A 115343-nucleotide genomic window follows, 5' to 3' on the forward strand; every position below is an offset into this window, starting at 1 on the left:
GAGTTGTTGGTAATGCTTGTGGGTGTTAGTCTGAGAGTGGGTCATGAAGATTCCTGCTTTCTTGTTTAGCTAGTACTAACAAGAATAGGTCTTCATGGCCTTTTTGGTCTAGTCGTCAGGGTGTTGCACTTGAATTGTAAACTGGGGAGCCGTTCTTCTCATCAAATGAACTGATGAAAGAACGGCTCTTTTGCTACCAAAAAAGGATCGACCCGAGGGCCAATCCTTCATGTTAAGCTTCACTGCTAATCGCGGTGTCCTGCCGGCCTAAATATTGCCGTTCCGCAGCGCGGCGCAGGGCAACGGCTTCGTCGAAGCTGTCGCAAGCTTTAAGCAACACATACTTACCATTGTGCCGAAGCCGAGCGAACCAGCGCTGATTGGCGGCATTGTAAGACACACCGATCACGCCTGATTTATTTCGTTTGCTCCGGATCAATGAATTCAGTGGCACCCCATCATCACTCACCAAATCAGTGCCGTGAGCCTTTTGATGGGCGGTAAACGCTGGGTTATTCGCCGCATAACGCCGGGAAACCTCTCGCCGCAAGCAACCACAGCTCTTCACTTGGTGATGGCGCAGGCGATACCCATCAACCACAACGATATTGCCGCAATCACAGCGGCACTGCCAAGAAGCATTCCCGTTCGCTGCGGTCCCTGCGCGATGTAAAACAAGTAAACGGCCGAACTTCTGGCCAGTTAAATCCATGACACGCATTGGTGTCTCCCCCTCTCCAGCTTACAAGTAAATTGTAGGCTAGAAAGCAGGGGGCCTTTCTCCGCAGTTTTCGCTATCTTGGCAAATTTTGCGAAAACTTTTACCAGCTGCCGCCAAAACCACCGCCACCACTGGCCCCGCCGCCTCCGCCGCTGCCAAAGCCGCCAGCGCTGGTGGTGTTAGCCGGGGCAAAAGACGTCACTGCCCAAGGTGCCACGCCAGCCATCGCGGTTTGCGCGGTGTCGGGATGGCGCTGATGGTTCAGAATGATTTGCCAAGTCGCAGCCAGCTGCTCATCAGTCAACTGAGCATCTGCCGGCTGCACATGCATGAAGAACTCCCACCACACACTACTAGCTTCGTCAGGCTTGACAGGCTGAGTTTGCAGCCACCGGGCGAATCGCTGTGTATAGGCGCCGGCGATTTGCACTTCCGACCGCACCACACCAGCCATGGATTCATTATCTGCCAGCAGGGTTTCATCGGTTACCACTGCGGTCAGGCTTGGCATTTGGGCCAGCTTCGCATCAGGCATTTTTGCTAATTGCGGGCTGTCCTTGCGATAGTAGAAATATGGCTGTGGGGCCTGATGCGGCAGTTTCACCAGCCAGGTCACATAATCGCGGCGAATGATTTTGGCGAAACTGTGCTCGAGTGCCCTTTGCTGATTGAACAGCTGCCAGCCGCCGCCAGGAACCCGATCAGGATTCAACGTGATGCCAGCGGTTGCCAACAGACGCAAGATTGGAAACTGGTCCGGTTGCGTGCTCAAAATCAGCGCCAGGCGATTACGCAAACTGAAGAAGCGTACCGTCAGCCCGAGCGCAACCGCCAGCATGGCCAGGACCAGCCCCACAATCACGCGATCACGCCGTCTTTCGGCTGCGCGCCGGGCGGTAATTTGGGCTGGGGTCGAAATCGCACTGGCATGCGCCTGCACGCGCTTGGCGGTATTATTGACAATCGCGGCAATCGCCTGATCAAACTGCTTGGCTCGGAGCATGGTTTTGACTTTGCCGGTCACGATGTCAGCACCAGCGCCATCTGGGACCACCGGCTCTAGCCCATAGCCGACCTCTAACCAGTAGTGTTTTTCCTTCGGTTCAATCGTCAGGAGCAAGCCGTTATCCCAGCCTTTTTGACCAAAGCCATAGTGTTTAAATTGCTCATTGGCATAGTCTTGCAGTTCATCTTCATCTTTGCCACTGGTGACCATGACCGCGATTTGCGGATGCCCTGGCAGTTTGGCGAAGGTCTTGGCATTAGCCCGATAAAGCGCCTGCTGCGTCTTGGCTTTAATCACCCCTTGCGGATCTTGGTACCAGCGCTGGGCTTCGGTCACCTGCGCCGGCGTCAACGTGGCAGCCTGCACGTGCTGGCCCCCGCGCCACAAACCAATCATCAGGCCCACCAGCAGCAACACCCAGCCACTGAATTGCTTTTTCGTCATACCCATCCTCCATTGCGTGAAGCGTTTTCGGTACTTTCAGTGTACGCGCAAAGAACGCTGGCGACCACCAACTAAGGGCCGATATTTGCGCTTGTTGGCAGCAAAAAGGCCCACCGCGAAAACGCGATGAGCCTTTAAGACTGAAAGCTTAGTGATTAAGCCTGGTAACGGGAAACCCCATCCAAGTAGGTTTCAGCCAAGCTCATGTCCTTGTTCAGAACCAAGTAGTCGGCGTCACGGCCAGGCAGGATGCTGCCGCACTTGTCGTCGATTTTGCATGAGCGAGCAGGTACCAAGGCGCCCATCTTGATGGCGTCTTCTGGGACAACATCGTTCCAGTCAACCACGTTCTTGATGGCATCCTTCAGCTGCAAAATGGAGCCGGCGAGACTGTGCGCACCGTCCTTCAGCTTAGCCATGCCGTCTGCGACGATAACTGGGAATTCACCCAGCATGTATTCGCCGTCTGGCATCATGCCGGCCTGCATGCAGTCGGTGATGAGGGCGATGTGTTCTGGCGTCTTGTCTTTGATCAAGGCCCCAACGACTTCTGGGCGGACATGGTGGCCGTCGCAGATCAGTTCGTCGTCAACGATTTGCATGTACATCGCCGCGCCAACCATCCCTGGTGCGCGGTGGTTCAAACCGGACATGCCGTTAAAGGTGTGGCAAAAGACGGTTGCACCGGCTTCAACACAGGCCTTAGCTTGTTCAAAGGTTGCGCTGGAGTGACCCAAAGCAACCACTTTGCCGTCTTGGCTCATGTGCTTGGTGAATTCAACGGCACCTTCACGCTCTGGGGCCAAAGCCATCTTTTGGAGCAGACCCTTAGCGCTGGCTTGCCATTCGTCGTATTCCTTGATCGAAGGATCACGGAAGTACTTAGGATTTTGTGCGCCTTTGTGTTCTTCGGTGAAGAATGGGCCTTCGAAGTAAATGCCTTGGATCTTGGCACCTTTTTCTTCGCCAGCATGGTCACCGATGGTCTTGCAGACGTCGTTCAACTGTTCGAACGGACCAGTCAGCGTGGTTGGTAACCAGGAAGTAACCCCAGCCTTCAGCAGGCCCTCAGACATCTCGTTGATACCTTCCCAGTCGTTGTCCATGACGTCATGGCCCAACATGCCGTGAATATGCGTATCAACCAAGCCAGGGGCAATCCATTGATCCCCGTAGTCCTTGATTTCGCCGGCTGGCTTTTCGCCATAGGCAGGAATGAAATCGCCGAACTTACCATCGTCGGTGACTTCAAGCCACCCACCATTTTCGGTCGTGTTCTTTAAGAAAAACTTCGCAGCGTGAATGTAGTAGCTCATTGCACAATCTCCTTAAGTTTATTTGTAATGCGTTTCCATACAACAGTGTAGCACGGATTTGGGTTAGTGGTCTAGTCCAAACACCCAATTCCCAGAATTCATCGGGCCGGGTGCTACCTGGTGAGAGGTCAGGCTTGACGAGGTGCTGAATTGGCCATCGTGCTAAGACCGCTGCGCTTCGCAGCCTGTTAGTTGCGCTCAGCTCACCAACGCCGGAGCGAGTAGCTACGTTTGGCGGTCCGAAGCCAAAGTACGGCTTCAAACCGCCAAGCTAGGCTATTCGTCCGGCTAAGTGCGGTGAGCTTCGCAGCCTGTAAAAAAAGGGCCAGGGATCGCTCCTTGGCCCTCAGTGGTTATTAGCTCAGCATTTCGTTGACATGGACAACGCCGGCTTTGGCGTCGTCGACGATGTTTGGTTCGCCACCAACCATCTCAGCGTTGATAAAGCTGATGATCATTGGCAGGTTCATCCCGGTGAAGAGGTCGAAATGACCTTCGCCTTCCATGAGGATACGCGCTACCACATTGGCCGGCGTGCCGCCCATTAAATCAGCGAATACGGTGAAATCTCCGAGACCTTCGACCGTCTTGTCAAATTTTGCCTTGAAGTCTTCAGGGCCTTCACTTGGCAAAAGTTCGACCGTGTGAATGTTTTCCTGAGGACCCATAATCATTTCAGCACTCTTCTTCAGTTCCGTGCAGAACTGACCGTGACTTACCAATACCAATTCACTCATAATAACCGTCCTTTTCTATTCTGAAATTATGCCTTCGCGATGATACCAAGGGCACCCAGAGCAATGGCCAAAATCAAAACGATGAAGATCGCCTTGGTGGAGGTCATGCCCTTCTTACCCAGCATCCAGTAAACGAAGCCGCAGATCAAGGCTGGCAAAATGCGAGGCAAGATCATGTCCAGGTTGTTCTGGATGTTCAAAGGCACGGTCCCAACAACTGGGGCCCAAGCAAACTTGACGTTGATCATGGTTGCGACCAAGGCGCCGACCATGAACACACCCATCAAGGAAGCGGCATCGGTCAACGCATTCAGCGTGTGCTGCATGGTTGTAACCAGGTTAACCCCTTCTTTGTAGGCAATCTTCAGTTGAACCCAACGGAAGACGTCAACGACGATTTGAGCCGCAATCCAGATGAAAATCCCGATTGGGTTGCCCTGCTTCGCCATGGAAGCAGCAATCGCACCAAAGATAGCAGGAATCAAGGCAGCGAAGATGGAGTCACCAATCGCAGCGAAGGAACCCATCAAGCCGGCTTTCATCCCGGCAACAGTTTCCTTACCCTTGATGCCTTGTTCTTCTTCGACCGCCAGATCAATACCAGTGATAATGGTGTTGAAGAAGTTTGACGTGTTGAAGAACTGGGTGTGCGTCTCCATCATTTCTTTCAATTCAGGAGTGCCATCCCCGTAAATCTTACGCAGTTGTGGCAGGATGTGATACAGATAACCAGAAGCCTGCATACGTTCGTAGTTCCAGCCAAGTTGGAAACCGAACAGTGAGCGTTCGTTGATCTGCTTGAAGTCTTTATCGTTCAACTTATAGTTCGTCATCAGTGATTTCCCCCTCGTCTGAAGAATCAGCCTGCTTCGTGGATGCAGCGGCAGCTGGTGCCGGCTGAGAAGTACTGTTGTTGTAAGCAATGATCGCCAGCGCCAAACCAATCAGCGCGATAGCCAACATGGACAAGCCGTTGAAGCTGCCAAGGCCGGCAGCAACTTTAGGCGCAGCAGCCAGCGCAGTCCCGATGTTCTGAATGGAGCCGAACAGCGTGGTCAGCAAACTGGTAATGGTGAAGCCAAGCAGCAGGTATGCGATGTGCTTGCGAACCGGCAGATACCGGAGCAAGATAGCGAACCCAACGGCTGGCAATACGGCACCAGCAACTGTCAGGCCATCGCCCAACCACTTGAATGGGCCGTTAATCCAAGCCACAATCTGGTTAACCACACCGCCGCCAAGGGCCAAGCCCAAGCCAACAGGAATCATCCGAGACAAAGCCCATGGCAGTGCCCCAGCAATGAAGTAGCGTTCGATACCTTTGTAGTTGAATTTCTCAACTTGCGCATCGATCCGGTGTGCGAAGAACGTGTTGGAGAAACGTGCCAGGATATCGGTGTAAATCATCAGCGCAGCAACTGGAACACCCAGCGCGGTGATGGCTTGTTCAGGATCCATCCCGGTACCAACAGAGAACGCAACGGCCAGCAGGGTACCGGAGTTAGCATCAATCTTAGATGCACCACCAAAGGTCCCAACACCCAGAACGGTCAGCTGCATCGCAGCCCCGATCGTCAGGCCTGTCTTCATATCGCCCATGACCAAACCAGCAAAGAAGCCGGCGAACACAGGTGCACTCATTGAGGAATAAATCTGGAGTTCATCCAGGATTTGATACCCAGCATAGAGTGTCAAGAGAATAATTTGCCACCATGCAATCATTTTTCTTCCTCCTTACCCTTCAACCTTAGCAAGCATCGGCAAAAAGTCGTGTGAGTCATCAGCTGGGACCATTTGGGCCGTCAGCTTAACTCCGGCTTTGTCCAGTTCGTGGAAGGCATCGATGTCTTCTTGAACCACGTTGATGGACTTGGAAACAGACTTGGTTTCGTTCGTCTGTGACATGTTCCCAACGTTGAGTTCCTTGATCGGGACCCCTTTTTGAACCAGCTTCAGGAATGTTGCTGGACGCTTTGCGACCACGAAGACGCGCTGTGAATCGTACTTACCAGCGTTGATGTGATCAGCCGCAGTGTCAGCATCCAAAACTGAAAGCCGAACGCTCATTGGAGCAGCCATCCGCAGGCCACTCTTTTGGATCTTGTCCTTGGAAGCTTCATCATCGACCACGATGATGCGGCTTGCTTGGAGCTTGGTTGTCCACAGGTTCGCAACTTGACCGTGTACCAAACGGCCGTCAATGCGAGATGCAATAATTGCCATACTTCATACCCCCTAAAATAAAGTGATAAAACTAACCAGTAAATAATGGCTTTGGTACAACCAATGATGCAACCGGGCATCACTCCAGGCTACTGACTAGCCTAGCCTCACGCGCTGAAGTTTCAGGGCGTCAGGCTAAGCCAGACAGCAACTTGGCTGCTCGGCTTAGTGCTAGGTTTAACCTTTGTAGTCGTGCAGGATAACCCCTTTGACCACGCGGTTAACGGTGCCAGATGGTGATGGTGTATCAGGTGTGTTGTTGACTTTGATGGAAGCCAGCAGCGCCAATGTCTGCGCAAACATCACGTCAGGCAGGGCCTGGTAGGCTTCTGGTAAATCTTTAACGCCAGTTTCAAAGGCAAAGTTTTCGCCGGAGAAGTTGGTTTGGTCTTGCGTGGTGCCAATGGCCACGATGCGCTTAGCAATCTTGTCGCCGTTGATTTCTTCCATGACATCCACGTCGTACTGACGAGTGTAAGCATTGTTGCTCAGGAAGTCGAAGACCAGGGTCTTGCTGTTAACAAAGGACTTAGGACCGTGACGGAAGCCCATGGAAGTGTCGAAAATCGTCGCCAACTTGCCGGCGGTCAATTCCAGCACTTTGAGCTGAGCTTCACGGGTCAAGCCACCCAGGCTACCGGAGCCCAGGTAAGTGATACGATCGAAGTCTTCATCCACCAGGTTTTGGATTTCGGCTTCGCGCTTGATCACTTCATGACCCATGTTCACTGCGGCTTGCACGTAGCTCGCTTTGTCAGCTTCAGCGGCCTGGTCGAAAACGAGCAGCGCGGTCAAAGCCATGCAGGAGAAACTCCCAGTCATGGCAAAGCCCTTGTCGTTGGCGCCGGCTGGCTGCATCAGCAGCAGGTTGTTGGCGTCACCTTCAACCTTAGCGGCCAAGTGACCTTCTGGGGCACAGGTGATGGTGATCTGGTGCAAGTTGTGAACCAGCTGTTCAGCCAGCTCAACGGTTTTAACGGATTCTGGTGAGTTCCCACTCCGGGAGAAGGAAACCAAAATCGTTGGGGTGTCTGCTTCAAGGAAATCATAAGGTGCTGACACGATATCCGTGGTCGCGATGGATTCGAAGCGGAAGTGGCTCCGATCACCGTGACGGTTCAGATATGGGGTCACCGTGTCGCCAGTGTAAGCGCTGGTGCCGGCGCCAGTGAAAATGACCCGGACCACTTGACCGTTGGCTTCAGCAACGACCTTAGCTAAAAAGTCCGTGATTTCAGCCTTTTTACCTTGGTAATTGCTCAAAGCTTCTTGCCATAATTCTGGCTGCTGCTTAATTTCGTGCGTTGTGATTTGCGCACCCATCTTGGTCAGTTCATCTACTGATTTCTCGTACAAAACTATTCCTCCTCAAGCTTGTTCACTATGTTGCGACCGACTGGCGAACCAATCAGGTCGTGGTCCCTTTTTGGGTGTGGTGATAACGATAAACGAATTGGTCGGCGCGGGTGATGCTGAGTGTGAATTCCACGATTTCACCTTTAACATTGGTGGTCGTGCGCTGCATCGATAAACTCGGTGAGCCTTTCGGGACATTCAGCATCGCCGCATCTTTGGCTGACATGAGACTGGCGAAAAAGGCTTCTGCCGCATCGGAGACCGGACTGTCGTAATGATCCTTCATCAGGTTATACAAGCCTTCGCGTTCAACGTCGCTCGCCTTCAGCTTTGGGAACCGATCGGCGGGCAGGAAGGTTCGCTCAACCATCAGTGGCACCCCATCCGCCATCCTGATACGCTTTAGTTTATACGTTGGTGTCCCCAAAGGTACTTGGAGATGCTCAACAATATAGTCGTTAGCCGGAAATTGCTGCAGATAAAGCACGCGCGAGTTCGCGCGCCGGCCTTGATCAGCCATTTGCTCCGAAAAGCTGTAGGTCTCGGCTAAATCTGTCGGCTCGGCTGCCGGATTAGCGACGAACGTGCCGCGCCCCCGACTGCGGTAAATCACACCGGTCATTTCTAGCTTAGCCAGCGCCGCGCGGACAGTGTTACGACTCACGCCGTAGGATTCGGCCAACGCGCGCTCGGAAGGCAGCTTACTGTGCGGTGCCATATCCGTGCGAATTTGATTTCGTAATAAATCCACCAACCGATCATGCAGTGGTTGAACTTCGCTGGCCATCGTCTCGCCTCCCAATTGGTACCAACCATGGAGAAGTGTAACCGCATTCTTTCATGGTGTCAAGGAATTGTACCCTGTTTAAATGCCTATACAACAGCCTTTTGCCGTTGGTATACCCGCTTTGGTACCTTCATTTTCATAACGGTACACCCCGTGAAACATGCGCCAGCTTTTGTTTTTCGCCGGGCTTGCGAAAGCAGTCACAAAATTGGTACCAACCTTATAAACCAATCGGGCCAAATAAAAATAAAATCGAGCCTACGTAGATAAGGGTTAGAATGCTTAAATTCCCTTAAATATCGGCCCGATTGACGGTGGTTTTATTCTGAAAACTGGATGAGATTTCTATTTGAAAACGGCGTCATACAACGCGGTGATGGGATCATCGTTGTTCGTCACTGGCAGCACTAACCCGGCGGCGCGTTTGACGGCAGGAATGGCATTCGCCACCGCTACCCCGAGGCCAACTTGCTGCAGCATGCTCAAATCATTGGAATTGTCGCCAAGCGCGATAATCTCGTCTTTGGCCACGCCAATCTGCTCGCCCAAGGTCAACGCCGCAATCCCCTTGTCGATGCCAGCTGGATTGAACTCAACATAGCGATTGGAAGAATAGGTAATGGTCATGGGAGTGGCAATTGCCGCCTTGGCTTTTTCGTAGAAGCGTTCGCGCACGCCATAATCGAGGTGCTGGAAAATCACCTTGGCAATTGGGCGATTTTTGAACGCTGACAAATCCTGCGCCTCCAGCATTTCGTAAGCCACGCCGCGATTCATCAAATATTCTTTTTCTGGTTCGTTGATGTTCGCCACATAGACATGGTGGAAGGTATAAACATGCGCACACAAGTCGCCTTCCGCCATGGCCAGTCGGAACAGTTCATCCGCCACAGCAAAAGGCAAGGCATGTTCAACCATGATGCGATTGCCGGCGTTTTCGACAATCGCGCCCCCATTATAGGAAATCACATACTGGCCTGCTAAATCCTTGGTGCCGATTTCTGCTAACAAGGCTTGCACCGAAGCAAAGCCGCGCCCAGTGTTGGGCACAAACTTCACCCCTTCATCGCGCAGCTTATGGATGGTTTCAATATCGCGCTTCGAAACCCGTCCATCATCTTGCAATAAACTCTCGTCCAAATCGCTCACGATCATCTTATACATTCGCAAGGCCTCATTTCGCATCGTTTTCTTTACTGTAACACACTAGGCAGCGGAGAGCGGCGGGTTTAGGCGGATGGGCTGTCTAGGCGAGCACCTTGAAGCTGACCTTCGGCTTCGAGGCGCTCGCCGTAGCAGGACACGTCGCCGTCGCCGCTCGGAGCGCACCTCCAGGCAGCGGAGGACGGCCGCTTTTAGCCAGATGATTAGGTTAGCTTAAGGCATGATCTGGAGCGTGCACTTTCAGCAAGAAAAAGTGGCCACAATGATGATTTCTCAATTTTCCCTGTAAATTGGTCGCCAAATCACACGGGAAAGTTCACAACCTGGTCACAACTCTCCTCTAGTATTATCCATAACGAAATAAGCCTCCAACTTATTTCCGCCTCTAACGAAGCTGACCGTGGACGCACGGGCAGCCCTAGGTCCTCCAACCTAGAACATCACGTCGGTTTCCTCTAAAAACCGATTCGCCGTCGCCTCGCGACGGTATTTTTTTGCCGTTTCACTCGCAAAAACGCAACTGAAACGCTACGCTTCCATCACAGTTTCTTCACAACCGGCCGTTAGTATAGGAAACATAGAAATGAGTTACCCCCTTATTTCTACCCCAAACAACTTTTTCATTATTACTCCTCCTAATTGATGTTTTTCCCCCCAAGAGAACATTGATTACCCCAAACCTCATGCAGCTGCTGGTCCCCGCCGGCAGCTGCTTTTTTGCGTTTAATTGACTTGTTGCTTGAACTCATCAATCAACTGACGCTGTAAGGCATCAAGTTGCTGTGTGACGTAAACAGGATAACGGGCCGAGTTGACCAACCGCTTCGTCTCCGCCGGCAGCTCGGCCAACTTGGTTTGCGCAAACTTTTGAATGCCAAACACGTCTTCCTGCGGGGCTTGCGTTAAGTTGATGGCTTGCTGCAGCGGCACCGCGGTATAGGCGGTCAAGGCCAAATGCTTGTGGGTCTGAAGCGGATTGCTATCCACCACCGCCAGCGGCGCTTGCAGGGTTTCATCCGCCAGCGCAATCACATCGGCAAAGGCTTCATGGGTCCCTGACCGATACAGCCGGTAGATTTGTTTGATGCCTGGCAAGGTGGTCTTCTCAACGCTGGCGGAAACCTTGATTTTGGGCTTTAGCTGGCCATTCGTCCGCGTCGCCGCGAGTTTATACACCCCGCTGAGCACCGGCGCGCTGGCACTGGTGATCATCTTCTCACCGATACCAAAGTTATCCAGCGGCGCGCCTTCGGCCAACAGTGCCGGAATGACCGTTTCATCTAGCGCATTGGACGCGGTAATTTTCACTTCCGGCAAACCGGCGGCATCTAACTGCTTGCGGGCTTGTTTGCTCAAATAAGCAATGTCCCCGGAGTCAATGCGAATGCCAACCGGCTGATGCCCAGCTGCTTTCAAGGCCTTGAACACCGTAATGGCATTCGGCACGCCGGACTGCAAAACGTCATAAGTGTCGACTAGCAGTGCGCTGTTATCAGGATACTGCTGGGCCCACGCCTGAAACGCGGCCAGCTCACTGGGAAAGGCCTCAATCCAGCTATGCGCCATGGTGCCGGCGGCTGGAATGCCAAACTGCTGGGCGGCCAAGACATTTGAGGTGCTGACGGCGCCGCCAATCACCGCCGCTCGCGTGCCGTATAGGGCACTATCTGGTCCCTGCGCCCGCCGCGCGCCGAATTCCATAATCGGCCGTCCTTCAGCAGCAAAGGTAATGCGCCGGGCCTTGGTGGCAATCAGCGACTGGTGGTTGAGAATGTTCAGCAGCACCGTTTCCAGCAACTGGGCTTGAGCCAGCGGTCCCTCAATGGTCACCAAAGGTTCGCGCGGAAAAACCGGTAGCCCTTCTGGTACCGCATTGATGGTGCAATCGAGCTCAAAATCAGCCAACATGGCCAAAAAGGCGTCATCGTATAAGTTGAGGCTGCGTAAGTAGGCGACATCTGCCGCGTCAAAATGAAAGTCCCGTAGCACTTGCACCACCTGGGCTAACCCAGCCGCGATGACAAAGCTGCCATGATCGGGCACATCGCGGTAAAAAATATCAAAAATCCCCCGCGTTTGCGGCAGATTTCGCTGAAAGCCATTCGCCATGGAAAACTCATACAGATCCGTTAGCATCGATAGATTGCGCATTTTTCTTCTCCCTGTCTTGACACCTAATTGATTTTCATTCTAGCACACTCGCAGGGCCGTCATGAAAAATCTGCTAAATCGGATTTGGCGCGCCACATTACTTTATTCATCATCAGCGCAACCGGCAGTGTTTTTTCCTTGCCAAATCTACTACACTAACAGACGTAGCAACCAAGGAGGAAAACCATGCAAGCAACCATTCCCGCCATTCTCGCCGCCCTCGATGCGGCAGAAACCATTATTATTCACCGTCATGTGAACCCCGACCCCGACGCCATCGGCTCCCAAACCGGCCTAGCCGCAGCACTCAAAGCCGCCTACCCCGCCAAGCACATCTATGCCGTGGGTGAACCTGCCCCGCGCCTGGCCTGGATTGCCCCGCAGGACACTATTGAACCCGCTGAGTATCAAAATGCGGTAGTCGTCGTCATCGACACCGCTAATGCCCCGCGGGTAGCCGGGGCCAACTGGCAAACCGGTCAGCAAGTGATCAAAATCGATCATCACCCTGACCGCGAGCCCTTCGGTGACCTCAGCTTCGTGAACACAGAGGCTTCCAGCAGCTCCGAAATCGTGGCCGATATGATTAAAGCTTCAGCCAAGTTACAGCTGGATCAAACCGTCGCTGCCCGTCTTTACGCTGGGATTATCGGCGATACGGGCCGTTTTTTGTACGACCTGACCAAAGCCCACACCCATGAAGTCGTCGCCGACCTGATGCGTACCGGCATCGACGCGCCGGCAATTGGCCGCGCCGAAGAAGAAATCTCGCCACAAATCGCCAAATTGCAAGCCTACGCGCTGGGCAACCTCCAAGTCTCTGCCAATGGCGCCGGTAGTCTCATCATCACCCAAAAAGTGATCGGTGAATTTGGCCTCGCCCAAGACGAAGCCCAAGCCGCCGTCAGCACCGTTGGCCAACTCACGACTGTCCGCAGCTGGGTCGTTTTCACCGAACGCCCAGACGGCCAGTTCCGCGTCGAATTACGCGGCAAACAATGGCCCATCAACCCCATCGCCGTGGCTCACGGTGGCGGCGGCCATCCCCTCGCCAGCGGCGCCATTGCTAAAAACTTGGACGAATGTCATCAAATCATCGAAGAACTCGACCAACTTAATGGGGCGCATTAGTCATGAGTGTTGCTTGACCATAAAACGACCAGTGTTAGCCTGAATGATTGATTGCAGGCTAACGTTTTTGAGTTTCGACCAAACGTACGACACCGTCTCTGCTATCCAGCGGGGTGGGTGGTGTGGCAGAGGGCCGTGGCAGACCGGCAGCGAAACATTTAACCCACGAGGAGACTGCGCAGCAGGCTGCTCCTGGGTTAAATGGGGGCAACGGAGAGACAGCGTTGAGCGCGCAGCGCGATGCTGGCTCATCGTTGAGGCTGGAGACCGCCCTTTGGCTCCAGCCGACCCCGCGGCCGGACTGCCGCGTCTCGGCGCCACACCACCCACCCCGCGGTCCCCAGCGCAACTTTCGCATTTCGCCGCCGAAACGCCTACAATAGAGAAGAAATTCCTTGAAAGAGATGATTCTTTTGACAAAACGCATTAAAGGTTCCTGTACCACTATTCTGGTCGGCAAAAAGGCCAGCATTGACGGCTCCACGATCATCGCCCGCAACGAAGACGGCGCCGAAGCCCTTAACCCGGAAAAATTCATCTATGTGAAGCCGGCAGATCAGCCACGTCACTACCAGGCCGTTTTGAGCAGTTTCCACCTCGACTTGCCTGACGACCCCATGGGCTATACCTCCACGCCAGACGCCGTGGATGGCCACGGTATCTGGGCTGCGGCTGGCATCAACAGCGATAACGTCGCCATGACCGCCACCGAAACCATCACGACCAACTCCCGCATTTTAGGCGTTGACCCGATGGCCGAAGATGGCCTCGGCGAAGAAGACATCACCGCTATTACCCTGCCTTACATCCACTCTGCCCGCGAAGGCGTGGCGCGCTTGGGTAAGCTGCTGGAAACATACGGCACCTATGAAACCAACGGCATTTGCTTCTCCGATCAGGACGAATGCTGGTACTTTGAAAGCATCGCCGGCCACCACTGGGCCGCGATTCGCATTCCTGATGACGCTTATGTGATTGCACCAAACCGCTTCAACATTGATCATTTTGACTTTGATTCCGATGACACCATGTCTGCCCCAGATTTGCAGACCATCATCGAAAAGTACCATCTCAATCCTGACCAACAAGGCTACAACCTGCGTCACATTTTTGGCTCCAGCACCGTCAAGGACACCCGTTACAACAACCCGCGGGCGTGGTACGGTCAGAAGTACTTCAACCCTGAAATCGAGCAGGATCCGATTGACCAAGACCTGCCGTTCATTTGCCACACCGACAAGAAGATTTCGATTGAAGACGTCAAGTTCGTGCTTAGTTCCCACTACGAAAACACGCCTTACGACGTTTACGGCACCACCAATACCGAAGGCGAAAAGAAACTCTTCCGGCCAATCGGCATTAACCGCAATCAGGAACTGCACATTCTGCAGATTCGCAATGACGTGCCTAAAGCCATCGCTGGCATTCACTGGTTAGCCTTTGGCCCGAACACCTTCAATGCTGTCGTGCCATTTTACGCCAACGTCACCGACACCCCAGAGCAGTACAAGAATACCGGTGCGCATTACGATCCGCGCAGCCAGTACTGGCTGTCCTACCTGCTGGCAACCTTCGGCGATTACGACTTCCACTTGTTTGAAGACTTCGAAAACATCTTCGAGCAAAACACCGTTGGCGCATGCCGCCATCTCCAATTGGAAACCGATGCGGCTTACCAAAATGAAGCCGACATCCCTGCTTACCTGACCAAGGTCAATGCCCAGTTGGCAGACATCAGCTTCAACAATTCCAACAAGCTGCTCGGCCAAATGGTTGAACTTGCCGCCCCGCGGATGAAGTTGCAATTCACATTGCACGACTAAGTAGTTCTCACGTCACCAGCCTCACGCTGATGGCGTTTTTTGATGCCTTCAGGCCGGCGCAAACTCATAGCAACTTAAGCGAACACGTGTTATTCTACGAGTACAATCAGGAAAAGGGTGGTTCCATGACAATCAACATTGGTGCTGGTAGCAACCAGCGCAGTTTGACCGATCAAGATGCAATTGCGCTCACCTCTGGCCAGGATTTTTGGACCACCGAAAGTCGCGCCAGCATACCCAGCATCCGGCTGAGCGATGGCCCCCATGGCTTGCGCTTTCAGGCCAAGGCCGGCGACCATCTCGGCCTGAATGAGGCGGCGGTGGCGACGGCCTTCCCCACTGCTAGTGCCAGTGCCAGTAGCTGGGATCCCAATTTGCTCAAAGCCATGGGTCGCGCCATTGCCCAAGAGGCGCGCCACTACCAAGTCGATGTGGTGTTGGGGCCAGGCGTCAATATCAAACGTAATCCGCTGGGCGGGCGCAATTTTGAATATTTTGCCGAAGATCCGCTGCTGGCTGGTCACCTCGCCGCCGCCTGGATCAATGGCCTCCAAAGCGCTGGCGTTTCCGCTTCACTCAAACATTTTGCCGGTAACAGTCAGGAAACTGACCGCCTGCGGTCGAATTCGCTGATTGACCCAGTAGCGTTGCACGAACTCTACCTCGAGGCCTTTCGCTTAGCGGTGACGCTAGCCCAACCGGCCACGGTGATGACCGCCTATAACCAAGTTAACGGCACCTATATGAGCGACCACCAGTATCTGCTCAATGACGTGCTCCGCGGCCAATGGGGCTTCAAGGGCCTCGTGGTCACCGACTGGGGCGGCTTGAATGATAAAGTGGCGGCGCTGAACGCTGGCACTGACTTGGAAATGCCGAGTTCTGGCCATTTATTCGACCGGCAAGCAGAAGCCGCCCTCACCAGTGGCCAACTGGAGCGTACCGCTTTGACTCGCGCTGTCAGCAACATTGCGCATCTCGCCGACCAGCAGCGCCCAACCGGCGGCAATCAGCAGGCTTTGCTCACTGAACATGTCGCCCTCGCCCAGGCCATTGCCGAGCAATCCGCGGTGCTGATGAAAAATGATGGCTTGTTACCTTTCGCCGCTGACCAACCGCTCACGGTGATTGGCGCCTTGGCAGCGGACACGCGCATTCAAGGCGCCGGCTCGTCGCATATTACGACCCCAGAAACCACCTCTATTCTCGCTGGGCTCCAGGCGGCGGGACGCGAGGTCACTTATGAAGCTGGGTATCAGCTGGATGCCCAACCTGATGACCAGCTGCTGCAAGCCGCCATTGCCGCCGCCAAACAACCGCAACCGGTGGTTTTGGTCGTGGGGTTACCGGATACCGCCGAAGCAGAAGGGCGTGATCGCAAAACCCTTGACCTGCCGACGAACCAAACCGCCGTCATTGCCGCCGTCACTGCCGCCAACCCACAAGTGGCTATCGTGCTCGTGGCCGGTTCGGTAGTGACCATGCCTTGGGCCACCCAAGCCGCGGCCATTCTCAATGTTTTTCTCGGCGGCGAACGCGTCGGCGCGGCCACCGAACGCTTGCTGTTCGGCGCCATCAGTCCTTCAGGCAAACTGGCTGAAAGCTATCCCCTGCGTTACAGCGATGTGCCTGCTCAGCAGTTCGGCCAGCCGCTTGATGTGCCTTATCGAGAAAGCCTGTATGTGGGTTACCGTTATTACGACAAAGCGGCGCTGCCAGTGGCCTTTCCCTTTGGCTTTGGCTTGAGCTACACGCAATTTCGCCTTGATAACGTCACCGTCCCGGAATGCACCGTCACACCTGCCACCAAGCACATTGCGGTGCAAGTGACGCTCACCAATACCGGCAGCCGCCGCGGCGCCGAGGTCTTGCAAGTTTACACTGGCCAGCTGGATCAAGCCCAGCTCACGCCACTGCGGGCCTTAGCCGCGTTTCAAAAAGTGTGGCTCGCGCCAGGCGAACAAGCCACCGTGACCCTAGAGGTGCCGCGCCACGCCTTTGAACGCTGGCAGGAAGCCGCGCAAGCCTTTCAGCTCGCAGGCGGCGCCTGGAGCCTCAGTGTGGGTACTTCCAGCCGCGACTTGCAGCCACCACTCGCGATGACAGTTGCGGCCCCAACAATCAAAACCAGCGTGCCCGCCTGGTATCAGCACCCGCAAGGGAACCCGAGCGCCGCTGATTTTACCGCGTTAAGCGGCTTGACTCCGCAGGCCCCGGTGGCGCGGCCTGGCACCTTCACCCGACTGAGCACGCCGCGCATGCTGGCCCAATATTCGCGCACCATTAACGCGCTTGCCAAAGTGATCATCGGCAATATGCAACGCAAAGAAGCCGCGGACCCGCACTCACCCGCCGGCGAATTTCTGGCCACCATTGTCTGGGACACCCCACTCATCAGACTCGCTCAGCAAAGCGGCGGCAGCTTGAAACTGTGGGAGGTTGACTGGCTAGTGCGGCGCGCCAATCATAGTAGGAGGCGACCAACATGACCGACAAGCAAACCACTTTTCCTGAAAAAGCGAGCTACTGGAGCTACTTCACTGGCCAAGGCATGGCGATGAGCTTCTTAACCGGCATGCTGACGACTTATCTGCTGCTCAGCGGCATTGCCGCCACGCAAATCGCTTTTGCGATGGTGGCGGTGAAGCTGTGGGATGCGTTCAGCGACACCTTATTCGGCATTATTTTTGACCGGGTGCATTTCAAAGGCGGGCAGAGCCTGCCTTGGCTGCGGCTGGCGATGGTGCTGGTGCCGCTACTCACCGTGGTGGTCTTTCACATTCCACAGAGTTTGAACCCTGCTGGCAAGCTGGTGTGGTTCGCGCTGAGCTATATTCTGTGGGACACAGCCTACACCATTAGCGATGTGCCGATATATAACCTAGTCACCCTCATGACCACCGCCACCACGGAACGCAATGGGATTTTGGCGGTAGCGCGGATGGCGGCGATGGTGGGAACCTTTTTGACCAGCATGGGCGCCACTTTCATGGTGTCCGAGCAAGTAGGCTTTTCTTTTGGCACCACGGCAACTTTGCTGGCAGTGGTGATGCTGCTGTTGATGCTGCCGGTGAGTTTCGTGGCCAAAGAGCGCGTTCCCAATCAGGACGCCACCACCAGTTACTCGCTGCGCCAAATGTGGCAGTACGTCAAAGCCAATAAATATCTGCAACGCTATTATCTCTACTACATCATTGCCGGCATCACCGCGACCAATGCGGCGGTGGATCTATTCGTGTCGTATTACTTCTTTGGCAGCGCCCTGGTGTCCACCCTTACGCTACTAGCGACCTCAATTCCGATTGCGATTTTATCGCCGCTGATGGGCGTGATTTTGAAACGGGTGGACAAGTTCCGCTTGTTTTTCTGGAGTGCCGTGGCCTTTGCCGCCACCGCCCTGCTGGTATACCTTGGTGGTACCAGCAGCCTGCCGCGCTATCTCACGTTAGTCGCCATTCGCGCCATTCCCCAAGGCATCGTGCTAACGCTGAACTTGACCTTCACCCCTGACATTGTGGAATACGGCCGCTTCACCACTGGCATTGATGCTCGCGGTATTGCCTTTGCCATTCAATCCTTTGCCGGCAAATTGATCTCCCTTGCTCAGCCATTGGGCCTGTTTATTCTCGGCCTATTCGCTTGGGAGCCGCTGCAAGCCAACAGCTTTGCCGCGCTGCAACAAATGGCCGTTCACCAAAGTGGCCAGGCGTTAAGCGGCCTGTGGATCGTCGCCCAACTGGTGCCGGCCATTGGTGCCGGCATCGCGCTAATCCCGCTGTTGGGGTATCATCTTCACGACCGCGATGTGCAGCTGATGGCCGAAGCCAATGCTGGTAATATCAGCCGCGACACCGCCCAAAAGCAGCTCTCACGTCAGTTTTAAAGGAGGCGGCACCTATGCCTGTCAATATTCATCGCCATCACGCCCCACAATGGTTCCAAGCAGCCGACTTTGGTATTTTCATTCATTGGGGGTTATACAGCGTCCCTGCTTATGCACCAGCGCCAGTGACCGGACCGGGGAAGCACCCGACCTTATATGAACAATTCAAACACCAGCCTTATGCCGAATGGTACGCCAACAGCATGCTCTTTCCCTCCGGCCCCACCGGCCGCTACCATCAGGCCCATTATGGCGCGGCGCCTTATCGCGATTTCGCCGTGGCTTTCAAAAAAGTCGCCGCAAATGTCGATGTTGAGGCCTGGGCGGATCAATTCGCCCAGGCCCATGCCAAGTATGTCGTGGTGGTGACCAAGCATCATGATGGCTTCGTGATGTATGACACCACGGTTGCAAACCCCAACCAGCCTGATTATCATCTGGATTTTGATTTTGTCGGCGCGTTGGCCAAAGCCGTGCGCGCCCGCGGCATGCGCTTTGGGGTGTATTATTCCAGTTTATTCGACTGGTCATTCAAGCACGAACGTATTCAAAGCGCGGCCAGCTTTGCCCTTGGCAACCCCACCAGCCAGCAGTACCGCGATTACGTGTGGGCGCAATGGCATGAGCTGATTGACCGCTACCACCCGGATATTTTATGGAGTGATATCGGCTATCCCAATGACCCGCGCCTGCCGCAGTTGTTCAAAGACTACTACGCCGCGGTGCCAGAGGGCATGGTCGATGACCGTTGGGGCGATTACCCGAACTGGATGCGCCATAAAATGCTGTATCCGCTGGTCAATCTCGGCGGCGCGGTGCAAGGCGCATTAGCCAAAAAAGGCCACACCAGCGAGCCGCCGTATTACGACTACCGCACCTTGGAATACACCACCGACTGGCAAGGCCAAGCGCCGTATTACGAAATCACCCGGGGAATGGACTTGTCCTTTGGCTACAACCAGGCGGCCCGGTCCAGCGATTTTCTGAACGCCAAGCAAATTCGCCAGATTGTCGCCGATGCCCGGCCGCGCAACGGCCGCCTGTTGCTTAATGTCGGTCCCAAAGCCGATGGCACCTTGCCTGCCCCGCAAGCCCAGGTGCTGGCTGAACTGGCCACTAAACCGCTATAAAGTAACCAAAATGCCCCAACTTTCGCCGTGAAAGTTGGGGCATTTGTCTCGTCTGGCTGAAGATCATTCAAGCGCCTTGAGGTACCAGGTATCACAGCCGTTATGTTCATCCCCTGCCAGCGGCTGCGCCAAGCGGGTAAAGCCCTGGGCCTGATAAAGCAAGTTAGCAATCGGCAGCTTGGTATCGGTCACGACATACAGCTGCCGGTAGCCTGCTGCCTGCGCCGCAGCCATCGTGCGCGCTAGCAACCGCTTAGAGAGCCCTTGGCCGCGCGCGGCCGGCGTCAGATACAGCTTTTGCAGCTCGCAAATCTCGGCATCGAGTCCCACCGGGCCAAAACCGGAGCCACCCAGCACGAGGTCATCATTGTCAGCGGCAACGGCGACGAAATACCCCGCTCGCGGCAAACGCGCGTAGTATTCGGCCAACGCGCCAATTTGCGGATCATAATACGCGGTGCCTGGTTGCGCCAAATCAGCTTCTTCCAAGCAGGCCTGCAAAATAGCTTTCATCTGGGCATCATCTTTGGCCTGAATGGGACGAATGACCGGCATCGCAAGGCCTCCTTGCTGAATTGAATGTTTCCAATCTACCACAGACGCCAAAAAAGCGCCGGGGCTAACCAACGCTTTTCGTCGTTATTCAGGATCGATATCGGCCAAGTTTTCGCCATTGGATTGGATAACCTGCTGATACCAGTAGAACGAGTCCTTCCGGCTGCGCGCCAAGGTGCCTTCGCCGGCGTCATTTTTATCGACATAGATAAAGCCATAACGCTTGTCCATCTGACCGGTACCGGCAGAAACCAAATCGATGCAGCCCCACGGCATGTAACCCAACAAGTTGACGCCGTCTTCTTCGACTGCGGCTTCCATCTCCTTGATGTGGGCGCGCAGGTAAGCGACACGATACGGATCGTGAATCTTGCCATCGGCTTCCACATGGTCAATGGCACCGAGGCCATTTTCGACAATCATCAGCGGCTTGTCATACCGTTCAGCCAACCAGTTCAAACTCCAGCGCAGGCCCAGGGGATCGATGGTCCAGCCCCATTCGGTCTTCTTCAAATAAGGGTTCTCGACGCCTTCCTTGTCGCCCACAAAATCGTAATACTGATTGTCGGCTTTGCGCGCCACCGTGTTGGAGGCGTAGTAGGAGAAGCCAACGTAATCCACCGTGCCAGCAGCTAGCGCGGCGCGGTCTTCATCGGTAATGTCAGCACGATAGCCCGTCCGCTTGAAGTAGGCTTCCATGTAATCTGGATAGTGGCCGCGGACATGCACATCACTCCAGAATGAGCGCTTCTGCATCGCCTTTTCGGCCATGAACAAGTCTTCCGGCTTGCAGGTCGCCGGGAATTGCGGCGTAAAGTTGATCATGCAGCCAATCTGGTTGTTTGGGTCAATCTCGTGGCCAGCTTTCACCGCTAGCGCACTGGCGACCAATTCGTAGTGCGAAGCCTGATACATCGCGCGCGCCCGGTCATCATCCGTGGCCCCTGCCGGGAAAATCAAGCCAGAATTGGTGGCCATGGAAAATTCGCGGTTGTAATCGCACTGGTTGTCGATTTCGTTGAAGGTCATCCAGTACTTCACACTACCCTTGTAGCGCTTGAAGCAGACCGTCGCGAAACGGACGAAGAAATCGATCAGCCGCCGGTCGCGCCAACCGCCATAAGCTTTTACCAGATGCCAAGGCATTTCAAAGTGAGACAAGGTAATGACCGGCTCGATGCCATACTTATGACATTCAGCAAACACATCGTCATAAAAGGCGAGGCCCGCCTCATTGGGTTCCGTTTCATCGCCATTCGGGAAAATCCGGGTCCAGGCAATCGAAGTCCGGAACGCCTTGAAGCCCATTTCGGCCATCAACTTGATGTCTTCTTTGTAGTGGTGATAAAAATCAATCGCCTCGTGGTTAGGATAGTTCTTCCCAGGAATCACGCCATCAGTAATCTGGCGTTCAACCCCATTGGCTCCAGCGGTCATCACATCGGCAATGGACATCCCCTTGCCACCTTCTTGCCAGCCACCTTCGAGTTGATGCGCCGCTACCGCGCCGCCCCACAGAAAACCATCAGGTAATTTCGTCATAAGACACCTTTCCTTTCTCATTCGTCACATAGACCAATTTCGGTTTCGTGATTACCTTAACGTAATTCGCCAACTCGGTAAACCGCTTTCTCGTTACTTTTCCGGAACGTGTTATTTTCGAGGCTGCGGAGGGCGGCGCTCTTAGGATGATGGCCAGCCTAGCTTGAGGCATTGCCGCCGTTCTTTGGCGGCGAGGCCTCATGCGTAGCTGGACACTCATCCGTTGCCGCCCGCAGCGCAACTATGAAAGCTGTGGAGAAGGGCCGGTCTTAGCCCGACAGGCAGCCTAGCTCAGGCCATTACCGCCGCTCTTTGGCGGTGAGGGCCTGAGCGTAGCTGACTGCTCGGGCGTTGGCCCTTCGCAACGCAATTAGGCTGCGACGGGCGGGGAACTTTTTCTCGAATCAAAAAAGCTCGAGCCATGGCCCGAGCTGATTGCTTTGCGGTTTTATGCTAGTCCTCTGTTGCCATCAAGAACCGGGAGCAGAACGCCGCCAAAATCGCGCCGACTTCTGGGGCCACAATGTACAGCCACAGGTGACTCAAGGCGCTGCCACCAGCAAAAATAGCCGGGCCAATGGAACGCGCTGGGTTCAAGGAAGCACCGGTCAAGTTGACGCTGAAGATGATCAGCAGCATCAAGGTCACCCCGATGGCCAAGCCAGCAAAGTCGCCATTACCATGATCATCGGAGGTGACGTTCAAAATCACGACCAAAAACAGGAAAGTGGCCAAGGCTTCAACGAAAAATGCCGCGCCGACTGACAGCTTCGTGAAGTCGGTTTGGGCCATTTGGGTGGCTGGCAACTTCAACGCACCAACGATGACCCGCACGGCACCACTGGCGGCAATAGCGCCAACGATTTGGGACACGATGTAAACGAGCCCTTCACCAATGCCGGTGCGGCCGTTGATCATAAACGCCGTGGTGACTGCTGGGTTGAAGTGACCGCCGGTGATGCCACCAAAGGCATAGGCTGAAATCGTAATCGCTAACCCGAAACCAATGGCAATGGTCAAGGCGTCGCCCTTAGCGAACAACACCGCCCCACTACCTAAAAATACCAACAGGAATGTGCCCATAAATTCTGCACAGATTGCTTTCATGTCTTTTCCTCCGTTATGCACTTGCTGATTTTCGCCTCACACAGACGAGCAAGTAGATGATTGCGCCAATCTAGTATAGCATAGCAACGCCGCTAAACCGGCATTACGCGGCTGATAAATTGTTATCGATTTAATTTTGTGTGTACAATCTCGGTAATTTCGGGCCAAAAAAGCCAGGCTCGCGCGACGGTGAGCCTGGCTGGTCAAACTGCTTATTTGCCCTGTTTCTTCAGGGTTTTGATGGTCCGCAAGGCGCGATTGCGCGTCTTGATATTGGGACTTTGCATTTGGCGCCGCGCGGTGGCGGCATCAGTTTTAGCCATGAGCGGCTCCTTTCTACCAGCTTGCCTTACGCACGCCAGGAATCTGGCCTTTGTGCGCAAGCTGCCGGAAGTTCAAGCGAGACAGGCCGAACTTGCGCATGTAAGCATGCGGGCGGCCGTCCAGTTCATCACGATGGTGCAGGCGCACAGCGCTAGAGTTACGAGGTAACTTAGCCAAACCGGCATAATCGCCTTGCGCCTTGAGTTCCTTGCGGCGAGCAGCGTACTTGGCGACAAGTTGTGCCTGGCGCTTCGCCTTTTCAATTTTTGCTTTTTTTGCCATAAAGTTGACCTCCTCAGTCATGTTTGTTTGACGCTTAACGCGCCTGAATCTTTTGAATTTGTTTGTATTGAGCCATCATCCAACTACTGTAAGTTTGGCCTTTAGGCATGGTTTCGGTGACTTTGACAATCGGCACCCCAGCGGCCTTGGCCTTAGCCACCATATTGGTCACGATTTTGCTATCGACTTGCGTATTTTGCACGAAAAAGGCGACTTGCTTGGCCTCAAGGGCGCGCTCTAGCTGACGCACATCCTGGGGGCTGGGGTCGCTGCTGTCCTCAATCGCGCGGGCAAAATGTCCGTTCATGATGCGATAGCCCAGCGCCGTTAGGGTATTATCAAAAACCGGTTCCGACACCGCGACGGTTTGGTTTTTGGCGCTGGCCTTCAGTTGGGCTTCCAGGGCGAACATGGGCTGCAGCGATTTGATGTAGCGCTGCGCATTTTTGCGGTACGCGACTTTGTGCGCCGGATCGACTTCACCATAGGTTTGCGCCAAGGCGTTGGCCATTTTGACCATCATCTTGGGTTTATACCAGATGTGCTCGTTTTCACCGGCCTTCACCCCGACGACTTTGGCCGCCGAAACGGTTTTGACAGGATCATCATCCGCCGCTGTGAGCCGGCTCATCCAGCTATCATAACCGGCACCGTTAACCACCACCACATTCGCATCCGCCACGGTTTTCGCAGCTTCGGTGGTGGGCTCATAGTCATGCGGGTCCACTGCCGGATTGTTGATAATCGCCGTCACGTGGCCGTAATCCCCGGCCACGGCTTGGGCGACTTCGCCGTAAAAGTTCACGCTGGCAACCACGGTCAGCTGCTTGTGCGCGCTAGGTTTGGGCGAACAGGCGGTCAAGCCCAAAAGCATAATCAGGCCCAAGAGCCAAAAGTGGCGTTTCATAAACAGTCTTCCCCCTGCTGATTAAATGAAAATCGTAACCAATACGATTAGCATCTATCGATAATACCGACTTCAAGGGCGGCTGTCAACACTTACTTCAAGTACGTGATTTTATGGTTGGGTACGACTCAAAGCAAGTTCCTATGGCGAAAGCGTTTTCCTTTTCTGATATACTGAGCCACGACATTAGGGGAATGGGGAGGAAATTATGATGAAAAAACCTTGGCGTTTAGTGATCGCTTTTGTCATTGTGCTGCTCATCGGTGGCAGCTTGGGTTTTGCGGGGGCTAAGCTCACACAGCAACCAACCTGAGGGCTACACCATTGTCGTTGACTCGACCCGTCAAAAGACGCTTCAGTATGATGATCAACAAGGTGGGGTTTACCACTTCAACAATCCCAGGGGTGCGCTTTGCGTCATCATTCACCGAAAAAATACCTACGCGTTGTATAAGTTAACAACTAATTAAAGCATGCAAACAGCCCAGATTCGGCGCATCAGCTGATGCCGGATCTGGGCTGTTTTCTGCTCGTCTTTATTTGATCGGCTTGATATAGGGCACACGGGCTACGGTGACGCCAACGCTGGTGCCGGCGACATTAGAAGCGCCTGCCACTTTCGCCAACTGCTCGGTTGTACCAGTGAGAATCACCCCACGAAACTGGAGCGTTTTGGCGGATGCCTTGAGAGTCCTCGTCATCGCGCTGGTGCGTGGCGCTTTGCCCCAATAGCGGGTCAAAGCCTGGCGCCAGGTTTTCAGTTGACTGTTCGGCGTGGTGTCATACCGCAGATCCATGCCAATCGGATTTTCGGCGATGTTCGTCTCATCCCCAGCCCCGCTGCGATTGGTATCGTTAAACAGGTAACCCCAAGTCAAATTCACTTGTTTTGGCAACCACTGCTTCAGCTCGGCATAGGTCAGAGGCCGTTTGAAGGTCACCGCAATTTCCCCGACATGGTTCGGCAACTGGTCCAGCTTCTGAGCCTCATTTGGTAAGCCTTGGGTGGTGCGATAAAACCGTGCCACTTTTTGCAGCGTGCTATTTTGAAACTGCTGCTTAGCGATATTTTGATCCAGGCGGTTAGACACCGTCTGAACGAAACTTTCGTCCATTTGATAATGATAGAAGCTGTAATGCGAGGTGTACGTTCCCCAAGGCACGACGTAACCATCGATTTCTTTGTATTCCTTGGTGACCACATTCCCGCCTAAGCTGGAATTGTTATCCAGCATTTCGCTGGCAACACTCACATTAGGCTCAGCGACATTGTGATAATCCGCCAGCTCCTGATACAAGGCGCTGGTTTGGCGGCTGCTTAACTGATTAAACGCCCCGTAACCCAGCGGCGCCAGCACCAGCAGGACAATCACGGCAATCAGCACCATCATCAGACGCTGGCGCCATTTGGCTTTGCGTAAGGCTTGATCTAACATCTTATCTTTCCTCCCATTGCCCGCGCAACTGCTTCCGTGCGCGGGCTAACATCGTTTTGACACTGGCCGGTTTGATGGCCAGTAGCGCCCCGATTTCGTCATATGAAAAACCGTAGTAATACTTTAGCGCCACCAGCTCCTGCTGGTTGGCCGGCAGCGGCGCAATCAGCGTTGCAAAACTTTGCGGCGTCAGCGTACTGGCTTCCGGCAGCTGCTGCGTCAAGGTTTCGCGGCGGTGTTTGCGCAGCTCATCGAGGCAGGCGTTCAGGGCGATACGGTAAAACCAGCCATCAAAATTGCGAACTGACAGGTTGGGTAGCAGAATAATGATTTTTTCATAAGCCGTGGCCACGGCATCCTCGGCGTCGGCCCGTTGAATGCCCCGCGCTTGCAGGCGCTGCACCACTTGTTGGCCTAACGCCAGCAAGTGGGCATCAAAGTCTGACTTTACCATCTCACCCCTCCTTCCCTTAATAAGACGTTTGAACCAGCTCTAAAGTATACAGGTAATTTTTGACCAGCAAAACAAAAACCAGAGCCACCGCCAATTTAGCGATCACGCTGGTGCTTAACATTATCAACTTAATCGACTGCAGCCTCTTGGTGGGCCAGTTCAGCCAAGGCTGAAGCGCCATTGGTGGCAATCACATCTGAGTACCACGCGGCTGAGGCTTTCGGTGTCCGCGCCAAGCTGCCGTGGCCGCTGTCATCGCGGTCGACATAGATCAGCCCATAGCGTTTGGCCATTTCCCCAGTACCGGCAGAAATCAGATCCAGCGCCGTCCACATGGTATAACCCATCAAGTCCACGCCATCTTCGACGATGGCATCGTGCATGGCTTTGACGTGCACCCGTAGATAATCAATCCGATACGGGTCATCGACGATGCCATTTTTGAGTTCATCGACCGCGCCGAGGCCATTTTCCACGACCAACAGCGGCACTTGGTAGCGCTGATACAAGCGGTTCAGCGTCACCCTCAAACCGATCGGGTCGATTTGCCAGCCCCAGGCCGACGTTTCTAAATAAGGATTCTTCTGGCCGGCGAGCAAATTGGCCTGGCTTTCCTCGCCTGCTTCAGCCGCCAGACATGAGCTGGAATAGTAGGAAAACGAGTAGAAGTCCACCTTCCCCGCGAGCAGCGTCGCCTCATCATCTGGGGCCAAATCCAAGGTGACGCCCATTTTAGCCAGCTTGGCTTTGGCGAAACTTGGATAAGCGCCGCGCACTTGGACAACCCCGCAGAAGTGATTGAACCAATCCGTGCGCTGCTGCGTCGCCAGCACATCTTCCGGCTTGGGCGTCAGCGGATAAGAAAGGCCATTAGCAATCATACAGCCAATCTGGTTGGCGGAATCAATGCGGTGACCAACGATGACGGCTTTGGCCGAAGCTAAGAACACATGATGCAGTGCCTGATACTGCTCAGTTTCATCGCCAGAGCCAAAGAAGTAATCCGCTTGGGCTGCCGACTGTAAGCCGAGGCCGATCAACCGACCAGCGCTGAGGGTGCCGAAGTTGATCTCGTTGAAGGTCAACCAGTGCGTCACCAAACCCTGGTAACGGGTAAAGCACGTTTCGGCGTAGCGCACGAACATGTCAATCACCCGCCGGTCCGCGAAGCCGTTGTACGCCGTCACCAAATGGTAAGGCATTTCGAAGTGGCTCAAGGTCACCAGCGGCGTGATGTTGTTTTCCCGGCATAAGGTGAAGACCCGGTCGTAAAACGCGAGGCCTTCCTCATTCGGCTCGGCATCATCGCCATTGGGAAAAATGCGGCTCCAAGCAATCGACAAGCGCAAACATTTCAGGCCAATTTGGCCAAACAGGGCGATATCTTCTTCGAAGCGGTGGTAGAAATCAACGCCGGTGTGCGAAGGAAAATAGTCGTCTAAGGCCAAATCCTCCACGAAGCGCCGGGGCTTGGTGCGGCTGCCGGCGGTTAGATGATCCGCCACGCTTGGCCCCTTGCCGCCTTCGTTCCAGGCCCCTTCACATTGGTTGGCGGCCAAAGCGGCTCCCCAGAGAAAATCAGTTGGAAACGGCATGGACAGCCCCTCCCATCGCTTCTTGGGTATCGGCAACGACGGTCAACAGCGGCGTGCCCGCTTCGATTTGCGCATCTGGCGTCAGTTCCGCAATCACATCCAGGTAGTCATTAGTATTGGTCACCACCATCGGGCTCACCATCGAATAGCCAGCGGCACGAATCGCGTCAATGTCAATGGTCGCCAGCAAGTCACCGGCTTTGACATGTTGCTCCGGCGCCACTTTCACGTCAAAATGGTCCCCGCCTAATTGCACCGTGTCCATGCCCAGGTGTAGCAGGACTTCGGCGCCAGTGTCGGTAATCAGCCCAATCGCATGTTTCGTCGGGAACACGGTCATCACCGTCGCGTCAGCTGGCGCCACCACGTTGCCATCGCTTGGATCAATCGCAATCCCTGCGCCCAGCGCGCCATCGGCAAAGGCACCATCTGGCACATCACGCAACGGCATCAGTTGCCCATTCATCGGGCTGGCCAATACGGTATCGCGCTGCAACGTTGGTGTCCCAGGAATACCTTGATCCTCAATGGCATTCACCACTGGATCATCTTGATACATGACATAGGCCGCAATAAAGGTTGGAATCATCGCAACCGCTAAGCAAATTCCGGCATACATCAGATCACGGCTTGGATTTTCAACACTCAGCAAACTCGGTAAGGCGAACAGGCCCATGCCGCCCATGCGGTAAGCCATCATGCCCAAAGCCCCACTCACTGCGCCGGCCAAGCCGCCACCGATACAGGACAGCACAAACATTTTCACCCGGGGCAAGGTCACCCCGTAAATCGCCGGTTCCGTCACCCCGAAAATCCCAGAGATCCAGGCTGGTAAAGCAATCCCTTTGAGCTTTTTATCATGCGTCTTCAGCCAAATCGCGACAACGACCGCGGTTTGGGCGAAGGAAACCCAGGTGATGGCAGCCATAATGGCAGTGGGTTGCCCTGCGGCCAGTGGAATCATGGCCATCACGACGATCATCATGTGGACGCCGAACATCACCAGCAGTTGCCAAGTGGCGCCGAGTACCAACCCAGCCAAAATCGGGCTGAAGTTGGTTAGGGCTTCAACGCCTTGCATGATCACCATGGATACCGCGTTGGCGGCCGGGCCAATCAGCATGAAGCCAATTGGCACGATGACCAGTAGCGTCAGCATTGGAACCAAGAAGGTTTTGACCACATCCGGAATCACGGTGTTCAACCAGCGTTCAAGCGGTGCGGCTAACGCCACCATCAGAATCACCGGCAAAATGGTGGAACTGTAGCTGGCATTGAAGTTCATGCCCCAGAAGTTCAGATCCACGCCGTTAATGGTGGGATGCACCAACGCGGCCCCAATAATCAGGCCCAAAAACGGGGTCATGTTGAATTTCTTAGCGGCGTTAAAGCCAATGATGATTGGGAAGAAGTAGAAGCAGGCATCCCCAATCGCATTAAGCAGAATATAAGCGCCGGCTTTGTCCGACACGGCGCCGGTCACCATCAAAATCACGGCCAGGCCTTTGATCATCCCGCCGGCACACATCACGGCCAAGGCAGGCATCATGATGCCTGAAATTAAGTCAATCACCCGGTCGCCGAATTTCATTTTCTTCGGCGCCGTGCTAGTGTCGCCAGTGTCGATGCCGCCGACCCGCATCACTTCAGCGTACACGTCAGGCACATGGTTACCAATCACGACCTGGTACTGACCAGCTGATTGCAGCACGGTCACCACGCCATCCATGGCTTTGAGCGCTTCGGTATCAGCCTTGCCCTCATCTTTAAGTTGAAACCGCAGCCGGGTGACGCAGTGCGTCAGGCCAAGAATATTTTCTCGGCCACCGACCTTGGCAATAATATCGGTTGCTAACGGTTCATATTTTGTCATGATAGTTCCTCCTGAAAGAAGTTTTCTTTCCGAAGGTTTGGCCAACTTAATGTCACCATCCAACGATCTGACCGGCTGCCAGGCAGCCTACTGCGCTTTGCGGTACACCAGCCGTTCAATATGCAAAGTTAAATACCCGCATTCGGCTGGTGTTACCGTAAAGCCATAACGCACATCCAAAAAGTGACTGATCTTCTGGGCACAACTCGCCGGCGTTTGGTACCGCTGATTGATCAGCGCCAACAATTCCTCATCCACCGTTGCCATCGCTTCGTTGCGATAGAGCCGCTGAGCGAAGAATTTGAGATGGGTGATGAACCGGCCATAATCCGGCGTGCTTGGGTCCGGTTCGAAGTGAAAATGGTGGCGGACAATGCTCAAAATTTCTTGCATCAGCCGCGTCACCACTGCCGCATCAGAGCCGGTACTGTCAGTGGCGGCGTTCACCAAATGAAAGGCGATAAACCCGGCCTCATCAGCCGGCAAGCTCACATTCAGCTTGGCTTGCACCAACGCCAAGGCGCCTTCTGCGACCGCGAACTCCCGGGGATAAAAGCGTTGGGTGTCCCACAGCATCACATTCGGTAACACCTCTCCGGCTTGCGTGCGTTGCACCGCGGTGGCCAAGTGATCCGCCAAGGTCAAGGCGACGCCGGAATGCAGACTCAGCCCTGCTTGTTTGGCTTGGACCAGAATCTGGCCTGTCAGTTGCAAATAGACATACGGAATTTCAGCCAACAATTGCGCGTAAGCCACCGTGCTTTTGGTTTGTAAGGTGAAGGTCTGCGCAATCGCGGCTGCATCGAGCTCATCGCCGGGGCGCTTGCCGAACGCCAAGCCGCGCCCAGAGACAATCTGGTCTTGGCCATTGCCGGTGCGGACAATGGCCACATTGTTGTTCAGGACTTTGTGGATTTTCATGCGGCGCCCCCTTGCTGAGATTAACTGGCCTTGCGCGCCAAGGTCAGTTGAATAAAGCGGTTCCATGGAATAATTTAAGCGTAGCAAACCGACGCTGCCTCGCGCAAGCAAAAACAGTAGCTTAGGTTAATTATTTTTATAACGAATATCTGATATTAATTGATTTTTGGGCAGCACAAAAACGCCACCTGTCAATGATGATGACCGATGGCGTTCACTTTAACTTTCAGTTTGACCGGTTAAGCATTCAACAATTTTGCCAGTTGATCCAAGCGGCCATTCACATGCGCAAACGCCGCATCCAGGTAATCCGGCTTGGTGACATCGATGCCCGCCCGCTTAAGCAAGTTGACTGGGGTATCAGAATTGCCGGCCTTCAAGAACGCCTTGTACGCCGCCACTGCTGGCTCGCCTTCCGTCAAGATACGCTTGGCAAAGGTCGTCGCAATCGCCTTGGACGTGGCGTACTGGTACATGTAGTAGTTGTAGAAGAAATGCGGAATCCGCGCCCACTGCGCCTTAGGCCAAGGGGTTGGGGTGACACTGGGACCGTAGTAAGCTGCTTCCAGCTCATCCCACTTCGCCGTTAACGCTTCGGCCGTTAACGGCTGGCCGCTGGCTTCGGTTTGATACATGAACAGCTCAAACTCGGCAAACCGCGCCTGGGTGTAGAACGTGCCCAAGAAGTTCTCGACTTCATCGCTTAACAGATAAATCTGTTTGGCGCGGTCGTCTTTGGTCGTATTCAGCAGATAAGCATTTAACAAGCTCTCATTGGTCGTCGAAGCCACTTCCGCGGTGAAAATCGGGTACTGGGAATCCCAATACGGCTGATTGGCATTGGCGTACACGCTTTGCATCGCATGCCCGGATTCATGCGCTAAAGTGCTCATGGCGTCATAGTTGTCGGCCCAGTTCAGCAGAATGTATGGGTGAACGCCATACGCCGCATCCTCAAAGCCACCTGAAGTCTTGCCTTTGGTTTCCAGCACATCGACCCAACGATGGGCAAACTCGTCCTCCAGGTGTGCCTGGTAATCGCTGCCTAATGGCGCCAGCGCCGCTAAAGTCGTGGCGGTGGCTTCATCATACGTTGGGGCAAATGGCGTCTTGCCGCCAGTCAGCGGTAGCGACAGGTCATAGGGATGCATCACATCTAAGCCCAAGGTTTGTTTGCGCAGGGCGTAGTAGCGATGCGCCAGGTCCAGATGGGCATGGGTTTCCGCCAGTAAGGTGTCGTACACCGCTTCCGAAATTTGGTTTTGACTCAGATCCATCGCCCGGGCTGATGAATAGTGGCGAATCTGCGCCAGGGTGTTTTGAGCATGGACATGCGCCTGCAAGCTCTGGGCAAAGGTGAAGCGATGATCGTAGTAGGCGGTGTCGAACTGCTTTGCCGCCTGCTTGCGCACTGGCCGGGGGCCATTTTCGCCAATGACGCGGCGCAGCCCCTTAGTCATCGGCTGCGTTTGACCGTCATATTCAATGGTGCCAAAGCTCAAATCGGCATCATCTAAAGTGGACTGAATCGACTCTGGGGCATCGATGGTGGTGCCCAGCGCCGCTAACACCCGTTCTTCGCCTGGGGCCAACACATGGCCCACCTGCGTGCGAATCGCCGCCAAGGCATGGCGATACTGTTTCAACGTAGGTTCAGCTGCCTCAAACGCTGCCAGCCGCGATTCCGGCAAGGCGACAATCGCCGGTTCCAACCAGGCCACGGCTTGTGCAAAAGCTGTCGTGGCCTGCTCAGCGGTCGCTGCCAGCTGCTGGGCCTGAGGATCGGTGGTGTCTTGCGCCACGGCCAGCATACTGTACATGCCAATGCGATCCAGCGCCTCATTGGCTTCGTAATAGCTCGCCAGCGTCTTAGCAAATTGCTGGGCATCAGCGGTAAAAGTTTGCTCCTGCTTGGCCAACGCCTTCGTCTTGGCCTGCGCTTCGGTCACTGCAGCGGTGAACGCCGCCTCATCGGCAAATAACGCGGTCAAATCCCAGGTGAGGGCCACCGGCGCCTCACTGCGTTTGATTTGTTCTGTCATCCTTATTACTCCTCTCGCCCATTTGGCAAAACTCTGTGTGTTCACTGTAGCATTGAAGCCGCCGGGAAGGAAGCCCTGGGGAACGCCGCTCCAATCGCTAGACATCACCGCAGTTGGTCATTCAACCAAAAATCATTCAGCGCTTAGCGTATAATAAGACCATTCAAGCTGGAGGATTTGATATGCTAGGCACATTTTTCAACGTTCTGATGATTATGATTGGTAGCACTGTGGGCAGTGTCTTCAAAAAAGGCATCCCCGCTAAGGCTAATCACGCCTTGATGACCGCCATGGGGCTGGCGGTGATGATGCTAGGCATCAATACTTCGGTGCAAAAAATGCCCCATAGTCAATATCCGGTGTTGTTCATCGCCAGCATGGCCTTGGGCGCCTTAATCGGTAGCTTGCTGGATTTGGATGACCGCTTCAATCGCCTGCTGGCGCGCGGCAAAGGGGGCAGTCAGCTGGGACAGGGTTTATCGACGGCCATCTTGCTCTTTTGCATCGGCACCTTGTCCATTGTCGGACCCATGGAAGCGGCCTTGCACCAGGATTACACGTTTCTGTTTACCAATGGCACGCTGGATTTGATTACCTCGATGGTGCTTGCTTCGACTTTCGGGATTGGGATTATCTTGACCGCCCCAGTCTTGCTGTGCTGGCAAGGCAGTTTGTACCTGCTGGCCAAGTTGCTACAAGGGGCCATTTCCACCCCGCTGTTGACCGAGATTTCGATTGTTGGAGGCGTGTTGATTTTTGCTTCCGGTGTCAACATTCTCGGCCTCGCCAAAATCAAAACCCTCAATCTCCTGCCGGCACTGCTCATTCCACCGCTGTTTTTCTTGGGCATGAGCTGGTTCCACTAACGACGAGAGGGCTGTGACAAAAGGCGGTTTTGGAGTCGCCAGGTAGCCTAGCCATCCACCAAGTCCGAACTTTGGACTCGGTGGATGGCGTAGCTGCTGCCGCATGTCAGCCTGTACGTGCTTTGCACTACAGGCTGATCAAGCTGCGCGACTCCGGCCTTTTGGCACGTAACTCTGCTGAAATACCCGGAGTGAATCTAGGGGCAGTGACATTTGTCACAGCCCCTTGATAGATGAATTAAATGAGGATGCCTTCAAGGTGATCCATTTCATGCTGGATAATCTGCGCCACAAACCCGCTGACCGTTTCCACATGAGGCTTAAAGTTTGCATCCTGATAGGCCACGGTGATTTGCTGATAGCGCGTGGCTGGTCGCTCACCGGATAGCGACAGGCAGCCTTCTTGCGCTTGGTAAGCGCCTTGTTTGGCCTTAAGCACTGGATTGACCATAATTTGAGCGAACGGGCCGCGCTGCACAATGATGATGCGCTTAGCCACCCCAATCATGTTCGCCGCCATACCAACACAGCGGTCAGCATTAGCGGCTAAGGTGTCCTGCAAATTCTGGATCACCGGAGCATCTAGCGGTGTGGCGGGCTGGCTTTGCTGCTGCAAAAAAAGCTGATCGCGATTAATCGGTTGTTTCATCGTTACCTCCTTAAAGCACGGCCATTACGGCGTTCACTACCAGCCGCACCCCGTAAAACATCACGACAATCCCAGAGGCGATGTTGATCCACATCAGCACCCGCCGTGGCAAGCGATTGCGGAGCAAGTTAATCACCGTCGTCACCACGAGGAACCACAGCGCCGTGGAGGTGATAATGCCGCCTAGGAACACCCAGGCTTCGGTCATCGTTAGGGGGCTCCGCAAAGCGCCTAACGTCACGCTAGTATCAATTAAGGCCTGCGGGTTGGCGAAGGACACCACAAACGCGCCGGTGAACCACTGCTTCAGTGATTGTTCCTGATGATCGTTGCCAAAAGACGCGGCGTTGGCACCCCGCACAATGCCGTAGCCCATCCAAATCACCACCAAGCCGCCTAGGCCCATCACAATGATTTTGATCACCTGATTGGCGGCAATCAAGGCGCCCATGCCCAAAAAGGCAATCGACGTCAGCAAGGTGTCGGCAATCCAGATGAAGCCAGCGACCAGCAGCGCCCGGCGCAAGGTGTTGCTCATGGCGTTGTTAAACGCATAAATATTTTGCATCCCGATGGAACTCACCAACGCCAAGGAAATCACCATGGCGCGAAGATAGACGGCTAACATTGCCCCTTCGCCTCCTGAAAACGTGCTTTTTCTATCATAGCATTCAGCAGGCGGGTTTTCTGCAAAAAAAAGAAGCCACGCGGCCTCTTTTTACAGTACTTGATGTTAAATTACTTCTTCAGCAACTTCTCAGCCAAGGCCTTGATTTCGTCATCGCTTTGGTCAAGCAGTGGCTTCATCGTCTCTTCGGTCTCAATGGTATTGTGGTTGTTGTTCTCCATATAGTAATCCCACAATGCGTCACGAACTGGGGTTTCATCATCGCTCCAATCAAACACCGCGTTCATTGGTTCATCAAGCACCAAAGTCTTTTCAGGATCTGCTGCCATGATCATTACCTCCATTGTTTTCTTACTTGAGTACAAAGCCATTATAGTCCAAAACTGCCCCGCCGCGTCAAAAAATTAGCACTTTATTTCGGTGAGTGCTAATTACTTGACAAATGACACCGCGCTCTGCGTGATTGACATCAGTTCTAGGTTGCTCAAAAATGAAACCAGATTGATTTTGATGAAAGCCGTGACCCACATGAACGTCCTGCGTAGTATGTTTTCCTCGCTTAGTGAACGTAATTTTCGTTATTTTTGGCTCGGTCAGTGTGTCTCCACCATGGGGACCTGGGTGCAGCGCACGGCGCAAACCTGGCTCGTGTATGAAATGACCCGGTCGGCGTTCAAGGTCGGGCTCCTGTCAGCCTTCCAGTTCATCCCGATTTTAGGGCTGACGCTGGTCGCCGGCACCTTAATTGACCGCTTCTCCAAGCGGACGATTTTGATTGTCACCCAAGCCGCCTTCTTGGTGCTAGGGGCACTGATGACCGTGCTTGTCTACACCAACACCGTCCAGTACTGGCATATTCTCCTGATTGCCTTTCTGTACGGCTGCTTTCAGGCGTTTGACACCCCGACGCGCCAATCCTTTGTGGTCGAACTCGTTGGGCAAAAGAATTTGATGAATGGCATTTCCTTGAATTCCACGATTTTCAACTTGGCCAAAATCGCTGGGCCTTCGCTGGCCGGCCTGCTGATGGCGCAATATTCCGTTGGTTTTTGCTTTCTAGTAGATGCCATTTCCTACTTAGCGGTTTTGCTTGGACTGTTCCTGATTCACCAAGACCATGTGGTGGCTTCCCACTCCCACCGCAAAGTGTGGACCGAGCTCAAGGAAGGCCTCGCTTATGTCTGGTCGCATCAGGCCGTGCGCCTGTCGGCCGAGCTGATGCTGATTGTTTGCACCCTGAATTTCAATAACAATGTCATCATCCCGATCATGGCCAAAACGGTGTTTCACGGCGGCGCTCAAACCTATGCTAACTTGCTGTCGGCAACCGGGGTGGGTTCCTTAATCGCGGCTTTTTTGATGAGCTATCTTTCGCGCTTTGGGCTCCAGCGCAACATCTACTTATGGGTGGGCATCGGCACCGCAACCCTTCAAGCCGGGATGCTGTTCGTGCGCAACTACCCGCTGGCCATGGTGGTGATGGTGCTGATCGGCTTTTGCAACATGATTTTTCTCAACCAGTCCAACGCTTCCTTCCAATTCAACATCCCCAATGAATTGCGGGGCCGCATCATGAGCGTCTACGTGCTGCTTAACCAAGGGAGCACTCCGATCGGCTCGCTGTATGTCGGCACTGTGATGGACATTGCCGGCGGGCTGTGGGGCTTCCCTGCTTGCGGGATTTTGGCGCTGGTTTTGCTGGTGCCACTGATGATGCTGAACCGACCGCTCGTCAGCAAGTGGTTCCATCAAGGCAGTCATCAGGCCCAGCTGTAACGCAAAGACCCAGTCGAATAGTCGGCTGGGTCTTCTTTTTGGATGTGCCTTCAGCAACGATTCACAGCAGCGCTCGCACCCGCTTTTGCAAATCGGGCACCACTTGTTCATCAAACCAAGGATTGCGCCGGAACCAGCCGTAATTCAGCGGTGACGGGTGTACTAGCGGCAAATACTGCGGCAGATAGTCCTGATAATGTTCGACAGTGGCGGTCAGCGTCTTCTGCCGGCGCTTGCCCAAGTAATAGCGCTGGGCATACATGCCAATCAGCAGGGTTAATTGCACATGCGGCATTAGCGCCAAAATCGGTTCGTGCCACTTTTCCGCAAACCCTTTGCGCGGCGGCAAATCGCCAGACTTGGCTTTACCAGGATAGTAGAAATCAAGCGGCAGAATGCCAATTTTACCTGATTGATAAAACTCTGCCGGCGTCACACCCATCCACGCCCGCAAGCGATCGCCGCTAGGGTCATTCCAAAACGATTCGGTTTCCTGCGCCTTGCGGCTGGGGGCCTGACTGATAATCAACAGCTCGGCAGTAGCCGGCGCTTTGTACAGTGGCTTCACGCCCGCGGCAGTGTAGTCAGCGTTTTGCTCATCGGCTTGAATGGCGTTGAAGATTTCCTCGGCAGTTCGCATACGGGTCCTTTCCAGTACGTGATACCGCCTAGCCTACTGCATTAAAGCACGGTCTGCAAATTGTCCTTCAGCACTTGGGCGGAGTCTTGCAGCCGCTTGAGGTCAGCCGGGTTCAAATCCAGTTGCAAAATCCGATCCAGCCCGTTGCCGCCCAGCAGTACCGGCACCCCAATCGAAACATCGTGCAGGCCATATTCACCATCGAGATGCACGGACATGGCGAACGCAGCGTGGTCATCGTTCAGCACCGCCGCCGTCAGCCGCGTCAGGCTGGCGGCAATGCCATAGAAGGTGGCACCTTTCTTTTCAATGATCGAATACGCCGCCGTCTTGACGCGCTCGCTAATCGTGGCAAAATCCTGGTCTTGCTGGGCTTTTGGCACAAAGTCGCACAGCGGCTGGCCACCAACCGTGGCATAATCCCACACTGGAAATTCGGAGTCTCCGTGTTCGCCCATGATATAGGCGTGCACGGTGCGGACATCGATGTTGTACCGGCGACCGATTTCAGACCGCAACCGGGCACTGTCCAACGCTGTACCTGAGCCGAGCACCCGATTGCGCGGCAGGCCGGAAAGCCGCAGCACCAGTTCGGTCAACACATCGACTGGGTTGCTGGCGACCAAAATGATGCCGTCAAAATGGTTGGCCATAATGTTGTTGGTGATGTCAGTGATGATTTTGGCATTTTTAGCCAGTAGCTGAAGCCGCGTTTCGCCTGGCTTTTGCGCCACACCAGCGGTGATCACCACGATGTCGGCGTATTCGCAGTCGGCATAATTCGCGGCATAAATATTTTTCTGAGCGACGTAAGGCAAGGCGTCACTCAAATCTTCCACATCCCCTTGCACCCGCGTCATATTGACGTCGATGATGCCAATGCTTTTGCCGACCCCAGTGATCAAACAGTTGAAGGCGTAGCTGGAGCCAATCGCGCCGTCGCCGATCAGGACAATATTTGCTGATTTCATTAGGATTCTTCCTTTCGTATTGCGCCATTGATTAACCGCTTTCAGTATACCGGGGTTGTTATTAAAAGGGAAATGCGAGGCATCGCGTGATGGCCTCGCTGCCTGTAGTCGCGCTACGGGTGGCCAACGCTCGAGCGCTCAGCTACGCACCAGGCCTCGCTGCAAAACCAGCAGCAATGCCTGGTGCTAGGCTAATCGTCGAGCTAAATACGGCCGCCCTCCGCAGCCTGATAAACCGCTTTCACGTTTTGTGTTAAACTATTCCCAGATAACCACTTTTGGGAGGCAAGATCTTGAAAAAAATCCTTGTTGTCTTAACCAATACCACCCGGTTCGTCAAGAAGCCGGAAGCCACCGGACTGTGGCTCGGCGAAGCGACAGAGTTCGTTGACGCCGTTACCCCGCAGTATGAGGTCGATTATGTCAGCCCGCGCGGCGGGTATGTCCCGCTCGATCCCCGCGGCATGAAGTATGCGGATGAGGCTGCTTTTGCGCTGTACCGCCAGCCTGACTTTCAGCAGCGCGCCTTGGCCAACAGCTTGGCGCCAGGCGTGATCAATCCCCTCGATTACGCCGCGATTTACTATACCGGCGGTCATGGCGTGATGTTTGATTTTCCCGAAAACGCCGCTTTACAAACCATTGCCCAGCAAATCTACCAGCACGGCGGGTATGTCACCTCGGTTTGTCACGGCATTGCCGGGCTGCTCAACTTACGCGACGACGCCGGGCATTATTTGATTGAGGACAAACACATCACTGGCTTCACCACGCAGGAAGAAATTCTCTCCGGCAAGCGCAACTTGGTGCCATTTTTGAATGAGCAAGTGGCCGCCAGCCGCGGGGCGTTATTTGAAAAACGGCGGGCGTTCAAGCCGTTTGCCGTCAAGGATGGCCAGCTCATCACCGGGCAAAATCCTTGGAGTCCGAAAGCGGTGGCCAGCACCTTGCTCCAGGCGCTAGACGCCTAGCCCTGCCCTTCAAGGTTGTGCTAGAGTAGGAGGCAAGGAGGCGAGGCCGATGACCGCGACTGAATTTGAACAAACCTTCACTTTGTGGGTGCTTTACTTTTTTGCCTATGCCTTCGTCGGCTGGCTCTGGGAAAGTGGCTATGTCAGCGTTAAAAAGCGGCAATGGACCAACTCTGGCTTTCTGGCCGGTCCCGTCATTCCGGTTTACGGCTTCAGCATCACTGCTGTGCTGGCCTTGGTGCAGCCTTTTGCTCATAATCTAGTGCTGCTGTACTTACTTTCCGCACTGGTGATTACGGTAATTGAATATGTCACTTCCTGGCTGATGGAAAAACTCTTCCACGCCCGCTGGTGGGACTATTCCAAAATACCCCTCAACTTAAACGGCCGGGTGGCGCTGCCCATCTCGGCTTTCTGGGGCGTTGGGGTGGTGCTGGTGATCAAGTTCGTCCATCCGGTGGTCGCCCATTTTGTCACCCGCCTCGATGTGCGCTACGGTATTTTTGCCGCGATTGTGATGCTGGCGCTCTTCATGTTTGACTTCGGCTTCAGTCTCGCGAACGTGCTGGCCTTTGGCGCTGCCACCAAGCGCATCGGCGATGCCATCGACACCAAGAAACAGGAACTGATCACGCAAGTCGACACTGCTACCGCCAAGCTGAGCCAAGACGAGCCGCGCTGGTTAGCTGACTATCGCCGCAATCAAGGCGCCCAGGCGACTTTGCCGAAACTCAGTTGGAGTCAGCGGCGGTGGTTGAAGAGCTTCCCGCATTTGCACTTGAATGATACCCAGACCTCGGCCAAGGATATTTCTGCCTTAGCCGAACTGCTGAAAAAAGCTCGAAAATAGCTCGAATCAAAATGCCAAGTGCGGCGCTAACCGCACTTGGCATTTTACTGTGGTTAAAATTTAAATTGCCAGGTCGTTTGCAACTGATACGGGTCACCTGGCATCAAGGTGATGGCCGACCAATCTTGGCCACTCGGCGGGGCCACTTGCGCTTCTAAGGTGACGCCGCTGTGACGCCGCAAGTGGGCCGCCGCGCCTTGCGCCTCATCCCAATGATTGCCCGTGTAAACCACCACCGCCGGCGCGGTGGTGGTCATGGTGACAGCCCGTCCTGACGCCCCGGTTAAGGTGGCGGCCTGGTCTTGTTTAAGCAAGAACGGATGATCCAGCCCGGCCCCACCAAGCACCAGCGGCATCACCTCACCTAGCCGCCGGGGCTGGCGGAAGTCAAAGGGTGTCCCTGTTACTGCTGCCCAGCCACTAGGCAAATGATTGGCTGCCAGCGGGCCGTAGTAATCACTCGCTAGTTGCAAGGTGGTTTGAGCCACCGTCGAATCTGGACCGTCCAAGGCAAAGTACACGTGATTGGTCGCGTTAAACAAGGTCATTTGATCCGTTGCGGCGGTTAAAGCATAGGTCAAGCGGTTGTCATCATCCAGCGTATACGCTACCGTCGTTTTCACGTTTCCTGGAAAGCCATTGTGGCCGCCAAAATCAACTAAAGTGAAGGTCACCTGATCTGCAGCCGGACCTTCGCGGTAAGCCAAATTCCAGGCCTGCATATCCAGACCATCGGGGCCGCCGTGAATCGTGTTGGCCCCTTCATTGGCTGGCAGACTCACCGGCGCCTCGCCGCGGTGCCAAGTGTGGCCTGGCACGCGCGCGATGATGCGCCCCACGGTCCCGCCGAGCAAGTTGCGCGCCTCACTGTAATCACTCGGCTGGGCGAGATGCAAAATGACATCGACCAGCTGATGACCAGCTGGCACCCGCACGCGTTCAAGCGTGGCGCCGTAATTCAAGAGGTCGACCGTCATCCCCTGGTGGTTCACCAATGTGATTTCATACAGCGGCTCACCTTTCAGTGTGCCATAGCGTTTCAATGTGACTGTCATTGCATCCTCCTATGCTTGACCCTAGTGCGCAAAAGCCGCCCAAATCTGGACGGCTTTGTTTTTATTTTTCCGCAGCCAACAGTCCAGCCGTCAGACCGGCGGTAGCACCGTAGACCTGATGATACAGCTGATAGTACCGGTCATAGCTGCGCACGGCTGCTGGGTCCGGTTCATAAGTCGCTGCCACCTGCACGAAATCTGCCGCGCAGGCCTTGAAGTCAGCATACCAACCCAAGTCGACTGCCGCAATCATCGCCGCGCCTAGCCCTGGTCCTTGATTAGTGGCCAGACTGACAATCTTCAAGTTGAGAATATCGGCTTGGATCTGCAGCCACAGCGGACTTTGCGCCCCGCCGCCGATCGTAATGGCCGAAGCAAACTGCCGCCCACTGGCTTGGTATAGCCCCAGCAAATCCCGGAAAGAGAAGGTGATACCTTCCAGCACCGCCCGCACAAAATCCGCCCGGGTCTGGCGGCTATCAATCCCGATGAAGCTACCGCGGATTTTCGCATCCGCATAAGGCGTCCGTTCCCCGACCAGATACGGTGTGAACAGCAAGCCATTCGCACCCGGCTGGGACGCGGCGGCGCTGGCCACCAGGCTGGTGAAATCTTCATCCGCGGCAAAGGTGTGCTTGAACCAATTCAAGCTATGCCCCGCGGCCAAAGTGACGCCCATGGAGTAGTGCTGCCCTGGCACCACATGATCAAAGTAGTGCAGCTGACCGTGGTAAGTCGTGGTGGAATCTGGCTCGAAAGTCGAAACCACGCCAGAGGTCCCAATGCTTAGCATCAATTGGTCAGCACTGAGTACCCCAGCCCCTACCGCCCCGCAGGCATTATCGGCGCCGCCAGCAAAGACCTTCACGGTTTGGGGCAACCCCACCGCCGCCGCAAAGTCGGCGGTTAAGGTGCCGACACAAGCGGTGGCTTCTACCAGTGGCGGACACAGGCTAGCGGGAATGCCAAAGGTCTGCAAAATCGTCGTGGACCACTGGCGGGTACTTTCGTCGAGCATCACTGTCCCTGCAGCATCGGAATAATCCAGTCCCACCTGCCCGGTCATGCGGTAACGCACATAATCCTTGGGTAGCAGAAAGACGCGCGCCGCGGCGAAATTGGCGGGTTCGTGTTTTTGGACCCACAGCAACTTCGGTAAGGTGAAGCCTTCTAGGGCCCGGTTGCGGGTGACGGCGATAAAATCATCGCCCATCTTTTGCTTGATCTGCTCGACTTCTGCGGTGGTGCGGGTATCATTCCACAAAATTGCTGGGCGCAGCGGCCGCATGGCGGCCGACAGCAGCACCAGCCCGTGCATTTGGCCGGAGAAGCTTAACCCTGCCACCTGGCTGAAATCGACGTCAGGCTGCTGGCCCAGCTTCTGCAAGGCCGTTTTGACCCCGCGAATCCAGTCTTCTGGATTTTGTTCGCTGTACCCAGGTTGCGGCTGCTGCAAGGGATAATCGGCACTGGCGGTGGCTAGCGTGTTGCCGCTTTGCGCCACCAACAGCACCTTGACGGCACTGGTGCCTAAATCCACGCCAATCACTGTTGCCATATCGACCCTCCGTTACTTCAACGTCTGAATGATGTAGTGATTGAGCGTGTCCTTGAGCTGTTCCAAGTGGCCGGAATGCGTCGCCGCAATCAAGTCACTTTGCGGCTTGTCGATGACGTCAGCTTCCAGACTCTGGAAGGTCGCCGTGCCATTTTCAATCGTGGCGCCAATGCCAGATTCGTAGCTACTGTAACGATCCGCTATGACATCTTCGAAGACATGATCATCGATCAGCTTTTGCGCCACCCGCAGGCCAGCGGCGAAGCTATCCATACCGACAATATGCGAGTAGAACATATCTTCTGCTTCAAACGAGGAGCGCCGTGGTTTAGCATCGAAGTTCAAGCCGCCTTTGTGCGGGCCGCCGTTCTTCAAGACTTCGTACATCGCCAAGGTGGTTTCGTACAAATTAGATGGGAATTCGTCGATATCCCAGCCAATCAGCTCATCGCCTTGGTTGGCATCCAGTGAACCCAACAAACCGGCTTCGCGGGCAGTGCGGATTTCATGCTGGTAGGAATGCCCCGCCAAATTGGCATGGTTGCCTTCCAAATTCAGCTTGTAGGTGCCAGCCAGGCCATAAGTCTTCATGAAGTTAATGGTGGTGGCGGCATCAAAATCGTACTGGTGCGTCATTGGTTCCTTCGGCTTGGGTTCCAGCAGCAGCTGACCATCAAAGCCGATTTCCTTGGCGTAATCCGCCGCCAGGTTGAAGAACTGGCCCAGGTGATCCTGTTCCCGCTTCATATCGGTGTTCAGCAGGGATTCGTACCCTTCACGCCCGCCCCAGAACACATAGTTTGAAGCGCCGACGCGCTTAGCGGTTTCCAGGCCTTTCTTGACCTGGGCCGCTGCATAAGCAAAGACATCAGCGAAAGGTGAAGACGCGGCCCCGGCCACGAACCGCGGATTGGTGAACATGTTCGCCGTGTTCCACAGCACTTTTTTGCCCGAAGTCTTCTGGTAATCAGTAATCATATCCAGGATTTCGTCGAGGTTCTTGTTGGTTTCCCGCAGCGTGTCCCCTTCCGGCGCAATGTCCCGGTCATGGAAGCAGAAATAGTCCACGCCGAGCTTGTCGAAGAATTCAAACGCGGCTTCCACCCGCGCTTTGGCCAAGTCCATGCCAGTGAATTCTGAGTAAGGCCGCTGCGCCGTGCCATCACCAAAAGGATCCACCAGCTGCTGGTCAAAGGTGTGCCAAAAGGCCACCGCAAACTTCAACTGGTCGCGCATCTTCTTGCCGCCGACGAGTTCATCTGGGTTGTAATACTGAAAACCTAGCGTCGATTTCAGGCTAGTTGGGCCAAGGTACTTGATACTGTCCACATTCGGAAAATAACTTTGTTTATACATCAAAAAGCCTCCGTTTAGTTTGTTTATATAACTTACTAACTACGGGACAAAGGTACCACCAGCCGGGCGCAAGGTCAACCCTCTTTTTGAAAGTGCTTGCAAGTTAAAAGTGCAACTGGCGGCTACCTATCCCCAGCACCTGATGCACAATCAGCGTCGTGCCGCCGAGCGTAATTGCGTGCTCACCGGCCTCGCCCAAAGTTAGCGGCACCGCATGCCCGGCCGCCGTCAGCGCCCGGGTGAGGTCAGTCAGCAAGTCTGGATTGGCCGCGATCAGTTGGGAGTTGATGACAACAATTTTGGGATCATAACTGGCCACCAAGTTGTGAATCACCAGCGTCAGGCGCATGACGAACTGGGCGAGCACTGTCTGCATTGCCGGCGTGGCCGTCTTGGTTAGACCCGCCATCTCCTCGGCCTTGAGCGCATGACCGCTGACCGTAGCCAGTTGCGCCAGCACCGCATCTTCAGAGCAGAGGGTTTCAATTTTCACCAACTGGCCCTGGTCGTCTGGTGCCAAGGCGCGGCCCACTTCGCCGGCGCCCCCATTGGCCCCGCGGAACAGCTGGCCATCAATGACGACCCCGGCCCCGATGCCTTTGTGAATGCTCAGCGCTACGAGATCCTGCTGGGCCGCGGCAAGTTCGGTAAAATCCCGAGCATACAGCGCGGCCAAGTTAGCCTCGTTTTCAAGCACCACTGGCACCCCCAGCGCTTGCTCAAAATACGGCGCCAACGCAATGCCATCCAGGGCCATAAACGGCGAGTCCACCACCTGATTGTGATTAACGATGCCGTGTACGCCAATAGCCACGCCTAATAGGCCGTGCAAGGTCTGCCCAGCATTGGCTTGTTGAAAGGCCTGCACCTGCTGCACCATGAAGGCCAGCCGCTCAGCGATTGGCGCGCCTTCACCCCAAAAATTAGCGCTGTGGAGCACCTGTCCCGTTAAGGTGGTCACCATCATATCGGTGGCATGAAAACCCAAGTCAAAACTGACCACATAACCATAATGGGGATTGAACCGATGCAGCGTGGGTTTGCGGCCCCCAGCTTGCGAGCCTTCCCCGCTGCCTACCACTTCAAGATAACCTTCATCCAGCAACTGGCTAAAAATATCCGAGACGGTGACTTTGTTGAGCTTCAGGGCCTTGGCCACTTGGCTACGGGCAATCGGGCCGTTATTGATGACCGCCTGAAGCACATTTTTCTCATTGTTTTGGCGCACGCTATGCTTACTCATTCTCGCCATCTGCCGACTCCATTCAACGCTCAGCCCGCATGAAGCGGTACTGAATCAAAAATTCTGCCACGGCGAAACAGGCAAACAGGATGGCATAAAAGCCGTGGTGCTGAAACCAAGCGACCACCGCCGCCACCAAAAACAACACGGCGGCCCCTAGTCCCAACCAGTAAGCCCATTTGACTTTCGTTGCGATGATGCGTTTGGTTTTTCGGTCTGGTTTCATCAGCTGCCTCCTACTTACGGTGGTGCTTCTTGACTGCCGGCTTTTGCTTTAAGGCGGCGGTGATTTGCGCCACCACTTGTGGCCGCGGCAAGAACTGCGGCCGCTGGCCAGCCGTTTGCTTCAGTTGGGCGGTTGAATACTGCGGCGCCAGCTGATGCAAATCTTCAGCGGTCAACTGCCGCTGGTCCGCCAAGCCCCACATATCCTTGAGGGCCTGCGTGCGGACGCCCAAAGTGCGACTTTGCCACCACTGCGACCCAATCAGCCAAGCAAACAAGGCCACCCAGGCCACCAGCCGCACATGCGCCCCAAACACCAGCCGAATTAGCCAGAAAATCGCAAATGCCCCCACCGGCACCGCAATCACAAAAATGGTATTCCACTTTTTCAGACTCACATCATCACTCCCTATCAATTGTCTTTAGTATCGGTAATTTACGCGTGGAAGGCAAGCCGGCTGTGGTTAAATACTTGGCCGCTTCCCGCGTCGCCAAGGCGCTCAGCTGATTATCCGCAATAAATGCCGCCACCCACGCCGAGTCCGTTTTACTATACTGCCGCAGGGCCCAACCAATCGCTTTTTGGATGAAGAATTCATCAGTCTCACGGTCTCGGGCAATGGCGGCAGTCAGCAACTCGCGGTCAGTGGCGGTTTTGCTCATCAATTGCAGCGTGATTGCCACGCGCCGATCCCAGAAATCAGCGCTTGATTCAAACCAGTCAAACACCGTCCGCTTAGCGCTAGGCTGGCGATCGACAAACGTGCCGTACACCTTACGCCAGGCATCGACGCTGTCCCACCAAGCCTTTTGCGTCACCAATGGCTTCAGCGCCTGCAGTTCAGTCAAGTTCAGCCGCTTGACATTACGCTGAGCCAAGGCAATTGCCACATACTGATATTCGCGCTCTGGCCGCGCATAGAGTTCATGGATCCACGCGACCACCTCAGGCCAAGGCATCGTTATGCTTTGCTTCAGCAGTGGCGCTGCTTGCGCCGTCCGCGCCGGCGTTTTAACACCGAGAAAAGCAAAGCGATTTTTCATGTAGGCGGCCATCGGGGCGGCATTTTGCGGCGTCCCCACCAAAGTAAAAGCTAACGTCATCTTGCACCATCTTTCTTCGTTAACCTTAGTATACCGGTGTGCGATAATACAAGCAGACTATTTTGCGGAGGCGGCTATGACTACTTTTTATTTGATTCGCCACGGGCAAACCTGGGCGAATACCCAATTCATTAAACAAGGCATCATTGATGATGATTGCACCCACCTGACGCAGACCGGCCGGCAGCAGGCAGCCCGATTAGCCGCTGCGTTTCCTATCGCCTTTGCCGATGTGCTTTACGTTAGTCCGCTGCAACGCACCCGGGAAACGGCGGCCATTTTGAATGCCGCGGCCCAATTGCCGGTGCTTGAAGATCGACGGCTCCTGGAGATTTCTTATGGCGCATGGGACGGCCAAAACAATCATACACTGGAGCGGCAATACCCCGCCTTATACGACCACACCCTGCATGATGTCCTCCCGGCCTACAGCGAAGTTGCCCCAGGCAGTGAACCTTTTGCCGCTGTGGTGGCGCGCATGGCGCAATTCATGACCGCAGTGGCCACCGGGCGGCCTGACCAGCAAGTCATTGTGGTCACCCACGGCTTCACGGTGAAAGCCGCGGCGCTGGCCGTACTGCAGCCCAAGGACCCGATGAGCCTGCCTGAACCTGAAAATACGAGTGTGACCAAAATCACGCAAACTGAGGCCGGCCAGCGGTACTTGTGGTATTACAATCGCACCGGTTTCTAAAAAGCGCGGCTGAGACAAAATGCGGTTTTAGCCCAGAGGATAAGCCAAACGACCTGTAAAACCGGCGAACTTAGCCGGTTTTGCAGGCCGTTTGGCTTATCCGGCCAGGGCGTCGCATTTTGGCGCGTACTGTACTGGAATAGTCGTGATGCGATCGTGACTCTAAATTATGGCTCGGTCGCGTTTTGGGGTTAATCGTTAGCGTTGAGCCACTGGTCGAGCACCGAGATAAACTCATCATGCTGGTCAAGCAAGGCCAAATGCCGACTGTTGGCGAACAAATGCCACTTGGCGCCGGGGATATGGTCATACACGGTTTTGGCAATCAGCGGCGTGCACAAATCATCCGTGCCGTTGGTCACCAACACCGGCACATGGATCTTGTGCAGGTCAGCGGTGACTTCAAAGTCGGAAATCGTGCCATTTTCGGTGAATTCATTCGGGCCTTCAGCAATCAAGCTGGCCCGTTTGCCGTTTGTTGGCCGGCGCAGCGGTTCTGGGGAGTTCTCATCTGGATCATCCCAGCAGTACCGCTCCATGTAGCGGTCATTGGCCGCCAAGTACTTTGGGTTGGTGAAATCGCCGGTGCGCTCGGCTTCGGCAATCGCCGTCCGGTCCTCATAGCTGAGATAGCTGATCAGGCGATGCTGCTCGGCAATCCACAACTTAATGGACGACGGCGAGCCATCAATCATCACCGACTTGATGCCCTTGGGGTCAAGGGTGGTGAGATAGTACATCTCCAGCATTCCGCCCCAAGACTGGCCCAGCATGTGGACTTCATCTAAGTGCAAGTATTCGCGCAGCGCCACCAGCTCTTCGCGCCAGGTTTCACGGACATAGACGCTTTCGTCTTCTGGGAGCGACGATTTCCCGCAGCCGACCTGATCATACATAATCAGCTGGCGGCCGGTTTTGGCATAGTCGTCCATCAATTCAAAATAGTTATGCGACGACCCGGGCCCGCCGTGGATGAGCAGCAGTGGCGCCTTACCTGGCTTGCGTTCGCCGACAATGCGGTAATAGGTCTGGTAGCCGTGAAACGGCATGTAGCCTTCTTCAATTTTCATTTAATGGCCTTCTTTTTGGTTGATGGTTTTCATTATAGGCCTGGCACCGGAGCCACGCAAAAACCGCAGGCGGTGGCGCTGGCACCCACTCAGCCGGCGTTGTTCCAGCGGGGCGGACAACCAGCCCGCCAACCGGGCAATCAGGCGCTCCGGCAAAACTTATTGATCGCCGTACTGTTTCTGCATGATGGCCATGGTCAAGCTCGTATCCTGTCCTAGCACGCCGCCAGGCAAGCCGCTATAAACCGTACCATCCTTAGCCAAAATAATCCGGCCAAAGTGGCCAATCGACGGATCACCGTCTGGGCCATTGCTGTAGTTAAAGGACACATCATACTGGGCATCCACGGTGAACAAGTCATCCGAATCCACTGAACTAAACTCAGCAGACACATTGCTCTTAAGTTCATCTGGCGCCGCGTCTGGCGCCGTCACCTGAGTCAGCGCCCAGTCGTAGAACGCCTTGGCGCTGGGAAAAATCGCCGTCAAGGCGCGCTTCTTCGGCTCGATGCCTTTGGTAACATCAGCCCGCACCGTTTTGAGCTGGGCGGCGGAGACATCCTTGAGTACATTGCCTTGTTTAATCGTATCGAAGCCATGCTTCAACGTGTAATCACCATTGGCCGCCACGTCAAAGTCAGCCAGCTCCCGGGTCGACAGGCCGTACCCGGAAAGGTAAATGCCCCAGACTGACGCCTGATAGTGGTCACCTTTAAATGCACTGAGGCCATCGTTGGTTTCGATGTAGGCCGCATCCGCCGCCTTGCCATCCGAGTAAATGTAGAAAATGCGCCGCTGCAACTCCGTCAGCGAGATGCCCTTGATGTTGGTATTGGCAATGGCCTTTGCCACCGCAGCGGTTAAATCAGCCTGGCCTGCAGCCAGCTTGGGATAGGTCATCCCTTTGATGAAGGCTTGATAAGCGGTTAACGCCTCCAGGGCAACGCCAGCCTTGAGCTTGCCAGCCGTTGCCACTTTGGCGGTGGCGGCGGCCAGTGCCTCCCGTTCTTTCAGCTGGGCGGTGCAAGTCGTCAAAATGGACGTTAAGGTCTGCTTCAAAGTCTTGTTGCTGGCAGCCACCAGTTTCGTGGCCTTTTTGACTTTGGCCGCTGTGGCACTAGCTTTGATCAAAGCCTCATCGTTCACAGTTTTGCCTTTCAAGGCTTGTGGCTTCGTCAAGGCATTGACGGCAATCGTCGCTTTGGCGGCTCGAGTTAATCGCTTCAATGCCTGGGTGCGCTTAGTGGCCGCAGCGTCGAATTGCGTGATTTTTTTGGCCACTGCTTGCGGCGCTTCATCTCTGTATGTATCGACGGTTTGGGTCAGCTTCACAGCCGTTTTGTTCAGGGCCGTCACCGCTTGATTAGTCGTGCTGGCGGTCACATAAACGTTCTTTTGCGCCCAGTGCTTGGCAATTTTGCCGTCTAGCTGCTGGCCTTGCTTCAGTGCCTTGGTCACTTGGGCATCGGCGTCGGCTTGGCGCTGATGGCCGCGGAACCAAAACACCCCGATGATGATTAAAATGACGACCAGCAGACTACCACCTGCTACCCACCAGGTTTTGCCCTTGTTCAATTTCATGGTTACTTCCTCCCAATCTAGGTTCAGGTTTTATTAAACCATACCGTTGAGTGAAAAAGAGTGGGCTTTTGTGTATAAAAGCGGCAATTAAATAATGTTAATAATGATTTTGCCTTTGACTGGTTGCAATAATAAGTGCTGGCCAGATTATGCTATAAGCCTATTCGAATTGTATCCGCTTACGAGAAGCGTATGCTTTGCGCTATAATGAAAAAGTCAGCCGCCTACTCGGGCCTTTTGTCCTAGCGATCAGCCTGAAGCGAGCGACAATACTTGACTAAAAACGCACGATGAAAGGAGTTTTCCCATGGCATTTGACGATAATTTTCTCTGGGGCGGCGCCACAGCCGCCAACCAATATGAAGGTGGCTACCTTGAAGGTGGCAAAGGCCTGAGCACCGCGGACGTCATGACTAATGGCGCCGTGGACCAGCCGCGCCGCGTCACCTGGAAGAATCCCACCACCGGCGAAACCGGCTCGACGCCCTTTGGCTTTGGCGCCAGCAACCGCCAAGTCCCAGAAGGTACCGAACCCGCAGTCTTAGATGGCGAATACTACCCAAGCCATACCGCCACCGACTTCTATCACCACTACCAAGAAGACATCAAGCTGATGGGCGAAATGGGCTTCAAGGTCTTCCGTCTGAGCATGAACTGGGCCCGCATCTTCCCGAATGGGGACGACGCGCAGCCAAATGAGGAAGGCCTGCAGTTCTACGATAACGTCTTCGATGAATGCAAAAAATACAACATCGAGCCCCTAGTGACCTTGTCCCACTATGAAACCCCGCTGCACCTGGCGATCAAGTACAACGGCTGGGCCGACCGCAAGCTGATCGACCTGTTCGTGAAGTATGCCACCACCGTCATCAAGCGCTACAAAGGCAAGGTGCACTACTACCTCACCTTCAACGAAATTAACATGATCGAAATGAGCGGCTACATGGGCGGCGGCATCATCAACGCCACCGAGCAAACCAAAGCCCAAGGCGCCCATAACCAGTTCGTCGCCAGCGCCCTCACCGTGCGGGCCGCCCATAAAATCGACCCCAGCGTGCAAGTCGGCCAGATGTTGGCCTATGGTCCTCTTTACGCCTTGACCGCCGATCCGAACGACCAGCTCAAGGCCCAAGTCGATATGCAAAATACTTACTTCTACGCCGACGTGCAAACCGGCGGCCATTACCCAGCTTACCGCATCAAAAAGTATGAACGCGACGGCATCAAGCTGGATGATAACCCAGAAGATTACGAGCTTTTGGCGCACTACCCAGCCGATTTCTTGAGCTTCTCGTGTTATGGCTCCAGCACCGTCACCACCCATGACGTTGATGGCAAAGACGGCGGCAATTTTGTCACCGGCGTCAAGAACCCTTACCTGAAGACCAACGCCTGGGGCTGGGCCACCGATCCGCAGATCTTGCGCATCGCGCTAAACAACCTCTACGACCGTTACCACAAGCCCCTTTGGATTGTCGAAAACGGCATTGGCTGGGCCGATAAAATCACCGCCGACCACAAGATCCACGATGATTACCGCATCGAATACCTGCAGCAAAACATCGCCTCCATGCGCGACGCTGTCACCATCGATGGTGTCGACCTGATGGGCTACACCATGTGGGGCTGCATCGACCTGGTCTCTGCTGGGACCGGTGAAATGCGCAAGCGGTATGGCTTCGTCTATGTCGACCGCGATGACAAAGGCGAAGGCACCTTGAACCGGTACCCGAAGGACTCGTTCTACTGGTACAAGAAAGTCATTGCCAATAATGGCGAGGATCTGAGTAACTAAGCATTCTACTGAAGCGAGCGTCCGTTCTTTTGAGCGGACGCTTTTTGTCGTTGAAGTTTGATTTGAATCACATACAAATCAGTAACTAAACGGAATATTAGTTTTAAGCATTTCGTTGAACGCGACTCGTTTTGACGGGAAAGGTGTAGTTAGATTTCAGCTTCGTTTTGGGTGACTTGATACGCTCAATCACCAGTTCCACCATCAACTCAGCCATTTCCTTCAAAGGTTGTTGCACAGTCAACAATGTCGGGAAAAATGTACGAACAAAGGTGGATCCATCGTATCCAGTGATCACTGGCCGATAATCCATGGCATCCGCACACGTCTTGACCAAGATTGCGGTGACATCATCCGTACAACAAATGGCGTCATATTCTCGGCTGACAATCAACTGCCCCACCAACATCTTCTTTAATGCCAAAGAGCTCTCAAACTCGAGAGAAGACGTTGTCACTTCGGTCCCAGATTGATTAAAGATAGAAAGCATCCCCGTCACGCGATCATTGATAGGGTAAAAGTCTTCCTTACTGCCGGAAAGAATCAACACATTCTTTGCCCCCTGGGCGATGATTTTTCTTGCAATTGCCTTGCCGCCAGCCAGGTTGTCACTTTTAACAGTCGGAATCTCTTTGGAAATCTGACGGTCAAAAGACACAATCGGATAATTGGCATTACCGTGAGCAATCATAAAATCCGAATGCGAGCCAGTGATGATGCCATCGACCTGATTGCTTTTCAGAAGCTTGAAGTACTCTTCCTCTTTCGTTGAGTTGTTCTTGCTGGTACATAAGAGCGTTTGAAAATGTCTAGTACTAAGTTCATCTTCAAGCCTTTCAAATAACTCTGAATAAAGCGGATTGTCTAAGGAGGGCAAGATGACCCCAATCGTGTTCGAAGGTTTGCCTTGAAGGCTTCTGGCGGCAGTGTTCGGTTGATAATTTAATCTTCTCATCGCCTCTTTCACTTTGCTAATTGCCTCAGGACTCAAGTAGCCTTTATTGTTTATCACTCGAGAAACGGTCGCCACTGACACCTCTGCCTCACGAGCCACATCACGTATTGTCACTGCCATTCGGAATCAAGCCTCCCATAGATGTATCAAATCCGCTACAATCATCCCATTTTGGCCTGAAAAATCAAGGGACTATCACAAAAAATATGTAACAACATGTAACCGATTGCCATTTTTGTAAGCTCTTTCTATGATTAAGACGCTTGCAAGCAGTAACACTATGATGAGGAGTGGCTCTATGACCGTACCAAACAAAGTGATGTTAATTACCTATGGCGATAGCATGGGTAAAAATCTGCATCAACTCAATCAAATTCTAAACACCTATTTTTCTGGGGCCATCGGTGGAATCCATATTTTGCCCTTTTTCCCTTCTTCTGGAGACCGAGGCTTCTCTCCCTTGAATTACACCACCGTGGATCCCAAGCTCGGCGACTGGCAAGATATTGATGAACTAGCCACAAATTATTATCTGATGGCCGACATTATGATTAATCACCTCTCCAAGCAATCCACAGAATTTCAGGATTACATTAAGCGCCACGATCAATCAGACTATGCTGGCATGTTTCTGAACTGGGATCATTTCTGGCCAGCAGGTCGGCCAACACAAGCAGATATTGATCTGATATACAAGCGCAAGGACAAAGCGCCATACCAAGAAGTTCGCTTCGCGGATGGCACAATTTCAAAAGTCTGGAATACCTTCAGTGAGGAACAAATTGACCTTGACGTTAAGAATATCAAGGCACAGTCACTCTTCACAACAGCAATGGCCACTTTTGCTCAACATCAAATCAATTTCGTTCGCTTGGACGCTTTTGCATATGCAGTAAAAAGATTGAACTCAACCGATTTCTTTGTAGAACCTGATATTTGGCAACTGCTGGAGCAGATTACCGGAAAGGCTAAGGAGCATCAACTTGAGGTACTACCTGAAATCCATGAGCACTATTCTTTAAACCGTAAAGTTAGTCAGCACGGATACTTCACTTACGATTTCGCCCTACCGATGTTAATCCTGTATTTTCTGTATTCTAAAGACAGCCACCCCCTCCTGAGGTGGCTGCAAGCGAGTCCAATGAAACAATTTACCACCCTCGATACCCATGATGGTTTGGGCGTGGTAGATGTCCAAGGACTTCTTTCCGCCGAGCAACTCGATTTTACGACACATCAACTTTATGAAAATGGCAGCAATGAAAAAAGGGTATACTCCGGACCTGAATATCAAAACCTGGATGTGTACCAAATTAACACTACCTATTTCTCGGCCGTTGGGGAGAGAGCGGATTGGTATTTATTGGCCCGTGCCATCCAGATATTTGCCCCTGGCATCCCTCAGATTTATTATGTTGGGTTGCTAGCCGGAAAGAATGACTTGGACTTATTGGAAAAAACAAAAGAGGGACGCAATATCAACCGCCATTATTATGACGAAAGCGAAATTGCTAACGCAGTCAAACTACCCGTTGTCGCAAAGCTGCTTCACTTGCTCCGCATCCGTAACTCGAGCCGTGCTTTCGATCTTGATGGTAGGCTTGTTTCTCATAATACACAGGATGGATTTGTCCTTATTCGTGAATCTGCTTCTTCAGAACACAACGCCAAGCTGGAAATCAATAGCACAACGCGCCAATTTCAAATCTATATCGATGGCTTGGCAGTCAATCTTTGACTAATTAATTGAGGTGAATATTTTGGATAGTTTAACTAATAAGCTTCAAGAGAAGCTAATACCTTTTGCTCGAAAGCTCGACACAAATCGCTATCTAACTGCAATCAAGTCTGGCTTTTTAGCCTCGATGCCACTACTGATTATTGGATCAGTTTTTCTACTTTTTGAAAATATTCCTTGGGCACCATATACAAACTTCATGGTTTCTGTTTTGGGGAAAAACTGGGCTCAATATTTCAGCATTCCCTTCGAGAGTACTTTTGATATTATGACCCTGTTCGTTATCATTGGGATGGCGAAGTCTTTGGGTGATTATTACAAGATTAACGCCATTGCATCCATCACAATCTCTTTGGCGACTTACTTAGTGGTTACACCCGATTTAACTACTAAAGCCGGCCTTCTAGGAATTCCAAAGTCCAGCTTGGGCTCTGCTGGACTCTTTCTTGCCATGGTAACGGTGATTGGTGCAATTGAGGTATATCGTTTGGTTGCCGCTAAAGGTTGGACCATCAAGATGCCTGATTCAGTGCCACTCAATGTCGCTGAATCCTTTTCATCCTTAATCCCTGGCCTAATTGTTATTTTGTTGGCCTACGTCGTTCGGCTCAGCTTTCAATTTACTGACTATGGCTCAGCACAGAGCTTTATTTACAAGATTCTTCAAATTCCGTTACTCGCTTTGGGCAGCACGTTACCTGCTCAGTTAGTTGCGCAGTTGTTCGAAAGTGTACTTTGGTCAATTGGTATTCATGGGGGCAATGTCGTGGGGTCCGTCATGGATCCCATCCGGATGACCCTCATGGCACAAAATGCTCATGCCTTCTCGATTGGCGCTGCTCTACCAAACATCATCCAATACCAGTTTGGGGCCCTATTCATCTCCATCGGCGGTTCAGGGACAACCATCGGCTTGGCCATTGCTGGGTTCTTCTTTATGAAGTCACGGCAATACAAAGCTATCAGTCGTGTCGCGTTCGTGCCTGCGCTGTTTAACATCAGTGAGCCCATTATCTTTGGTTTTCCAATTATCTTGAACCCTATTCTGATCATCCCGTTCATCATCACACCTCTCCTGATGACCGTACTAACCTACTTTGTCATGGCTACAGGTATCGTGCCACCAGCAAGTGGAGTTAACATTCCTTGGACAACTCCTGCCATCATCTCAGGCTTTCTTGTGTCCGGCTGGCGCGGGGCAGTATGGCAGGCGATTGAAATCGCACTGAGTACTGCTATATACTATCCATTCTTGCATGTTCTAGATGTCCGGGCACTTCAAAAAGAACAAGAAGACAGCACGAGCGTCAGCGTTGAGAACTCGGCTGCCACTGAAGGAGAATAGAATTTTGAGTACATTTCCAAAGAATTTTCTCTGGGGTGGCGCTTCTTCTGCCAATCAATCAGAAGGTGCTTTTGAGCTGGATGGTAAAGGCCTCTCAACCGCCGACGTCGTTCCCAGATTTGAGCCAGACGTCCGTCGTCACTATTCACATCCCTTCGAAGTCACGCGCACTGATGCCATGATGAATGCTGACGATACCACGTCGAATTTTCCTAAACGGCGAGGGACTGATTTCTATCATCACTACAAAGAAGACATTAAGTTGATGGCAGAGATGGGGTTCAAAGCTTTCAGATTTTCCATTGCTTGGTCACGGGTCTTTCCCCAAGGCGACGAGGAACATGCAAACGAAAAAGGGCTGCAATTCTACGAGCAAGTGATTGACGAATGCTTAGAGTACGGAATTGAACCTGTCGTAACCCTATCGCACTATGAGATGCCTTTGAATCTGGCACTCAAATATAACGGATGGCAGGATCGCCGCTTGATTTCATTTTTCACACGCTACGCCAAAACCGTAATCTCCCGTTTTAAGGGCAAAGTGAAATATTGGCTGACGTTCAATGAAATAAACGGCGTGCCAATGACCCCTTATACTGGCGGTGGGGCTTTTGCCGAAACCGCAGATATCCTCAAAGTTGGCTATCAGGCGGCTCATCATCAATTTCTTGCCGCGGCCCATGTTAAAGCTTTGGTACAGAAGATTGACCCCACTGCAAAAGTCGGTTGCATGATCGCCAAAATGGTCGTCTATCCAGAAACTAATGACCCTGCCGACATACTCGAAGCACAAGTCCAGAATGAGCTCAATAATTTCTTTGCAGCGGTTCAAGTTAGAGGCAGATACCCAGCTTACATGAAGCGTTACTTTCAAAAGCACCAAGTCAAAATACTCATGCAGCCTGATGACGCCGCTTATCTAAGCGCACACACGGCCGATTTTATCGGAATCAGTTACTACATGAGCTATACCGTGAGTGCAAGCAACAAGGCTGAGAATATAGGCGGTAACCTGAGAGCTGCCATTCGTAATCCTCACTTAAAGAAATCCGAATGGGGTTGGGAAATTGATCCGCAGGGCTTGTTGTGGGGATTGAAAGATCTTTATGATCAGTCTGAAGTGCCTATTTTCATCGTTGAAAACGGGCTAGGCGCAAACGACGTGTTAACACCGACGCATGAAATACACGACAATTACCGAATTGAATATCTACGCGCTCATTTGAAAGCTGTGGCAGCGGCAATTGAGGAAGGCGTTCAGGTAATAGGCTACACCGCTTGGAGTGCCATTGATTTGGTCAGTATGTCCGGATCGGATATGTCAAAGCGTTACGGATTTGTCTACGTTGATGCTGACGACTATGGCGTTGGCACTTACAACCGCTACCCCAAAGACAGTTTCTACTGGTATCAAAATGTGATCAAATCAAATGGTGCGAATTTATAGCCAGTAATCTGGCTAGCCAGCTAAAAAATGACCCTTCCATTTCATGATGGAAGGGCCGTTTGCTTTACATTATTTTCTGCGTCGCAACAATCCGCGCCACGAACTCATCCGCCGCACCGCGGAGCAGCACACTGTTGTAACTCTCGAAGTATTGGCCGAAATCCTCTTGGTTCACCGAATAACCCCGATAGTCATTGGCTAAGGTCACCAGCAGCGTTGGTTTTGCATCCGCATGCCGAATGCGTGCGCCAAGCGTGTGCACCAGTTCGCCTGGATAAGTCACAAGGCGAAATTCCCCACAATCCAAAATCGTACTATGAGTCTCAAAATGGGTATGGCCGAAGTCACGAATATGCTGATAGGTACTCAGGAAGCCTTTTAGCTCATCCTGTCTGGCTCCCGTCGCCGCTTGCGTTTCATTGTTTATTTTCGTCCACAAAACCTGGGCGTCAGGATTCGTCACCGGATTATAGTCGCTGGTCAACGTCACCTGCTGGCATTTCAAGCGGTCGAGCGTAACCGGTTTATCCGTAGCCGTGATTAAACCGGCGACGAGTTGCTCACTTTTTTGCGTGACCTCAGCAAAGGTGCTTTCGCGGCGCGTGTAGCGCGTGCTGGTGTTCCCACAATCCGTTAACATCACCACTGGTCGAATGCCGAAGCGTTTTTGATAGGCCTGCCGCACCCCGCCGACCAAATCGGCGGATAACTGGGTGTTTTTGACGTTCATAATAGTCGGATGCGTCCCTAACAGGAGCAAGGCCCCGAACAGCTTATCTTCCTCATCTAATGCAACCAGTTGTGCCAGTTGGCGATTGTAAGGCATCGTCGCCCGATCCCGGTTAGCATAGATGCCATCAGGAACCGTCGCGGTCCGCAATGCCAAGCGCCCTGGCTGAGCATTCTGGATGGCATTGGCCACGGCCTTCAACGTCTGCGTATCAATCTGCCGCCAATAAGTTTCATCGATGTCCGGATAGTCGAGCAACAGATCCGTTACCGTGGGTCCTGAATGGGTGTGAATGGCCGCAATCACTACCTGCTCCGCCGGCACCTGCCATTTGGCGGTGACTTGCCGTTTAATGCGATCAGCGCGATAGCCCGGTACGGCCACAATATCAAGGGCAATGAAAAGTAGCCGCGTCTCGCCATTCGCCAGATAAAACACCGATGTGGTCAAATGATCATGTCGTCCTGTGGAGCGGCGGCTTTCGTAGCCTTCCATTTCACACCCGATTTGCGGGTCAATCAACTGGTTGTCTGTTCCAATAAGCATTGCCGTGCCTCCTTAACCTAAACCCAGCTTAGCACTTTTGACGAAAAATATCACTTATAAGCTTTTTCTTGATATTTGTATCAACGATGCTATACTGACGATGTAATGGTTTTCATTTTTCGTTAGGAGGCATTGTGATGAAAAGAATGAATCGCTTCTTCGATCATTTCCAAGAATTCATGGAAGCGAAGATTGTGCCTGTGGCCAATCGAATTTCCAACCAGCGCCATCTTGCGGCGTTGCGTGATGGTTTAACCAACTTGGTGCCCTTTACCATTATTGGTGGTATCGCTTTGATGATTGCGAACCCGCCAGTCAACACCGACCTGGTCAAGCCAACCAACTTCTTCAATAATTTTCTTTTGGCCTGGATGCACTGGGCGCAAGGCAATTATGATATTTTGACCGTTCCCTTTAATCTCTCAATCGGGATTATCTCAGTTTATGTGGTCTTAGGGGTTTCCTATCAACTCGCCAAGTCCTATAAAATGGCGGCTTTTCCTAATTCCCTGGTGGCTTTGATGACGTTCTTTGCCGTCGTTGCTGCGCCCAAGACCGTCAATAAAGTGCTTCAAATCGACACGACATTATTAGGTTCTAATTCCATGTTCGCCGCCATTATCATTGCGCTACTCGTCATTGAAATTAACCGGTTCCTCATCAATCACAAGATTGCCATTCGGATGCCGAGTCAAGTCCCTCAAGCCGTGGCCGCACCATTCGAAGTGTTGCTACCATTGATTGCCAACCTCCTGATTTTCGGCGGGATCAACGGCTTGTTGGGTCACTTCAACACCAACATCGGCACCTTTATCTTCGCGATTTTCCAGCCATTGATGCACGCTGGGGCGTCACTGATTTCCATGATGATTCTGGTCGAAGTTGCCCTGATCTTCTGGTTCTTCGGGATTCATGGCGACAACATGATTTCAGCGGTCACGACGCCAATCTGGACCGCCGGCTTGGTTGAAAACCTGCAGGAATACGCTCAGCACAAGCCACTGACCAACATCTTCGTTGGGAACTTTACCTTTATCTTTGGTGAAGCCGCAGTTTACATCGCTATTTTGATCAGCATGTTAGTCTTTGCCAAGTCCCCACAACTCAAATCATTGTCGCGCTTGGCTTGGCCCGCAACGCTGTTTAATATCAATGAACCGCAAGTCTTCGGGATTCCAACGGTCATGAACCTCTTCACCTTCATCCCCAGCTTCATCTGCTTGCTGATTGATATGCCAATTGCCTACTTCGCCACCACACTTGGGTTTATGGGTAAAACCGCGATGAGTGTGCCGTGGACTTTGCCCGCACCACTCTATGCGTTAATTTCAACGTTAGATTGGCATTCACTGATTGTCTGGTTCCTGATTTTTGCGATTGATTTCGTGATTGTGGCACCATTCATGATTGCTTATGATCGGCAGCTCTCAATCAAAGATGCGCAAGGGGAACCCGCAGCCGAATAAGCTCAATTCGAAAACTAAGGAAACGTCTGCTTGCACGTTGCAACAGGCGTTTTCGTGCTACTATGTAAGTATCAAAAACGAAGGATGGTTTGATATGGACCTGGAGGAACGCATTGGGATTTATTACACGACGCTAACCAAAACTGAACGCCGCGTCTACCAGGCCATCCTGGCCAACCCTGCCGCGTCTGCGGAACGCTCGATTCAAGAGGCCGCCAAGCAATACAACGTCTCGGTCGCCTCCATTCAGCGATTTGTTAAAAAGGTGGGCTACAAAGGCTATCCTGAATTCAAGCTCGATGTTGCCAAGCTCCTGGCGGCGCCAGCGCCTGAAGCCGCACAGTCGACGCGCCTTCAGCGCATCATGGCCGGCTACACCAAAACCTTCCAAATTCTCGCGCAGATGGATCTGGAACAACCGTTAAATCGCCTCGTTGCGGCCATCCATGACCACGCCAGCGTCAAAGCCATTGGGATTGGGAACTCTGGGCTTTCAGCGGAGCAGCTAGTTTATTCCATGTATTCAGAGGACCGATTCATTGAACCAGTCACCGACCAAATTCGGGTCGACTACCTCACGCATGCGTTAACCAAAGATGACCTGCTGATTATTTTCTCCATCACCGCTTCCGTTCATTCTTATCAAGCACTGCTCACTAAGGCTAAGCGCCTACACACCCCAGTTTTTCTCATCACGATGAATCAAGAAACACCATTACTGAAATTAGCACCGGAAACCATTATCTTGCCTTCTACGCATATCACCGAAGTCGACAACACGCCGCATCAAATTGATAATCGGACGATTTTGTACAGTTTTGCTGAAGTCATTTCGTATTACTACGCGACAAGTGAATAAGCTCAGCACAAAGAACCGGCCTCGTTAACAACGTGTTAACGGGGCCGGTTCTTGCACTCCCGACCGATTATTTGCATTCATGGTTTCTCAGTTAACGTCTGTTTTAGTAACGAATAACTTCGATAAACGAGCATCCCATTCTTTGTGTAAAATCTTTGGGCGTCTCCATCAGTCCACAAAAAGTATACGTGATAGATATGTTGCTTTACCATTGTGGCCAACATGGTATGAAAAAGGACATAACCTAGGTGCTGCCGGCGCATATCGCTTCTGACGCCAAAGGGTCCAAACCGACCAGTGCTACCATCAATCGCCCGCTGACAGTAACCAATAATTTCATCGTATTGATTAACCGCAACGATGATGGTCCTTGACGCCAGGCCGCTTTTTATCGCCTGACGCACATTGACTTGCCAATCTGGGGCAAAGTCTTTGCTCAGCAACATTAACAACGAATAGGTATCACTCAGTTGGAATGGCCTAATTTTAATCCCCAAGGCTTCGACTTGGTTTAATACTTGGTCGAAATTGACTGGCCGGTGATAATTCACTAAGGTGCGCTGCATCGACACGGCATCACCGCTCTTCACAAAACCTAACTTCTGAAAGAATGGCAACGCGTTCGGGTAGGCGGCTGTATCCACACCTGGAAAGAGATAACTTGCAGGGTACGCCGCGAGGGTAATCTGCTGAACACCTTCACCAACAAAAAGCTGCTGAATACGAGTCACCAGACTCGCTCCCCGCCTTTGATGCTGTGCTTGCGGCAAAACGCCCATCGCGATCAGCCACCCTTGCCGTGTTGCCTGGTCAGCTGTTGCCCAGAGAAAACCGACCACCTGGCGGCCGTCAAGCATTAAAAGAAAATGCTGCGCATCGAACTTTGAATCCAGTAAGATTCGGTTCGTGAAGCCGGCAAGATCGATTGGATCAGCCGCCAAGGTTTGATTCCAGACCCGAATCGTGGCATCAAGATACTGGGACGAAAAAGTTGCGATTGCCATTGTTTCCTCCCCTAATCGTTTCTGAAGCCGCTGAAACGACACTAAAATTCAGTGATAAAGTGTGCAATTTGCTTCCCACCTGTCAATGCAATCAGGTCATGCACGCAACGATTCTGAGTTGCGTCGAACAACTTGTCCAGTTGGGCAGTGGTCAGAAAGCTTAGAAAAATCGCGGCCAACGTTTGCGGCGAGACGAGTTCCTGCGTTACTTCTGTGGTGTAATCAACCCCCTGAGCACTCAAAGTATAGGTGCCAGAATTCCAAGGCGCGGACTCGTCTTTCACACTAAACTGAATGCTCTGTTGGATTGGAAAAGCACTTAACCAGAATTGAAAGAAGGCTGGTATATCAACAATTCTCGCCATCGTGTCCTGGTAAATATGCTGTTCAATTCGCGGATCATCGAAGTCAAAACTAAGCGCCTTGGCGGTCGTTGACATCCCAACGATTTTAAACACGTTAGATTGGTGGGCAGCAAGAAAGCCTAGCAACTGTTGCCGCCAATGATTTTCAGCGGCAATCAAATCAACCACTTCAATCGTCGTATCCACCTTGCGATAGCTCAAATAAGCAACCACCGATGAGTGAAGGTACAGCAGGGCATAATTCAAGTCTGGATACTGGGCCGCTTGCCGCTGCCACCATGGGGCATCCCGAAATGGCATACCGTGAGTTTGATGAACCTCTTGCGTGTACAGCGCTTGGATCGCATCAATTTGATCACCTGTCAATTCTGACGGTTGCTTCCTCGCTACAGTATAAACGCGATCGATGGGAAAATTCGGATAGCGTTCCACAGGTATTTCATAATGAAGACGCTGCGTATACAGCTCGTACCCAAATTGCCGGTAAAATGAAGGCGCAAATGGCTGCAATATCGCCACGACTTGCCCAAGCCGATGTGCCTCCATTAAGCTTTGGCGGACCAATTGGGTGGCAATTCCACGTCCGCGTGCTTCGGGGTAGACGCCAACATGGTTAATACCCACGGCTTTTAACGACTGGCCATAAAAATTCACAGTAAGAGGCAGATTAATCAATTGGCCTTTTAGTTCATCATTGTCAAAAGCCCCGATTCCTTGGCCCATGTTGAGCAGGCACCGGTAGTCCTTGGCCTTCTGCGCCGTGTATTGTGAATGAAAAACATATTTTCGAAGTTCAATCGATTGATCAACATCAGATTGGGTTTGAAAGCCGCGAACTTGCATGTTTTCGCTCCCTCCTTAATTCTTAAACTGTGACTTATAGTTCTTAGCTAAGCGCTTAGAAGCGGTAATGGCAGCAAAACTGCGATCAAAGTCCTGACTGAAGTAGAGATATAAAATGACGTCAATGACGAAAAACTGGCCTGTAATCGAGTTCGTCGCCCCCACACGAACATCTGGCTCCATCGGTTTAATGGTTTTCAGTGAAACATCACCTAATTTAGCCAAGTGGTTCTGGCCGAACATCGTCAAGGTAATCAAAAACAAGCCACTCTCTTTAGCATAATTCGCTACGTATAAGATTTCCGGCGTCTCACCTGAATTTGAAACGAGCCACAGCGTATCGTCTTTGGTGGCGTTGCTTAACTCCGTCAAAAACACATTGACATCACGGCCGACTACGACGCGCAAGCCGATTCTGGCCCATTTTTGCCGAATATTTTCTGCCGCCAAAGAAGACGCGCCGACCCCAAAGACATAAAGCGTATTAGTTTGTTTGAGGCGGTTCACTGCTTTGTTGCAGTCATCTGGCTTCAGTAAGCTCTTGGTCTGCTCAATATTTTTGGTCTCATTTTCAGCTAACTTGTCGCGAATCGAGCCAAAGGATTCATTGGCTTTGATATCAAGCTGCTTCTCGTCATCCTCTTTACCCTCAACGAGGTCCATCGAGAGCATAATTTTCATTGCCGTGAAGGAATCAATATCAAGTTTCTTCACCATTCTGACCACTGTCGCAGAACTCGCGCCTGCCAGCTTTGCGAGTTGATCGACGCTATAGTTAACCGTTTCTTCCGGGTGTTCTAACACATATTGCGCAACCTTTGACTCTGCGGCAGTCAGATCATCTTGGCTGATACGAACTCGATTCTGAAAATTCATCTTGATTCCCCCTTAGAGAAGAAAAAAGTTCTGATAAGCCTGTTATCAAAACTTTTCCCCGATTTGTTTTTTTAATGCGGATGATTTTTGCTCAAGGCCTGCATCTTCCGCACGCGATTGGCCAACCAGCCTTTGCCTTCTCCCGCCATAAAGAGTTTATAGTTTCTAGTCGCTGCCATGAAGAAGACGATGCATCCAAACAAGAAAACGACTTGAAAGGCAATCAGGGCAATTCGATTATTCGTGATGGCCTGCCCCACAATGAGCAAGATAAAGCTGGCAAACCCAACGAGCGTCCCGTAGATCCGGTGGCCACTTTGATAAACCCAACTCACCAGCGCTAGCGCAGCGGTGAAGAGCACCGCCAGTACTAAAAACATCATAACCGCATAACCCATCAGTATCATCCTCTCAGTAACGGTAATAAGCGCGGCTTTCCTGCCAGAATCTGTGGTCAGTTTCCCCACTCAACTCAATGCCAGCGTCAACATCCGCAATTGTTCGCAGCTGGCAGCCTGCTAAATATTCAATAAACCGATGCTTCGTACCAATTGCAGGCGACACCAGATCCATGGTGAACCGATCTGGCCAAAGTGTCATCATGGCTTTCAACACATTATACCCTAATGTAAGCGGATTAAATGCATTATCCATGATGTGCACTTGCACGCCTTGGCAAATCGCATGTGCGTGCTTGGAGGCTAGCGGTTCAAACCAGACTGGTTGAAACCGAAGATGGTCGTCCTGCGCTGCAGTTTCAGTCAAGCAATTCGCCAGTTGATTTGCATCAATCCAAGGAGCGCCAAATTGTTCGAACGGTTTCACCGTGCCGCGACCTTCAGAGACATTCGTGCCTTCCAGTAAACACAGTCCTGGATATAACCGCAACGCATCCAAAGTGGCCAGATTAGGCGAAGGGGCAACCCACGGCAGACCATTATCTAACAAGTTTCGACTAGCATCCCAGCCCCGCATTCTTGCGACGGTTAATTGCAACTGCGGTGTGAGGTGATCTTTAATCCATGCCGCCAACTCGCCAATGGTTAGCTCATAGCGATTCGGTAAGGGCAGCAAGCCCACGAATGAGAAATAATCATGATTCATCGCTTGTCCTACCGGCCGCTGCCGCCCTAATGGTAAAGGCCGGTCAAAAACCAACACTGCCATGTTCGCCTGCGCTGCGGCTTGCATTGACTCTAACAAGGTGTAGATATACGTGTAGTAGCGGACACCGATGTCTTGGATATCAAAGGCCAACACATCGATGTCAGTGAGATCATCCCCTGCAGGTGCGCGATGGCTACCGTAAAGGCTGACAACTTCAAGGTTAAGTGCATTATCGAAGTAGCTCTCAACGCTTTCACCTGCACCGACAATTCCGTGAAGTCCATGTTCTGGTGTAAATAGCTTAGTGACACCAGCGCTAACTTCGTTCAATACCTGGTAGGTTGGCTTAAACGTCGCGGTTAACCCGCTGAAGTTTGTCACTAACCCAACGCGTTTGCCCGCAAGTAACGCCGCGTATTCGTCAACGGCTTCGTTGCCTAGCTCCATCGTCATCAGCCGATCCTGAACATTTTTTCCGCCACTTCAGGCATATCTTCTTCATCGATGCGCTCCACAGAAAAGAACTGATTGCCCTTGGCCATTTTGGCCTTGAATTGCTCAATTTTCTTCTGATCGCCTTGAATTTCGACCACGATAGTACCCTCAGGCCCTCTTGAGGAGACACCCGTTAAGCCTAATGGCATCGCATAGCGTTGTGCCACATACTTAACGCCTCCCTCAGAAAGATTGCCGTGAATCGTTAATTTTTTACGCATCGATCTAAACCTCCTAAAAACTATGCTGTCGCGGTCGTACCAGCTGCTTCAGCGTCTTCTTCCGCTTTTTCTTCACGTTCTTGCTTCAACAACTGTTTATCATACATCATTGTGAATGGATAGTAGATAGCCATGTAAATGGCAAAGTTGAGGAGCATGAGCACAACGGCACGTACATCGGCTTGGGTAATCATGTAACCCATGATCGGGAATGGTACCGTGAATGGCGCAAGCATTGAAGTCTTATTCACGAGATCAAAGTACATCGCAAAGTAAGTAATCGTGGAAGTGATGAATGGTCCAACAATAAATGGAATGGCCAGCAATGGGTTCAAAACAACAGGCGCACCGAAAATAATAGGCTCGTTAATATTGAAGACCCCAGGGATAAAGGCCAATTTACCGATTTGCTTTAAGTAAGCTGACTTAGCAAACAGCATGGCAATCAAGCAAAGCGCTAACGTACCACCTGAACCGCCGATCCAAACGAAGGTGTAGAAACCTTCAGTCGCGATGTTAGCAGCGGCATGCCCGGCAGCGACAGCATCAGCATTTTGCTGCCAGAGAATCAGCCAGAATGGCCGCACCAGATTACCGATAATCGAATCGCCATGAATACCGGTTGCCCACAGTAGGGTAATCAGAAGTGGTGGTAATACAAGGCCAAAGTATGAGTTCATGCCGACATCAACAATTGGCTTGAAGAGTGTCATCAGCGCACTGTTAATGTTGAAGTGAAGCACGCCCGAAATCACCCAAACAACAATAATCACAACCGCTGATGGAATGATGGCGGCAAATGACTTCGAAACTGATTCCGGCACTTGATCTGGCATCTTAATGGTGATGTTATGCTTTGCACAAAAATGAATGATTTCTGTTGAGAAAATCGCGACAATAATCGCAGTAAACATACCTGATCCACCAAGATAAGTCATCGGCATTACCATGCCCAATGAAACCTTGGCATTAGCAGCATCATTGGCTAACACTGGAATGGTGGTCATCAGGAAGGCGCCCATCGAGATCAACCCGCTTGATAATGCATCCAATTCGTAATGCTTGGCCAGTTGATACCCGATCCCAAAAGCGGCGTAAACCGCCATCAAACCAACGGTGATCCGGTAAGGTAACATGATTGTTGCCACATACGGGGCTACGAACTTAGTCCAAGCCCCAATTGGAAACTGAGCAATAAGAACAAAGAAGCTACCTAACATCACCAACGGCATGGTGGCGATAATCCCATCACGAATCGAGACCAAGTATCGGTTCTGGGAAAGTTTAACCATCGGTGGCATCATTTTAGCTTCAATCCAATTTAAAAACTTTTGCATGTTGACATCCCTTTCTGCAAACGCTTTATTTGCAACTACAGTATAGCATCTTGATTTTATGTTTCAATCATTTTGTTAAAAAAATGAAATTTCATTTCTAAGCGTGAACTAATCAGCTGCCGTAAAAGTGAATTTGGTCCAAGGATACAGGTACTTCAGCAGTGGTAGCTCTGCGTCATCAATGCTGCCTACTTTATTTTTTCTCAAATCATGGTGCGGTTTGAGCACCACTTGAAGTTCATTTTTGTATACGCCAAAGTCATCATTGCCAATCAAGATATCACCACGCTCAAAATCGTGCGTATTGTCATGGGGGCGGTTAGCATCTGGCCGATATTTCACCCGCGATTCGGTGGAGCGGGCCACCAGTGCATTACTATCGCCACGCCGATAATGGTTTTCTTGTAACAAGATTTTGCGCTCAACCGGATTGATACCGGCCACGGTCTGCACATTGAAACTTAACTTGTAACGATCTAATGCAGCCAACGCCCTCAATTCAGTCTCGCTGGCATATGCATTGCCGATGATGACATCATCGATTAAGCCGCTCATAAACATCGACTTGGCTTGAGTGGTGATGGGCAAGTAGCGGTCGCTTTCTCTTGTTGGTAAACCATCATTAACATTCCACGGGCCTTGGGTTCCTACCTGGCTCGACACAAAAGCCGCCGTGTGAATGCCCCGGCTCTTGAAACGCTTCGTGCAGCGTTCAAAAAATTCGTCTTCCAGCCCCGTCCCCACCTGAGGATAAAAGTTGTGACAGCCATATAAAAACGGCACATTAGCCTGATAGCTCAAGATATTGTCCAGATATCCGGTATCATTGCTCATGTTCAATTCAATGATTAACTGCTCAGGATTGTAGGAAAGATCAGCTTCGGTAATGCCGTTAAAACCTTGGTCCAATCGCACTGCAGCAACGCCAATCCGCTTAAAAAACGCAAGATCAGTGTAAGAAATACCTAGTTGATCAAAAATCCGTGGTGAAACGTCCAGGGTGGTTTTGAAGCCGTGTTGATTCCCAAATTCGATAATCCGGCGAAATTTTTCCTCGGTGGCTTTGACGTCATTCGCCTCAAGCATGCTCATAAAGATGCGTGTGAAACCGTACTTTTCGCCTAACAGCAAATAGGCTTTATCTTCCGCCTCATTGCTGTGGTTGGGATAGATTGACAGACCCAGTTGTCTCATTGTCATAATGACTAATTTCCTTCCTTTGCTTTAAACCAGTAGAATGCACCACAAGCATTATTCCGCGTCGTCGTCAGGAATTGCACGTTAGATTGCTGGTTTTTGATTGCTTTTTCAAAGGCCTGGCGATAGGTTTTGTTGTGTAACAAAACGGTCCCCGACTCTGCCACTTTGAGAGGTCCATCAGGGTTAACCCGGGTAATCATTAATCCTACTTGATTTGCCAATGCAGTGGCGGCCTGCTCAATGATGCTTTTTGCAGTGTCATCTTGCTCTGCCAGCGCAGCCGTGATCATGGCAAATTCTGCAATCTCTTTGCGCGACATGCTGTAAACCCGTGATACCAATTCATTAACTGATTGCGCTGGCGTCTGATCAAGAAATAGCTGAACAAAACCCGGCGCCGCCTGTGTATCCTGGAGGTGGGTAATGGCTTGCAACGTCCGGCGAGCAATATCGTAAGCACTACCCTCATCACCAATCAAGTATCCCCAGCCACCAACGCGGAGAATCTGATGCTCCTGTTTGGCAAACACTGCAGAGCCAGTACCGGCGATAGCCAAGATGCCATTGGCACCTTCGAGGGTATTCCACAAGCCCAGTGTCGCATCACTCATCAATTCGATGGGACCAGCGTAGCTTTTGCTAAGGCGTTTTAGCAGGGCTGGTGCCCCACCGGCAGTCTCTGCACCAGCAATACCGATCACAATGCCCTCACATGATGTCAGCGCGTAATCATCCCCAATTTCCTCTACTAATTTGACCAGATTATTCTTGGTTTCCTCAAAATTTACTAGCAGATTACCTTGCCCGGCTTGATAAGTACTCAGCACCTCACCATCTAAGCTGATGACCTGAGCAACAATATGGGTTCCACCGCTGTCGATTCCAATCACAAACCGCATTTTGACACTTCCTTTTGTCTTGACTAACGAATTGACTACGGTTACATTATAAACGTAAGAAACAACATTTCAAATAATTCACGTAATTTAAGATTTTTTATTTCAAAGAGGCAAAACATGGCAAAGCTGGAACTTCAATTTTCGTCAAATGTTCTACAAAATCAAGAAACGATTCGACTCCTGCTCCCTGACCACCCATCGTCCAAAAGCCTCCCTACAATCTGGTGGCTTCACGGTCTTGGTGATAATGGTAGTGTCTGGTTGCGAAAAACGCGCCTCGAGCTCTTCGCCTCCCAGTACCAAGTAGCAATCATTCTGCCAGATATGCACCGGTCTTTTTATCGCAATGCGCCGGATGGTCAACGTTATTTCGATTATTTAACCGAGGAGCTACCAGCCTATCTGGAAACACTCTTGCCTCTGGCAACGACTGCAAGAAAGCGATTTTTAGTGGGTAACTCAATGGGTGGGTATGGTGCCTACCATTGGATTGCCCATTATCCAAGCTATTTTAGCCATGTCGCCACGCTATCTCCGGTCACTGATCTTGCTGTAGTCAGGCGACTAATGCCTGACTACCGAAACACCATTGGGCCAGACCCGGAAAAAATTCCGGCACTCAGCACAGAGTTCGCGTTAACAGCTCCTGATTTGAAGGCAGTTAATTGGCTTCAGAGCATGGGCACCGATGATGAATTACTTGATGATTGTCAGCACTTTGATCAAATGATACGTGAGCAATATCAAATCGATTTAAATGCACACATCGAACCCGGCAAGCATGATTGGAATTTTTGGGATGCGCAATTACCAAAAATCTTTGAATGGCTTCCGCTAGAAAAGTTGACAGGAGGTAGCAAAGCATGAACTACACGGAAATGCGCAATCCCAATACCAGCAAAATTGACCAACTAAGTACCGAAAATGTCCTCAAGTTAATCAACGAAGAAGACCAAAAAGTGGCCCCAGCATTGGCCGCCCCACAAATCATTCAACCACTAACCGGTTTGGTTGACAGTGTGGTCGCCGCCTTCCAAGCTGGCGGTCGGCTTTTCTATGTCGGAGCTGGCACTAGTGGCCGCCTAGGTATCCTGGACGCTTCAGAGTGTGTGCCGACCTTTGGCGTTTCGCCCTCACTCGTGCAGGGCCTCATCGCCGGCGGCAGCACTGCCATCACGCATGCAGTCGAAGGGGCAGAGGATTCAACCACGCTGGGTGCGGAAGATTTGAAGGCGCATGGGCTCACCAATAAAGACGTCGTGATTGGCCTAGCCGCCAGCGGTCGTACCCCTTACGTCATCTCCGGACTAAAATTTGCCCAGGCCACCGGTTGTGTAACCGGTGCGATTAGTTGTAATTCCGATGCACTAATCAGCCAATATGCTAATTATCCGATTGAGGCGATTGTCGGGCCTGAGATTTTGACCGGATCAACGCGGATGAAAGCTGGTACAGCCCAAAAACTGTTGCTAAACATGATTTCCACCACTGCCATGATTAAAATCGGCAAAACTTACAGTAATCTCATGGTCGACTTGCAGCCAACCAACAGTAAGCTCGTTGATCGCGCTCAACGCATCATCGCCGAGGCCACTGGGGTGTCAAAACCAGAAGCCCATCATTACTACCTTGCCTCTCATCGGCGGCCGAAAGTGGCTATTTTGATGATTTTGGCCCAAATTGACGAAAATGCGGCCGAAGCCCGGTTAGCTGATGCCCACGGCAGAATTGCAGATAGCCTTAATCAAATTAAGGCTGATTAATTAACTTTGATCTAAAAATGAATGTGGCTCGCTACCGCTGGTATTCTGGCGATGACGAGCCATTCTGATTCAGCAGCCCTAGCTGAATACCAATCAGTCGCTGACCAGACGACAAAAAGACCCCTGCTCATTCGAGCAGGGGTCTCGCCTTCCCAGAAGCAAGCTGGCATGGTGGCAGCACTCGCTTCTATTTCGCCTCCTGGCCATAAACCGCCAGTTCGGTTAACGCTGGGAAATATTCCGTGCCAAGCGCACGTTTCAGTTGGTTCAGTTTAATCCAGGTCACGGTGCGCGGCGTGAACGCATAACGCTGCGCCGCCGCGGTTTTGGCCATGGTAATGGCTTCTTCGCTGCCGTCCGAGAAGCTCAGCACGCCATCGGTCCAATAGGTATCATGCGGATAATCCGCCCGCAAAGTAATCACCGCGGTATCGATGGTCACTGGCCGGCCAAAGTCGATGGTCAACTCAGCGTCTTCCCGCTGATCAATGCCCCAAGACTGAAACGGCCAGTTGCCGTGGCTTTCATTGGCCACGTAGCCGTCGATGGCGTTGCGCGCGTAGAAAACATACTCGCCACGCGTTTCCGCGTTGGCGCTAGCGTGCGGATAAACGCTTTGCGCCTGACGCAGATCATGACTGTTCACCGCGAGGTTGCGGCGAGCCGCAATTTCATCGGCAGTGGCATAGCGGACACTGGCGTAATGGTTGCGCCCAGCAAAGGCGGATTCAGGGTACGGCCATTCGCGCAGATCATTGACCGGAATGTCAAAGTGCCAAGTTGGCGCTGTGAGGTAAACCAACGCTGGGGCCAGCGCGGGATCGAATTGGGCGACGAGATAGGCGGGGGTACGCTCAACCGTCACTTGATAATAATCACCGCTTTGATAGCCGTGGTGGTAGGCCACATAGGCACTAGCGCCAGCAGGAGCAGCTTGAACGACTTGGCCGGCATGGTACAGGCCGAAGGTTAACTTTGCCATGGCGGTTTACTTCAGGTCAGACATGGCGACTTGGTCCATGTCATCATAGGTTTGGTTTTCACCACACATCGCCCAGATGAAGGCGTAGCTGGTGGTGCCGACGCCGCAGTGAATCGACCAGCTTGGGTTAACAACGGCGGATTCGTTGGTCATCACAATGTGCTTGCTTTGACTTGGTTCACCCATGAAGTGGAAGACCCGCGTGTCGGCACTTGGGAATTCAATGTACAGGTACGTTTCCATCCGGCGCGCATGGGTGTGCGCTGGCATGGTGTTCCAAGAAGAACCTGGGGCCAAAACGGTGTAGCCCATCTGCAGTTGGCAGGTGTCCATTTGACTGGCATCGATGTACTTGTAGATCACCCGCTTGTTCATATGTTCCTGATCACCGATTGGTTTTTGCAAAGCGTTGGCAAATGGGAGCTTTTTGTCTGGGTAGGTCTTGTGCGCTGGCGTGGACACCGTGTAGAACTTCGCCGGCTGCTTTGGATCTTTCGACGCGAACACGACATGCTTGTGGCCCATGCCGATGTAATAACCGTCATGTGGCACCATGTCCTGGGTGTCGCCGTCAATGGTAATGGTGCCTTCGCCGCCAATGTTGATCACGCCCAGTTCGCGGCGCTGCAGGAAGAAGTCAACGCCGAGCTGCTTGTCCAGCACGATTTCCAACGGTGCGGTGGTTGGCGTCACGCCGCCGAAAATCATGCGGTCGTTATAGGTATAGGTCAAATTGATGTCACCTGGGGTAAACAGGTGTTCAACGAGAAATTGGTCCCGCAGCTCCGCGGTGGAGTAATGCTCGATATCCTTAGGGCTGTGGGCATAGTTGGTGTGCATTGAAAATGCCATGGTGTTATCTCCTCCTCAAATGAGTGAAAAAATGTGCTGATTAACGAACCAGGTAGCCGCCATCAACTGGAATGATGGCCCCGTTGATGTAGCTGGAAGCATCACTGGCCAAGAACACGGCAATCCCCATCAATTCATAAGGTTCTGCCCAGTGACCGGCTGGAATCCGGTCCAGAATTTCCTGGTTGCGGCTCTTGTCCGCGCGAATTGGCGCGGTGTTTTCAGTCTTGATGTAACCTGGGGCGATGGCGTTCACGGTGATGTTGTAAGCGCCCAGTTCGGAAGCAAAGGCCTTGGTCAACCCGGCCACGCCATGCTTAGAGGCGGTGTAAGAAGGAATAAACTTACCGCCTTGGAAGGACAGCATGGAACCGATGTTGATGATCTTGCCATACTTTTGCTTGGCGAAGACCTTCGCCGCCGCCAGTGAAACGTGATAAACCGCGGACAGGTTGATGGCGATGACACGGTCCCAATCTTCATCCTTAGATTCCAGCAATGGGTTGCGGCGGATCATGCCGGCGTTGTTGACGAGAATGTCAATGTGGCCCATCTTCTCAACGGCTTCAGCGATCACTTGTTCAGCCACGCCGGCCTTGGTCAAATCAACATCGGCGAACTCAACTTTGCGGCCGCGCTTTTCAATCAGACGCCGCGTGTTGTCCCATTCCGCCTTGCCGAACGTCGGAATGAAAATGTCGGCGCCGGCTTCGGCCATGGCGATGGCATAGCCTTGACCCAATCCAGTGTTCCCACCGGTGATGACGGCCACTTTGCCAGTCAGGTCGAACTTGTTCATGTTGAACTTATCGAGTTCTGCTTCGTGCTGCTTGATTTCTTCTTCGCTTTGGTGAATTTCTGCCATATGCTTTGCTCCTTAGCTTTGCGTCTTATCATTTCTTATATGGAAATGATGTTTCTTATTTTGTCAACAGAGCTAATATAAGCTGTCGGTTCGAAAAATGCAAGCGGTTGCGGCTGTTTTCAAACCAACACCCGCGCCGAAACGTTAATCCGACGCGGGTTGCTGAGGGTTAAAATCTTTCTTTAAAGCACGGATTCGATGGCGTGCTGGGTGTTGAGCAGCAGCCGCACAAACTGCGCCCGGCGCTCATCGGATAAGCGATATTTCGGCGTCGACACAGAGATGGCCCCGTACAAATGGTTGCTCTTTTGCAGCGTGACACCTAAGCAGTAAACTTCCGGCTCATTTTCCTCATTGTCGATGCTAATCCCGGTTTGGCGAATCCGTTTCAGATCCGCTTGCAAGGCGGTTTGCTTGGTCAAAGTCGCCGGCGTTAAGGCCTTCAGCTCGCGGCCGCTCAGGTACTGGTGCAGCTGGGCCGTGCTGTAGCCGGCCAGCACCGCCTTGCCCATCGCCGACGAGTATAGATTCATGGTGCCCCCGATAATCGACTGCAGCTTGATGGAATTGGGGCTTTCCAGCTTATCAATCAAAACAATCTGATCATCGCGCACCACGCCTAAGTTGATTGTTTCCTGCGTTTCATCCCGGAGTCGCTCCAAATACGGCCGCACGGTACCGGCAATGTCGAAGCTGGCTAGGGCCTTTTGGGCATAGGCAATCAACTGCGTGCCCATATAGTAGCGTTTAGTTTGATCATCACGGCGCACCAGACCAAGCTCGTTCATTGTGGTCAGGACCTTCAGCGCGGTGGGCTTGGCCATGGTCACGCCGGCGCTAATTTCCGCTAACGTCGGCGCGGTTTCTGTGCGCCCTAAAAAATCGAGTATCTCTTTTGCTTTCACTAGCACTGTGCCATACGGTTTGTTGGTGTTTGTTGGCATCGTTTTGCCCCCATCATCGTTTATCATTTGGAAATCATTCATATCATAAGCGAAATAAGGCAATTATTCAAGCGGCTAGTCGGTTAACACTTCAATATGGTAGTAGCCTGGGTGATTATCGGAAATGAGATAGACCAGCGTCTGGTGGGCCGGGCCGTAGAAGGTCTTGGTCAGATGAAACACCGCTGGCGCATCGGCATAGTTGGCTTCCTGGCCCAAGGCGGCGATTTCCTTTTGCAGGCCTGGCAGTTCAGTGCGCGCCTGCACATTCACCAAGGTCTGCGTGGGATAGTCAGCCAAGTTGCGATCGAGGCGCATTTCGCGTGAGAGACTGCTGCCGGTTTTGAGCCGTTCAATCGCCGCATGATCCAAGTAGGTACCTAATAAGTAACGATCTTGGAACTTCCAGGCCACATCGTTGGCATAAGCGACTTGGTGAACACAAATCAGTTGCTGGCTTTCAGTGGGATCCCCGAGCAAGGTGGAGATGGTCGCGTTACTGACATTTTCATCCACGGTGGTGACGCTATGTTCATTCATCCGGACGCGTTGGCCCGTGGCGTCAAGCTTATAGGGTGAGAATTCACTGAACCAGGCCTTTTGGTGATTCAGGTTGCGCCGGACAAACGTGCCATCCCCTTGACGCCGGACCAGGTAGCCTTCGCTGACCAGTTCATTGAGGGCCCGCACGGCAGTGGTGTTGCTGACGCCATACTTGGTCCGCAGCTCCCCTTCTGAGTAGATTCGCATGCCGGGTTTGAACGTGCCATCCTCGATGGCTTTAACGATTTCTTGCTTAATCAATTGATATTTTGGCTGCATTTTGACGACTCCTATTTGGAAAATTAGGGTTAACGTGATAACTGATGTTTCTCCCCCAATCTACGCCAACTTGCCAGAAAAGGCCAGCTTTTTTAATCATAAAATCATCAAATTTACCAGACAGTCCAGCCGTTTTAGGGTTAACTTAGTGAAGGTTGTCACTTGGTCAAAAAAACGTTTGCAAAAAAGCGTTTACAAACAAAAAAATCCGGCGTATGCTAGGTCGTGAAATCAGATAACACGTTAACCCTTTATAATCTTAACGTGTTGGGAGGACGCTATGACACAGATCAATTTGGAACCTGTGCAAGACCCACAGCGGTTTCTGAATCAACCTTTGCTAAGCCAAGCCGAGATTGACGACGCCATCGCTGCGGTGATTGCCAAGGTGGAGCACAACATTCTGAAGCTCGGGGAAACCTTCCCCAGCTCATCGACCAAGAACAGCAGCTACGAGCCCACGAAGAACGTGGAGTGGACGACGGGTTTCTGGACTGGGATTCTGTGGTTAGCGTACGAAGCAACGCATGATGAACGGTTCCGCCAGTTGGCAGAGAAAAACGTGCAAAGCTTCAAGTACCGCATCGACCACGAAATCGACGTCGATCACCATGACCTCGGTTTTCTCTACAGTCCCTCTTGCGTCAGCGCTTATAAGCTGACCGGCAATCCGGTGGCCAAAGCGGCCGCCCTGGAAGCGGCTGATAAGCTAATGACGCGCTACAACCCGAAAGGCGAGTTCATTCAAGCCTGGGGGCCAAAAGGCAGTGCTGAGAATTACCGGCTGATTGTCGACGCCATGCTCAACATTCCGCTCTTGTTTTGGGCCAGTGAAGAAACGGGTAAGCCCGAGTATCGCAACGTGGCGGCCAAGCATTACGCCACCACGCTGAAATATGCCATTCGGCCAGATGCTTCCGCTTTCCACACCTTCTACTTTGACCCGGAAACCGGCAAGCCACTCGGCGGGAAAACCCGCCAAGGTTACGCGGATGACTCGAGTTGGGCCCGCGGCCAGAGTTGGTTGATTTACGGCATCGCGTTGAACTACACCCGCTTGCAAGACCACGCGGATGTGCAAACGTTCAAGGCTGTGACCAACTACTTCTTAAACCGCCTGCCTGAAGATCTGGTGTCTTACTGGGATCTGATTTTCCACGACGGCGACTGGCAGTCGAAAGACTCCTCCGCCACCGCCATCGCGGTTTGCGGCATCAAGCAAATGGAAGGCTTTTTGGCGGAAGGAGATGAACTTAAGCCGCTTTACCAGCACGCTGCTGCGGCGATGATGCGTAGCTTGATCAACAACTACACAGCCGAGCAAACCACTGGCATTACCGCCTTGTTGAACCACGGCGTGTACTCCTGGCATTCTGGCCGCGGGGTCGACGAAGGCAATTTATGGGGCGATTATTTCTACTTAGAAGCGTTGATTCGTTATAAGAAGCAGTGGCAAATGTACTGGTAAGTCGCACTTATTCAAGGAGGACAAATAAATGGCAGATCCAAACATTGTAATGACACGCATTGATGAACGGTTGGTTCACGGCCAAGGCCAAATGTGGATCAAGGTTTTAGGGGTGAACACCTGCATCGTCGCCAATGACGAAGCCGCTGAAGACAAAGTGGCCCAGACCTTGATGAAAACCGTGATTCCTGATTCTGTCGCCATGCGCTTTTATCCGGTGCAAAAGGTGATCGATATTATTTATAAAGCTAACCCTGCCCAGAAGATTTTCCTTTTGGTCAAGGATCCGAAAGACGCGCTGCGGCTCGTAGCTGGCGGCGTGCCGATTAAGAAGATCAACATTGGTAACATTCACAACGCCCCGGGCAAGGAAAAAGTCACCCGTTCCATTTTCCTTGGTGCTGAGGATAAGGCGGCGCTGAAGTCGTTGATCAACGATTATCACATCGAATTCGACAACCGCACCACGCCATCGGGCAATGATGGCAGTGTCGAAGTTAACATTGCGGACTACTTAGATTAATCTCAATAGGAGGAGCACTTATGCATATCACACTCATTCAAGCCCTACTGATTGGGCTTTGGACCGCGTTTTGTTACGCGGGGATGTTATGGGGCATTTACACCAACCGCGCCTTGGTCTTGAGTTTCGGCGTTGGGGTCATTTTGAACGACATCCCTACTGCTTTGGCCTGCGGGGCCGTTGCTGAATTAGCCTTCATGGGCTTCGGGGTCGGCGCTGGTGGCACTGTCCCACCTAACCCAATCGGCCCTGGGATCATCGGGACGTTAATGGCCATCACCATGTCTGGGGTCACCCCGCAAAGTGCCTTGGCCCTGTCCATTCCATTCGCGGTCGCCATTCAGTTCCTGCAGACCTTTGTTTACACCTTGTGCGCCGGCCTGCCTGAAGCCGCTTCTAACGCTTTGAAGGCCCATAAGTTCGGCAAGTTCCGCTTAATTGCTAACACCACAGTCATTTTATTCGCCACTGTTGGGTTCTTACTCGGCTTCCTGGGTGCCTACAGTATGGACACCTTGAAGACCTTAGTGAACATGATCCCTGCTTGGTTGCTCACTGGCCTGAACGTGGCCGGCGGGATGCTGCCAGCCATCGGGTTTGCGATGATCATGACCGTCATGCTCAAAAAGCAGCTCGTGCCATTTGCCCTGTTGGGTTACGCTTTGGCCGCTTACCTGCAACTGCCTGTCATCGGCATTGCCATCATCGGTTTGGTCTTTGCCCTGAAGTTCTACTTCGAACAGGATGAAAAGCAAGCCGCACCAGCGCAAGCCACCACCACAAGTCAGGAGGAATCACGCGATGACTGGATCTAATGTCTTAACCAATAGCGATTACCACAAAACAACGCTGCGGGCATACTTCCTGCAAAACGGGTTTAACTACAGTAACTATCAAGGCTTAGGCTATTCCTTGATCATGTATCCTGCCTTCAAGAAATTGTATGGCAACGATCCTGACAAGTTGGCTGAAGTCCTGAGTGAAAACATCGAATTCTACAACACCAACCCGAACTTGATTCCGTTCATCACTTCCATTCATTTGGCCATGGCGGATAACGGGCTGGAATACAAGGAAACCCGCGGTATCAAGATGGCCTTGATGGGCCCGCTGGCTGGGATTGGGGACTCCTTATCACAGTTCTGTATTGCGCCTTTGTTCTCCACCATCTTCGCTTCCCTGGCGATGAACAACATCGCCTTGGCCCCTGTCTTCTTCCTGTTGGCTGAAAACATCACCTTGCTGGCCATTAAGTTTGGGATGGGCGCTTACGGGAAGCGCCTGGGCACGAGCATGATTGAAAAACTCAGTGCCAAGATGAGCCAAATCTCTGACGCCGCCAGCATGGTTGGGGTCACCGTTATCGCCGGTTTGGCTGCCACCTTTGTCAAGATGAAGGTCACCTTGACCTACGCCTCCAGCGCCAAAGCTGCTAAAGGCGCCGCAACTTCCACCGTGGACATTCAAGCCCTTTTGGACAAAGTTGCCCCAGCCCTGCTGCCAGTGCTGTACACCTTGCTGATGTACTACCTGATCAAGAAACGCGGCTGGACGACCTACAAACTGGTTATCTTGACGGTTGTGATTGGGATTGTGCTGAGCCTGGTTCACGTGCTCGGCGTCTAATCACCACAATATAAAAAAGGCTAGCGCCAACTGTCCCTGACGGTTGGCGCTAGCTTGCTTGGAGGATAATTTTGGCTGATCTTAATTACATCAAAACCCAGCTTTTGCACACTGCCGCCGCCCGCGGCTTTGACCCTAAGGCCTTCTCTGCCAGCGCCCAACGCGCCATTATTGCCGATGCCGAGCGCCTTTTGCACCGCACGTTTCTGTTCGACAAGCCTTGGGATATGGAACGCTGCACAAGGCCTTATCAGCTGAACCCCATGGACTATGAAGCCGTGCGCAACGATGATCCAGAATGGTGCTTCATGCTGAACCGCATGGACTGGCTCAGCGATCTCATTTTGGCCGCTTGCCTGACCAACCGGCCGGAGTTCAACCAGGCCGCGCTGGCCTACCTGCAGACTTGGGTGGCGCAGCATCCGACCCTGAAGCCGCAGAACTCAACTCGCACCTTGGATACTGGCATTCGGCTCGTAAATATCGTCGATGCCCTGACTTACCTGGCCGAAGCCGAGCTCCTGCCTGACGAGGTGTTGGCGCCGCTCGCGGACAGCCTCCTCGCCCAGGCCAACTATCTCAAAGCCCAGTACATCCCCAAGTACAAAACCAGCAACTGGGGCAGTATTCAAACCTGCGCGTTGGTGACAGTGCTGCCGCTTTTGCTCCCAGATTTTGCTGACCAACCGCTGTATCAATGGGCCAGCGCTGAACTCGGCGAACAGCTGCGCCTGCAGGTTTTTGACGATGGGATGCAATGGGAACAGTCCTTGATGTATCACGTTGAGGTGCTAAACGGCTTGCTCCGGGCCATTGCCAGCCAAAGCCAGCGCCAATGCGATGTGTCTAGCCTCGTCCCATTCGCTAAGCAGATGACCCGGGCCTTAGCCTTGACGCTCACCCCCAGCGGCGAACTGGAACTGTTCGGTGATACCGATCGCATCGTCGCGACGGATGTCTTTGATCGCGCCGCCGTGATTTTGCATCAGCCGCGGCTCAAGGGCTACACCGAAGCCACCCTCAGTCCAGAAAGCCTTTACTGGCTCGGCCAACCTGGCGTGAAAGCCTTTAACGCCGCGCCCGAAGCCATCCCAGATGAGCTGGTTTTCGACGGGATCGACAGTGGTAATTATGCCATTCGCAGCAGTTGGCAAAAAGACGCCGATTTTCTGTTCTTCAACGGCGGCCCGCTGGGTAGCGGCCACGGCCACAGCGACAATAACCACTTTTCGCTTTATGCCAAGGGTCAGCCCCTGCTGGTTGACTCCGGGCGGTATACGTACCGTGAAGACCATCCCTTGCGCGTGGCGCTGAAAACCATTGCCGCGCATAACGCCATCATGGTGGACCAGTTCACGCCATGCGCCCCCAGTGCCAGCTGGGAATACGCGCAATACGGCACGCCGCTGAAGCCTTATGTCCGCCACCGCGGCGCGTCTCACTATCTCGAAGGTACCATTATCGGTAGCCAACCGCTGAGTGTCTGGACCCGCAAAATCGTCAGCCTCCCAGGCAGCATTTGGGTGGTGACCGATGAGGTGCAAGTCGATGGCACGCATGAGTTGACCCAGTACTTCCACCTTGACCCCAGTGTCACCCTGGCCCAAACCGCTAACGGCGCGCTGCTGAACGATCAGTGGCAACTGATTAACGCTAGCCCTTACACTGTGGCAGAAGCGCCGTTCTCCCCGCGCTACAACGAGGTCGAACCCCATCAAGTGCTGGCTTTTCACACAGCGTTCACCGACCGCATCAGTCAGACCACGATTATCGCACCGAAAAACACCACCGTGACGGCAGTGCCGATTTTGCAAAATCTGGATCAGCCGCTGCCCACCGCTGAAGGTTCCGGCTGGCAGCTTGCGGTGAGCCCCACCGAGCGTTACAGCGTGGGCATCATGCATCAAGAACTGTTCCGGGGCAAAAAGGTATATGCCTTAGATGGCGCAGCTTTCCATGCCCAGGCCATCGTCGTGCATCGCTTAGGTGATACCGTCACGGCAACTCGAATGAAGGTTTAAGGCACTGGCAATCGTGCCCTCTGCCCCAAGCCTTCTTTTCACCTAGGCAAAAATCTCGTCAGTCTGCATTTCACATGGCATACTACGCGTGGCAACCGCCTCGTGAGGAGGTGTGCCCATTGAAGACACTGCTTTTGAAAGTCATCACCCCATTGTTGCTGGGGATAGTCCTAGAACTGTTTGCTAATTGGTTGGATAGGCGATGATGACCGCTCTGGTTGCCGCCAACGCGCACGCTTGAGACAGCGAAAAAAAGAGCCATCACTCGTCAGATGAGTGATGGCTCTTGTGCCTCATTGACACACTGCTTTTGTCGTTAGTATAACATAGAAGCTTGAAAAAGCCAGCCTCTCATGCTGAACCCAGTGCCCTAATCAAGCGGTGGTCGGGTATCACCAAAAGGACACCGTGCAAGCAGAACGGATGCCATGGATTGCACTTCACCAAAGCAAGTTCCTCGTCAGGTTCCCTTTCACATGGCATACTACTCCTGGCAACCGCCTCGTGAGGAGGTGTGCCATCATGAAGATGTTACTTGTGACTGTTATCGCCCCAATGTTGGTAGGGATCGTCATTGAACTGTTCGCCGATTGGTTGGATAGGCGACGATAATCGTCTTGGTTGCCTCTAACTCACACGCTTGAGAAAGCGAAAAAAAGAGCCATCACTCACCCAACGAGTGATGGCTCTTGTGCCTTCATGAAATCGTTACTTGCCCCGCTAGTATAACATGCTGGCACAAAAAATACAGCATACCAACTCGCGCGCAGCCGCAAAAGGGAGGCTACAGCCAACTGCTTAGGCTTGGCTGCTCAGACTCAAGTCAATCTGCAGTTCACATGCATACTACGCGTGGCAACCGCCTCGTGAGGAGGTGCGTCCAGAAGCATAAGCTACTTATGACCGTTTGCACCCAATGTTGGTGGGGTTCGTCATTGAACTGTTCGCTGATTGGTTAGATAGGCGACGATAACCGTCTTGGTTGCCTCTGACTCACACGCCGAATAGGTGAAAAAAGAGCCATTACTCGACCGCCGAGTGATGGCTCTTGTGCTCAGATGAAATAGCTACTTATGAGTTTGAGTATAACATGGGCTCGAATCAAAAGCATCCTCGCGGTCTCAATAGAAGCAGCCCCAAGCCTCCATAATAAGCAGTTCCCTTTGCCTGAGCGAAGCATCAGACTCGTTGCGGTCGATTATACCAGTGCTTGAAGTGCCGCCTTATCATACCGATACGGCACGTGGGCCGCCGCCGGGACATCTTGCCAGGCCACTGGGTAGCCCGCGCCATGTGCGCAAAACACGGAGCCCGTCAGGTTATCGGTGTCGCCCACTTCGGTGTAACCCCGTTCGGCGATCACTGCCGCCGCGTTATGGCAAGGCCGATAGCCATCGACCACGCACTCCAGTTGGCCCTGGCCATGCGTATAGGCATTGACGATTTGGCCATAATCCTGCATCTCCGCCACTGGCGCAAAACCGGTCAAAAGCACCATGCCATTGGCCGCCGGGGCGCTGGGCGGATCGCACAGGCCGGCCATGCGCTCGATATCACTCATCGCCCGGCCAATCTGCGTTTGCGCCACTTCGAGGCGAAAACTGTACCAAGGCTCCAAGAGTTGGCAGCCGCCAGTTTGTTTGAGCATCATCAGCCCCTGCCGCACCGCGCGCCAAGTGGCTTCGCGGAAGTCGCCGCCCACGGTATGCACGTTGCTAGCGCGGCCGGTGACCAACGTAATTTTGGTGTCAGTCAAGGGCGACCCAGTTAGCACACCGCGGTGCTCTTTGGCCGCGAGGTTGGCCAGGACAAGATGCTGCCAATTTTTTGCGAGCACTTCTAGGCTACAGTCACTGGCAAAAGTCAGCCCGCTGCCGCGCGGCCCTGGTTGCATCAACAAATGCACCTCTGCATAGTGGCGTAGCGGCTCAAAATGCCCCACTCCTTCCACCGCCTGGGTGATGGTTTCCTGATACAAAATACTGCCGGCATCAAAGGCGACGGTTAAGTCGAACCGCTGCTTGAGCAGTTGCTGCAAGATTTCCAGTTGCACCTTGCCCATCAGCTGCACCCGGACTTCTTGCAAATGCGGCGACCAGGTGACATGCAGGGCTGGGTCTTCATCTTCCAGCTGGCGCAGGGCCGCTAAGCAGCGCGGCAGCTCTTCCTGTAGGGGATCAAGGGCGTAGGTTAACACCGGTTGCAGCAGCGGCGCCGGCGCTGCGGGTTCAGCGCCGAGCCCCATGCCCGGTTTGGTGTCACTCAAGCCAGGGATGGCACACACTTCACCGGCTTGCACCGCACTGGCCACAGTGTACTTCACCCCATTATAAACCCGCAGCTGATTGGCTTTCTGCTCGCCTAGTACTAACGCTTTAGGGGCCAGCGTGCCGCCGGTGACACGCACCCAGGTCAGGCGCTCGCCTTTATCATAGGACACCTTGAACACCCGGGCGCCAAACGCCGGTTGCGGCTTCATCGGCACCGTCCATTTAGCCAACCCGGCCAGCAAATCATCAACGCCAGTGAGCTTGAGCCCCGCCCCAAAATAAACCGGAAACACTTTGCGCTTGGCAATCAAGCGCTGCACCGTGGCGTCAGCCAAGGCGTTGCTGCCCATGTATTCATCCAGCGCCTGGTCATCTTGCAAAGCCAAGGTTTCTTCGTCTAAAGCCTGATCAAACGGCAGGCAGCCCTCGCTCAAACCGGTTTGCAGTAGCTTCAACATCGCCTCGCGGTCTGCGGTAGCGACATCCATTTTATTGACAAAAATGAAAGTTGGCACCTGATACCGCTGCAGCAAGCGCCACAAGGTCCGCGTGTACCCCGGTAAATGGTTGCTGGCGGCCACCACTAAAATTGCGTAGTCCAACACTGGTAGCACTTGCTCGGTTTGGCTGGCAAAATCCACGTGGCCTGGGGTATCCAGCAAGGTTAACGTCAGATCCTGATATTGCAGCTGGGCCTGATGCGAAAAAATCGTGATCCCGCGTTGTTTTTCCAACCGGTCGGAATCCAAAAAGGCATCCCCATTATCCACGCGCCCCACCTGACGCACGGCGCCAGTTTGATAAAGCAGCGCCTCTGATAACGTGGTTTTCCCAGCGTCCACATGCGCCACAATCCCTGCTGTAATTTGTTTCATACCTACTCCTTACTGCGCTAAAGCCAACAGCCGCGCCCGCAGCCGCGGATTAACCGCGTAAATCCCCAAAGCACGTCGCCCCCGCTTGAGCAAAATATTAGCCACATGGCGAATAATCGCCGCCTTGGCCGTCTCGTCATCGGCCAGATCCGGGCGACGGCGAAACGCGGTTTGGTCCTCAAAGCGACTGGGAGCCACCGTCAAGCGGTCGTTCGCTTCATCATAATCCAAACTTGGACCCAGAATCACCCCTGCTGCGTTGAGATCAAAGCCCTGAATCGTGTAGATTGACCCCACCTCGCCTAAGGTTTCAGGCCGGCTCGCCCATGGCCGATCGGTGAAGTTAATTTTATCCCAAGGCAAGCGCACACTCCCCGCCTGCACGTACCAGGTGCGACTGCCAAACACCCGAAACGGAAAATCGGTGGTCGCGATCAACCGCGCTAGGCCATATTCGGCTTCTTTGGCCTGCACCCACGCGACCAGCGGCGCCCCGTCAGTGAACACTTTCAGTTCATAATCCGCCGGCTTGGGCAAAGGCAGAAGCTGCCCGGCCACGAAGGCATTGACCCAGGCGCTCACGGCTGGGTCCTGCATCCGCAGCTGATGGGTTAAATTAGCCGTTTCAACCGCATGCCCCGCCAAATGCTGCGTCAACATCGCTGGAGTCCATAAACTCTTGAGCTTCACCACTTGGTTAAAGTCCACCACCAGCACCACCACATGCGCCAGCGGCAGCAAAGCATCGAGCTGATTGGCCTGATCAAAATGATTGAAGGCATCTTTTTGGCTCAGCAGCAGCTGTGCTTCATCCACAAACACGACATCATAGCGGCGATGCTGCTTGGTTGCGGCGTTGATGAACGGGGTCGGCTTTTGAAAGTCACTTTTGCGGAGCACTGGATCAGCGGCCGCGACGGCCCAATAGATCTTCAGCATTTCGTTGTGGTTGACTAACAACCGATTGTGCAAACCGGCCAGCGAACTGTCTGGTTGGTGAGCCTGATGTTGCAAGGTGGTGAACACGGCATTGAGCACTGCGCTTTTCCCTGAACCGGCATCGCCATGGAGCACAAATACCGCCGTCGTCTCGTCGTGCTGGTGGACCTGAATGAACTGCAACAGCTGCCGCTGCAAGGCCTGCTGCTGGGCGGTGAGTTGCGCTGCCGGCGGCAACATGAAAGTTGAATCTGCTAAAGCCAAAATCAAGGCCCCTTTCCGCCTTTCATTGTAGCGGAAGTCGAGCGAAACCAAAACCTCGCGTCTGCGCAAATAAATTTCGCGGCCCCTCTTGCTTTTCCCTTGGGCACCATGTAAGATACCCTTGTACTTACAAAAAGTAAGCAAAACGGAGGCTAGTAAAAATGACGGCAAAAAAATATCAATTCGGTTTGGACACTTTCGGTGACATCGGCTTCAAGGATGACGGCACGGCTATGGACGGCGGCGAAACCCTGCGCCAAGTGGTTAAAGAAGCCAAAATGGCAGACGACTTGGGCATTGATCTGATTGCCTTAGGGGAGCATCACCGCCCCGAATTTGCCATTTCCAGCCCTGAAGTTGTGCTCGGCGCCATGGCGGCGGTGACTAAGCGCATCAAGCTCGGCACCGCGGTCACCGTACTGAGCTCTGATGATCCCGTGCGCGTGTTTGAACGCTTCAGCACCTTGCATGGCCTGTCACAAGGCCGCGAAGAAATCATGCTCGGCCGCGGGTCGTTTACCGAATCCTTCCCGCTTTACGGCTATGACCTGCAAAACTACGATGAACTGTTTGTCGAAAAAATCGCCATGTGGCAAAAACTGCTGGAAGGCAAGCCAATGAACTGGTCCGGCAAGTTTACCCAGAAGCTCACGGACACCACGGTTTATCCCAAGCTGCCAAAAGGCGAAACCATTGCGACCAGTTTGGCGGTGGGCGGCTCACCAGAATCCATCATCCGCGCCGTTTACTATGACATTCCGGTGGTGATTGCCATTATCGGTGGCGAACCGATTCGCTTCCGCCCATACGTCGACTTGTACCATAAGGCGGCCAAGCAATTGAAGAAGCCAGAGCATCCGCTCGGCATGCACGCCCACGGCATCATTTTGGATGACGAACAAGAAGCTGTTGAAGTGGGCTTCAAGTACATCAAGGCCGAAATGGACAGCATTGGTATCGACCGTGGCTGGGCGCCAATGACCCGCGATCGCTTCGAATTCGAAATCGACAAAGGCGCCTACTATGTCGGCACGCCAGAACAAGTCGCCCAGAAAATCGCCAAAAACATGAAGGCATTGGATATGCAGCGCTTCGACCTAGTGTACGGCACCGGCGGCCAGCTTTTGCATCAGCGGGAAGACACGATTCGCAACTACGCGACCAAAGTGATTCCGCGGGTCAAGGAACTGCTGGGAGGTGAGTAGCATGAGCGAACTAACCATTGGTATTTTAGGGGCCGGCAAGCTCGGCTCTACCCTCGCTCGCATCGGCGAAAACGTGGGGCTACCGATTCGCATTGCCAGCCGCCACTCGGTTGCCGACCTCGAGTGGGTCATCGACACGCTTGCCCCTGGCGCCGTCACCACGACCCCGGCCGATTTGATTGCCCAGTCGGATGTGATCATTTTGGCCATTCCGCTGAGCCATTACACTGACCTTGACCCTGAGGCCTTCGCTGGCAAAATCGTGCTCGATGCGACGAATTACTGGAAAGAAGTCGATGGCACTCACAATGCCATTTCCGATTTCAACCATTCGTCTTCAGAAGTGGTGCAGGCTCATTTGAACAAGAGCTATGTCGCCAAGGCCTTCAACCACATGGGCTATCATGATCTGGAAATCGAAGTCGAACGCCATCCCGACGTGCCGCGTGCCATGGCATATGCCACTGACCACGATGAAATCCGACCGACCGTTGAGCATGTGCTGCGGGCGTTTGGGTTCGATCCTTTCGATCTCGGGCCGCTACGCTTCGGCCTCTTACTTGAGCCAGGCAGTCCCCTGTTTGGCGAAGCCATCCCGCGTCCGGACTTTGCGGCCAAGCTGGCGACCATCTATGACAGTCCCTTCGGCCAACACGTCATCGCTGCCCGCGGCGGCAAAATCGAATAACTCAGCAGCCGCTGACGCTTGCGTCGGCGGTTTTTTGTCTGGGGCGGCCGCGGGTTGTGGTGGTAGCCTCCGCTCGGTGCGGTCTGGCTGTGCGGCCGGTCTGAGCCACAAACCAGTCTCAGGCCGCCAGACCACACCGAGCTCCGCCCACCACCACATCCCGCTTCATAACAGTAACGGTAACCGTAACGGGTCATTGTCACGCTCACCCCGGTAAAACCCGGCCCGTCTAGGTGACGCACAAGCACATTAAAAGGCTATCCGCCGCTGCAGCAAACTGCAATGGCAGGTAGCCTATTTTGATGAAACGTTTATCAATTAGTTGGTTTGCCGCCGTTTAAGCAAGGCGAACCCACCTAGCACGAGTAGCACTGCCCCGCCAGCGATAAGCGCATGATTGATCACGCTACCGGTATTCGGGAGGCCTTTGTTAGTTTTGTGTTGGCCGACTTTTTTGCCGTGATTGGTCGTTTTGCCAGTGGTTTGGCCTTGGCTGGCACTTGAAGCGGTGCTAGTCGTGGCAGTTGCCGGCTTTTGAAGGCCATTAATGGCTTTTTGCAGTTGGTTGGCCGTCTGGTTCACGGTGCCTTGAGTCGCTGCCGTATCTGCCAGCACGGTTTCACTGGCCTTCAAAGCAGTGGTCAAAGCGGCAAAGCTGGCTGTAGTGTAATCTGCGGCTTTCAGGGCTTTGCTTTGGTTGACCAGCGCCTGCAGCTTGGTTTTATCCGCCGCTTTTGGCGCCGCCAGTGGCGTGAGGGTCAGATGCTGGGAAACCCCGTGCTTGGCCGCCGTGTTCACGGTGACGGTGGTGGCGTTACCTTGAACAATGGCTTGAGCATCGCCTTGAGCCACGGCATAGCGACCTTTCAGCGTGAAGGAAACGGAAGTCTGTTTGTTGGTCGGATCTTGAATGGAGAAGTCATTGCCTTTGCGCATCATAATCATACGGCTGTGGCTTTGCACGTCATCCACTTGGCCTTTGGCGGTGAAGAAGACATAGCCCTTCAGGCCGAGGCTGTTTTCCTGCACGGCCGAGACATCCGCCGTGTTCTTCAAAATGGTGACGTTGTTTTGGTCGATGTAATCATGCAGCTGAGTGGCATTTTTGCTTGGCACGATGCTATAGGCGTAGCTGCTCGTCGTATTGCCTGGCTGCTGATAAGTCAGGGTGACATAATCTTTGGTAACCGTCTTGTCAGCACTGCCGGTGGTTTTGTTGCGGACGTCAGAATACTTGCCGGTGCGGCTTTCCTGCAGCACATTGACCTTGTTATTATCGTAGAACACATAGCCCACATTACGTTTGCTGTTGGCGTTGTCCTCAATCGTCAGCCACTTCTTGGCGGCAGTGGCCTTATCCAAATTGGAGTTGACAGTCACATTTTCGCCCGCATCAAACATCTTGTTGTCGATGGTGGTGGTCATAGCGCGGCCGTTGATGTCGTGGACGTTAGAGCCCAGCACCACGATTTCGTTGTCAAACATGAACCAAGCCTTGTTCGCTTCGGCGTTCTTGAAGACGACGAAATCTGCGGGCAACTTGTCCTTGTCGGCGTATGACTGTTCATCGCCGAGCTGCATGCCAGCCGCCGCGTACTGATCGAGCTGCGCACTGCCGGAATAATCATTGGTGCCCAGTGGGAAATAGACATACGTGTTCTGGGTCACGGAACCCGATTCAAAATCAGGTTCGTGGGAATAGAAGTCGCCGCCGTACAATTCTGGAATCGTCTTGCGCTGCTCATTGACGGTGGTGACACCAGGCAGCTTGTTGGGATCAACCGTGGCCTGGTAATCGATGCCGAACGCCTTGGTCTGATCGATACCATCTTGGTAAAGGTAGAAAGCACCATCCCCTTGGTACCAAGACTTCAGGTTTTCGCCTGACATGTATTCGTACTTGGAGACCCGATTGGAGCTGCGGGAAATCGCGAACCCGTAGTTAGGCCGAATGAGCACTGATTTGTCCATCAAGTTAAACGCGTAATACTGATCGTTGGTCAGCGGATTGGTGCTGGACACATTCGGGTCTTTCATAATCGCGTTGAACGCCATGGTGTTGCCCCGCGAGCCAAAATTACTGCTATTGACCTTTAATTGCGGAATGCTCGATAAGTATTTGATATAGCTTTGCAGCTTGTGTTGTGCATCGCCGCTCATGGCCGTTGATAATTGCACCAACGATTCCACGATGCTGGCACTGTCGGTATAGCCAGAGCCGGTCCGGGAAATCCCGCGGCCTTTGACGATTTCCATCATGTAGCCTTCGTACATCAAAGGCGCAAAGCTGTTGTAGATCCAATTGTTGACGGTATTCAGCAAGGTTTGGCTTTGCAGCGAGGTGCCTTTCAGCAGCGTGGTCAGCTGGCCGGTTCGGCCGAGTAGCACAATGCCGTAGCTACCGGTGTACGCCACTGTTGAGTGCTGAATAAAGGAACCGTCTTCGTAAAAGCCGTCGGTCACCCCATGCTGGATGTTGTCCGGGTCGATCACCGCTAGGCAAGTCTTGAAGTCGGCAATCGCTTTTTTCACGCGTGGGGCATCGTTATTGGCGAGGCCTTGGCAGATCCGGTTCAAGGTAATATCGGCGAGGTTGGCGCCAGTGTGCTGGCGGGCGTCAAGGTTCACATCGCCAATCTTCGGCGAGCCTGGCTTTTCGTCGCCGCGTAAGTACGCATCCATCGTCTTAATCGAAGTGTCAATAAACGCCGGATCCAGGTCATCATGCAGCAACAGCAGCATGCGTGACAGACTGGTTGGCACACCGATTTCCCATTGGTACCAGTTGCCATAGTATCCTTTGGTGGTATCTTGCAAATACTTGGTTTGCAGCCACTGGAGTGCATCGATCAGCGCCGTTTTGGCGGCAGCATTTTGATACATGGTGTTGTACTTGCTTGGTGTGGCAATGGCCAACGCCACACTATAAAGCTTGGTATATGTCGTCCCCAAGTTAGCCGAGAGATCGGCAACGGTGAGGTTCGTTCCTTGACTATTATCCAAAACCACGCCGGCATAGATTGCATTACCAGCATGATCGAAGTCAGGCAAATTCGTTTGTCCAGCCTTGGCAATGCTCGTCATCTTCGCCTGATTGATTGGATCATCATTCATGGTTTCATTCCCAATCAAATATTCGATTTGGTTGGCTTTGATCTGGGCCATTTCTTGCGTGCTGATGACCGCGTCAGTTGTGGCTGCGCCCACAGTATGCGGGGCGGCGCTGAAAAAGCCGATTGCCAGTAGCGCCCCCGCTACCACGGCCTTTTTTAATGAATTCATCCCTTTACCTCCATGACTTAAAAGCTCCCTAATTGTCACTTACCCGTGTGTTCACGAAGCGCCCACGCTTCGCACTGGCCCCCCTCTCGTATGAACCGTTAACCTTTTAATGGGTTAACGTGTTGTTTAAAGCCATTTGTATCATACGCGCTGTTGGCAGTAATGTAAACGATTTCTATTGCACAATTTATTCGTGTATTCCCTGCTTTAGAATCGCAAGGTCAACTTTCGGTTCCAAGATAGGAGTGTCTCACTTGACCCGTTAACTAAAGCAGGAGGCGTGTTGCTATCTTTCTCGTGGTTCCCCTCGTACACTGAAGCAGAATAATCAATCAGAAAGGAGGCTGGGTGATGATTTGGACAGTTGAAAATTTTTCTGCTGTCCTCGGACGCCTGACGCCCCTGACCCGCAAAGAAGCCTTGGCCATCGCGAATGCGCTCGTGGCTCAAGGCTTCCAAGAAAAGCTGGCGCTGGCGATTGCGACCAGTCAGGCCAACCAGTGGTGCCGTAAGAACGCCACCGTTTCGGCCAAATCAGCACACCAGCGCAGTCCAAGGCGCGGCCATAGCAGTCAGACCAGACTCTGCCTGCTGGGCCGTGTTCAGCTGCAGCGGTGATCACCCCACCGAGCTTTACCAGTGCAAAACTGACGCCGTCGAACGCGCCAAAACCATCGCTAGCGCCGAACACGTCAGCGTGGCAATTTATAAGCGCAATGGGGCCCTGAAGCAAGTGGTCAAACCACGATAAAACACGCCAAAAAACGCATTTTCTTCTTGCCGTACACATGAAGAAAGTGCGTTATTTGCCGGATGAAGCGCATAGTTTAGTCAATCTGATGATTGACCAGCATGCCCACTGCTTGGACAAAATCTTTCACCTCAAGGCACTGGCTAACAATTGGATTGGCCGCCCCGCGGCCAGTCGCTACGTGAATGCCAAGCAGGTTGGCCTGTTTTGCGCACAACATATCAGCCTGATAGCTATCGCCAATCAGCACCGCCTCGGCTTGGTCAAAATGATAACGCGCTTGGGCCTGCTCGATTAACCCGATTTCGGGTTTGCGGCAACGACAATGCTCGCTGGCCAAATGAGGACAAACAAAGCAATCATCAAGCCCCATGGCCAGCAATGAGGCCACCAAATCGGCAACCTGCATGTCGCCTGTGGCTATTCTGGTTTGATTGGTCACGGCCAAGACACGGAAACCCGCCTCATGTAACGTCCGAATGGCGGCAAGGACGCCTGGGTAAGGCCTAAAATCTGCGACTGAGGTATAGTGGCCATCACCGCCGAGAGTGCCATCACGATCCACCAGCACGGTTGTCAGCATCAGCTTGTCTCCTTTTTCTTTTCACTACCGCCAGTTTAATCCGGGTCAAAAGCAGGAACAAGATGCAACTTGATAATGGCGTCATAACGGTCGGTCGCAGATGCTGGTAATTGATGCTCAATATCAATCACAGTGCCAGGATAAGCCAAAATCAGTCGATTGATGGTCGCAGCAGTCATCTGATCCAGTCCCGACAGTGCCTCATCAATCAAGAGAATTGGCCTCGGATCCACCAAGGCTCGCGCTAACTCTAAGCGTTTTTGCTCACCGCCGGACAGCTGGACCCCGTCAATCCCAAGGCGGGTGCCCAACGCTTCGTGATTGGCATAAGCAGTCAAGCCAACTTTTTGAAGTAGGGCAAGCTGTTCGGCTTCGCTAATGGTCCGGCCTAATGTCAAGTTAAAACTTAGGGTGTCAGCAAAAATGAAGGGCTGTTGATGCACGACTGCCATCTGCTTTAGGGGTTCGGGACTCAGCGCTGCAGCATACAGCATGCGTCCTGATAAAGGCATACGATCATGCAGAATGACCTGCAGCAAGGTGGATTTACCAATGCCAGACGGTCCTTGAATTAATACTTTCATCCCCGGGAAAACGGTCAGATTGAGCGGCTGAAAGAGCGGCTTGGTCACACCAATCACTGCGCGCTCCAGTTTGAGCAAACCAGCAACCTTGGGCACATAAGTCAAACGGTGATGCTGCCGATTCACTGGTCGGAGCACGTGATTTAACAAGGGTAGCCCCGCCTGCAGTTGACCGTATGCGCGGGTGAGATTGATCAAAGGCGTGACCACCCGATCAGCCGCGGTGTAGGTGGTAAGCAGCAACCCCACACTCAACTGTCCCTGCCTGATGGCCCATACCCCACCCGCCAACGCCACCGTGGTTGTGATGGCATAGACTGCACCCACCAGGCCGGATGCAATCTGCTGGCGAAAATTCATGACGAAGGCCGCAGCCTCATTTTGCCGCAAGCTAACGTCTAAGCGTGCGATTCCCTGCGTGACCAGCTGATAATGCTTGAATAAGGGCCGCGCCGCCAAGGTATCACTCAAACTGCTGGTATAGCATTCATTGGTCTCTTGCCATTTACGGGTTCCAGCCTTCAGCCAGCGGGCAGTAAAATGGGGAATCACGGCCGGAACAAAGCCCAAGGCGACGAAAACAAAGCCGGTCAGACCACTCATGTGAAGCACAAAGATGAGTGTCATACTGCCTTGCAAGGTGCTATAAAGCATATTAATCAGTGGTTGTACCACGCTCTGCTCAATCTGTTTCACATCGCCAAGTGCTGCGGCCAGCAAACTGCTACTGTTGGTTTCAGTTGCCGCGGCTGCATAGGCGCGCTGAATCAAGTGCCGTCTGAGCTGCAGATTGACCTGCTGCCGGAACCGGCCTGAGAAATAACTCATGCCCAGATTGGCCAGATTCACCAACAGCAGTGCCAGCCCCCAAAATATCAAGCGTTGCAGGACCCTGGCAAAAGTGTGCGCAGATAGGCCATCAGTGATTTGCCCCAGAAAAAAGGGACTGACAATGCCATCACCCGCAGCCATTACCCCGAAAAAGACCAACCCGAGGATAGTCCGACGATGCGGTCTGATAATCTTAGTCACGGTTGTCATCACGCCATCCCCTCCTTTGATGTCCTCAGTGTATTTGGTACACTAAGGAAAACATCAGGAGGTGCCAAAAATGGCAGGAAAGATTGGCCCTTATCTTCGGCGCTTGCGGCTCAACCAGGGGCTAACCCAGCGCGAACTGTATCACGAGCTCTTAAGCGAACGGCAAGCCATTCGCTTTGAGGCCGGCCGCAATGATATTCAAGCTGAACGCCTTTTCACAGTGCTCGCCCGCATGGCCTTGCCGATAACCGCCTTAACCACGCTTATGCCCGCCCCCAACCGCAATCCTGCGCTTCAAAGTGGGCTCACCAAGCTCAGCCAATGGCCTGATGCCACGCTCACCCCTGAAGAAAATCGCGCCTTAACCACTTACGTTACTGGCCAAAGCCCACTCACCTTGGCCGACATTCAAACGGTCACGCCATTACTCGGCCGCTTCGATGATGCGCTATCGAAGCGGCTTTACCAAAGCACCTGGCGCCACCTTCAAGCACATCAGACGGAAACTGAATATAGCTCTCTCGCCAGCTCATTTTGCATTGGCGCTTTATACTACGCACTCTTTCATGCTGATCTGGCCATGGCACAGGTCTACCTTGAACGATGGCGCAATGCAGCGCCGCAAACCATTGAACAGCAGATTCAGCGCAACTTCTTCACCGCCCTAATCCAAGCGCTCCCTGCTGGTGCAGCGGCCAGTTATCAAGCCACAGCTCAAATCATCCATGGCCTACGAGCAATTGGGCTCGCTGTCATGGCTGATGCTTTAGTGGATAACCGGCGGCATATCCTTTCTGCATTTGGTCTACATCTGGCTTGGCGCCGCGATGAATTAGGCGCCTTGGCCCGCAGTACGGAACGCCACCAGGCAGCGGTCGCCATCGCCAACTATCCGGGGTTAGCGGCGGCTTTGAGTGGGCAACCCTTAGCGGCTTTTAGGACGATGATTGAATAAACAAACAAGTGGTCAGCCGCGATACGGTTGACCACTTGTTTTAGGCTGGCATCGCCACCCCGATTGCCATGCCAATTTGCTTCCCAGCTTGGAGCCAGGCCTTGGCGCGTTTTTGTAAGGTCGTGTGCGCGGTGTACCGTGCCGGATCCGCTTGCCACGCCCCAAATAACCGTTCTTCAGCCTGATGTGCCGCCGGGTCGACTGCCGCCACCTGAAACCGATTCTGAAACAGACGAATGTTGCTGGTTGCTGGCAGCAATGCCTGGAGCGCCGGGCTCATCAGCCACGAATCGCACACTAGCGGCAACTGACCAAACCGCGCTTGCGCCAAGGCAAACGCCTCATCGCAGGCCGCTGGCGATAGTGGTCCATCGGCCGGAATGTGCACTTGCAGCGCCTGCGTTCCGGCTGTCAGCGGTCCGAGCGCGGTGGTTGGCTGCCAAGGCTCAAATTGCAGCCGTCCTAGTCGCACCACCTGATGCACCAAAGTGAGACGCAACCAATCGTTTTCGGTGACGCCAATGCCGCCTTGTTTCTGAGCGTAATCGGCTGCCCAGATCGCGATATCGCGGCCATCAGCCACCCACTCCGCCGTCGTCGCATAATGGGCCTGTTCACCATAAAGCAGCTGTGCGAACACTTGTAAGGCGAGCTTTGGTTGCCCGGCCAGCCGCGCCAGGAAAGCTGGTTCGTCAGCTGCCAACTGGTGCCACCGCTCCAAATCCGGCACCGGCGCCAGCGCCACCGCTTGCGCCGCTGCGGGCAGACCGATGGCGGTCAACCATGCCTCAAATGTCATCCTCGCGCCTCCTTTACCTGAGCTTTTCATTATCTTTTTAATATAGCACATCGGCTAACAGTCGCCGCCAGCAGGCCCGTTTTGATACAGTTAAGGTAACCCTTTCGAAAGGAGCGCCGGTCAATGAAAAAGCCTCGGCATCTTTCTGCCCCGCAAGCCATTTTACTCAGCTTCGCCGCCATGATTGTCATCGGGACTGGTCTACTCGCGCTTCCTTGGGCTAGCCAAAGCGGCCAATCGGTGAGTCTGCTAGACGCCTTTTTCACTGCGACAAGCGCGAGCTGCGTGACCGGGCTGGTGGTGGTCAATACCATGCAGCATTGGACCTGGTTCGGGCAACTTGTGATCTTAGCCCTCATTCAACTCGGCGGGATTGGGTTCATCACGGTGGTGACCGGCGCACTCATTATTTTTCGCCAGCGCATTGGCCTCAGACAGCGGCTGACCATTCAAACCATGTTCAGTCAGAGCTCGCTTGGCGGCATGACGCGGCTGGTCTGGCAGGTACTTCGCTACACCGCAGTAATTGAGGGAGCCGGCGCAGTGCTGCTGACGATGGGCTTTTTAACCGCCAACCGCGGCTACACCTTCGTTGAATCCGTCTGGTACGGCATTTTCCACGCCATTTCGGCTTTTTGCAATGCCGGCTTTGATTTGGTGGGCATTAACTCGCTGGCTGAATTTCAGGGCCACTGGCTGATCAATCTCACGGTCATGGTCCTGATTACCCTCGGCGGCTTGGGCTTCACCGTGCTCCATGAACTGCGGCATTTCAAAGCCAAAAAACACTGGCGCCGCCTCAGCATACACACCCGCTTGGTCTGCGGTACCAGTGCGGTGTTGGTAGTCGCTGGCACGGTGCTGTTTGCCTTGCTGGAATGGCACGGTGCCCTGGGCCACTTGGCGACGCCGCAAAAATGGCTGGCTGCTGCTTTCGAATCCGTTACCCTGCGTACTGCCGGCTTTGCCACCATTGATCAAAGCCAACTAACCCCGCTTAGCCAACTGCTGGCAACCGGATTCATGTTCATCGGCGGCTCGCCTGCCGGCACTGCCGGCGGGGTCAAAACCATTACCCTGGCGCTCCTGGTTGCCGCCGTGAGCTCCGGTTTGCACGGCCACACCGGGATTGTGATTGCCGGGCGGCGCCTGCCGCTAGCGCTTGTGCAAAAAGCCTTAGCGGTGTTTTTCGCCTTGTTTGCGGTCATCGTGATGGCGGTGCTGATTTTGCATTTTTCGGAAGCAGGCAACAGCTTTGCGCCGACGCTGATGGAGACGATTTTTGAAGCCACCAGCGCCACCGGCACCGTGGGCCTCACCACCGGTCTAACGCCGTTCTTGTCTCCCATTGGCAAAGTGACCATTGCCTTGTGCATGTTCATTGGCCGCCTGTCGCCGCTGACGCTGGTGGTCGCCTTGAGCTTGCGCCAAAACGCCGACTCTCATATCATCGATTACCCCGCCGCCAATGTCATCATTGGCTAGAAAGGAGCTGCCATGAAAAACCAACAAGCCCGCAGTTTTGCGATTTTCGGCCTTGGCCGCTTTGGCACCAGCATTGTCTCCCACTTAGCCGAGGAAGATGTCGAGCTCCTAGCCGCCGACCGGGACCTTGCCCGCGTTGAAGCCGTCAGTGCCTGGGTGGACCAGGCCGTGGTCGGCGACGCCAGTGATGAAGCGTTTTTGACGCGATTAGCGATTGAGCATTTTGACGTGGTGGTCTTTGCGATGGGCGAAGACTTCGAATCCAGTGTCATGGGCACGATGGTCGCCAAAGAACGCGGCTGCCCCCGCGTGGTGGTCAAGGCGCTTGACCCGCGCCAAGCCAAAATTCTCACCCGCGTCGGCGCCGACCAGGTGGTACTGCCTGAGGTTGAAATGGGCGCCAAAATTGCCCGCAGCCTCGTCAACGCCAATATTATCGATGCCTTTGCTCAAATCGATGGTATCGACATCACCGAACGCCGGCCGGATCCCCAGTGGGTTGGTAAAACCCTCGCCGAGGCGGATGTGCGGCGGAGTGCCGGAGTGGAGGTGTTGGCGTTAATTCGAGATGGGAAGCCTCAGGTGCCGGTGAAGGCGGAAACGGTGCTGGCGGCAGAGGATGTGCTGGTGACCGTAGCGAGTGAATAAAACGCAAAAGTGGTCGTCGCTTTTCACAGCGATGACCACTATTAGGTTCTAATACTTGAAAGTTACCATTTATGCGGCTTCTGGCGTCAGACCTTCTTCTTTTTGCAAGGACCGATCATAGATGCGAATGAACGGTAGTGAAATCAGAATGTCCATAATCAAAATGGCAATCCAGAGCACCACATTACGCCAATCCATTGATGCGAGGAACACTTGCAAGATCCCCGGTGTTGTCCATGGCGTGTAGATATAAAACTTACCAACGACGCCGGCCAAAGTCAGGAAGTAAACGATGGTCAAATTTAGCACCGTGCAGATGATATTCGGAATGAAGAACCACAGATTAAGCACCGTCGGAATCCCGAAAATCAACGGCTCGTTGATATTGAACAGCGTACCGATTGGCGCCAGCTTGCTCAACGACCGAAGCCGAGCAGACCGAGCAATCAAAATCATCGCAATCAGGAAGGCAGGATAGGTAATCCAGCCGCCCCACACACTGTAGAAAGCTCCGGCAAAAATGTGCGTCATCGCGTGGCCAGCTTGATATTGCTTCAAGTTCAAGGCGATGTTTAACGTTGTGATTGGGGTGACGATGGTACCAATCATGTTATCGCCATGAATCCCAAAGAACCAGAGCGTTTTAGCCAGCACTGCTAGGAGCAAAATCACAGGTAAACTCCCACTGACATTAGCAAAAGGTGCAAAGACTAAATAGATTACACCGACCAGGTAAGACTGGGTGGTTGCAACACAAATCGCATTCAGTGCCACAAAGATAACGGTGGTGACCACCATCGGTACCAGTACCTCAAATGGTGCGGCAACCCCTGATGGGACAGAGGATGGGAGCTTAATCGTCCAATGATGCGTAATGAACAAGCGATTGATTTCAACCACCGCAATCGCAATCAGCATCGCCCCAAACATCCCCTTGGCCCCAAGATCTGCCTGCGGCAAGTATTGGATGGTCTTAACGGTTTCAGATGGTGAAGCAGCAATGAAAAAGGCAAACATCGCCGAAACTAGGTTTGTCACCAAATTCATCTTGTAATGCTTGGAGAGATAGTAAGTAATCGCCACCAACACATATGGGGCCAACAACCCGATGGTCAGGTTGTACGGTACCATCAAGACATTAGCATTCGCGGTGGCCCACTTTTGCCATGCCAGCATAAACGCAAAGAAGAAGTTCGTTGCCTTCATCCCAGTCGGAATCGGTGGTGAGGCTAGTAAAATCGAAAAGCCCCCAATAATCGTCAGTGGAATAATGGCAGTCATCCCGTCACGAATTGCGGCCAGGTACTTTTGATTACCGATCTTAACGGCAATTGGATTGACCTTAGCTTGAATCCAGTCGGTGAGTTTGGCAGTTCCTTCAGCCATGAATGACACCCCTTTGGTGAATTAATTTTGAATACGAGGTAAGCGTAACCGCTTTAGGAATATTTTTCAAGTATTATTTTTTTATGGAATATTTTTCATTTTAGGATTACACTAACTGACGTAGGCAATCCAAATTTGCCTTATGGAGCCCACTTGCGATTAGGGAAGTGCTAAACTGAAGGCGCGGAAAATATTCCGGATACTGTTCAAAGTTGAAACGTGGAGGCCATAAGATGGACATCATCAGACAGATCGAGCTCTACTACGCAAATATAACCAAATCCGAGCGTGCCGCGGCTGATGCCATCATGGCTGACATGCAAATTGTGGCGGAGCAGCCCATAAAAGAAGCAGCCCAAGCATACGGCGTTTCAGCCACGACGCTGGTCCGGCTAGCGAAGCGGCTGGGGTTATCGGGATATAGCGAGCTGGCCTTTCAGACCAAAAACTATCTGACGGAGCATCGCATCACCCCATCAAAAAAAGCCCAGCAAGCCCCCGAAATGGCGAGTCTCATTCAATCTTTCATCGGGGCCTTCGAGCAAATGATCACCCCAGAAGTGGAAAACGCTGTCGCCCAGTTAGCGACGGCATTGCACGGCAAGCATCGCATCTTGGCAGTCGGCTTAGGTCACTCCGGGTTAGCAGCTGAACATCTCAAATATCTGATGCTGGGTCGCGGCTTGTTCATTTCCACTGTCACCGATGGCATCTTGATTGAACGCCTACCACCATTGATGCAATCAGACGATCTGATTATCATCTTCTCGTCCTCGGCTGCTGTTGACACCTATGCGAATATTTTTAAACGAGCGAGCAAAAAAGACATCACGTTCGCCCTCGTAACGATGAATCCTAACGCCCCGGTGCTCCAAAAAGCTGACATTCAGTTGGTTCTGCCAATGGTGCACAGTCTGGATACCGATGCCAAGGGGATTCGCTACATCGACTCGCGGCCGGTGTTTGACGTCTTAGTCAGTTGCCTCACCCGCTACTACAGTGATGTCTACCCTAACGCCTAATGCTAGCAAGTGGTTCACGCCAGATTCGGAAAGGAGTTTCAATGAATGAAAATAGAACAAGTGATTGCGCAAGTGAAGGCCTATCATCGTGGGGTTTGGCATGGTGAAGTGATTGATCCCGCGACCACGCGTGATCAAGTCTTATTTGGCGACCCAGACCAACCCTGCACCGGCGTCGTCACGACCTGCTGGGCCTCACTCGCGGTGATTCGGCAAGCAGCTGCGCAAGGGGCAAACCTGATTATTTGCCACGAAGCCTTGTTTTGGAATCATGGTGATCACACCGGCTGGCTGGAGGAAACGCACAACCAAACCTACGCGGCCAAAGTGGCCTTGCTTAAGGAAAATCATATCGTTGTTTGGCGTGACCACGATCACATGCATTCAGGAATTCCGCTGGCTGATGGCACTTACGTTGATGGCATTTTCTATGGTCTGGCCAAACAACTCGGCTGGGAAAACTATATTCTCAATGACGCTGATGTACTGACGGCTTTTGAATTGCCTGCCGCCACCACTGCCCAAGCAGTGGCCGAGCATCTGATTACAAGCCTACATCTGAACGGGGCGCGAATTATTGGCGAGCCCGCTACGCCTGTGCAAAAAATCGCCGTCCCTACCCACGTCTTTGGTGACGCTAAAGGTTACATTACCAAAGCCGAAAAGGATCAATACGATCTTTTCATGTCCTTGGAACTGATTGATTTTACCTTGAGCGAATACATCCAAGATGCCAGCCTCAATGGTCAAAACAAGGCGATTGTGGCGGTCGGTCACTTTAATGTCGAAGAACCCGGCATGGCTTATCTAGCCACCTACCTGCCAAATATTATCGGCAGCGAAATTCCAGTCTCGTTTGTTCAGTCTGGGGATATGTACCACTACATCAAAGCATAATGATGCACGATTAAACGACCACTCTAGCACCTTAACCTCCTCACTAAAAAAGACTTATGCGGTGACTGTCTTTCACAGCCAACGCATAAGTCTTTTTGTTAGCGAGCAAATTTTTTTGGTGCTAATCTACTTTCACCTGCTCAGGTCATCCCCTGAGCGGTAAAAGGAGGCGAGTCATGCGACGCTGGCTGAACTTGATGATTCTGGGCGTGTTTTTCTTCATGGTGATTGTTGATGGCAGTATCGTGACCATTGCGATTCCTGCCATGGCGCATGGGCTAGCGGTAGGCACCGAGCGCGTGGGGTTGGTGATCAGCATCTACCTGGTCACAATCAGCGCGCTACTGCTACCATTCGGCCAACTGGGCGCACAATGGGGCCGCGAGCGCTGCTTTATGCTGGGTACGTTGGCGTTTCTGGTTGGCTCTTGGTTAACGGGCGCCGGCGCGCAGCTGAGCTGGGTGCTTGGCGGCCGAGTGCTTCAAGGGGTCGGCGCCAGCCTGACCATGGCCAATAGTTATGCGCTAGTGGCAGATTGGTTCCCACCGCAACAGCTTGGCCGCGCGTTTGGCATCGAAAGTATTTTTATTTCGCTCGGTGGGCTGGCCGGCCCGGGGCTCGGCGGGCTGGTGTTGACCCACTGGGACTGGCGGTACCTGTTTTGGCTGAACTTACCCATTGGCGGCTTATGCTTGGTGGCGGCGGTGCTTTGGTTTCCGCGCACCGCTTCCCGCCAGCGATTGCATCTCGACTGGGGCGGCACCGGGCTCTTGATGGCGCTGGCAATCGTCTTTTACGTCAGCACCGCTAGTAGTTTGACGCAGCCAGGACTGGCGCTGCTAGGCCTAGCGCTCAGTGGTGGGCTGTTGTGGCTGCTAGTAAGGTGGGAACAGCACCGCCCGCACCCGCTTTTGAACCTGGCTTTGCTCAAGACCCCAGCGTTCGGTTGGCCTTTGGCGGCGGCGTTTACGACCTTTGTGGCCGCCTATTATTTCACCTTACTCGGGCCGATTTATCTGCAAGTCGTTGTTGGGCTCTCCCCTGCGGCCACCGGCGCGGTGTTGATGGCTGGGCCGCTGGTGGCGATTGTGGCTAATCCCTTGGCGGGCATGGCTGCCGATCGCTGGTCGCAGCCGCGCGTGATGCAAAATGGCCTGCTTTTACTGCTGGTGAGCGCTTTAGGGTTAGTGCTGCTGACTGGGCAATTCGAACCCTTGGCGTTTTTGCTGGTCTCTGTGGTCATGGCCATTGGCACCAGCGTCTTTGGCACCGCCAATAGCGCCTTTTTGATGCGGGAAGTCACACCTGCGCAGCGCGGGGCGGCCGGAGCACTGACGGCGTTGCTGCGCGAGGTTGGGCTGGTACTAGGCGTGAGTTTGGCCAGTACCAGCTTTTACGGCAGCCTGGGGGCACTGGCACGCCAACCGCTGACCACAGCGCTAGGCCAACCAGTTAGCCGCCTGCTCACGGCGCAGCATCTCGCTTATGCGCTGGCGGCCGTCATTTTGCTCGGCGGCTGGTGGCTCAATCGCAGGCTCCTCAAAAGCGGGCACGCGCCGCGGCGCAACGCCAACCAACCCGATTTATTTTCATTGTTTGAAGCAAGGTTTCGTTCAAGGAGGTTATAACCATGGCAACCACGGTGACTGTTTTAGGCAAAATGCAACCACTTTTGACCATTCCGGAAGACTTCACGCGCATCACCAGCGAGCCGCGTTCGCGCAATGGCGAAGCGGTGCGGGTTGATCGCTATCAGCAGCAGCGGCCAGTACAATGGTTCGGCCCGCATGTGACGCTGGTGTGGGGCGCCGATGACCGCTTGCTGAGCTTCAATGCTTTTACCGCCACCAGCAGTGCGCCGTTGCCCACCCAAGCCGCTGCTCGGCAAATCGCCATGCAGGTGTGGCAAGCACTGGATCCGCGCTATGCGGCGGGGTTGGACTACATGCGGACTGACCGCCTCACCCGGTATTTCGAAGTCGCTGACCAGCGCATTGACATTCCGGTGTGGTGGGTCAAGTTTGCCCATCGCAATGGTAGCTATAACTGGGTCTCAGTGGGCGCTGGGGGCCAAGTGGTCGAAATGGAGCGCGAATCCATGTGGGATTATATGCGCAGCCGGCGCGCAACCGAGGAGTGGAACTATGATGACTGGGTGCTGGCGCGTGAAGGCCAAGGCCCGCAGCCAGCCGCGCCGGCCGCACTCGCGTAGGTGCTCTCCATGGCCAAAACAATGGATCAAGTGATTGCGGCCCTAGGCGCTGCCAATGACCGCCTTAATCGCTTAGAAGAAGTAGATTACGTCACTGCCGCGTACAAGGGTTTCAGCGCCAGCGGCGACACCTTGGAAGAGGTGCAAACCGCGATTGACGAAACCCAGGCGCAAATCGAAGCCTTGCAGCGCCAGCTCGACCGGCTCAATGATCAGCTCACTTAGGGACAGCAAAACGCCGAGTCGTCAGCAGCGATTCGGCGTTTTCTGATTCAAAAGCATCAGTCGACCACGTCAATGCCCAGACTGGCGGCAATGGTGGCGGCTTGCCATTGGTTGAGTTTCAGACCGCGCAGTAAACTCGGTGTGAACAGCAGACTGTCAAACCGCGATTTGCTGAGATTAACGAACTTCAGCGGGGTTCCGGTGAAGTCAGCGCCGGTCAGCTCGCCGCCAGCAACAGTGAGCCCCGGTTTAAGCAGTTTAACTGCTTGAAAGCTACTTTCCGTCAGTTGGGTTTCTTGGAAGCTGACGCCTTTCAGTTTGCTTTCGGCTAAAATCAGATAACTGGCCTGACAGTCGGTGACGGTCACCTGATGCCAGACGCTGCGGGTAAAATCGGCCCCCATCAGCTGACAGCCACTGAACTGGCAGCGATACATTACACTTTCGGCGAAATCGGCATTCAGGAATTGACTCCCCTTAATCGTACAATCCAGCCACTCGCCGCCGCGAAAATCGGTTTGCTCAAACTGGCAGTTGATGAAGGTCACGCCAGCCAGTTTCAGCTCATGTTGCGACACAGTCAGCCGGCAGTGATCATAGGTTTCCCCTTCTACCGCGGCGTCTAGGCTTAGGGTTTGGTGTTCAATCATCGGCAGCAGCTCCTTGGTTAGTTTGGGCTGGGCCAAAGCGGTATGTAAAGCCGCCAAGCCCAGCGTCATCGCGGCAATCATCGGCGTGAGTCGCCGGTACATCGCCGTTTCCGGGGCATACTTGGCCCGGGCGACGGTGGTTTTATGAATGATGGATTGAATCGGCGCCACACTGGTTTTCATTTGGGCCAGCGACGGTACTTGCCCGCTGACCAAGGCGCTGACGACTTGCAAGGCGGCAATGCGATTGACCAGCAGCGTGGCCTGCGCCGTGCCTGGAGCAAACTTCGGCTGCATGCGCTGGCAGTTTTGAATGGTGGTGGCGTAGATCTTCAGCGCTGCGGCGCGTTGGTTGTCAGTGGTCTTCATCGTTGCACCTCCTTGGGGCCGATGCCACTCGGCGCAGTTGCTGGGCTAATTATTTCACTTATACCACTGATTCGCGGCACAATAAAGGCAGTACTAGGCGAATGGCAAAAACCCTTCGCAAATTGCTTCAGCTTACCAGTGACGCTAATCCCAATCAAAGCGAGGTGTTTTTGATGACCACGCCCTGCCTAACCCTCGGTCAAATCGTTGCCGAAGCCGTCAACGTTGGCCTTGAAGTCGAGAAAATGCGGGTAACCCCCCAAAGTCTGCTCAGCGCTGCGCCATTTCCTGATGACTTAGAGCCAGCTTTGAGCCATTTTGTCACGCGGGAATTTTTCACCGCGCAACTGGAATTCACGCTGCCTGCCACCCCCAAAGTTGCCCAAAACATCCGGCATGGCACGGCCATCATTCAGGCGGTGGCGGAGCAGCTGCCAGCCGAAGACTGCCTGTGGCCGTACAGCTGTCCGCCGCTACTGCCCCAGGTCTCGCCCGCTTTGATTTCGCCCTACCCCGAGCATTCTTACCCTTACCGCCAACAATTAAGCCGCCTTTACCCGCTGCCACGCCTGATGAACACTGGGGTGCACATCAACTTTAGCTTTCAACCCGCAGCGCTGTCCTTCATCTTAGCCGAAACTGCTTTCGTCGACGCCGACGCTCTTTATGTCCACCTCGCCCAGTATTTCATGTTGCATCACTGGGTCTTCACCTATCTGTTCGGGGCCACTCCAGCCGCACTGACGGGTTATTTTACTGAGGAAACCCCACCGTTGCCAGTCCGCAGCCTCCGCAACAGCCGCTTCGGCTTTCCCCGCAACATCGCGGGTGATTACGCCTCGGTCCCTCGCTACGTCGCGCGCATCCAAGTAGCGATTGAAGCCGGCCAGCTGATGAAGGCAGGGCAATATTACGAACCGGTCCGGCTGAAAAGCGGTGCCAATAAAAACCCTGAGCATCTGCTGGAGGCAGGCATCTCACATCTCGAGCTGCGCGGCTTTGATCTCAATCCCTTCACTCCGCTCGGCGTCACTGCCGATCAGCTGCGCTTGGTGCAAAGCCTGGCGTTGTATTTTGCCTACCAGCCGCGGCTAAACGCTGAAACGCTGGCGGCAAATTTAGCTGCGGCGCGCCAGCTCAATGACCGCGTGGCCTTAGAAGACCCGCACGCGCCTTCAGAATGTCAGAAAGCGGGGGTAGCGCTGTTAACGTCGCTGGCCGCCTTTGCCGCGCAGCACGACTTTCCGGCGGCTTATCAAAGCAGTATTCAGGCCGCCTTGAAGGCCTTTGAGGATAGTACGCAGACTTTAGCCTATCAAATTTGGCAACAAGCACCCGTCTTTGCAACACGTTAGAAATTCGCGGGCGCCAGCTTCAATCAGCCATTCCCTAGCCATCATGGGAATGGCTTTTTGCTGTCACCAGGCCGACCGCCTATGCCGCCTGGTGCCCATCCAGGTCAATCAGTCGCACCAATAGCGCCGCGGCAGCAAGGGTCGCAACCACCGTCACCACCACTGTCGCCAGTGGCTGGGCCAAAAGCAATGTCAGGCTATAAGCGACGACGAGCAAGCCGGCGATGACCGCATAGCTGGTTTGGTTGGTCTGATAGCGGGCCTGCTGGTAATGCCGCGCCAACCACAAGCCCAGATACATCAGCCCAATCCCGGCATAAAGGAAGGTAATGGCGAAAGCGCGGTTGACGGTCGGCGCGGTGATGTCGCGGAGCGCAACCGTCACCATACTGATGCCGAAAATAATGGGATAGTGCAGATAAATCAACAAGTTGCCGGTTTCGCCGGCTTTTTTTTCGTCGACCAAGTGATCAAACACGGCGATATAAGTGAAAAACAAGCTCGCCACGATCAGAAAAATCAGCACCGACACCACGGAAAAGGTCTGGCGTGTGAAATAACCGGCAATCCCGACAATGGTCTCTCCAAACAGCACAATCGACAGCTCGGTCACCCGTTCCAACAGATGCGAGAAAATAATCGGGTGCTTACTGGTCAATTTGCCCGTAAAGGCCGGGGCCACCCAACTGACGAGCACGCCGATTGCCGCCAGCCAGAGGCCCGCGCGCAGCGGCAAAAAGCCGGCCCCGAGGAGGCTCAGGGTCCGCACCCCTAGGATGCCACTGAAGGCTTGGGCAATGGCGCGATCATCACGGCTGGTGGTGCGCTGCCACACCAGTAAGTACTGCAGGCACAGCGTCAACGACAACAGCCCCGCCGCCATGAAAAACGGCCGTAAATTGGCATCAAGCGCTGACGAAAAGCTATTGGCCATGTAGAGCACGATCATCATGTCGCCGAACATAAAGCCAATATCGGTCCAAGACGATGCTCCGAAGCGATTGACGAACACCGTTTGCACCATCCAAGAATTGATAAACACAATCACCACGAAGGCAAACAGCCCTAGGGCCAGCGGCGCAATCACGCCGTGGTCGAGCTGGTGCAAGAGCCCCGTCGCTTTAGAAATCATGTAGACGAAAACCAGATCATAAAATAATTCAATCATCGAAACGGGTTTGCTCATGTGCGGCCTCCTCAGTTTTGAGCCAGCATACCACCCATATTTTAGCCCCTCACCTGACCGTTAAGGGGTTCGCCCTATACCTATCCGTTATGTGCGTATAGTCGATATAGGCATTAGACATTCTACCAACTGTTCCGTAAGCTAATGCCGAAGAGATAACGGAGGGATAGCATGAAAACCATTCAACTCAACAACGGGATTAAGATGCCCCAACTCGGCTACGGCGTATTCCAAATCGATGATCCAGCCCAGTGTGAGCAAAGCGTCCTCGATGCGCTGCAAACCGGCTATCGGCTCATCGACACCGCCGCCTGCTATGGCAACGAAGCCGCGGTTGGCAAAGCCATCGCCAAATCGGGCATTCCGCGCACCGAGATTTTTATTTCAAGCAAAGTCTGGATTCAAACCAACGGCTACGAGCAGACACTGGCGTCTTTTCAAAAGACGCTGGCAAACCTACAAACCGATTATCTCGATCTTTACCTTATTCACATGCCCTATGGGGACTACTACGGTAGCTGGCGGGCGATGCAGGAACTTTACCGCGCCGGCAAAATTCGCGCGCTTGGGGTCTGCAATTTTCTGCCTGACCGGCTAGTCGATTTGATGGCCAGTTTCGACACGGTCCCTGCCGTCAACCAAATCGAACTGCATCCCTTTTCCCAGCGGCGCGCCTTGCGCACACTCATGGCCAAATACCGCATCACGCCCATGGCCTGGGCACCGTTTGCTGAAGGTCAGCATCAACTTTTTACTGATCCAACTATGACCGCGATTGGGGCGCAGTACAGCAAAACCGCGGCCCAAGTCACGTTACGGTGGTTAGAGCAGTCCGGCGTGGTGGCGATTCCCAAATCCGTACATCTCGCCCGCATCCGGCAGAACTTCACCATCGATGATTTTGCCTTAAACGCCAGTGATATGGAAAAAATTAACCAACTCGATACTGGTCAGCCACTCATTCTGGATGTCGCCAGCTGCCGCGAAGCCTACCGCCTGCATCACATCACCTTTGTTCAGTAATCACTTGGCAAAAGCGCCCGCAACGCACCCAAAAACGCGCTGGCCGCAGGTGACTGCGGCGTGGTTTTGGGCCAAATCAAACTTGCCTTGGCTTCTAGTCGCGGCGTCAGAGGCACGAACCGCAAAGTTGAATCCGCGGTGTTGATGATGCCATCTAAACAAAGGGCAATACCGACCCCCGCCTCGACCATGATGGAGGCGTTGTAAAGCAAATTGTACGTTGCAACCACATTCAGCTGCAGCTCGCTGGTCCCCAACCAATCGGTCAGGTAGCTGATGCTGCCATGCTGCTGCGACATAATGATCCGCTGATTGGCTAACTCCGCAGCGGTAACCGCCGCTTTTTGCGCCAGCGGTGAATCTTCACGGACCAAAACGCCCCAAGCGGTCGTCCCGGGTAAATTAAGAAAGTCACTATCATCTTTGTTGGTCGGCTCCATCACCACCCCGAAGTCAAACACCCCTGCATGCAATCGTTGCTTGACCTCATTAGCATCCGTGCTGTAAATGCCGACTTGCACCTTGGGCGCGGTTTGTCCGAGTTGGCTAATCGCCTGACCAATGGTGACCATCATCGGCGCCTCAGCACTCCCAATCATAATCTCACCGGTGACTTCCTGGGTCTGGTTCACATTGGCCATGGTCTTATCTGCCAACACGACGATCTGGCGGGCCTGATTGGCAAAGTATTCTCCTGCCGCGGTCAGCTCAATGCTGCGACTGCCGCGCTCAAACAAGGTCACGCCCAGCTCATCCTCGAGGTCCTTAAGCTGGCGCGAAATCGTGGGTTGTGACACATGTAGCCGCTCCGCCGCCCGGGAAATGTTGCGCTCATTCACGACCATCAAAAAGTAACGTAAAACTCGCAGTTCCATCTGAGACCCCTCCATTCCTAATAGGCATAGTATAGCATCATTTTTAAGTATTAGACATAACGCGTGCCTGCCCTTATGCTGAACCTATCAAAGGAGGTCACACCATGAATTTTGACCATCTCATTAACGCCGGCCATGTCAGCTGGGGCGGCGCTACTGCGGCGGCAGTCCACGCCGTGGTGGCGGAAACCAGTGCCTTGCTGATTGCCCTCAACCAAGCCACCACCGATGAAGCTAGACGGCAGCAGTTAACCGCCATCTTGGGATATTCCCTGCCAACGAGTTCAGTGCTGAATCCACCGTTTCAAACCGACTTTGGCCGCCACACCACCATTGGGGCTAATGTCTTCATCAACCGTGACTGCTTCTTCGTGGATCTTGGGGGCATTATCCTCGATGACGGGGTCTTGCTCGGACCGCGGGTGACCTTAATTTCGGTCAATCATAGTGAAGACCCCACGCAGCGTCGGGATTTGGTCCTCAAAGCGGTCCACATCAAAACTGGCGCGTGGCTGGGCGCCAACGTCACCGTATTACCTGGCGTCACCATTGGCGAACATGCGATTGTCGGCGCTGGCGCCGTGGTGACCAAGGATGTCCCGGCTAACACGATTGTCGCCGGTGTGCCGGCGCAAGTCATTCGTCCAGTCAAATCAACTCACAAGGAGAACAGTCATGATTAAAGATAAAGTGGTTGTCATTACCGGCGCTTCAAGCGGGATTGGCGCCGAAACGGCCAAATTATTGGCCAGCCGCGGCGCAAAAGTCGTGCTAGGCGCACGGCGTGAAGATAAGCTCAAAACACTGGCTGACGACATTATCGCCACCGGCGGTCAAGCGGTTTACCGAGTGACCGATGTTGTGCGGCCCGCTGATAACGAAAACCTAGTGCAATTAGCCAAGGATACGTTTGGCGGCGTCGACGTGATGTTTTTGAATGCCGGCCTCATGCCGAATTCGCCGCTTTCAGCGCTGAAGGTTGACGAATGGAATCGGATGGTCGATGTGAACCTCAAAGGTGTCTTGAATGGTATCGCCGCCGCCCTGCCGATCTTCAAAGCCCAGCAGTCCGGCCACTTCATCGCAACCAGCTCAGTGGCTGGCCTCAAAGCCTATCCCGGTGGTGCAGTTTATGGCGCCACCAAATGGGCCGTGCGCGACCTGATGGAAGTGCTGCGTATGGAAGCGGCGCAAGAAGGCAGTCACATTCGTACAGCCACCATCTATCCCGCTGCCATCAAAACCGAGCTTCTAGCGACAATCACCGATCCGGGCGCCGCCGCTGGGATGCAGCAAACCTATGACACTTACGAAATTACCACGGATCGGATCGCCAAGGTCGTCGCCTTTGCGATCGACATGCCTGAAGATACCAACGTCAACGAAATCACCGTCGGCCCGACGGATCAACCATGGTAAGGAGTCCTCAAAATGGATAACTATATTTTCAAACTCAGTCCCAAGGTTTCACGCAAAACCGTGCGTTTTCACAATCGCTACGGCATCGAACTGGCAGCTGACCTCTACACGCCTAAAACCATGAAGAACGACCATAAATTTCCTGCCTTGGTGGTTGGCCCGCCATACAGCGGCGTCAAGGAACAAGGTCCTGGCATTTACGCCCAGGAAAGGGCCCAACGCGGTTATGTGACGTTAGCCTTTGACCCGTCTTTCAACGGTTTTTCTGGCGGGAACCCGCGGCACGTCTCTAGTCCCGACATTTTTGTGGAAGACTTTCACGCCAGTGTTGACTATCTGGGCACGCGGCCATTTGTTGACCGCGAGCGTATCGGCGTGATCGGCATTTGCGGCAGTGGCAGTTTTGCCTTAAGCGCTACGGCAGTTGACCCGCGGATCAAAGCCGTCGCCACCGCCAGCATGGTTGACATTGCTGCTGCGCACCAGGAAGGCACCAAAGAAGAACGCCAGGCCCACCTTGCTGCCATTGCCGAGCAACGTTACGTCGACTTTGAAAGCGACCAGCCAGCGTTAGGGGCCCGCGGCTCTGCACTAGCCGATGAAAATGATGATCCTGTGTTCCGAGAATTCGGTGACTTTTATTTCACGAGTCGCGGCTGGCACCCGAACGCCATTACCACCTTCACTGAAACCTCCAGCATGGCCTTCATGAACTTTACCCTGCTGGACAAAATCGCGGAAATCTCGCCGCGTCCGCTCATGTTGATTGCCGGGGATCAGGCCTTTTCTAAAGGTTTCTCCGAGCGTGCTTATGAAGAGGCTGCCGAGCCCAAGCAGCTGGTCATCATTCCCGGTGCCAATCACATTGACCTTTACGATGACACGACCAAGATTCCATTCGCTAAGCTGCAAGCCTTCTTTGACGAAGCCCTGTAGTCACCTGGCACATCGTGTTTACCTGCGATGTGCCTTTTTAGGAGGCCTTTATGAATCAATATAGTAATGATTATTTTGAAGGGGAACGCCCCTTGTTTGCCGAACATGATGCCTGCATCGACCGCACGGTATTTGGGCAAGGCGAATCGCCGCTGAAGGAAAGTCGCAACATTCAACTGACGAACACCATTTTCAAATGGAAATATCCGCTTTGGTACAGTCGTCATATCCAAGCCGATCATACGGCCTTTGAAACCATGGCCCGGTCTGGGATTTGGTACACCCATGACATCACCATCACCAACAGCGCTTTGCAGGCTCCCAAACTCTTTCGGCGCAGCAGTCAGATTCGACTCGCGCATGTCCAATTTGCGGCCGCTGAGGAAACGATGTGGACCTGCGATGATATCCGCCTTGAAGACGTCCAAATCAATGGTGACTATTTCGGCAAGGATAGTAGCAACATCTATCTCGACCAGGTGAAGCTGATTGGCAATTACTGTTTCGATGGCGCGAAAAACATCGAAGCGCACCATTCGACCTTCATCGCCAAGGATGCCTTCTGGAACTGCGAAAATGTGACCCTGTATGACTCAACCATCACCGGAGAATATCTGGCTTGGAATACCAAGCATCTGACCTTGATCAATTGCACCATCGAAAGTCAGCAGGGTCTCTGTTACATCGATCATTTAAGTATGAAAAATTGCCAGCTGCTACGCACAGATTTGGCCTTTGAGTACTGCAGTGATATTCATGCGGAGATTACGTCTGATATCTTAAGTGTTAAAAACCCCATCAGCGGCCGCATTCGCGCCCATGGTATCGACACTTTGATTCTTGATCGCACCAAAATCGACCCAAGCCAAACTAAAATCACCACTGCGGTACCGATTGTAGAAAGGAAGTCGGCCTAATGTACGACTTTGACCACGCGCCGGATCGGCGGGCCACCAATTCAGTTAAATGGGCCGTTCAAGCCGGTGAGCTCCCGATGTGGATTGCTGACATGGATTTCCGCACGGCTCCAGCCATTTTGACCGCGATGCAGAAAAAAATTTCACTTGGGGCTTTTGGCTACGAAGCGCCAGGATCCGACTACTTCGCCGCGGTTGCGACTTGGTACAGTGAGATGCACCACGCCAAGCCGGCGCCTGATTGGATGCTTTTTGCCACTGGAGTCATCCCCGCTTTATCCGCCATTGTGCGCCGGATGACGCAAGTTGGCGACAATGTTTTAGTGCAGGCGCCAGTCTATGATATTTTCTACCACTCCATTGAAAACAATGGGCGTCGTGTGTGCTCCAGCGATTTGCACGACCAAGACGGCCAATATCACATCGATTGGGCAGACCTAGAGGCCAAACTCGCGGCGCCGCTGACCACGATGATGATTTTATGTAACCCGCATAATCCCATTGGTAAGGTCTGGTCGCAGGCGGAGCTAGAAAAAATTGCGACACTATGCCTGCGCCATCACGTTGTTTTGGTGGCTGATGAAATTCATGGCGACCTAGTTTGGCAGGGGCCAGACTACACACCGGTGTTTTCGCTCCCGGCGCCACTGCATGACAACACCATCTCGCTGGTTTCACCAAGTAAAACCTTTAACGTTGCCGCCCTCCACGCCGCCACCGTCATTGTGCCAGATCCTGCATTACGGGCGCAGGTCAATCGCGGTTTGAATACCGATGAGGTGGCAGAGCCAAACCTGTTGGCCATTCCCGGCACGATTGCGGCTTACACGCAAGGTGCCGGTTGGTTGCGCGCCCTACGCCGGCAATTGGCGGCTAATGCCGAGCAAGCCAAGCGCTTCATCGCCGCCAACCTGCCAGAGGTCAAAGTGATTAACAGCACCGCCACCTATCTGATGTGGCTCGATGTGCAGGCCATTTCAACCAACGCCGAAAAGCTAGCTTCAGCCTTGCGCGCTTCCACCGGCCTGATTGTCTCCGCCGGCAGCGTCTACCGCGGTGATGGTGCTCATTTCCTGAGGCTTAATTTTGCCTGTCCACCTGCCATGTTGGCGGATGGCTTAAACCGATTGGCTAAAGGCATTAAGCTGTATCAGCTAGCATAAACAACGCCTCAGGCCAACAAGAAAGGACTGCTCCAATGTCAAAAATTCTCATTCTCGGCGCACACGGCGCCACCGCCCAAATCGTGATTGATCGCTTGCTGGCTGAAACCCAAGCGGATTTGGTGCTTTACTTACGCCACGCCGCCCGGCTCAACCGTTATCAAACGAACCCGCGCGTGACCTTAATTGAAGGCAACGCACAGGATGTGTCCGCCTTGACCGCAGCGATGGCTGATGTGGATGTGGTTTATTCCAACCTTGGCGGCGTCCAGCTCGCCACCTTCACCCAAGCCATCATCGCAGCGATGCGAGCCACTGGGCGCACGCGGCTGATTTTCTACTCCGCGCTCGGCGCCTTACATGAAGTGCCTGGTCAATTTGGCCAGTGGAACGAGCAAGCGATCAAAGCCTACTTGCCAGGGTTCCGGGAATCCGCCAAACTGCTCGCCGCGCAGCCTGAGATCAATGCGACCCAGCTGCGGCCGGCCTGGCTCACCGACAAAGATGAAATCGATTATGAACTCACCGGCGCCGGCGAACCGTTCAAAGGCACCGAAGTCTCGCGGCAAAGCGTCGCCGACTTCATTGTGAAACTGATCAAAAACCCGAGCCTGTACCCCCATGATAGCCTCGGCCTGAACAAACCCCACAGCGATGGCGATCAGCCCGCCTGGCTGTGAAGCTAAAAAGATGCCGCCTTCTGCGATGAAGACGGCATCTTTAATTTGGTTCACTGCGTTCTCACAGTCGCCGCTTTTTCAGCACCAGCATGGCCAAAGCTAGGCACGCCACGGCGCCAGCTAGCGTCACCGCGTAGGCCGGTGCCAGCGACCAGAAGGTTTTGGTGCCAGTCAACAGCGCCAGGTTGTCATTGGTCAGGCTCACCGGGTTGAACCGGTGCACGGCTTTGAACATGTTCAGGAGCGTCAGGCCCAAATACACCCCAGCGCCAAGCAAGAAACCGGTGAAGCCACTTTTGCTGAGGGTCGAGCCCAAGATAATGATGGCCAGCCACAACACGCCAAACCAAAGCAGCGGCCACAGCGCTAACCAGGGATGCGGACTGAGCTCGTCGGGAAAGTAGTAGGCCGTATAAGCGTAAGTGACGCCAAAGGCCAGCAGTAGCGCCACCACCCACTGCAGTAGCGCCATGGTGTACTTGGCCATGATCACGGCATTGCGGCGCAGCCCTTTGGCCACCAAAATCACCAAGGTACCTTCATTCAATTCTCGACTAACGGTTCCAGAAGCGACAATCGCCAAGACAAAAAGCCCGATTTGGGTCATGTTCTTGTAGTATTGTTGCCACGACATGACACTGGTCGGTTCAGGCAAGGTGATCGTCATCCCCTGCCCAATGGATTTCAGTAGCGCCGGCGTCAGCTTCGCCACCAGTGGGGCTTCGATGCCAAAGAGCAAGAACACCAGTGCTAGCACTACCAGACGATACCGGCGCCAAGCTAAAATCAGTTCGTTTTGCAAGATCAGCGCGTAACCCCTCATGCGATCACCTCCATGAACAACTGCTCCAGGCTGGCTTTGATTGGATTGAACGCCGTGGGCATCAGATGCTGCGCCAGCAGTTGCGTCAAGGCGGCCCTAGCATCGGCGGTCACCGTCACCTGGTCGGCCTTCGCCACCGCGCCTAACAGCGTGGCAGCCGTTTGCGCTTCGGTCTCAGTGCCAAACGTAAAGCAAGTGGCTGGCTGGGTATGCGCGGCCAACAAGGCTTGCAGGGGGCCTTGCACCTGCAGCTTACCGGCGTGCAAAATCCCCACGTAATCGCAAATCCGCTCCACATCACTGAGAATATGCGTCGACAGCAAAATCGTCGTTTCATTGTGCACACTGGCCAGCAGCGCCAAAAATTCGCGCCGGCCCGCCGGATCCAGCGCCGACGTCGGCTCATCACACAGCAACATCGCCGGACGATCCAGCAACGCGCTGGCAATCCCGAGGCGCTGTTTCATACCGCGAGAAAAGCCGTGCACCCGGCGCCGCGTGTCCGGCAAGCCGACCAAGTGCAACATTTCCCCCACCCGCTCATGCAGGTGCGGGGTGTGAGTCAGCCGCCCGCACAGCGTCAAATACTCGCGGG

110 protein-coding genes (1 of these 110 running past the window's edge) are annotated in these 115343 nt (G+C 53.3%); 45 read left to right on the plus strand and 65 right to left on the minus strand.

Annotation, left to right across the window (positions count from 1 at the left end):
• Positions 1–232 precede the first annotated feature (232 nt).
• The 11 genes from EKM90_RS01055 to EKM90_RS01105 all read right to left on the minus strand — a co-directional run bounded on the left by EKM90_RS01055 (position 233) and on the right by EKM90_RS01105 (position 11905).
• Complete coding sequence (locus EKM90_RS01055) at positions 233–721, minus strand: AP2 domain-containing protein (RefSeq protein WP_125579202.1); 489 nt, start codon at positions 719–721, stop codon at positions 233–235.
• 100 nt (positions 722–821) lie between these two features.
• Positions 822–2171, minus strand: a complete 1350-nt coding sequence (locus EKM90_RS01060; protein ID WP_164507797.1) for a TPM domain-containing protein — start codon at positions 2169–2171, stop codon at positions 822–824.
• 155 nt (positions 2172–2326) lie between these two features.
• Complete coding sequence (gene nagA / locus EKM90_RS01065) at positions 2327–3487, minus strand: N-acetylglucosamine-6-phosphate deacetylase (protein WP_125579204.1); 1161 nt, start codon at positions 3485–3487, stop codon at positions 2327–2329.
• 356 nt (positions 3488–3843) lie between these two features.
• Positions 3844–4224, minus strand: a complete 381-nt coding sequence (locus tag EKM90_RS01070) for a PTS sugar transporter subunit IIA (protein ID WP_164507798.1) — start codon at positions 4222–4224, stop codon at positions 3844–3846.
• Positions 4225–4250: 26 nt separating this feature from the next.
• Positions 4251–5057 (minus strand): PTS system mannose/fructose/sorbose family transporter subunit IID, encoded by an 807-nt coding sequence (locus EKM90_RS01075; RefSeq protein WP_125579206.1) that lies wholly within the window; start codon positions 5055–5057, stop codon positions 4251–4253.
• Positions 5044–5946 carry a PTS mannose/fructose/sorbose/N-acetylgalactosamine transporter subunit IIC gene (locus EKM90_RS01080; RefSeq protein WP_125579207.1) on the minus strand — a complete coding sequence of 301 codons (903 nt, stop codon included), beginning with the start codon at positions 5944–5946 and terminating at the stop codon, positions 5044–5046. Before EKM90_RS01080 ends, EKM90_RS01075 begins: the two co-directional genes overlap by 14 nt.
• A 12-nt stretch (positions 5947–5958) precedes the next feature.
• Positions 5959–6447, minus strand: a complete 489-nt coding sequence (locus EKM90_RS01085) for a PTS system mannose/fructose/N-acetylgalactosamine-transporter subunit IIB (protein WP_125579208.1) — start codon at positions 6445–6447, stop codon at positions 5959–5961.
• 177 nt (positions 6448–6624) lie between these two features.
• Positions 6625–7770, minus strand: a complete 1146-nt coding sequence (locus EKM90_RS01090) for an SIS domain-containing protein (RefSeq protein ID WP_373301030.1) — start codon at positions 7768–7770, stop codon at positions 6625–6627.
• 85 nt (positions 7771–7855) lie between these two features.
• The gene (locus EKM90_RS01095) at positions 7856–8590 is read right to left on the minus strand and encodes a GntR family transcriptional regulator (protein ID WP_125579210.1); all 735 of its coding nucleotides are present in this window, start codon (positions 8588–8590) and stop codon (positions 7856–7858) included.
• 345 nt (positions 8591–8935) lie between these two features.
• Complete coding sequence (locus tag EKM90_RS01100; RefSeq protein ID WP_125579211.1) at positions 8936–9754, minus strand: Cof-type HAD-IIB family hydrolase; 819 nt, start codon at positions 9752–9754, stop codon at positions 8936–8938.
• A gap of 723 nt (positions 9755–10477) precedes the next feature.
• The gene (locus tag EKM90_RS01105; protein ID WP_125579212.1) at positions 10478–11905 is read right to left on the minus strand and encodes a nicotinate phosphoribosyltransferase; all 1428 of its coding nucleotides are present in this window, start codon (positions 11903–11905) and stop codon (positions 10478–10480) included.
• A 186-nt stretch (positions 11906–12091) separates the two neighbouring features.
• Between EKM90_RS01105 and EKM90_RS01110 the strand changes: the two genes are divergently transcribed.
• From EKM90_RS01110 to EKM90_RS01130, 5 genes are all read left to right on the plus strand, one after another.
• Positions 12092–13036 carry a DHH family phosphoesterase gene (locus tag EKM90_RS01110; RefSeq protein WP_125579213.1) on the plus strand — a complete coding sequence of 315 codons (945 nt, stop codon included), beginning with the start codon at positions 12092–12094 and terminating at the stop codon, positions 13034–13036.
• A gap of 413 nt (positions 13037–13449) precedes the next feature.
• Positions 13450–14859 (plus strand): C69 family dipeptidase, encoded by a 1410-nt coding sequence (locus EKM90_RS01115; protein ID WP_125579214.1) that lies wholly within the window; start codon positions 13450–13452, stop codon positions 14857–14859.
• Between the two features lie 125 nt (positions 14860–14984).
• The gene (locus EKM90_RS01120) at positions 14985–17348 is read left to right on the plus strand and encodes a glycoside hydrolase family 3 C-terminal domain-containing protein (protein ID WP_125579215.1); all 2364 of its coding nucleotides are present in this window, start codon (positions 14985–14987) and stop codon (positions 17346–17348) included.
• On the plus strand, positions 17345–18742 hold the full coding sequence (locus tag EKM90_RS01125; RefSeq protein WP_125579216.1) for an MFS transporter: 1398 nt from the start codon (positions 17345–17347) through the stop codon (positions 18740–18742). The genes EKM90_RS01120 and EKM90_RS01125 overlap by 4 nt, the downstream gene beginning before the upstream one ends.
• 14 nt (positions 18743–18756) lie before the next feature.
• A complete protein-coding gene (locus tag EKM90_RS01130) occupies positions 18757–19872 on the plus strand; it encodes an alpha-L-fucosidase (RefSeq protein ID WP_125579217.1) in 1116 nt (371 codons plus the stop codon).
• A 63-nt stretch (positions 19873–19935) separates the two neighbouring features.
• Here EKM90_RS01130 and EKM90_RS01135 read toward each other — a convergent pair whose 3' ends face one another.
• From EKM90_RS01135 to pepF, 12 genes are all read right to left on the minus strand, one after another.
• Positions 19936–20427, minus strand: a complete 492-nt coding sequence (locus EKM90_RS01135; protein WP_125579218.1) for a GNAT family N-acetyltransferase — start codon at positions 20425–20427, stop codon at positions 19936–19938.
• An 84-nt stretch (positions 20428–20511) separates the two neighbouring features.
• On the minus strand, positions 20512–21969 hold the full coding sequence (locus EKM90_RS01140) for a 6-phospho-beta-glucosidase (protein ID WP_125579219.1): 1458 nt from the start codon (positions 21967–21969) through the stop codon (positions 20512–20514).
• 453 nt (positions 21970–22422) lie between these two features.
• Positions 22423–23076, minus strand: coding sequence for an MIP/aquaporin family protein (locus tag EKM90_RS01145; protein ID WP_125579220.1), 654 nt, complete (start codon positions 23074–23076; stop codon positions 22423–22425).
• A 212-nt stretch (positions 23077–23288) separates the two neighbouring features.
• Positions 23289–23399 (minus strand): putative metal homeostasis protein, encoded by a 111-nt coding sequence (locus EKM90_RS12700; RefSeq protein WP_164507799.1) that lies wholly within the window; start codon positions 23397–23399, stop codon positions 23289–23291.
• A gap of 13 nt (positions 23400–23412) precedes the next feature.
• Positions 23413–23682 (minus strand): 30S ribosomal protein S14, encoded by a 270-nt coding sequence (gene rpsN, locus EKM90_RS01150; RefSeq protein ID WP_125579221.1) that lies wholly within the window; start codon positions 23680–23682, stop codon positions 23413–23415.
• A gap of 34 nt (positions 23683–23716) precedes the next feature.
• On the minus strand, positions 23717–24589 hold the full coding sequence (locus EKM90_RS01155) for a metal ABC transporter solute-binding protein, Zn/Mn family (protein WP_125579222.1): 873 nt from the start codon (positions 24587–24589) through the stop codon (positions 23717–23719).
• Between the two features lie 536 nt (positions 24590–25125).
• Positions 25126–26025, minus strand: coding sequence for a sigma factor regulator N-terminal domain-containing protein (locus tag EKM90_RS01160; RefSeq protein WP_125579223.1), 900 nt, complete (start codon positions 26023–26025; stop codon positions 25126–25128).
• 1 nt (position 26026) lies between these two features.
• Positions 26027–26479: an RNA polymerase sigma factor gene (locus EKM90_RS01165; RefSeq protein WP_125579224.1), complete on the minus strand. Its 453-nt coding sequence runs from the start codon at positions 26477–26479 to the stop codon at positions 26027–26029.
• A 128-nt stretch (positions 26480–26607) separates the two neighbouring features.
• On the minus strand, positions 26608–28074 hold the full coding sequence (locus EKM90_RS01170) for a glycoside hydrolase family 1 protein (RefSeq protein WP_125579225.1): 1467 nt from the start codon (positions 28072–28074) through the stop codon (positions 26608–26610).
• Positions 28058–29947 carry a beta-glucoside-specific PTS transporter subunit IIABC gene (locus EKM90_RS01175; protein WP_125579226.1) on the minus strand — a complete coding sequence of 630 codons (1890 nt, stop codon included), beginning with the start codon at positions 29945–29947 and terminating at the stop codon, positions 28058–28060. The genes EKM90_RS01170 and EKM90_RS01175 overlap by 17 nt, the downstream gene beginning before the upstream one ends.
• Before the next feature lie 87 nt (positions 29948–30034).
• Positions 30035–30868, minus strand: a complete 834-nt coding sequence (locus EKM90_RS01180) for a PRD domain-containing protein (RefSeq protein ID WP_164507800.1) — start codon at positions 30866–30868, stop codon at positions 30035–30037.
• Between the two features lie 239 nt (positions 30869–31107).
• A complete protein-coding gene (gene pepF / locus EKM90_RS01185; protein WP_164507801.1) occupies positions 31108–32910 on the minus strand; it encodes an oligoendopeptidase F in 1803 nt (600 codons plus the stop codon).
• A gap of 182 nt (positions 32911–33092) precedes the next feature.
• Between pepF and EKM90_RS01190 the strand changes: the two genes are divergently transcribed.
• The gene (locus EKM90_RS01190) at positions 33093–33776 is read left to right on the plus strand and encodes a DUF554 domain-containing protein (RefSeq protein ID WP_125579229.1); all 684 of its coding nucleotides are present in this window, start codon (positions 33093–33095) and stop codon (positions 33774–33776) included.
• 238 nt (positions 33777–34014) lie between these two features.
• On the opposite strand, the gene EKM90_RS01195 is transcribed toward EKM90_RS01190, so the two are convergent.
• The 3 genes from EKM90_RS01195 to EKM90_RS01205 all read right to left on the minus strand — a co-directional run bounded on the left by EKM90_RS01195 (position 34015) and on the right by EKM90_RS01205 (position 35385).
• Positions 34015–34425 (minus strand): peptide deformylase, encoded by a 411-nt coding sequence (locus EKM90_RS01195; protein ID WP_125579230.1) that lies wholly within the window; start codon positions 34423–34425, stop codon positions 34015–34017.
• 10 nt (positions 34426–34435) lie between these two features.
• Entirely contained in the window at positions 34436–35053 is a 618-nt protein-coding gene (locus tag EKM90_RS01200; RefSeq protein ID WP_125579231.1) for a LysE/ArgO family amino acid transporter, read from the minus strand.
• Positions 35054–35163: 110 nt separating this feature from the next.
• Positions 35164–35385: a P8 family protein gene (locus EKM90_RS01205; RefSeq protein ID WP_125579367.1), complete on the minus strand. Its 222-nt coding sequence runs from the start codon at positions 35383–35385 to the stop codon at positions 35164–35166.
• A gap of 196 nt (positions 35386–35581) precedes the next feature.
• Between EKM90_RS01205 and EKM90_RS01210 the strand changes: the two genes are divergently transcribed.
• Positions 35582–36829, plus strand: a complete 1248-nt coding sequence (locus EKM90_RS01210) for an MFS transporter (RefSeq protein WP_125579368.1) — start codon at positions 35582–35584, stop codon at positions 36827–36829.
• A gap of 61 nt (positions 36830–36890) precedes the next feature.
• Here EKM90_RS01210 and EKM90_RS01215 read toward each other — a convergent pair whose 3' ends face one another.
• Together EKM90_RS01215 and EKM90_RS01220 are read right to left on the minus strand one after the other, a co-directional pair.
• Complete coding sequence (locus EKM90_RS01215) at positions 36891–37469, minus strand: uracil-DNA glycosylase family protein (protein ID WP_125579232.1); 579 nt, start codon at positions 37467–37469, stop codon at positions 36891–36893.
• Positions 37470–37510: 41 nt separating this feature from the next.
• Complete coding sequence (locus EKM90_RS01220) at positions 37511–38440, minus strand: L-lactate dehydrogenase (protein WP_125579233.1); 930 nt, start codon at positions 38438–38440, stop codon at positions 37511–37513.
• Positions 38441–38733: 293 nt separating this feature from the next.
• On the opposite strand from EKM90_RS01220, the gene EKM90_RS01225 reads away from it, so the two are divergent.
• Positions 38734–39411 (plus strand): type 1 glutamine amidotransferase domain-containing protein, encoded by a 678-nt coding sequence (locus tag EKM90_RS01225; protein ID WP_125579234.1) that lies wholly within the window; start codon positions 38734–38736, stop codon positions 39409–39411.
• Positions 39412–39460: 49 nt separating this feature from the next.
• Complete coding sequence (locus EKM90_RS01230; protein WP_125579235.1) at positions 39461–40261, plus strand: putative ABC transporter permease; 801 nt, start codon at positions 39461–39463, stop codon at positions 40259–40261.
• A 53-nt stretch (positions 40262–40314) separates the two neighbouring features.
• Here EKM90_RS01230 and EKM90_RS01235 read toward each other — a convergent pair whose 3' ends face one another.
• From EKM90_RS01235 to EKM90_RS01265, 7 genes are all read right to left on the minus strand, one after another.
• On the minus strand, positions 40315–41316 hold the full coding sequence (locus EKM90_RS01235) for an aldose epimerase family protein (protein ID WP_125579236.1): 1002 nt from the start codon (positions 41314–41316) through the stop codon (positions 40315–40317).
• A 61-nt stretch (positions 41317–41377) separates the two neighbouring features.
• Positions 41378–42874, minus strand: a complete 1497-nt coding sequence (gene xylB / locus EKM90_RS01240) for a xylulokinase (protein ID WP_125579237.1) — start codon at positions 42872–42874, stop codon at positions 41378–41380.
• 12 nt (positions 42875–42886) lie between these two features.
• Positions 42887–44230: a xylose isomerase gene (gene xylA / locus EKM90_RS01245; RefSeq protein ID WP_125579238.1), complete on the minus strand. Its 1344-nt coding sequence runs from the start codon at positions 44228–44230 to the stop codon at positions 42887–42889.
• Between the two features lie 103 nt (positions 44231–44333).
• On the minus strand, positions 44334–45482 hold the full coding sequence (locus tag EKM90_RS01250) for an ROK family transcriptional regulator (RefSeq protein ID WP_125579239.1): 1149 nt from the start codon (positions 45480–45482) through the stop codon (positions 44334–44336).
• A 13-nt stretch (positions 45483–45495) separates the two neighbouring features.
• Positions 45496–45699, minus strand: coding sequence for a hypothetical protein (locus EKM90_RS01255; protein ID WP_125579240.1), 204 nt, complete (start codon positions 45697–45699; stop codon positions 45496–45498).
• A 10-nt stretch (positions 45700–45709) separates the two neighbouring features.
• Complete coding sequence (locus tag EKM90_RS01260; RefSeq protein ID WP_125579241.1) at positions 45710–46096, minus strand: hypothetical protein; 387 nt, start codon at positions 46094–46096, stop codon at positions 45710–45712.
• 4 nt (positions 46097–46100) lie between these two features.
• Positions 46101–46802: a DNA alkylation repair protein gene (locus EKM90_RS01265; protein ID WP_125579242.1), complete on the minus strand. Its 702-nt coding sequence runs from the start codon at positions 46800–46802 to the stop codon at positions 46101–46103.
• A 76-nt stretch (positions 46803–46878) separates the two neighbouring features.
• Between EKM90_RS01265 and EKM90_RS01270 the strand changes: the two genes are divergently transcribed.
• Positions 46879–47496, plus strand: a complete 618-nt coding sequence (locus tag EKM90_RS01270; RefSeq protein ID WP_125579243.1) for a histidine phosphatase family protein — start codon at positions 46879–46881, stop codon at positions 47494–47496.
• Positions 47497–47687: 191 nt separating this feature from the next.
• Here the strand turns inward: EKM90_RS01270 and pepI are convergent, their stop codons facing one another.
• Complete coding sequence (pepI, locus tag EKM90_RS01275) at positions 47688–48566, minus strand: proline iminopeptidase (protein WP_125579244.1); 879 nt, start codon at positions 48564–48566, stop codon at positions 47688–47690.
• 159 nt (positions 48567–48725) lie between these two features.
• Entirely contained in the window at positions 48726–50147 is a 1422-nt protein-coding gene (locus EKM90_RS01280; RefSeq protein ID WP_125579245.1) for a hypothetical protein, read from the minus strand.
• Between the two features lie 307 nt (positions 50148–50454).
• Between EKM90_RS01280 and EKM90_RS01285 the strand changes: the two genes are divergently transcribed.
• Positions 50455–51942, plus strand: a complete 1488-nt coding sequence (locus tag EKM90_RS01285) for a glycoside hydrolase family 1 protein (protein WP_125579246.1) — start codon at positions 50455–50457, stop codon at positions 51940–51942.
• Positions 51943–52045: 103 nt separating this feature from the next.
• Here the strand turns inward: EKM90_RS01285 and EKM90_RS01290 are convergent, their stop codons facing one another.
• Positions 52046–53017, minus strand: a complete 972-nt coding sequence (locus tag EKM90_RS01290; RefSeq protein ID WP_125579247.1) for a LacI family DNA-binding transcriptional regulator — start codon at positions 53015–53017, stop codon at positions 52046–52048.
• Positions 53018–53195: 178 nt separating this feature from the next.
• On the opposite strand from EKM90_RS01290, the gene gtfA reads away from it, so the two are divergent.
• From gtfA to EKM90_RS01305, 3 genes are read left to right on the plus strand one after another with little or no spacing between them, the layout of a single operon-like run.
• On the plus strand, positions 53196–54635 hold the full coding sequence (gene gtfA, locus EKM90_RS01295) for a sucrose phosphorylase (RefSeq protein ID WP_125579248.1): 1440 nt from the start codon (positions 53196–53198) through the stop codon (positions 54633–54635).
• Between the two features lie 22 nt (positions 54636–54657).
• Complete coding sequence (locus EKM90_RS01300) at positions 54658–55980, plus strand: PTS sugar transporter subunit IIC (protein ID WP_125579249.1); 1323 nt, start codon at positions 54658–54660, stop codon at positions 55978–55980.
• Between the two features lies 1 nt (position 55981).
• Positions 55982–57427 (plus strand): glycoside hydrolase family 1 protein, encoded by a 1446-nt coding sequence (locus EKM90_RS01305; RefSeq protein ID WP_318530971.1) that lies wholly within the window; start codon positions 55982–55984, stop codon positions 57425–57427.
• 64 nt (positions 57428–57491) lie between these two features.
• Here EKM90_RS01305 and EKM90_RS01310 read toward each other — a convergent pair whose 3' ends face one another.
• On the minus strand, positions 57492–58703 hold the full coding sequence (locus EKM90_RS01310) for a neutral/alkaline non-lysosomal ceramidase N-terminal domain-containing protein (protein ID WP_125579251.1): 1212 nt from the start codon (positions 58701–58703) through the stop codon (positions 57492–57494).
• A gap of 137 nt (positions 58704–58840) precedes the next feature.
• Here EKM90_RS01310 and EKM90_RS01315 point away from each other — a divergent pair, with 137 nt between their 5' ends.
• Together EKM90_RS01315 and EKM90_RS01320 are read left to right on the plus strand one after the other, a co-directional pair.
• The gene (locus EKM90_RS01315; protein WP_125579252.1) at positions 58841–60169 is read left to right on the plus strand and encodes a PTS sugar transporter subunit IIC; all 1329 of its coding nucleotides are present in this window, start codon (positions 58841–58843) and stop codon (positions 60167–60169) included.
• Positions 60170–60263: 94 nt separating this feature from the next.
• The gene (locus tag EKM90_RS01320) at positions 60264–61028 is read left to right on the plus strand and encodes a MurR/RpiR family transcriptional regulator (RefSeq protein ID WP_164507802.1); all 765 of its coding nucleotides are present in this window, start codon (positions 60264–60266) and stop codon (positions 61026–61028) included.
• A 77-nt stretch (positions 61029–61105) separates the two neighbouring features.
• Here EKM90_RS01320 and EKM90_RS01325 read toward each other — a convergent pair whose 3' ends face one another.
• The 9 genes from EKM90_RS01325 to EKM90_RS01365 form a co-directional block, all read right to left on the minus strand.
• Entirely contained in the window at positions 61106–61969 is an 864-nt protein-coding gene (locus EKM90_RS01325) for a GNAT family N-acetyltransferase (protein ID WP_164507803.1), read from the minus strand.
• A gap of 104 nt (positions 61970–62073) precedes the next feature.
• Positions 62074–63240 (minus strand): GNAT family N-acetyltransferase, encoded by a 1167-nt coding sequence (locus EKM90_RS01330; protein ID WP_125579255.1) that lies wholly within the window; start codon positions 63238–63240, stop codon positions 62074–62076.
• 15 nt (positions 63241–63255) lie between these two features.
• Positions 63256–64116 (minus strand): MurR/RpiR family transcriptional regulator, encoded by an 861-nt coding sequence (locus EKM90_RS01335; protein ID WP_125579256.1) that lies wholly within the window; start codon positions 64114–64116, stop codon positions 63256–63258.
• A 71-nt stretch (positions 64117–64187) separates the two neighbouring features.
• On the minus strand, positions 64188–64514 hold the full coding sequence (locus EKM90_RS01340; protein WP_125579257.1) for a hypothetical protein: 327 nt from the start codon (positions 64512–64514) through the stop codon (positions 64188–64190).
• 13 nt (positions 64515–64527) lie between these two features.
• Positions 64528–65676 carry an exo-beta-N-acetylmuramidase NamZ family protein gene (locus EKM90_RS01345; RefSeq protein ID WP_125579258.1) on the minus strand — a complete coding sequence of 383 codons (1149 nt, stop codon included), beginning with the start codon at positions 65674–65676 and terminating at the stop codon, positions 64528–64530.
• The gene (locus tag EKM90_RS01350; RefSeq protein ID WP_125579259.1) at positions 65676–65939 is read right to left on the minus strand and encodes an acylphosphatase; all 264 of its coding nucleotides are present in this window, start codon (positions 65937–65939) and stop codon (positions 65676–65678) included. The genes EKM90_RS01345 and EKM90_RS01350 overlap by 1 nt, the downstream gene beginning before the upstream one ends.
• A 20-nt stretch (positions 65940–65959) precedes the next feature.
• Positions 65960–67276 (minus strand): PTS sugar transporter subunit IIC, encoded by a 1317-nt coding sequence (locus tag EKM90_RS01355; RefSeq protein ID WP_125579260.1) that lies wholly within the window; start codon positions 67274–67276, stop codon positions 65960–65962.
• Positions 67277–67384: 108 nt separating this feature from the next.
• Entirely contained in the window at positions 67385–68476 is a 1092-nt protein-coding gene (locus EKM90_RS01360) for a DUF871 domain-containing protein (RefSeq protein ID WP_125579261.1), read from the minus strand.
• A 5-nt stretch (positions 68477–68481) separates the two neighbouring features.
• Complete coding sequence (locus EKM90_RS01365) at positions 68482–69375, minus strand: BadF/BadG/BcrA/BcrD ATPase family protein (RefSeq protein WP_125579262.1); 894 nt, start codon at positions 69373–69375, stop codon at positions 68482–68484.
• Positions 69376–69492: 117 nt separating this feature from the next.
• Here EKM90_RS01365 and EKM90_RS01370 point away from each other — a divergent pair, with 117 nt between their 5' ends.
• Positions 69493–70242, plus strand: a complete 750-nt coding sequence (locus tag EKM90_RS01370) for an alpha/beta hydrolase (protein ID WP_125579263.1) — start codon at positions 69493–69495, stop codon at positions 70240–70242.
• Complete coding sequence (gene murQ / locus EKM90_RS01375; RefSeq protein ID WP_125579264.1) at positions 70239–71138, plus strand: N-acetylmuramic acid 6-phosphate etherase; 900 nt, start codon at positions 70239–70241, stop codon at positions 71136–71138. The genes EKM90_RS01370 and murQ overlap by 4 nt, the downstream gene beginning before the upstream one ends.
• Before the next feature lie 187 nt (positions 71139–71325).
• Here murQ and EKM90_RS01380 read toward each other — a convergent pair whose 3' ends face one another.
• From EKM90_RS01380 to EKM90_RS01400, 5 genes are all read right to left on the minus strand, one after another.
• The gene (locus EKM90_RS01380) at positions 71326–72120 is read right to left on the minus strand and encodes a hypothetical protein (RefSeq protein ID WP_125579265.1); all 795 of its coding nucleotides are present in this window, start codon (positions 72118–72120) and stop codon (positions 71326–71328) included.
• 6 nt (positions 72121–72126) lie between these two features.
• Positions 72127–72972: a 5-dehydro-4-deoxy-D-glucuronate isomerase gene (gene kduI / locus EKM90_RS01385; RefSeq protein ID WP_125579266.1), complete on the minus strand. Its 846-nt coding sequence runs from the start codon at positions 72970–72972 to the stop codon at positions 72127–72129.
• Between the two features lie 40 nt (positions 72973–73012).
• A complete protein-coding gene (gene kduD / locus EKM90_RS01390; protein WP_125579267.1) occupies positions 73013–73837 on the minus strand; it encodes a 2-dehydro-3-deoxy-D-gluconate 5-dehydrogenase KduD in 825 nt (274 codons plus the stop codon).
• A gap of 182 nt (positions 73838–74019) precedes the next feature.
• Entirely contained in the window at positions 74020–74781 is a 762-nt protein-coding gene (locus EKM90_RS01395) for an IclR family transcriptional regulator (RefSeq protein ID WP_125579268.1), read from the minus strand.
• Positions 74782–74856: 75 nt separating this feature from the next.
• A complete protein-coding gene (locus EKM90_RS01400; protein ID WP_125579269.1) occupies positions 74857–75603 on the minus strand; it encodes a GntR family transcriptional regulator in 747 nt (248 codons plus the stop codon).
• A 280-nt stretch (positions 75604–75883) separates the two neighbouring features.
• On the opposite strand from EKM90_RS01400, the gene EKM90_RS01405 reads away from it, so the two are divergent.
• The 7 genes from EKM90_RS01405 (at position 75884) to EKM90_RS01435 (ending at position 81853) form a co-directional block, all read left to right on the plus strand.
• Positions 75884–77071, plus strand: coding sequence for a glycoside hydrolase family 88 protein (locus EKM90_RS01405; protein ID WP_125579270.1), 1188 nt, complete (start codon positions 75884–75886; stop codon positions 77069–77071).
• A 28-nt stretch (positions 77072–77099) separates the two neighbouring features.
• A complete protein-coding gene (locus EKM90_RS01410; RefSeq protein WP_125579271.1) occupies positions 77100–77594 on the plus strand; it encodes a PTS sugar transporter subunit IIB in 495 nt (164 codons plus the stop codon).
• Positions 77595–77614: 20 nt separating this feature from the next.
• Positions 77615–78409 carry a PTS mannose/fructose/sorbose/N-acetylgalactosamine transporter subunit IIC gene (locus tag EKM90_RS01415; protein ID WP_125579272.1) on the plus strand — a complete coding sequence of 265 codons (795 nt, stop codon included), beginning with the start codon at positions 77615–77617 and terminating at the stop codon, positions 78407–78409.
• Complete coding sequence (locus EKM90_RS01420) at positions 78396–79220, plus strand: PTS system mannose/fructose/sorbose family transporter subunit IID (protein ID WP_125579273.1); 825 nt, start codon at positions 78396–78398, stop codon at positions 79218–79220. Before EKM90_RS01415 ends, EKM90_RS01420 begins: the two co-directional genes overlap by 14 nt.
• Positions 79221–79291: 71 nt before the next feature.
• Entirely contained in the window at positions 79292–81241 is a 1950-nt protein-coding gene (locus EKM90_RS01425; protein WP_125579274.1) for an alginate lyase family protein, read from the plus strand.
• A 74-nt stretch (positions 81242–81315) separates the two neighbouring features.
• A complete protein-coding gene (locus EKM90_RS01430) occupies positions 81316–81447 on the plus strand; it encodes a type I toxin-antitoxin system Fst family toxin (RefSeq protein WP_125579275.1) in 132 nt (43 codons plus the stop codon).
• Positions 81448–81763: 316 nt separating this feature from the next.
• Positions 81764–81853, plus strand: a complete 90-nt coding sequence (locus EKM90_RS01435) for a type I toxin-antitoxin system Fst family toxin (RefSeq protein WP_225422663.1) — start codon at positions 81764–81766, stop codon at positions 81851–81853.
• Between the two features lie 586 nt (positions 81854–82439).
• Here EKM90_RS01435 and EKM90_RS01440 read toward each other — a convergent pair.
• Both EKM90_RS01440 and EKM90_RS01445 read right to left on the minus strand, forming a co-directional pair.
• Positions 82440–84386 carry an elongation factor G gene (locus EKM90_RS01440; protein ID WP_125579276.1) on the minus strand — a complete coding sequence of 649 codons (1947 nt, stop codon included), beginning with the start codon at positions 84384–84386 and terminating at the stop codon, positions 82440–82442.
• A 9-nt stretch (positions 84387–84395) separates the two neighbouring features.
• Positions 84396–85565: a DUF2075 domain-containing protein gene (locus EKM90_RS01445; protein WP_404819933.1), complete on the minus strand. Its 1170-nt coding sequence runs from the start codon at positions 85563–85565 to the stop codon at positions 84396–84398.
• A gap of 185 nt (positions 85566–85750) precedes the next feature.
• Here EKM90_RS01445 and EKM90_RS01450 point away from each other — a divergent pair, with 185 nt between their 5' ends.
• Both EKM90_RS01450 and EKM90_RS01455 read left to right on the plus strand, forming a co-directional pair.
• Positions 85751–86794 (plus strand): LLM class flavin-dependent oxidoreductase, encoded by a 1044-nt coding sequence (locus EKM90_RS01450; protein WP_125579277.1) that lies wholly within the window; start codon positions 85751–85753, stop codon positions 86792–86794.
• A 1-nt stretch (position 86795) separates the two neighbouring features.
• Positions 86796–87482: an NADPH-dependent F420 reductase gene (locus tag EKM90_RS01455; RefSeq protein ID WP_125579278.1), complete on the plus strand. Its 687-nt coding sequence runs from the start codon at positions 86796–86798 to the stop codon at positions 87480–87482.
• Positions 87483–87800: 318 nt separating this feature from the next.
• On the opposite strand, the gene EKM90_RS01460 is transcribed toward EKM90_RS01455, so the two are convergent.
• Positions 87801–90764, minus strand: a complete 2964-nt coding sequence (locus EKM90_RS01460; protein WP_125579279.1) for a polysaccharide lyase family 8 super-sandwich domain-containing protein — start codon at positions 90762–90764, stop codon at positions 87801–87803.
• A 351-nt stretch (positions 90765–91115) separates the two neighbouring features.
• Here EKM90_RS01460 and EKM90_RS12705 point away from each other — a divergent pair, with 351 nt between their 5' ends.
• Together EKM90_RS12705 and EKM90_RS13230 are read left to right on the plus strand one after the other, a co-directional pair.
• Positions 91116–91382: a hypothetical protein gene (locus tag EKM90_RS12705; protein WP_164507804.1), complete on the plus strand. Its 267-nt coding sequence runs from the start codon at positions 91116–91118 to the stop codon at positions 91380–91382.
• Positions 91363–91515 carry a DUF2188 domain-containing protein gene (locus EKM90_RS13230; RefSeq protein WP_164507805.1) on the plus strand — a complete coding sequence of 51 codons (153 nt, stop codon included), beginning with the start codon at positions 91363–91365 and terminating at the stop codon, positions 91513–91515. Before EKM90_RS12705 ends, EKM90_RS13230 begins: the two co-directional genes overlap by 20 nt.
• A gap of 76 nt (positions 91516–91591) precedes the next feature.
• Here the strand turns inward: EKM90_RS13230 and EKM90_RS01470 are convergent, their stop codons facing one another.
• Positions 91592–92098, minus strand: a complete 507-nt coding sequence (locus EKM90_RS01470; protein ID WP_125579281.1) for an HAD-IIIA family hydrolase — start codon at positions 92096–92098, stop codon at positions 91592–91594.
• A gap of 35 nt (positions 92099–92133) precedes the next feature.
• Complete coding sequence (locus EKM90_RS01475) at positions 92134–93723, minus strand: ATP-binding cassette domain-containing protein (protein WP_225422671.1); 1590 nt, start codon at positions 93721–93723, stop codon at positions 92134–92136.
• 70 nt (positions 93724–93793) lie between these two features.
• On the opposite strand from EKM90_RS01475, the gene EKM90_RS01480 reads away from it, so the two are divergent.
• Positions 93794–94678 carry a helix-turn-helix domain-containing protein gene (locus EKM90_RS01480; RefSeq protein WP_125579283.1) on the plus strand — a complete coding sequence of 295 codons (885 nt, stop codon included), beginning with the start codon at positions 93794–93796 and terminating at the stop codon, positions 94676–94678.
• A gap of 40 nt (positions 94679–94718) precedes the next feature.
• Here the strand turns inward: EKM90_RS01480 and EKM90_RS01485 are convergent, their stop codons facing one another.
• Entirely contained in the window at positions 94719–95477 is a 759-nt protein-coding gene (locus tag EKM90_RS01485; RefSeq protein ID WP_125579284.1) for a hypothetical protein, read from the minus strand.
• 123 nt (positions 95478–95600) lie between these two features.
• Here EKM90_RS01485 and EKM90_RS01490 point away from each other — a divergent pair, with 123 nt between their 5' ends.
• Both EKM90_RS01490 and EKM90_RS01495 read left to right on the plus strand, forming a co-directional pair.
• Positions 95601–96962, plus strand: coding sequence for a TrkH family potassium uptake protein (locus EKM90_RS01490; protein ID WP_125579285.1), 1362 nt, complete (start codon positions 95601–95603; stop codon positions 96960–96962).
• A 12-nt stretch (positions 96963–96974) separates the two neighbouring features.
• Entirely contained in the window at positions 96975–97610 is a 636-nt protein-coding gene (locus EKM90_RS01495; RefSeq protein WP_125579286.1) for a potassium channel family protein, read from the plus strand.
• Between the two features lie 69 nt (positions 97611–97679).
• Here EKM90_RS01495 and EKM90_RS01500 read toward each other — a convergent pair whose 3' ends face one another.
• Positions 97680–98996 (minus strand): PTS sugar transporter subunit IIC, encoded by a 1317-nt coding sequence (locus EKM90_RS01500; RefSeq protein ID WP_125579287.1) that lies wholly within the window; start codon positions 98994–98996, stop codon positions 97680–97682.
• Positions 98997–99229: 233 nt separating this feature from the next.
• Here EKM90_RS01500 and EKM90_RS01505 point away from each other — a divergent pair, with 233 nt between their 5' ends.
• The 5 genes from EKM90_RS01505 to EKM90_RS01525 all read left to right on the plus strand — a co-directional run bounded on the left by EKM90_RS01505 (position 99230) and on the right by EKM90_RS01525 (position 103352).
• Entirely contained in the window at positions 99230–100018 is a 789-nt protein-coding gene (locus EKM90_RS01505) for a MurR/RpiR family transcriptional regulator (RefSeq protein WP_125579288.1), read from the plus strand.
• 45 nt (positions 100019–100063) lie between these two features.
• Positions 100064–100915: a Nif3-like dinuclear metal center hexameric protein gene (locus tag EKM90_RS01510; RefSeq protein ID WP_125579289.1), complete on the plus strand. Its 852-nt coding sequence runs from the start codon at positions 100064–100066 to the stop codon at positions 100913–100915.
• A 176-nt stretch (positions 100916–101091) separates the two neighbouring features.
• Entirely contained in the window at positions 101092–102543 is a 1452-nt protein-coding gene (locus EKM90_RS01515) for an MFS transporter (RefSeq protein ID WP_125579290.1), read from the plus strand.
• Between the two features lie 2 nt (positions 102544–102545).
• Positions 102546–103127, plus strand: coding sequence for a hypothetical protein (locus EKM90_RS01520; protein ID WP_125579291.1), 582 nt, complete (start codon positions 102546–102548; stop codon positions 103125–103127).
• Positions 103128–103136: 9 nt separating this feature from the next.
• A complete protein-coding gene (locus EKM90_RS01525; RefSeq protein WP_125579292.1) occupies positions 103137–103352 on the plus strand; it encodes a hypothetical protein in 216 nt (71 codons plus the stop codon).
• A gap of 56 nt (positions 103353–103408) precedes the next feature.
• Here EKM90_RS01525 and EKM90_RS01530 read toward each other — a convergent pair whose 3' ends face one another.
• Complete coding sequence (locus EKM90_RS01530) at positions 103409–104371, minus strand: pentapeptide repeat-containing protein (protein WP_125579293.1); 963 nt, start codon at positions 104369–104371, stop codon at positions 103409–103411.
• 101 nt (positions 104372–104472) lie between these two features.
• On the opposite strand from EKM90_RS01530, the gene EKM90_RS01535 reads away from it, so the two are divergent.
• Positions 104473–105726 carry a hypothetical protein gene (locus EKM90_RS01535; protein ID WP_125579294.1) on the plus strand — a complete coding sequence of 418 codons (1254 nt, stop codon included), beginning with the start codon at positions 104473–104475 and terminating at the stop codon, positions 105724–105726.
• A 79-nt stretch (positions 105727–105805) separates the two neighbouring features.
• Here the strand turns inward: EKM90_RS01535 and EKM90_RS01540 are convergent, their stop codons facing one another.
• Positions 105806–106912: a low temperature requirement protein A gene (locus EKM90_RS01540; RefSeq protein ID WP_125579295.1), complete on the minus strand. Its 1107-nt coding sequence runs from the start codon at positions 106910–106912 to the stop codon at positions 105806–105808.
• Positions 106913–107083: 171 nt separating this feature from the next.
• Here EKM90_RS01540 and EKM90_RS01545 point away from each other — a divergent pair, with 171 nt between their 5' ends.
• Positions 107084–107935 carry an aldo/keto reductase gene (locus EKM90_RS01545; RefSeq protein WP_125579296.1) on the plus strand — a complete coding sequence of 284 codons (852 nt, stop codon included), beginning with the start codon at positions 107084–107086 and terminating at the stop codon, positions 107933–107935.
• Here EKM90_RS01545 and EKM90_RS01550 read toward each other — a convergent pair.
• The gene (locus EKM90_RS01550; protein WP_125579297.1) at positions 107929–108810 is read right to left on the minus strand and encodes a LysR family transcriptional regulator; all 882 of its coding nucleotides are present in this window, start codon (positions 108808–108810) and stop codon (positions 107929–107931) included. The two genes, EKM90_RS01545 and EKM90_RS01550, sit on opposite strands and share 7 nt — an antisense overlap.
• A gap of 104 nt (positions 108811–108914) precedes the next feature.
• On the opposite strand from EKM90_RS01550, the gene EKM90_RS01555 reads away from it, so the two are divergent.
• The 6 genes from EKM90_RS01555 to EKM90_RS01580 are packed head-to-tail and all read left to right on the plus strand — an operon-like array spanning position 108915 to position 113925.
• Positions 108915–109493: a DapH/DapD/GlmU-related protein gene (locus EKM90_RS01555; protein ID WP_125579298.1), complete on the plus strand. Its 579-nt coding sequence runs from the start codon at positions 108915–108917 to the stop codon at positions 109491–109493.
• Positions 109486–110229, plus strand: a complete 744-nt coding sequence (locus EKM90_RS01560) for an SDR family oxidoreductase (RefSeq protein ID WP_125579299.1) — start codon at positions 109486–109488, stop codon at positions 110227–110229. The genes EKM90_RS01555 and EKM90_RS01560 overlap by 8 nt, the downstream gene beginning before the upstream one ends.
• Before the next feature lie 12 nt (positions 110230–110241).
• Positions 110242–111165 (plus strand): alpha/beta hydrolase, encoded by a 924-nt coding sequence (locus EKM90_RS01565; protein ID WP_125579300.1) that lies wholly within the window; start codon positions 110242–110244, stop codon positions 111163–111165.
• Positions 111166–111215: 50 nt separating this feature from the next.
• A complete protein-coding gene (locus EKM90_RS01570; RefSeq protein WP_125579301.1) occupies positions 111216–112082 on the plus strand; it encodes a DUF3737 family protein in 867 nt (288 codons plus the stop codon).
• Complete coding sequence (locus tag EKM90_RS01575; RefSeq protein ID WP_125579302.1) at positions 112082–113245, plus strand: MalY/PatB family protein; 1164 nt, start codon at positions 112082–112084, stop codon at positions 113243–113245. Before EKM90_RS01570 ends, EKM90_RS01575 begins: the two co-directional genes overlap by 1 nt.
• A gap of 35 nt (positions 113246–113280) precedes the next feature.
• A complete protein-coding gene (locus tag EKM90_RS01580; protein WP_125579303.1) occupies positions 113281–113925 on the plus strand; it encodes an NAD(P)H-binding protein in 645 nt (214 codons plus the stop codon).
• A gap of 61 nt (positions 113926–113986) precedes the next feature.
• On the opposite strand, the gene EKM90_RS01585 is transcribed toward EKM90_RS01580, so the two are convergent.
• Positions 113987–114748 (minus strand): ABC transporter permease, encoded by a 762-nt coding sequence (locus tag EKM90_RS01585; RefSeq protein WP_125579304.1) that lies wholly within the window; start codon positions 114746–114748, stop codon positions 113987–113989.
• On the minus strand, positions 114745–115343 hold the 3' portion of the coding sequence (locus EKM90_RS01590) for an ABC transporter ATP-binding protein (protein WP_125579305.1). The gene runs 268 nt beyond the window's last position; the window shows 599 of its 867 coding nt (coding positions 269–867); its start codon lies beyond the right edge, outside the window; its stop codon occupies positions 114745–114747. The genes EKM90_RS01585 and EKM90_RS01590 overlap by 4 nt, the downstream gene beginning before the upstream one ends.

It is taken from the genome of Lacticaseibacillus suibinensis, from assembly GCF_003946175.1.
Classification (GTDB): Bacteria; Bacillota; Bacilli; order Lactobacillales; family Lactobacillaceae; genus Lacticaseibacillus; species Lacticaseibacillus suibinensis.

Bases quoted from the DNA above. Each gene is read 5' to 3' on its own strand.
- EKM90_RS01070 (WP_164507798.1), bottom strand. From the start codon at position 4,224: ATGAGTGAATTGGTATTGGTAAGTCACGGTCAGTTCTGCACGGAACTG.
- EKM90_RS01485 (WP_125579284.1), bottom strand. From the start codon at position 95,477: ATGACATTTGAGGCATGGTTGACCGCCATCGGTCTGCCCGCAGCGGCG.
- EKM90_RS01075 (WP_125579206.1), bottom strand. From the start codon at position 5,057: ATGACGAACTATAAGTTGAACGATAAAGACTTCAAGCAGATCAACGAA.
- EKM90_RS01405 (WP_125579270.1), top strand. From the start codon at position 75,884: ATGACACAGATCAATTTGGAACCTGTGCAAGACCCACAGCGGTTTCTG.
- EKM90_RS01495 (WP_125579286.1), top strand. From the start codon at position 96,975: ATGAAAAACCAACAAGCCCGCAGTTTTGCGATTTTCGGCCTTGGCCGC.
- EKM90_RS01555 (WP_125579298.1), top strand. From the start codon at position 108,915: ATGAATTTTGACCATCTCATTAACGCCGGCCATGTCAGCTGGGGCGGC.
- kduI (WP_125579266.1), bottom strand. From the start codon at position 72,972: ATGGCATTTTCAATGCACACCAACTATGCCCACAGCCCTAAGGATATC.
- EKM90_RS01400 (WP_125579269.1), bottom strand. From the start codon at position 75,603: ATGCAGCCAAAATATCAATTGATTAAGCAAGAAATCGTTAAAGCCATC.
- xylA (WP_125579238.1), bottom strand. From the start codon at position 44,230: ATGTATAAACAAAGTTATTTTCCGAATGTGGACAGTATCAAGTACCTT.
- EKM90_RS01430 (WP_125579275.1), top strand. From the start codon at position 81,316: ATGGCATACTACGCGTGGCAACCGCCTCGTGAGGAGGTGTGCCCATTG.
- EKM90_RS01140 (WP_125579219.1), bottom strand. From the start codon at position 21,969: ATGACGAAATTACCTGATGGTTTTCTGTGGGGCGGCGCGGTAGCGGCG.
- EKM90_RS01250 (WP_125579239.1), bottom strand. From the start codon at position 45,482: ATGGCGAGAATGAGTAAGCATAGCGTGCGCCAAAACAATGAGAAAAAT.
- EKM90_RS01360 (WP_125579261.1), bottom strand. From the start codon at position 68,476: ATGACAATGAGACAACTGGGTCTGTCAATCTATCCCAACCACAGCAAT.
- EKM90_RS01100 (WP_125579211.1), bottom strand. From the start codon at position 9,754: ATGTATAAGATGATCGTGAGCGATTTGGACGAGAGTTTATTGCAAGAT.
- EKM90_RS01545 (WP_125579296.1), top strand. From the start codon at position 107,084: ATGAAAACCATTCAACTCAACAACGGGATTAAGATGCCCCAACTCGGC.
- EKM90_RS01280 (WP_125579245.1), bottom strand. From the start codon at position 50,147: ATGAAATTGAACAAGGGCAAAACCTGGTGGGTAGCAGGTGGTAGTCTG.
- EKM90_RS01410 (WP_125579271.1), top strand. From the start codon at position 77,100: ATGGCAGATCCAAACATTGTAATGACACGCATTGATGAACGGTTGGTT.
- EKM90_RS01270 (WP_125579243.1), top strand. From the start codon at position 46,879: ATGACTACTTTTTATTTGATTCGCCACGGGCAAACCTGGGCGAATACC.
- EKM90_RS01135 (WP_125579218.1), bottom strand. From the start codon at position 20,427: ATGCCGGTCATTCGTCCCATTCAGGCCAAAGATGATGCCCAGATGAAA.
- EKM90_RS01055 (WP_125579202.1), bottom strand. From the start codon at position 721: ATGCGTGTCATGGATTTAACTGGCCAGAAGTTCGGCCGTTTACTTGTT.
- EKM90_RS01475 (WP_225422671.1), bottom strand. From the start codon at position 93,723: ATGACAACCGTGACTAAGATTATCAGACCGCATCGTCGGACTATCCTC.
- EKM90_RS01195 (WP_125579230.1), bottom strand. From the start codon at position 34,425: ATGAAACAACCGATTAATCGCGATCAGCTTTTTTTGCAGCAGCAAAGC.
- EKM90_RS01415 (WP_125579272.1), top strand. From the start codon at position 77,615: ATGCATATCACACTCATTCAAGCCCTACTGATTGGGCTTTGGACCGCG.
- EKM90_RS01355 (WP_125579260.1), bottom strand. From the start codon at position 67,276: ATGCAAAAGTTTTTAAATTGGATTGAAGCTAAAATGATGCCACCGATG.
- EKM90_RS12700 (WP_164507799.1), bottom strand. From the start codon at position 23,399: ATGGCTAAAACTGATGCCGCCACCGCGCGGCGCCAAATGCAAAGTCCC.
- EKM90_RS01520 (WP_125579291.1), top strand. From the start codon at position 102,546: ATGGCAACCACGGTGACTGTTTTAGGCAAAATGCAACCACTTTTGACC.
- EKM90_RS01290 (WP_125579247.1), bottom strand. From the start codon at position 53,017: ATGGCAGTGACAATACGTGATGTGGCTCGTGAGGCAGAGGTGTCAGTG.
- EKM90_RS01200 (WP_125579231.1), bottom strand. From the start codon at position 35,053: ATGTTAGCCGTCTATCTTCGCGCCATGGTGATTTCCTTGGCGTTGGTG.
- EKM90_RS01550 (WP_125579297.1), bottom strand. From the start codon at position 108,810: ATGGAACTGCGAGTTTTACGTTACTTTTTGATGGTCGTGAATGAGCGC.
- nagA (WP_125579204.1), bottom strand. From the start codon at position 3,487: ATGAGCTACTACATTCACGCTGCGAAGTTTTTCTTAAAGAACACGACC.
- EKM90_RS01345 (WP_125579258.1), bottom strand. From the start codon at position 65,676: ATGACGATGGAGCTAGGCAACGAAGCCGTTGACGAATACGCGGCGTTA.
- EKM90_RS01110 (WP_125579213.1), top strand. From the start codon at position 12,092: ATGCAAGCAACCATTCCCGCCATTCTCGCCGCCCTCGATGCGGCAGAA.
- EKM90_RS01480 (WP_125579283.1), top strand. From the start codon at position 93,794: ATGGCAGGAAAGATTGGCCCTTATCTTCGGCGCTTGCGGCTCAACCAG.
- EKM90_RS01155 (WP_125579222.1), bottom strand. From the start codon at position 24,589: ATGAAACGCCACTTTTGGCTCTTGGGCCTGATTATGCTTTTGGGCTTG.
- EKM90_RS01105 (WP_125579212.1), bottom strand. From the start codon at position 11,905: ATGCGCAATCTATCGATGCTAACGGATCTGTATGAGTTTTCCATGGCG.
- EKM90_RS01330 (WP_125579255.1), bottom strand. From the start codon at position 63,240: ATGCAAGTTCGCGGCTTTCAAACCCAATCTGATGTTGATCAATCGATT.
- EKM90_RS01510 (WP_125579289.1), top strand. From the start codon at position 100,064: ATGAAAATAGAACAAGTGATTGCGCAAGTGAAGGCCTATCATCGTGGG.
- EKM90_RS01460 (WP_125579279.1), bottom strand. From the start codon at position 90,764: ATGAATTCATTAAAAAAGGCCGTGGTAGCGGGGGCGCTACTGGCAATC.
- kduD (WP_125579267.1), bottom strand. From the start codon at position 73,837: ATGGCAGAAATTCACCAAAGCGAAGAAGAAATCAAGCAGCACGAAGCA.
- EKM90_RS01505 (WP_125579288.1), top strand. From the start codon at position 99,230: ATGGACATCATCAGACAGATCGAGCTCTACTACGCAAATATAACCAAA.
- EKM90_RS01145 (WP_125579220.1), bottom strand. From the start codon at position 23,076: ATGAAAGCAATCTGTGCAGAATTTATGGGCACATTCCTGTTGGTATTT.
- EKM90_RS01570 (WP_125579301.1), top strand. From the start codon at position 111,216: ATGAATCAATATAGTAATGATTATTTTGAAGGGGAACGCCCCTTGTTT.
- EKM90_RS01320 (WP_164507802.1), top strand. From the start codon at position 60,264: ATGGACCTGGAGGAACGCATTGGGATTTATTACACGACGCTAACCAAA.
- EKM90_RS01445 (WP_404819933.1), bottom strand. From the start codon at position 85,565: ATGTTGCCGCCGGCAGCGCAACTCACCGCCCAGCAGCAGGCCTTGCAG.
- EKM90_RS01585 (WP_125579304.1), bottom strand. From the start codon at position 114,748: ATGAGGGGTTACGCGCTGATCTTGCAAAACGAACTGATTTTAGCTTGG.
- EKM90_RS01395 (WP_125579268.1), bottom strand. From the start codon at position 74,781: ATGCCAACAAACACCAACAAACCGTATGGCACAGTGCTAGTGAAAGCA.
- EKM90_RS01315 (WP_125579252.1), top strand. From the start codon at position 58,841: ATGAAAAGAATGAATCGCTTCTTCGATCATTTCCAAGAATTCATGGAA.
- EKM90_RS01490 (WP_125579285.1), top strand. From the start codon at position 95,601: ATGAAAAAGCCTCGGCATCTTTCTGCCCCGCAAGCCATTTTACTCAGC.
- EKM90_RS01060 (WP_164507797.1), bottom strand. From the start codon at position 2,171: ATGACGAAAAAGCAATTCAGTGGCTGGGTGTTGCTGCTGGTGGGCCTG.
- EKM90_RS01370 (WP_125579263.1), top strand. From the start codon at position 69,493: ATGGCAAAGCTGGAACTTCAATTTTCGTCAAATGTTCTACAAAATCAA.
- EKM90_RS01380 (WP_125579265.1), bottom strand. From the start codon at position 72,120: ATGGCAAAGTTAACCTTCGGCCTGTACCATGCCGGCCAAGTCGTTCAA.
- EKM90_RS01560 (WP_125579299.1), top strand. From the start codon at position 109,486: ATGATTAAAGATAAAGTGGTTGTCATTACCGGCGCTTCAAGCGGGATT.
- EKM90_RS01160 (WP_125579223.1), bottom strand. From the start codon at position 26,025: ATGTTAGATCAAGCCTTACGCAAAGCCAAATGGCGCCAGCGTCTGATG.
- EKM90_RS01085 (WP_125579208.1), bottom strand. From the start codon at position 6,447: ATGGCAATTATTGCATCTCGCATTGACGGCCGTTTGGTACACGGTCAA.
- EKM90_RS01230 (WP_125579235.1), top strand. From the start codon at position 39,461: ATGACCGCGACTGAATTTGAACAAACCTTCACTTTGTGGGTGCTTTAC.
- EKM90_RS01255 (WP_125579240.1), bottom strand. From the start codon at position 45,699: ATGAAACCAGACCGAAAAACCAAACGCATCATCGCAACGAAAGTCAAA.
- EKM90_RS01580 (WP_125579303.1), top strand. From the start codon at position 113,281: ATGTCAAAAATTCTCATTCTCGGCGCACACGGCGCCACCGCCCAAATC.
- EKM90_RS01125 (WP_125579216.1), top strand. From the start codon at position 17,345: ATGACCGACAAGCAAACCACTTTTCCTGAAAAAGCGAGCTACTGGAGC.
- EKM90_RS01450 (WP_125579277.1), top strand. From the start codon at position 85,751: ATGACGGCAAAAAAATATCAATTCGGTTTGGACACTTTCGGTGACATC.
- EKM90_RS01130 (WP_125579217.1), top strand. From the start codon at position 18,757: ATGCCTGTCAATATTCATCGCCATCACGCCCCACAATGGTTCCAAGCA.
- EKM90_RS01470 (WP_125579281.1), bottom strand. From the start codon at position 92,098: ATGCTGACAACCGTGCTGGTGGATCGTGATGGCACTCTCGGCGGTGAT.
- EKM90_RS01180 (WP_164507800.1), bottom strand. From the start codon at position 30,868: ATGAAAATCCACAAAGTCCTGAACAACAATGTGGCCATTGTCCGCACC.
- EKM90_RS01265 (WP_125579242.1), bottom strand. From the start codon at position 46,802: ATGACGTTAGCTTTTACTTTGGTGGGGACGCCGCAAAATGCCGCCCCG.
- EKM90_RS01095 (WP_125579210.1), bottom strand. From the start codon at position 8,590: ATGGCCAGCGAAGTTCAACCACTGCATGATCGGTTGGTGGATTTATTA.
- EKM90_RS12705 (WP_164507804.1), top strand. From the start codon at position 91,116: ATGATTTGGACAGTTGAAAATTTTTCTGCTGTCCTCGGACGCCTGACG.
- EKM90_RS01120 (WP_125579215.1), top strand. From the start codon at position 14,985: ATGACAATCAACATTGGTGCTGGTAGCAACCAGCGCAGTTTGACCGAT.
- EKM90_RS01310 (WP_125579251.1), bottom strand. From the start codon at position 58,703: ATGCTTATTGGAACAGACAACCAGTTGATTGACCCGCAAATCGGGTGT.
- EKM90_RS01455 (WP_125579278.1), top strand. From the start codon at position 86,796: ATGAGCGAACTAACCATTGGTATTTTAGGGGCCGGCAAGCTCGGCTCT.
- EKM90_RS01575 (WP_125579302.1), top strand. From the start codon at position 112,082: ATGTACGACTTTGACCACGCGCCGGATCGGCGGGCCACCAATTCAGTT.
- EKM90_RS01335 (WP_125579256.1), bottom strand. From the start codon at position 64,116: ATGAATTTTCAGAATCGAGTTCGTATCAGCCAAGATGATCTGACTGCC.
- EKM90_RS01440 (WP_125579276.1), bottom strand. From the start codon at position 84,386: ATGAAACAAATTACAGCAGGGATTGTGGCGCATGTGGACGCTGGGAAA.
- EKM90_RS01565 (WP_125579300.1), top strand. From the start codon at position 110,242: ATGGATAACTATATTTTCAAACTCAGTCCCAAGGTTTCACGCAAAACC.
- rpsN (WP_125579221.1), bottom strand. From the start codon at position 23,682: ATGGCAAAAAAAGCAAAAATTGAAAAGGCGAAGCGCCAGGCACAACTT.
- EKM90_RS01235 (WP_125579236.1), bottom strand. From the start codon at position 41,316: ATGACAGTCACATTGAAACGCTATGGCACACTGAAAGGTGAGCCGCTG.
- EKM90_RS01435 (WP_225422663.1), top strand. From the start codon at position 81,764: ATGAAGATGTTACTTGTGACTGTTATCGCCCCAATGTTGGTAGGGATC.
- EKM90_RS01500 (WP_125579287.1), bottom strand. From the start codon at position 98,996: ATGGCTGAAGGAACTGCCAAACTCACCGACTGGATTCAAGCTAAGGTC.
- EKM90_RS01215 (WP_125579232.1), bottom strand. From the start codon at position 37,469: ATGCGAACTGCCGAGGAAATCTTCAACGCCATTCAAGCCGATGAGCAA.
- EKM90_RS01170 (WP_125579225.1), bottom strand. From the start codon at position 28,074: ATGCCGTTTCCAACTGATTTTCTCTGGGGAGCCGCTTTGGCCGCCAAC.
- pepF (WP_164507801.1), bottom strand. From the start codon at position 32,910: ATGACAGAACAAATCAAACGCAGTGAGGCGCCGGTGGCCCTCACCTGG.
- EKM90_RS01420 (WP_125579273.1), top strand. From the start codon at position 78,396: ATGACTGGATCTAATGTCTTAACCAATAGCGATTACCACAAAACAACG.
- EKM90_RS01165 (WP_125579224.1), bottom strand. From the start codon at position 26,479: ATGGTAAAGTCAGACTTTGATGCCCACTTGCTGGCGTTAGGCCAACAA.
- EKM90_RS01540 (WP_125579295.1), bottom strand. From the start codon at position 106,912: ATGAGCAAACCCGTTTCGATGATTGAATTATTTTATGATCTGGTTTTC.
- gtfA (WP_125579248.1), top strand. From the start codon at position 53,196: ATGACCGTACCAAACAAAGTGATGTTAATTACCTATGGCGATAGCATG.
- EKM90_RS01515 (WP_125579290.1), top strand. From the start codon at position 101,092: ATGCGACGCTGGCTGAACTTGATGATTCTGGGCGTGTTTTTCTTCATG.
- EKM90_RS01285 (WP_125579246.1), top strand. From the start codon at position 50,455: ATGGCATTTGACGATAATTTTCTCTGGGGCGGCGCCACAGCCGCCAAC.
- EKM90_RS01530 (WP_125579293.1), bottom strand. From the start codon at position 104,371: ATGAAGACCACTGACAACCAACGCGCCGCAGCGCTGAAGATCTACGCC.
- EKM90_RS01340 (WP_125579257.1), bottom strand. From the start codon at position 64,514: ATGGGTTATGCGGTTATGATGTTTTTAGTACTGGCGGTGCTCTTCACC.
- EKM90_RS01350 (WP_125579259.1), bottom strand. From the start codon at position 65,939: ATGCGTAAAAAATTAACGATTCACGGCAATCTTTCTGAGGGAGGCGTT.
- EKM90_RS01535 (WP_125579294.1), top strand. From the start codon at position 104,473: ATGGCAAAAACCCTTCGCAAATTGCTTCAGCTTACCAGTGACGCTAAT.
- EKM90_RS01090 (WP_373301030.1), bottom strand. From the start codon at position 7,770: ATGGGTGCGCAAATCACAACGCACGAAATTAAGCAGCAGCCAGAATTA.
- EKM90_RS01525 (WP_125579292.1), top strand. From the start codon at position 103,137: ATGGCCAAAACAATGGATCAAGTGATTGCGGCCCTAGGCGCTGCCAAT.
- pepI (WP_125579244.1), bottom strand. From the start codon at position 48,566: ATGAAAATTGAAGAAGGCTACATGCCGTTTCACGGCTACCAGACCTAT.
- EKM90_RS01210 (WP_125579368.1), top strand. From the start codon at position 35,582: ATGAACGTCCTGCGTAGTATGTTTTCCTCGCTTAGTGAACGTAATTTT.
- EKM90_RS01220 (WP_125579233.1), bottom strand. From the start codon at position 38,440: ATGAAATCAGCAAATATTGTCCTGATCGGCGACGGCGCGATTGGCTCC.
- EKM90_RS01190 (WP_125579229.1), top strand. From the start codon at position 33,093: ATGCTAGGCACATTTTTCAACGTTCTGATGATTATGATTGGTAGCACT.
- EKM90_RS01080 (WP_125579207.1), bottom strand. From the start codon at position 5,946: ATGATTGCATGGTGGCAAATTATTCTCTTGACACTCTATGCTGGGTAT.
- xylB (WP_125579237.1), bottom strand. From the start codon at position 42,874: ATGGCAACAGTGATTGGCGTGGATTTAGGCACCAGTGCCGTCAAGGTG.
- EKM90_RS01175 (WP_125579226.1), bottom strand. From the start codon at position 29,947: ATGACAAAATATGAACCGTTAGCAACCGATATTATTGCCAAGGTCGGT.
- murQ (WP_125579264.1), top strand. From the start codon at position 70,239: ATGAACTACACGGAAATGCGCAATCCCAATACCAGCAAAATTGACCAA.
- EKM90_RS01365 (WP_125579262.1), bottom strand. From the start codon at position 69,375: ATGCGGTTTGTGATTGGAATCGACAGCGGTGGAACCCATATTGTTGCT.